This is a genomic window from Prochlorococcus marinus subsp. marinus str. CCMP1375 (assembly GCF_000007925.1).
In the GTDB taxonomy this organism is placed as follows: Bacteria; Cyanobacteriota; Cyanobacteriia; order PCC-6307; family Cyanobiaceae; genus Prochlorococcus_E; species Prochlorococcus_E marinus.
Window position 1 is genome coordinate 1470857 of sequence record NC_005042.1, and the last position, 115343, is coordinate 1586199.

115 protein-coding genes and 4 tRNA genes (2 of these 119 running past the window's edge) are annotated in these 115343 nt (G+C 39.1%); 40 read left to right on the plus strand and 79 right to left on the minus strand.

Annotated elements, in window-relative coordinates; genetic code table 11:
- A protein-coding gene (locus PRO_RS07915; protein WP_011125767.1) for a TlyA family rRNA (cytidine-2'-O)-methyltransferase crosses the window boundary here: on the minus strand, positions 1-323 show its beginning. The gene continues 490 nt to the left of window position 1, outside the view; the window shows 323 of its 813 coding nt (coding positions 1-323); the start codon lies at positions 321-323; its stop codon lies beyond the left edge, outside the window.
- Positions 324-421: 98 nt separating this feature from the next.
- Between PRO_RS07915 and PRO_RS07920 the strand changes: the two genes are divergently transcribed.
- The 3 genes from PRO_RS07920 (at position 422) to PRO_RS07930 (ending at position 3490) form a co-directional block, all read left to right on the plus strand.
- Positions 422-682 carry a hypothetical protein gene (locus tag PRO_RS07920; protein WP_036892510.1) on the plus strand — a complete coding sequence of 87 codons (261 nt, stop codon included), beginning with the start codon at positions 422-424 and terminating at the stop codon, positions 680-682.
- A gap of 50 nt (positions 683-732) precedes the next feature.
- The gene (gene purB, locus PRO_RS07925; protein ID WP_011125769.1) at positions 733-2028 is read left to right on the plus strand and encodes an adenylosuccinate lyase; all 1296 of its coding nucleotides are present in this window, start codon (positions 733-735) and stop codon (positions 2026-2028) included.
- A gap of 64 nt (positions 2029-2092) precedes the next feature.
- Positions 2093-3490: a class II fumarate hydratase gene (locus PRO_RS07930; RefSeq protein ID WP_011125770.1), complete on the plus strand. Its 1398-nt coding sequence runs from the start codon at positions 2093-2095 to the stop codon at positions 3488-3490.
- A 14-nt stretch (positions 3491-3504) separates the two neighbouring features.
- On the opposite strand, the gene PRO_RS07935 is transcribed toward PRO_RS07930, so the two are convergent.
- The gene (locus PRO_RS07935) at positions 3505-6282 is read right to left on the minus strand and encodes a DEAD/DEAH box helicase (protein ID WP_011125771.1); all 2778 of its coding nucleotides are present in this window, start codon (positions 6280-6282) and stop codon (positions 3505-3507) included.
- Positions 6283-6395: 113 nt separating this feature from the next.
- Between PRO_RS07935 and PRO_RS07940 the strand changes: the two genes are divergently transcribed.
- The 5 genes from PRO_RS07940 (at position 6396) to bioA (ending at position 11209) form a co-directional block, all read left to right on the plus strand.
- Positions 6396-7541 carry an aminotransferase class I/II-fold pyridoxal phosphate-dependent enzyme gene (locus tag PRO_RS07940; RefSeq protein ID WP_011125772.1) on the plus strand — a complete coding sequence of 382 codons (1146 nt, stop codon included), beginning with the start codon at positions 6396-6398 and terminating at the stop codon, positions 7539-7541.
- Positions 7538-8251, plus strand: coding sequence for an alpha/beta hydrolase (locus PRO_RS07945; protein ID WP_011125773.1), 714 nt, complete (start codon positions 7538-7540; stop codon positions 8249-8251). Before PRO_RS07940 ends, PRO_RS07945 begins: the two co-directional genes overlap by 4 nt.
- Entirely contained in the window at positions 8251-9006 is a 756-nt protein-coding gene (locus PRO_RS07950; RefSeq protein WP_011125774.1) for a methyltransferase domain-containing protein, read from the plus strand. Before PRO_RS07945 ends, PRO_RS07950 begins: the two co-directional genes overlap by 1 nt.
- On the plus strand, positions 9003-9662 hold the full coding sequence (bioD, locus tag PRO_RS07955) for a dethiobiotin synthase (protein WP_011125775.1): 660 nt from the start codon (positions 9003-9005) through the stop codon (positions 9660-9662). The genes PRO_RS07950 and bioD overlap by 4 nt, the downstream gene beginning before the upstream one ends.
- Before the next feature lie 242 nt (positions 9663-9904).
- Positions 9905-11209: an adenosylmethionine--8-amino-7-oxononanoate transaminase gene (gene bioA, locus PRO_RS07960; RefSeq protein WP_011125776.1), complete on the plus strand. Its 1305-nt coding sequence runs from the start codon at positions 9905-9907 to the stop codon at positions 11207-11209.
- A gap of 4 nt (positions 11210-11213) precedes the next feature.
- Here the strand turns inward: bioA and PRO_RS07965 are convergent, their stop codons facing one another.
- Together PRO_RS07965 and PRO_RS07970 are read right to left on the minus strand one after the other, a co-directional pair.
- A complete protein-coding gene (locus PRO_RS07965) occupies positions 11214-11435 on the minus strand; it encodes a DUF3143 domain-containing protein (protein WP_036892512.1) in 222 nt (73 codons plus the stop codon).
- The gene (locus PRO_RS07970; RefSeq protein WP_011125778.1) at positions 11422-11964 is read right to left on the minus strand and encodes a J domain-containing protein; all 543 of its coding nucleotides are present in this window, start codon (positions 11962-11964) and stop codon (positions 11422-11424) included. Before PRO_RS07970 ends, PRO_RS07965 begins: the two co-directional genes overlap by 14 nt.
- Before the next feature lie 73 nt (positions 11965-12037).
- Here PRO_RS07970 and rsmG point away from each other — a divergent pair, with 73 nt between their 5' ends.
- Entirely contained in the window at positions 12038-12799 is a 762-nt protein-coding gene (gene rsmG / locus PRO_RS07975) for a 16S rRNA (guanine(527)-N(7))-methyltransferase RsmG (protein WP_011125779.1), read from the plus strand.
- Here rsmG and PRO_RS07980 read toward each other — a convergent pair.
- The 13 genes from PRO_RS07980 to rpsT all read right to left on the minus strand — a co-directional run bounded on the left by PRO_RS07980 (position 12778) and on the right by rpsT (position 30011).
- Positions 12778-13941: an aldo/keto reductase gene (locus PRO_RS07980; protein ID WP_052039736.1), complete on the minus strand. Its 1164-nt coding sequence runs from the start codon at positions 13939-13941 to the stop codon at positions 12778-12780. The two genes, rsmG and PRO_RS07980, sit on opposite strands and share 22 nt — an antisense overlap.
- A 75-nt stretch (positions 13942-14016) precedes the next feature.
- The gene (locus PRO_RS07985; protein WP_011125781.1) at positions 14017-14376 is read right to left on the minus strand and encodes a ferredoxin; all 360 of its coding nucleotides are present in this window, start codon (positions 14374-14376) and stop codon (positions 14017-14019) included.
- A gap of 12 nt (positions 14377-14388) precedes the next feature.
- The gene (locus PRO_RS07990) at positions 14389-14781 is read right to left on the minus strand and encodes a DUF1257 domain-containing protein (protein WP_011125782.1); all 393 of its coding nucleotides are present in this window, start codon (positions 14779-14781) and stop codon (positions 14389-14391) included.
- Positions 14781-14990, minus strand: a complete 210-nt coding sequence (locus PRO_RS07995) for a DUF2997 domain-containing protein (protein ID WP_011125783.1) — start codon at positions 14988-14990, stop codon at positions 14781-14783. The genes PRO_RS07990 and PRO_RS07995 overlap by 1 nt, the downstream gene beginning before the upstream one ends.
- An 86-nt stretch (positions 14991-15076) precedes the next feature.
- Positions 15077-15886, minus strand: a complete 810-nt coding sequence (locus PRO_RS08000) for a HEAT repeat domain-containing protein (RefSeq protein ID WP_011125784.1) — start codon at positions 15884-15886, stop codon at positions 15077-15079.
- A 212-nt stretch (positions 15887-16098) separates the two neighbouring features.
- Positions 16099-17862: a sodium:solute symporter family protein gene (locus PRO_RS08005; RefSeq protein WP_011125785.1), complete on the minus strand. Its 1764-nt coding sequence runs from the start codon at positions 17860-17862 to the stop codon at positions 16099-16101.
- A 50-nt stretch (positions 17863-17912) separates the two neighbouring features.
- Entirely contained in the window at positions 17913-18959 is a 1047-nt protein-coding gene (gene rlmN / locus PRO_RS08010) for a 23S rRNA (adenine(2503)-C(2))-methyltransferase RlmN (RefSeq protein ID WP_011125786.1), read from the minus strand.
- An 11-nt stretch (positions 18960-18970) separates the two neighbouring features.
- Positions 18971-19123, minus strand: coding sequence for a high light inducible protein (locus PRO_RS08015; protein ID WP_011125787.1), 153 nt, complete (start codon positions 19121-19123; stop codon positions 18971-18973).
- 43 nt (positions 19124-19166) lie between these two features.
- The gene (locus PRO_RS08020) at positions 19167-23270 is read right to left on the minus strand and encodes a DNA-directed RNA polymerase subunit beta' (RefSeq protein WP_011125788.1); all 4104 of its coding nucleotides are present in this window, start codon (positions 23268-23270) and stop codon (positions 19167-19169) included.
- Between the two features lie 47 nt (positions 23271-23317).
- Positions 23318-25222, minus strand: coding sequence for a DNA-directed RNA polymerase subunit gamma (locus PRO_RS08025; RefSeq protein ID WP_011125789.1), 1905 nt, complete (start codon positions 25220-25222; stop codon positions 23318-23320).
- Between the two features lie 50 nt (positions 25223-25272).
- Positions 25273-28563, minus strand: coding sequence for a DNA-directed RNA polymerase subunit beta (rpoB, locus tag PRO_RS08030; RefSeq protein ID WP_011125790.1), 3291 nt, complete (start codon positions 28561-28563; stop codon positions 25273-25275).
- Positions 28564-28839: 276 nt separating this feature from the next.
- Positions 28840-29628 carry a TatD family hydrolase gene (locus PRO_RS08035; RefSeq protein ID WP_011125791.1) on the minus strand — a complete coding sequence of 263 codons (789 nt, stop codon included), beginning with the start codon at positions 29626-29628 and terminating at the stop codon, positions 28840-28842.
- Positions 29629-29711: 83 nt separating this feature from the next.
- Positions 29712-30011, minus strand: coding sequence for a 30S ribosomal protein S20 (gene rpsT / locus PRO_RS08040; RefSeq protein WP_011125792.1), 300 nt, complete (start codon positions 30009-30011; stop codon positions 29712-29714).
- 133 nt (positions 30012-30144) lie between these two features.
- Between rpsT and hisD the strand changes: the two genes are divergently transcribed.
- Entirely contained in the window at positions 30145-31467 is a 1323-nt protein-coding gene (hisD, locus tag PRO_RS08045; RefSeq protein ID WP_011125793.1) for a histidinol dehydrogenase, read from the plus strand.
- Here the strand turns inward: hisD and rpiA are convergent.
- Both rpiA and PRO_RS08055 read right to left on the minus strand, forming a co-directional pair.
- Positions 31445-32158: a ribose-5-phosphate isomerase RpiA gene (rpiA, locus tag PRO_RS08050; RefSeq protein ID WP_011125794.1), complete on the minus strand. Its 714-nt coding sequence runs from the start codon at positions 32156-32158 to the stop codon at positions 31445-31447. The genes hisD and rpiA overlap by 23 nt on opposite strands.
- A 40-nt stretch (positions 32159-32198) precedes the next feature.
- Complete coding sequence (locus PRO_RS08055) at positions 32199-33314, minus strand: trypsin-like peptidase domain-containing protein (RefSeq protein WP_011125795.1); 1116 nt, start codon at positions 33312-33314, stop codon at positions 32199-32201.
- A 219-nt stretch (positions 33315-33533) separates the two neighbouring features.
- Here PRO_RS08055 and PRO_RS08060 point away from each other — a divergent pair, with 219 nt between their 5' ends.
- From PRO_RS08060 to infB, 4 genes are all read left to right on the plus strand, one after another.
- On the plus strand, positions 33534-34001 hold the full coding sequence (locus PRO_RS08060; RefSeq protein ID WP_011125796.1) for a ribosome maturation factor RimP: 468 nt from the start codon (positions 33534-33536) through the stop codon (positions 33999-34001).
- Between the two features lie 47 nt (positions 34002-34048).
- Positions 34049-35467 (plus strand): transcription termination factor NusA, encoded by a 1419-nt coding sequence (gene nusA / locus PRO_RS08065; RefSeq protein WP_011125797.1) that lies wholly within the window; start codon positions 34049-34051, stop codon positions 35465-35467.
- Positions 35464-35742, plus strand: a complete 279-nt coding sequence (locus PRO_RS08070) for a YlxR family protein (protein WP_011125798.1) — start codon at positions 35464-35466, stop codon at positions 35740-35742. Before nusA ends, PRO_RS08070 begins: the two co-directional genes overlap by 4 nt.
- A gap of 63 nt (positions 35743-35805) precedes the next feature.
- A complete protein-coding gene (gene infB / locus PRO_RS08075; RefSeq protein ID WP_011125799.1) occupies positions 35806-39210 on the plus strand; it encodes a translation initiation factor IF-2 in 3405 nt (1134 codons plus the stop codon).
- 86 nt (positions 39211-39296) lie between these two features.
- Here the strand turns inward: infB and PRO_RS08080 are convergent, their stop codons facing one another.
- On the minus strand, positions 39297-39533 hold the full coding sequence (locus PRO_RS08080; protein ID WP_011125800.1) for a DUF3493 domain-containing protein: 237 nt from the start codon (positions 39531-39533) through the stop codon (positions 39297-39299).
- A gap of 18 nt (positions 39534-39551) precedes the next feature.
- On the opposite strand from PRO_RS08080, the gene PRO_RS08085 reads away from it, so the two are divergent.
- Positions 39552-39623, plus strand: a tRNA-Thr gene (locus PRO_RS08085).
- 822 nt (positions 39624-40445) lie between these two features.
- Here PRO_RS08085 and PRO_RS08090 read toward each other — a convergent pair.
- Entirely contained in the window at positions 40446-40805 is a 360-nt protein-coding gene (locus PRO_RS08090) for a hypothetical protein (protein ID WP_011125801.1), read from the minus strand.
- Positions 40806-41026: 221 nt separating this feature from the next.
- Here PRO_RS08090 and PRO_RS08095 point away from each other — a divergent pair, with 221 nt between their 5' ends.
- Entirely contained in the window at positions 41027-42652 is a 1626-nt protein-coding gene (locus PRO_RS08095; RefSeq protein ID WP_011125802.1) for a photosystem II high light acclimation radical SAM protein, read from the plus strand.
- Here PRO_RS08095 and PRO_RS08100 read toward each other — a convergent pair.
- The 3 genes from PRO_RS08100 to PRO_RS08110 all read right to left on the minus strand — a co-directional run bounded on the left by PRO_RS08100 (position 42574) and on the right by PRO_RS08110 (position 45084).
- Positions 42574-43230 (minus strand): CPBP family intramembrane glutamic endopeptidase, encoded by a 657-nt coding sequence (locus PRO_RS08100; RefSeq protein ID WP_225866387.1) that lies wholly within the window; start codon positions 43228-43230, stop codon positions 42574-42576. The two genes, PRO_RS08095 and PRO_RS08100, sit on opposite strands and share 79 nt — an antisense overlap.
- A gap of 254 nt (positions 43231-43484) precedes the next feature.
- Complete coding sequence (gene clpS, locus PRO_RS08105) at positions 43485-43796, minus strand: ATP-dependent Clp protease adapter ClpS (protein WP_011125804.1); 312 nt, start codon at positions 43794-43796, stop codon at positions 43485-43487.
- A gap of 61 nt (positions 43797-43857) precedes the next feature.
- Entirely contained in the window at positions 43858-45084 is a 1227-nt protein-coding gene (locus PRO_RS08110) for an LL-diaminopimelate aminotransferase (protein WP_011125805.1), read from the minus strand.
- A 95-nt stretch (positions 45085-45179) separates the two neighbouring features.
- On the opposite strand from PRO_RS08110, the gene PRO_RS08115 reads away from it, so the two are divergent.
- The 3 genes from PRO_RS08115 to PRO_RS08125 all read left to right on the plus strand — a co-directional run bounded on the left by PRO_RS08115 (position 45180) and on the right by PRO_RS08125 (position 50521).
- Positions 45180-47864, plus strand: a complete 2685-nt coding sequence (locus tag PRO_RS08115; protein WP_011125806.1) for a TIGR03960 family B12-binding radical SAM protein — start codon at positions 45180-45182, stop codon at positions 47862-47864.
- Positions 47865-48106: 242 nt separating this feature from the next.
- Positions 48107-49942, plus strand: a complete 1836-nt coding sequence (locus tag PRO_RS08120; RefSeq protein WP_011125807.1) for an Rne/Rng family ribonuclease — start codon at positions 48107-48109, stop codon at positions 49940-49942.
- Positions 49943-49945: 3 nt separating this feature from the next.
- Complete coding sequence (locus tag PRO_RS08125; protein WP_011125808.1) at positions 49946-50521, plus strand: ribonuclease HII; 576 nt, start codon at positions 49946-49948, stop codon at positions 50519-50521.
- Positions 50522-50540: 19 nt separating this feature from the next.
- On the opposite strand, the gene PRO_RS08130 is transcribed toward PRO_RS08125, so the two are convergent.
- On the minus strand, positions 50541-51056 hold the full coding sequence (locus tag PRO_RS08130) for a DUF1997 domain-containing protein (RefSeq protein ID WP_036892520.1): 516 nt from the start codon (positions 51054-51056) through the stop codon (positions 50541-50543).
- 54 nt (positions 51057-51110) lie between these two features.
- Between PRO_RS08130 and pheA the strand changes: the two genes are divergently transcribed.
- A complete protein-coding gene (gene pheA / locus PRO_RS08135) occupies positions 51111-51953 on the plus strand; it encodes a prephenate dehydratase (RefSeq protein ID WP_011125810.1) in 843 nt (280 codons plus the stop codon).
- A gap of 1 nt (position 51954) precedes the next feature.
- Here pheA and PRO_RS08140 read toward each other — a convergent pair whose 3' ends face one another.
- The 7 genes from PRO_RS08140 to rpsL form a co-directional block, all read right to left on the minus strand.
- Positions 51955-52884 (minus strand): methyltransferase domain-containing protein, encoded by a 930-nt coding sequence (locus PRO_RS08140; RefSeq protein ID WP_011125811.1) that lies wholly within the window; start codon positions 52882-52884, stop codon positions 51955-51957.
- The gene (locus PRO_RS08145) at positions 52884-53546 is read right to left on the minus strand and encodes an LON peptidase substrate-binding domain-containing protein (RefSeq protein WP_011125812.1); all 663 of its coding nucleotides are present in this window, start codon (positions 53544-53546) and stop codon (positions 52884-52886) included. Before PRO_RS08145 ends, PRO_RS08140 begins: the two co-directional genes overlap by 1 nt.
- 63 nt (positions 53547-53609) lie before the next feature.
- Positions 53610-53930, minus strand: a complete 321-nt coding sequence (rpsJ, locus tag PRO_RS08150; protein WP_006042265.1) for a 30S ribosomal protein S10 — start codon at positions 53928-53930, stop codon at positions 53610-53612.
- Between the two features lie 134 nt (positions 53931-54064).
- The gene (gene tuf, locus PRO_RS08155; protein WP_011125813.1) at positions 54065-55264 is read right to left on the minus strand and encodes an elongation factor Tu; all 1200 of its coding nucleotides are present in this window, start codon (positions 55262-55264) and stop codon (positions 54065-54067) included.
- 46 nt (positions 55265-55310) lie between these two features.
- Positions 55311-57386, minus strand: coding sequence for an elongation factor G (fusA, locus tag PRO_RS08160; RefSeq protein WP_011125814.1), 2076 nt, complete (start codon positions 57384-57386; stop codon positions 55311-55313).
- Positions 57387-57478: 92 nt separating this feature from the next.
- Positions 57479-57949: a 30S ribosomal protein S7 gene (gene rpsG / locus PRO_RS08165; protein ID WP_011125815.1), complete on the minus strand. Its 471-nt coding sequence runs from the start codon at positions 57947-57949 to the stop codon at positions 57479-57481.
- A 42-nt stretch (positions 57950-57991) separates the two neighbouring features.
- Positions 57992-58366, minus strand: coding sequence for a 30S ribosomal protein S12 (rpsL, locus tag PRO_RS08170; RefSeq protein WP_011125816.1), 375 nt, complete (start codon positions 58364-58366; stop codon positions 57992-57994).
- 255 nt (positions 58367-58621) lie between these two features.
- Here rpsL and gltB point away from each other — a divergent pair, with 255 nt between their 5' ends.
- Positions 58622-63196, plus strand: coding sequence for a glutamate synthase large subunit (gene gltB / locus PRO_RS08175; protein WP_011125817.1), 4575 nt, complete (start codon positions 58622-58624; stop codon positions 63194-63196).
- A 14-nt stretch (positions 63197-63210) separates the two neighbouring features.
- Positions 63211-63543 (plus strand): YciI family protein, encoded by a 333-nt coding sequence (locus PRO_RS08180; protein WP_011125818.1) that lies wholly within the window; start codon positions 63211-63213, stop codon positions 63541-63543.
- On the opposite strand, the gene lipA is transcribed toward PRO_RS08180, so the two are convergent.
- Positions 63521-64396 (minus strand): lipoyl synthase, encoded by an 876-nt coding sequence (gene lipA / locus PRO_RS08185; protein ID WP_036892525.1) that lies wholly within the window; start codon positions 64394-64396, stop codon positions 63521-63523. The two genes, PRO_RS08180 and lipA, sit on opposite strands and share 23 nt — an antisense overlap.
- 47 nt (positions 64397-64443) lie before the next feature.
- The gene (gene cobJ, locus PRO_RS08190) at positions 64444-66261 is read right to left on the minus strand and encodes a precorrin-3B C(17)-methyltransferase (protein ID WP_225866388.1); all 1818 of its coding nucleotides are present in this window, start codon (positions 66259-66261) and stop codon (positions 64444-64446) included.
- 376 nt (positions 66262-66637) lie between these two features.
- On the opposite strand from cobJ, the gene psaA reads away from it, so the two are divergent.
- On the plus strand, positions 66638-68959 hold the full coding sequence (psaA, locus tag PRO_RS08195; RefSeq protein ID WP_011125821.1) for a photosystem I core protein PsaA: 2322 nt from the start codon (positions 66638-66640) through the stop codon (positions 68957-68959).
- A 22-nt stretch (positions 68960-68981) separates the two neighbouring features.
- A complete protein-coding gene (psaB, locus tag PRO_RS08200; RefSeq protein WP_011125822.1) occupies positions 68982-71225 on the plus strand; it encodes a photosystem I core protein PsaB in 2244 nt (747 codons plus the stop codon).
- 45 nt (positions 71226-71270) lie between these two features.
- Here psaB and PRO_RS08205 read toward each other — a convergent pair whose 3' ends face one another.
- Entirely contained in the window at positions 71271-72185 is a 915-nt protein-coding gene (locus PRO_RS08205; protein ID WP_011125823.1) for a serine hydrolase, read from the minus strand.
- 18 nt (positions 72186-72203) lie between these two features.
- Here PRO_RS08205 and PRO_RS08210 point away from each other — a divergent pair, with 18 nt between their 5' ends.
- Positions 72204-72956 carry a C40 family peptidase gene (locus tag PRO_RS08210; protein ID WP_011125824.1) on the plus strand — a complete coding sequence of 251 codons (753 nt, stop codon included), beginning with the start codon at positions 72204-72206 and terminating at the stop codon, positions 72954-72956.
- A 29-nt stretch (positions 72957-72985) separates the two neighbouring features.
- Positions 72986-73936: a glycosyltransferase gene (locus PRO_RS08215; RefSeq protein ID WP_011125825.1), complete on the plus strand. Its 951-nt coding sequence runs from the start codon at positions 72986-72988 to the stop codon at positions 73934-73936.
- On the opposite strand, the gene PRO_RS08220 is transcribed toward PRO_RS08215, so the two are convergent.
- Positions 73906-74373 carry a hypothetical protein gene (locus PRO_RS08220; protein ID WP_011125826.1) on the minus strand — a complete coding sequence of 156 codons (468 nt, stop codon included), beginning with the start codon at positions 74371-74373 and terminating at the stop codon, positions 73906-73908. The genes PRO_RS08215 and PRO_RS08220 overlap by 31 nt on opposite strands.
- 126 nt (positions 74374-74499) lie before the next feature.
- Here PRO_RS08220 and PRO_RS08225 point away from each other — a divergent pair, with 126 nt between their 5' ends.
- A complete protein-coding gene (locus PRO_RS08225; protein ID WP_011125827.1) occupies positions 74500-74616 on the plus strand; it encodes a photosystem I reaction center subunit VIII in 117 nt (38 codons plus the stop codon).
- A gap of 45 nt (positions 74617-74661) precedes the next feature.
- On the plus strand, positions 74662-75261 hold the full coding sequence (locus tag PRO_RS08230) for a photosystem I reaction center protein subunit XI (RefSeq protein ID WP_011125828.1): 600 nt from the start codon (positions 74662-74664) through the stop codon (positions 75259-75261).
- 306 nt (positions 75262-75567) lie between these two features.
- On the opposite strand, the gene PRO_RS08235 is transcribed toward PRO_RS08230, so the two are convergent.
- A tRNA-Ser gene (locus tag PRO_RS08235) sits at positions 75568-75656 on the minus strand.
- A gap of 68 nt (positions 75657-75724) precedes the next feature.
- Positions 75725-76885: an alanine racemase gene (gene alr, locus PRO_RS08240; RefSeq protein ID WP_011125830.1), complete on the minus strand. Its 1161-nt coding sequence runs from the start codon at positions 76883-76885 to the stop codon at positions 75725-75727.
- 59 nt (positions 76886-76944) lie between these two features.
- On the opposite strand from alr, the gene PRO_RS08245 reads away from it, so the two are divergent.
- Positions 76945-77457 carry an HNH endonuclease gene (locus PRO_RS08245; protein WP_011125831.1) on the plus strand — a complete coding sequence of 171 codons (513 nt, stop codon included), beginning with the start codon at positions 76945-76947 and terminating at the stop codon, positions 77455-77457.
- Between the two features lie 3 nt (positions 77458-77460).
- Here PRO_RS08245 and prfA read toward each other — a convergent pair whose 3' ends face one another.
- From prfA to rplC, 30 genes are all read right to left on the minus strand, one after another.
- A complete protein-coding gene (gene prfA, locus PRO_RS08250; protein WP_011125832.1) occupies positions 77461-78558 on the minus strand; it encodes a peptide chain release factor 1 in 1098 nt (365 codons plus the stop codon).
- A gap of 35 nt (positions 78559-78593) precedes the next feature.
- Positions 78594-78878: a 50S ribosomal protein L31 gene (gene rpmE, locus PRO_RS08255; protein WP_011125833.1), complete on the minus strand. Its 285-nt coding sequence runs from the start codon at positions 78876-78878 to the stop codon at positions 78594-78596.
- Positions 78879-78921: 43 nt separating this feature from the next.
- Positions 78922-79332, minus strand: a complete 411-nt coding sequence (gene rpsI, locus PRO_RS08260) for a 30S ribosomal protein S9 (protein WP_011125834.1) — start codon at positions 79330-79332, stop codon at positions 78922-78924.
- On the minus strand, positions 79329-79781 hold the full coding sequence (rplM, locus tag PRO_RS08265) for a 50S ribosomal protein L13 (RefSeq protein ID WP_011125835.1): 453 nt from the start codon (positions 79779-79781) through the stop codon (positions 79329-79331). Before rplM ends, rpsI begins: the two co-directional genes overlap by 4 nt.
- 155 nt (positions 79782-79936) lie before the next feature.
- A complete protein-coding gene (truA, locus tag PRO_RS08270; protein WP_011125836.1) occupies positions 79937-80806 on the minus strand; it encodes a tRNA pseudouridine(38-40) synthase TruA in 870 nt (289 codons plus the stop codon).
- Positions 80807-80830: 24 nt separating this feature from the next.
- A complete protein-coding gene (gene rplQ / locus PRO_RS08275; RefSeq protein ID WP_011125837.1) occupies positions 80831-81181 on the minus strand; it encodes a 50S ribosomal protein L17 in 351 nt (116 codons plus the stop codon).
- 36 nt (positions 81182-81217) lie between these two features.
- Positions 81218-82156, minus strand: a complete 939-nt coding sequence (locus tag PRO_RS08280) for a DNA-directed RNA polymerase subunit alpha (protein ID WP_011125838.1) — start codon at positions 82154-82156, stop codon at positions 81218-81220.
- A 63-nt stretch (positions 82157-82219) separates the two neighbouring features.
- The gene (gene rpsK / locus PRO_RS08285; protein WP_011125839.1) at positions 82220-82612 is read right to left on the minus strand and encodes a 30S ribosomal protein S11; all 393 of its coding nucleotides are present in this window, start codon (positions 82610-82612) and stop codon (positions 82220-82222) included.
- A gap of 69 nt (positions 82613-82681) precedes the next feature.
- The gene (gene rpsM / locus PRO_RS08290; RefSeq protein ID WP_011125840.1) at positions 82682-83047 is read right to left on the minus strand and encodes a 30S ribosomal protein S13; all 366 of its coding nucleotides are present in this window, start codon (positions 83045-83047) and stop codon (positions 82682-82684) included.
- Between the two features lie 116 nt (positions 83048-83163).
- Entirely contained in the window at positions 83164-83280 is a 117-nt protein-coding gene (gene rpmJ, locus PRO_RS08295; RefSeq protein ID WP_011125841.1) for a 50S ribosomal protein L36, read from the minus strand.
- 46 nt (positions 83281-83326) lie between these two features.
- The gene (locus PRO_RS08300; RefSeq protein WP_011125842.1) at positions 83327-83875 is read right to left on the minus strand and encodes an adenylate kinase; all 549 of its coding nucleotides are present in this window, start codon (positions 83873-83875) and stop codon (positions 83327-83329) included.
- 31 nt (positions 83876-83906) lie between these two features.
- Positions 83907-85226, minus strand: coding sequence for a preprotein translocase subunit SecY (gene secY, locus PRO_RS08305; protein ID WP_011125843.1), 1320 nt, complete (start codon positions 85224-85226; stop codon positions 83907-83909).
- Between the two features lie 66 nt (positions 85227-85292).
- Positions 85293-85748 carry a 50S ribosomal protein L15 gene (rplO, locus tag PRO_RS08310; RefSeq protein ID WP_011125844.1) on the minus strand — a complete coding sequence of 152 codons (456 nt, stop codon included), beginning with the start codon at positions 85746-85748 and terminating at the stop codon, positions 85293-85295.
- Positions 85749-85754: 6 nt separating this feature from the next.
- Positions 85755-86390, minus strand: coding sequence for a 30S ribosomal protein S5 (rpsE, locus tag PRO_RS08315; protein ID WP_011125845.1), 636 nt, complete (start codon positions 86388-86390; stop codon positions 85755-85757).
- A 16-nt stretch (positions 86391-86406) separates the two neighbouring features.
- Positions 86407-86775, minus strand: a complete 369-nt coding sequence (rplR, locus tag PRO_RS08320; RefSeq protein ID WP_011125846.1) for a 50S ribosomal protein L18 — start codon at positions 86773-86775, stop codon at positions 86407-86409.
- 34 nt (positions 86776-86809) lie between these two features.
- Positions 86810-87349 carry a 50S ribosomal protein L6 gene (gene rplF, locus PRO_RS08325; protein ID WP_011125847.1) on the minus strand — a complete coding sequence of 180 codons (540 nt, stop codon included), beginning with the start codon at positions 87347-87349 and terminating at the stop codon, positions 86810-86812.
- A 12-nt stretch (positions 87350-87361) separates the two neighbouring features.
- Positions 87362-87763, minus strand: a complete 402-nt coding sequence (gene rpsH, locus PRO_RS08330; protein WP_011125848.1) for a 30S ribosomal protein S8 — start codon at positions 87761-87763, stop codon at positions 87362-87364.
- Positions 87764-87767: 4 nt separating this feature from the next.
- Positions 87768-88307 (minus strand): 50S ribosomal protein L5, encoded by a 540-nt coding sequence (gene rplE / locus PRO_RS08335; protein ID WP_011125849.1) that lies wholly within the window; start codon positions 88305-88307, stop codon positions 87768-87770.
- Between the two features lie 84 nt (positions 88308-88391).
- A complete protein-coding gene (gene rplX, locus PRO_RS08340; protein WP_152557460.1) occupies positions 88392-88703 on the minus strand; it encodes a 50S ribosomal protein L24 in 312 nt (103 codons plus the stop codon).
- A gap of 45 nt (positions 88704-88748) precedes the next feature.
- The gene (gene rplN / locus PRO_RS08345; protein WP_011125851.1) at positions 88749-89114 is read right to left on the minus strand and encodes a 50S ribosomal protein L14; all 366 of its coding nucleotides are present in this window, start codon (positions 89112-89114) and stop codon (positions 88749-88751) included.
- Entirely contained in the window at positions 89111-89377 is a 267-nt protein-coding gene (gene rpsQ, locus PRO_RS08350; protein ID WP_011125852.1) for a 30S ribosomal protein S17, read from the minus strand. The genes rplN and rpsQ overlap by 4 nt, the downstream gene beginning before the upstream one ends.
- 20 nt (positions 89378-89397) lie before the next feature.
- Positions 89398-89604, minus strand: coding sequence for a 50S ribosomal protein L29 (gene rpmC / locus PRO_RS08355; protein WP_011125853.1), 207 nt, complete (start codon positions 89602-89604; stop codon positions 89398-89400).
- 3 nt (positions 89605-89607) lie between these two features.
- Positions 89608-90156: a 50S ribosomal protein L16 gene (rplP, locus tag PRO_RS08360; protein WP_011125854.1), complete on the minus strand. Its 549-nt coding sequence runs from the start codon at positions 90154-90156 to the stop codon at positions 89608-89610.
- Between the two features lie 12 nt (positions 90157-90168).
- Positions 90169-90900: a 30S ribosomal protein S3 gene (rpsC, locus tag PRO_RS08365; protein ID WP_011125855.1), complete on the minus strand. Its 732-nt coding sequence runs from the start codon at positions 90898-90900 to the stop codon at positions 90169-90171.
- A complete protein-coding gene (gene rplV, locus PRO_RS08370) occupies positions 90900-91274 on the minus strand; it encodes a 50S ribosomal protein L22 (protein WP_011125856.1) in 375 nt (124 codons plus the stop codon). Before rplV ends, rpsC begins: the two co-directional genes overlap by 1 nt.
- A 2-nt stretch (positions 91275-91276) precedes the next feature.
- On the minus strand, positions 91277-91552 hold the full coding sequence (gene rpsS / locus PRO_RS08375; protein ID WP_011125857.1) for a 30S ribosomal protein S19: 276 nt from the start codon (positions 91550-91552) through the stop codon (positions 91277-91279).
- A 35-nt stretch (positions 91553-91587) separates the two neighbouring features.
- Positions 91588-92451, minus strand: coding sequence for a 50S ribosomal protein L2 (gene rplB, locus PRO_RS08380; protein WP_011125858.1), 864 nt, complete (start codon positions 92449-92451; stop codon positions 91588-91590).
- A gap of 2 nt (positions 92452-92453) precedes the next feature.
- Positions 92454-92762, minus strand: coding sequence for a 50S ribosomal protein L23 (locus PRO_RS08385; protein ID WP_011125859.1), 309 nt, complete (start codon positions 92760-92762; stop codon positions 92454-92456).
- A complete protein-coding gene (gene rplD / locus PRO_RS08390; RefSeq protein WP_011125860.1) occupies positions 92755-93390 on the minus strand; it encodes a 50S ribosomal protein L4 in 636 nt (211 codons plus the stop codon). The genes PRO_RS08385 and rplD overlap by 8 nt, the downstream gene beginning before the upstream one ends.
- Complete coding sequence (rplC, locus tag PRO_RS08395) at positions 93390-94049, minus strand: 50S ribosomal protein L3 (RefSeq protein WP_011125861.1); 660 nt, start codon at positions 94047-94049, stop codon at positions 93390-93392. Before rplC ends, rplD begins: the two co-directional genes overlap by 1 nt.
- Positions 94050-94441: 392 nt before the next feature.
- Here rplC and PRO_RS08400 point away from each other — a divergent pair, with 392 nt between their 5' ends.
- The 5 genes from PRO_RS08400 to recA all read left to right on the plus strand — a co-directional run bounded on the left by PRO_RS08400 (position 94442) and on the right by recA (position 98215).
- Complete coding sequence (locus PRO_RS08400; protein WP_011125862.1) at positions 94442-94900, plus strand: NAD(P)H-quinone oxidoreductase subunit N; 459 nt, start codon at positions 94442-94444, stop codon at positions 94898-94900.
- A 20-nt stretch (positions 94901-94920) separates the two neighbouring features.
- Positions 94921-95949 (plus strand): LdpA C-terminal domain-containing domain, encoded by a 1029-nt coding sequence (locus PRO_RS08405; protein WP_225866389.1) that lies wholly within the window; start codon positions 94921-94923, stop codon positions 95947-95949.
- 150 nt (positions 95950-96099) lie between these two features.
- Positions 96100-96171, plus strand: a tRNA-Gln gene (locus PRO_RS08415).
- 16 nt (positions 96172-96187) lie between these two features.
- The gene (locus PRO_RS08420) at positions 96188-96964 is read left to right on the plus strand and encodes an HAD family hydrolase (RefSeq protein WP_011125864.1); all 777 of its coding nucleotides are present in this window, start codon (positions 96188-96190) and stop codon (positions 96962-96964) included.
- Positions 96965-97075: 111 nt separating this feature from the next.
- Positions 97076-98215, plus strand: coding sequence for a recombinase RecA (gene recA / locus PRO_RS08425; RefSeq protein WP_011125865.1), 1140 nt, complete (start codon positions 97076-97078; stop codon positions 98213-98215).
- Positions 98216-98231: 16 nt separating this feature from the next.
- Here the strand turns inward: recA and PRO_RS08430 are convergent, their stop codons facing one another.
- On the minus strand, positions 98232-98483 hold the full coding sequence (locus PRO_RS08430; RefSeq protein WP_011125866.1) for a DUF2839 domain-containing protein: 252 nt from the start codon (positions 98481-98483) through the stop codon (positions 98232-98234).
- A gap of 56 nt (positions 98484-98539) precedes the next feature.
- A complete protein-coding gene (locus tag PRO_RS08435; RefSeq protein ID WP_341271065.1) occupies positions 98540-99892 on the minus strand; it encodes a helicase in 1353 nt (450 codons plus the stop codon).
- A 160-nt stretch (positions 99893-100052) separates the two neighbouring features.
- Between PRO_RS08435 and PRO_RS08440 the strand changes: the two genes are divergently transcribed.
- Positions 100053-100919: a prephenate/arogenate dehydrogenase gene (locus PRO_RS08440; protein ID WP_011125868.1), complete on the plus strand. Its 867-nt coding sequence runs from the start codon at positions 100053-100055 to the stop codon at positions 100917-100919.
- Here the strand turns inward: PRO_RS08440 and crtD are convergent.
- Complete coding sequence (gene crtD, locus PRO_RS08445) at positions 100908-102407, minus strand: C-3',4' desaturase CrtD (RefSeq protein WP_011125869.1); 1500 nt, start codon at positions 102405-102407, stop codon at positions 100908-100910. The genes PRO_RS08440 and crtD overlap by 12 nt on opposite strands.
- A gap of 38 nt (positions 102408-102445) precedes the next feature.
- On the opposite strand from crtD, the gene PRO_RS08450 reads away from it, so the two are divergent.
- On the plus strand, positions 102446-103336 hold the full coding sequence (locus tag PRO_RS08450) for a fructosamine kinase family protein (RefSeq protein WP_011125870.1): 891 nt from the start codon (positions 102446-102448) through the stop codon (positions 103334-103336).
- An 8-nt stretch (positions 103337-103344) separates the two neighbouring features.
- On the opposite strand, the gene PRO_RS08455 is transcribed toward PRO_RS08450, so the two are convergent.
- Complete coding sequence (locus tag PRO_RS08455) at positions 103345-103710, minus strand: CAAD domain-containing protein (protein ID WP_011125871.1); 366 nt, start codon at positions 103708-103710, stop codon at positions 103345-103347.
- Positions 103711-103831: 121 nt separating this feature from the next.
- On the opposite strand from PRO_RS08455, the gene PRO_RS08460 reads away from it, so the two are divergent.
- Positions 103832-104359: a M67 family metallopeptidase gene (locus tag PRO_RS08460; protein ID WP_011125872.1), complete on the plus strand. Its 528-nt coding sequence runs from the start codon at positions 103832-103834 to the stop codon at positions 104357-104359.
- A 12-nt stretch (positions 104360-104371) separates the two neighbouring features.
- Positions 104372-105511, plus strand: coding sequence for a molybdopterin-synthase adenylyltransferase MoeB (gene moeB, locus PRO_RS08465; RefSeq protein ID WP_011125873.1), 1140 nt, complete (start codon positions 104372-104374; stop codon positions 105509-105511).
- A 14-nt stretch (positions 105512-105525) separates the two neighbouring features.
- Here moeB and PRO_RS08470 read toward each other — a convergent pair whose 3' ends face one another.
- Complete coding sequence (locus PRO_RS08470) at positions 105526-106734, minus strand: cob(I)yrinic acid a,c-diamide adenosyltransferase (protein WP_011125874.1); 1209 nt, start codon at positions 106732-106734, stop codon at positions 105526-105528.
- Between the two features lie 80 nt (positions 106735-106814).
- On the opposite strand from PRO_RS08470, the gene larE reads away from it, so the two are divergent.
- The gene (larE, locus tag PRO_RS08475) at positions 106815-107672 is read left to right on the plus strand and encodes an ATP-dependent sacrificial sulfur transferase LarE (protein WP_011125875.1); all 858 of its coding nucleotides are present in this window, start codon (positions 106815-106817) and stop codon (positions 107670-107672) included.
- Positions 107673-107714: 42 nt separating this feature from the next.
- Here larE and speD read toward each other — a convergent pair whose 3' ends face one another.
- Together speD and recF are read right to left on the minus strand one after the other, a co-directional pair.
- A complete protein-coding gene (gene speD, locus PRO_RS08480) occupies positions 107715-108182 on the minus strand; it encodes an adenosylmethionine decarboxylase (RefSeq protein ID WP_011125876.1) in 468 nt (155 codons plus the stop codon).
- Between the two features lie 25 nt (positions 108183-108207).
- A complete protein-coding gene (gene recF / locus PRO_RS08485) occupies positions 108208-109329 on the minus strand; it encodes a DNA replication/repair protein RecF (protein WP_072013147.1) in 1122 nt (373 codons plus the stop codon).
- Between the two features lie 79 nt (positions 109330-109408).
- On the opposite strand from recF, the gene PRO_RS08490 reads away from it, so the two are divergent.
- Positions 109409-109482, plus strand: a tRNA-Arg gene (locus PRO_RS08490).
- 12 nt (positions 109483-109494) lie between these two features.
- On the opposite strand, the gene PRO_RS08495 is transcribed toward PRO_RS08490, so the two are convergent.
- From PRO_RS08495 to PRO_RS08510, 4 genes are all read right to left on the minus strand, one after another.
- Complete coding sequence (locus PRO_RS08495) at positions 109495-109947, minus strand: GNAT family acetyltransferase (protein WP_011125878.1); 453 nt, start codon at positions 109945-109947, stop codon at positions 109495-109497.
- 3 nt (positions 109948-109950) lie between these two features.
- Positions 109951-112869, minus strand: coding sequence for a phosphoenolpyruvate carboxylase (gene ppc / locus PRO_RS08500; RefSeq protein ID WP_413315692.1), 2919 nt, complete (start codon positions 112867-112869; stop codon positions 109951-109953).
- Positions 112870-112952: 83 nt separating this feature from the next.
- A complete protein-coding gene (gshA, locus tag PRO_RS08505) occupies positions 112953-114098 on the minus strand; it encodes a glutamate--cysteine ligase (protein ID WP_011125880.1) in 1146 nt (381 codons plus the stop codon).
- Between the two features lie 3 nt (positions 114099-114101).
- Positions 114102-115343, minus strand: the 3' portion of a protein-coding gene (locus PRO_RS08510; RefSeq protein ID WP_011125881.1) for an anthranilate synthase component I family protein. 276 nt of this gene lie beyond the right edge of the window; only the last 1242 of its 1518 coding nucleotides appear in the window; its start codon lies beyond the right edge, outside the window; it ends in the stop codon at positions 114102-114104.

The window sequence follows — 115343 nt, forward strand, 5'->3', positions numbered from 1 at the left end:
TAAACTAGCGATGCTCCTCTCTTTAAAAGACAGTCAGTAAAGCCCCCTGTTGAAATACCTGCATCTATACAAATCCTTTTTGAAACTTCTATAGGGAATTGAGTAAGAGCCGCATCCAATTTTTCACCACCGCGGGAAACAAATCTTGGAGAAGACTGAACTATGATCTCAAGTTCTTTACTAACTTCTTGACCAGGTTTATCAAGAATGTTTCCAACAGCATCTCTAACTTTGCCAGCTCTAATAAGTTTTTGAGCTTGTTCCCTTGATGGAGCAAGCCCTTTAGTCAGCAAGTGAACATCAAGCCGGTTTTTTTTGGTCATATCGTCATAAAAGCAAACAAGAAACCGAATAAAAACCGCAGAACTTAGAGATTTTGGAAAATCTACTAGAGGATCTATGTCATAAAAGCAAAAAGGACGTGACGTTCAAACGCTCTTCATCCTCCCATCTCAGAAGGAATTCTCTTAAAAGGCACCTTCGTTTAGCTCCTAGGGAGCAAAGCTTCAACCTATTAGAGCTCCTTCGACCAGGAAGTTTTGTAAAGATAGAAAACCATCCCAATGATTTGCCCCCATTTCAATTAATTTCTTGCAAAGGAGGGCGATGCTTAGTTAGACAACAAACTTGGGGACAATGTATACATTGGGAAGTGGAACATCACCGACTAAAATCAGCTTAAACAAGAACTCACTTCAAGTTCTATTGTCTTATTGAAAAATCTAAAATCCTTTGATCGAACGTTACACACTCCCCGAAATGGGTGCAATCTGGACAGAACATGCCAAGTTCCAAAGCTGGCTTGAAGTAGAGATTGCTGCATGCCAAGCCAATTTGGAACTTGGCAAGATCCCCGAAAGTGCAATGAAAGAAATAAGAGATAAAGCCCAGTTCAGTCCGGAAAGGATTCTTGAAATCGAGTCAGAAGTCCGACATGATGTCATTGCTTTTCTTACAAATTTAAATGAAAACATCGGAGATGCTGGACGTTTTATTCACATTGGGATGACAAGTAGTGATGTTTTAGATACTGGCTTAGCTTTGCAATTAAAATCATCAGTCAAGCTACTAAAAAAAGAACTAAAGATACTTAAGGATGTAATTCGCTCAAAAGCAAAGGAGCATAAAAATACAATCATGATTGGAAGATCACATGCAATTCATGGAGAACCAATAACTTTTGGTTTCAAACTTGCTGGATGGCTAGCAGAAACCATCAGGAATGAAGAAAGGCTTGAGCAATTAGAAAAAGATATTTCTGTTGGGCAAATCAGTGGCGCAATGGGAACCTATGCCAATACAGACCCAGAGATAGAGAGAATTGCTTGTGCTCATCTTGGGTTGACACCAGACACAGCAAGCACACAAGTTATTTCAAGAGATAGACATGCAAATTATGTTCAAACACTTGCACTAATAGGTTCCTCCTTAGACCGATTTGCTACTGAGATAAGAAATCTTCAAAGGACTGATGTCCTTGAAGTAGAAGAAGGGTTCTTCAAAGGACAAAAAGGTAGTTCTGCTATGCCTCACAAACGCAACCCCATCAGAAGTGAGCGCATTAGTGGTCTAGCAAGAGTTCTTCGTAGTTATGTAATTGCTGCTCTAGAAAATGTTGCCTTATGGCACGAAAGAGACATAAGTCATAGTTCTACAGAAAGAATGATGTTGCCTGACACCTCAATCACACTTCATTTTATGTTGAGAGAAATGAGTGAAGTCATAAATGAACTTGGGATCTACACAAAAAACATGGTGAAAAATATGAATATTTATGGAGGAGTTGTTTTTAGTCAAAGGGTTCTTCTAGCTCTTGTTCAAAGTGGCATGCAACGAGAAACGGCCTATAGGCTAGTACAAAAACATGCTCATGCGGCGTGGAATACAGAGTCAGGTGACTTTCGAACTAATCTTAGTTTAGACAAGTCAATCACTGATGTAATTTCGGCAGAGCAACTAAACGATTGCTTTAGTACAGAACTACATCAATTAAATCTCGATGTTATATGGGAACGTCTCGAGATTTAGCACTGAGGCAAAGCATCTAATTTATGAATCACCAATAACTATTATGTCTTTCAAAGAAAATTAAATGGCTCAATCATTTCGGATAGAGAATGACAGTATGGGCACTATAAAAGTGCCAGATCAAGCGCTATGGGGCGCCCAAACACAAAGATCTCTCATTAATTTTGCCATTGGGCACAATAAAATGCCCATGAAGCTTATATATTCAATTGTTCAAATCAAAGCTTCTGCAGCGATAGTCAATTGCCGATTAGGAGTACTGGATAAGCAAAGGAAAAATTTCATCCTTAATGCTTGTAACGAAATTAGTAATGGAATGCATGATGAACAGTTTCCATTAAGCGTTTGGCAAACGGGAAGCGGGACACAAACAAATATGAATGTCAATGAAGTAATTAGCAATATTGCATCCCATTTAAATGGCAATAAATTAGGTAGTCATGAACCATTGCATCCAAATGATCATGTCAATCGCTCACAATCAACCAATGATGTATTTCCCGCTGCAATTCAAATCGCTACTGTTCAAGAAATCTTAGAGAATTTATTGCCGGAGCTAGATCAATTAATTGAAACTTTTGACAAGAAAATTATTAAGTGGAATCGCATTATTAAAACAGGGCGTACCCATCTTCAAGATGCTGTGCCGCTAACCTTGGGGCAAGAAGCCTCCGCATGGAAGGAACAACTTATTGCATCTCGTAATCGACTCAACAAAAGCTTAAATGAACTTTACCCTCTTCCGTTAGGAGGGACTGCTATAGGCACAGGGCTCAATGCACCAGCAAAATTCGATAAAGAAATTGCTCTTGAGATTGCAAAGTCAACTAGAAGCCCCTTTGTTTCAGCACAAAACAAGTTCGCCATTATGGCAAGCCATGATGCATTAGTCCATACAATGTCTCAGTTGAAACTATTAGCTGTATCACTATTTAAAATAGTTAATGATCTACGCCTTTTATCCTGTGGGCCAAGAGGAGGGCTAGGAGAACTAAGGCTTCCAGAAAATGAGCCCGGGAGTTCGATAATGCCTGGGAAAGTCAACCCAACACAATGCGAAGCAATGGCCATGGTTTGCACGCAAATCATGGCACTTGATTCAGCCGTGACTATGGCAGGTAGTGGTGGGCATTTACAAATGAATTCGTACAAACCTTTAATCGCGTTCAACCTTTTAGAAAGTATTGATCTTCTTAGCAGTGCTTGTAAAAGTTCTCGTATTTTAATGATAGAAGGAATTGAACCTAATTTAGAAAAAATCCAGAACAGTCTTCAAAATTCTCTAATGCTTATCACAAGCTTGACTCCGATAATCGGTTACGAAAAAGCTAGTAAGATTGCACAATGTGCTCATGAAAAAGATATCACGCTTAAAGAGGCAACAAAATTATTGGGTTATCTTAACGAAGACGATTTTGATCGTATTGTCAATCCACAGTCGATGACTGGTATGGAGAACTAGCTGATTTTTATTAGTTATCTATTATCTTTAGATAATCTTTCAGTCGCCGGGTTTAAATTATTTTCTCTTTCCATTTCTTTATTTAAAAGGTCTTCCGCCTCACGAACTGGAAAACGATTAAGTCCTTTTAAAGCAATAGCAGCATTCCTCTTAAGCTGTTTACTTATTGCCACGCAATAAGGCAACTGTGCGAGCAAATCAATAGTACGTCGCATTATTCTAACAACATCTCCCTCATCTAAAGACGTATTAGCTATTAAATCGCTCCATGTTATTCCGTTTGCCCATTTCTCAACCAAGCCCATTAGTTCAGGTTCAGACCAAACTGGAATTTCTAACTTCAGCTGCTCTTGAGAACGTAATAATTCACGGCGAATACCTGAAAGATCATTTAGGGCTTCCATAGATTCAGGTGACGGGGAAAATCCAGACCATAAATCATGCCGATTAGTCTCAGTACTAATCGCTTGCAGAACAGCTGCCAAGCTTGAAGGTGACAATTCATCTAAATGGCCACTCATTAATGCAAGTCCCAGCCATAGTTCATTATCTCCTCTTAATGCACTTACTGTTTTACCTATATCTGTATGGTCAAGCTCATCAAGGCATCCAAAATATTGCAATATTTCCATTAGCAATAAGAAAGTATCCCAATGACGGTTAGCTCGATGATGTATCAATTGCTGTCTTTCTTTTATTTCAAATTCAAGTTCTTCCATTTTTCGTCGATGCTTCTTCAATTTTTTTCGATCACCCCATTGATGGGCAGGTAATTTAATCAAATATTCTTCCAATTCTTTTACTAAATTCGCTTGAACTAAAACCTCGCCAGCAAGATCATATTGGGGTGTAACCATATCATGTATCTTGGCAGTCTGAGCGACAACCATAGAGATATCATGACTATATTGATCGCCGTATACTATTTCACCTATATGCTTAAGAGTTGGTGCAACAACAGACTTCACGTCTAAGCAACTCATCTCTGTATGAAGCGCCACGACAGACTTACAAGGAATTAAAATCCATATATTTTCATCAGTTAGGCATAAGAGTAGAGGTAGATTACTTATTCCCTCATATTTATCGATAATTACAGCTGGTATAACTCTTCCTTTCAGAGAAGAGATCTTAAAACTAATGAGAGATCCTACACTTACGAACTGTAAAGCCAAGGTAAGTTCATTCATAAGAGTATCTGCTGCCTGTTTCTGTAAAATTCTAAGTAGTCTTCTTTCTTCCTTTAATCGACTCCTCTGTTTCTCATAAACTTCAAATTCCCTCCAGGGAACATCACCTGCAATAGATTGCAGTTTACCTAATTGATCCCGTAATTGATCAAGCAGCTCTTCATCGTCAAATAAATCTAAGCTAGCCAAATAACATCCGAAACTCCGCTGAACTAATTCCCGTGACTTCTCCAGATCATAACGTTGCAAAAGATTGAGCACCATCCCATAGCTTGGAGTGAATTGACTAATCAAGGGATTAGCTGCCGAGGTTGCAAGCTGACCTGCTTCACGAACACCTTCAAAACGACTTTGGACAGTAACTACGTCACCTTGTGAATCGAGACCTCTTCGCCCTGCTCTACCAGCCATCTGCAAGAATTCACTACCCATAAGTTGCCTATGACCATTTTCAGTTCGTTTAGATAGCGAAGAAATAACCGTACTACGAGCTGGCATATTTATTCCTGCTGCCAAGGTCTCAGTAGCGAAAACAGTCTTCACCAAACTTTTCTGAAATAATTCTTCGATCAACTCTTTCCATGCAGGCAATACACCTGCATGGTGTGAAGCAATTCCGCGTTTCAAAGCATCGACATGTATGCCATGGCGGACTCCTTCTGGATTCTCTTTAAGATATGTATTTAGACGAGTTTCAATTATCCTCTTTTCTTTAATAGAAACTAAATCCACCTTCCCAAGGTCTTTTACAGCCTTATCACAACCACGACGACTAAAGATAAAGTAAATAGCAGGAAGCATTTCTCTTTCCGCCATTTTCTCAATCACAAAACTGATTGGAGGTGCATCTGGCTGCAATGGTTTATTAGATCGACTCTTACGCTTTTGCCCCTTTGGAGGTCTCCAAACCTTGCAATTGGGATGCAATCCAGTTCGAGACTCATTAAGCAAAGGGTGTAATCCCTTTGCGCTACAAAAATTAAAATTTAACGGAACTGGGCGAAAGTCACTAAATATCAATTTCGTAGGCCCGTGAACCTTCTGTATCCAATCTGTAAGCTGACCAGCATTGGCAACAGTTGCTGATAATGCAACTAGTTGAACAGATGAAGGGCAATGAATGATCGACTCTTCCCAAACAGTTCCTCGTTGGGAATCGTTCATATAATGACACTCATCTAACACAACTGTTTCCACCTCATCCAATGGATCATCCCTTTCATCTACTTCTGCATAAAGCATATTTCTGAAGATCTCTGTAGTCATTACAGTTATTGCTGCTCCTCTATTAACGCTTAAGTCACCTGTCAAAAGACCAACATTTGCATAACCAAACTGATTACGAAAATCACGGAGCTTCTGATTAGAAAGGGCTTTTAAAGGTGTTGTATAAAAAACTTTTTGTCCATGAGAAAGAGCACGATAAATTGCATATTCACCAATCAATGTCTTACCAGACCCAGTAGGGGCGCTTACTACAACCGAATGCCCTTGATTCAAAGCATCAATAGCCTCAAGCTGGAAATCATCCAGAGAAAATGGGAAAATATTCTCTAGATCCAAATCATCATCAAAAGTCGTGTTAATCACCTCCCGGCTCATCTAACTAATCCTAATGAGACAATTAAGTCCTCTCATCTAATACTTCTATCTCAAGAAAGGGATCAATATGAGAAATATCAAAAATCCCTTAATTCAATCTTCAAAATAAATGTATGAAAAAGATTCCTAAAACAAGGATACGCAAGATAAGGACTTGGATCCCTAAAGCAAAAGCTGGCAGATTACTTGAAAATATTAATGACAAACAATTTAGTTCTCTCCTTGATCTTGCAAGCAATGATTATTTAGGGCTAAGCCAACATCCAAACCTCATAGAAGCAGCAAAGGAAACTATGATTGCTGAAGGATTAGGAGCTGGGGGCTCAAGGCTTGTAACTGGCAGTAGGCCTATACATCAAGCACTCGAGAAAGAACTTAGTCAATGGTTGAATTTTGAAAGTGTATTACTTTTCCCTAGTGGATTCCAAGCTAATTTGGCTGCAGTCACAACTTTGGCAAATCGTAAGACTCCTGTGATAGCAGACAAGTTAATTCACCATTCCTTATTAGTAGGGATCAAAGCCAGCGGGGCAAAACTCAAGCGTTTTTCTCATAACGACATTAACGATCTAGAAAAACTTATCAAAATAAGTTTGAAGGAAAGTCCTACTCAAACACCTCTAGTAATAACAGAAAGTGTTTTCAGCATGGAAGGAAGTAGTCCTGACTTAGAAAAAATAGGAGAGCTATGTAACAACTATCATGCAATGCTATTAGTTGATGAAGCTCATTCTCTTGGTGTGATGGGGGATCAAGGGAGAGGGCTTTGTTATGGACTCAAGAATCCAGTCACAATGATAAGCGGGACCTTTGGGAAAGCCTTTGGAGGTGGAGGAGCCTTTTTAGCAACAAGCGATTTTTATGGGGAACATATAGTTCAAACAAGTGGTGCATTTCGTTACACAACAGCACTTGCCCCGCCACTAGCAGCCGCAGCTTTGGAAGCCTTAAAACTTATCAAAGACAATCCAGGTTGGGGATTAGCTCTTCAGAAGAAATCCAGTTTATGGAGATCAACACTAATAGAGCATGGATGGAATGTTCGTATAGGTAATAGTCCCATCATTCCTCTTGTCCTTGGCAGTGATGAAGAATCTTTAAAAAAACAAACTGAACTTGAGGCTAATGGCATATTAACTGTTGCTATAAGACCTCCTACAGTTCCAGAAGGTACCTCTAGATTAAGAATTGTAGTAAGAAATAATCTGCCAGGAGAAGTATTAGAACAGCTATTATTTTATCTTGGCAAAAAAGTATGAACCAAATTATCGCGATGCATGGTTGGTGTAGCGATAGCAGCTATTGGAATAATTGGCATAACCACTTCAAATCAAAAGGATGGTTATGGAGGAATGCAGAGAGAGGTTATGGACATATCGAAACTTACGAGCCTTCATGGCAGGAGAGTTCACTCTATGGTCATAGCTCCAAAAAGATTCTTTTCTGTCATTCTCTTGGTTTACACTTAATCTCAAGACAAGTTCTTGAGAAAGCTTCTGAAATTGTACTATTAAACAGCTTTAGTCGTTTTATTCCAAACAGCAAAGAGCGAAGAGCTGTACTTACAGCTTTAAACGGAATGCAAAAACACATTGGAAAGGACACAGAGAAAATTATGTTGTCAAAATTTTTTCAAAAAGCAACTAGTCCGTATAACAAGCCACTCTTATTTCATGATCTCCTTAAAGGAGGAATCTCTGTCACAGGACGAAAACAACTAAAAGAAGATTTAGATCTTCTTATAAACACTAATAAATTGCCTGATGGTCTTAATAAACACGCAAAAGTTCTAGTCATAAATAGTGAAAAAGATGAAATCTTATGTACTACTACAAGCACATCACTGATAGACGACCTTAATCAACATCTCCTAACACCATCTGTAAATTGGAAAATAAAAAATGAAGGCCATTTTATACGGCTAAAGATTCTCATTGAGAAAGTAAACAACTGGTTAATCTCAGGATAATGTCAACAAACTGGCAAAAGCTTGTAATTCAAAACTTTGATGAAGCTTCATCCAAATATAACAACTCAGCAAATCTGCAAAAGATTTTTGCAGCAAAATTAGCAGCTCAATGTTCCAAAAAAGTTATAAATTCTGGGGTATGGGTTGATTTAGGTTCTGGGACTGGTCTACTTGCAAATGCTCTAGAAAAAATAAATCCTAATCAATCTGTTATTAGAGTCGATGGTTCTCCAAGAATGCTCGCAGAACATCTTCCGAATAAATCAACACAACTCTTTAACCTCAACTATGGCCTGCCAAAGTGGGAAAACCCTCCAACATTAATTGCTTCAAGTTTTGCATTGCATTGGTTAAAGGACCCTGAAGAAAGACTAATGGAGTGGTTTTCTGCCCTTGCCCCTGGAGGCTTGCTAGCTATAGCATTACCAGACGAAGCAAGTTTCCCTGAATGGCATGAAGCAGCAAAAAAAGCAAAAGTTGCATGCACAGCAATGAAATTCCCTTCTCACAATGCACTAACTAATCTAGTCAAAGCAGATAACATCATATTTCAACAATTAGAAAGCTTTACTCAAAAAGCTCCGCGAGTTACTTCTCTATTAAAACCATTAGTTAATATCGGAGCCCAAACAAGTCATCATCCAGCCCTAAATATTTCTCAATGGCGACGACTTCAACAATCGTGGCCAATGGTTGAGTCCAACCGCACATACAACTTAACTTGGTTAATACATATACTTCTAGTTAAAAAATGAACATAAAATCATTGAAAGTAGTCGTTTGTGGAACAGATACAGATGTTGGAAAAACTGTAGTAAGTAGTCTTTTAGTGCAAGGGCTATCAGGAGTTTACTGGAAGCCTATTCAAAGTGGCTTGGAAGGAGGAGGGGATACAAACCGAGTATGCGAGCTACTAACTCTTCCGAAAGAACGGTGGATTCCTGAAAAGTACAAATTCAAAGCAGCTGTTTCACCTCACTGGGCAGCTGAACAAGAACATATAATCATCAAACCTAATTTACTCAAAGTACCTCTTGTCAACCAATCTCTGATCATTGAGACCGCTGGAGGAGTTATGGTCCCATTAACACGACAATATCTACAAATAGATCTACTAAAGGAATGGATGTTGCCAATCATAATAGTTGCACGAAGTGGATTAGGGACACTGAACCACACACTTCTATCAATTGAGGCATTAACAAAAAGGAAAATTCCAATCCTAGGTCTCATCATCAATGGTCCTTTGCATAAAGACAATCCAAAAACCTTAGAACAATTTGGAGGCGTACCAGTAATTGCTCAATTGCCAAAGCTTGCAAGTCTTTCGGCAAGTAGTCTTGCTAAAGAGTGGCTAAAACAAGATATAAGAAACCGCTTGGAGCAATTATTAGAAACTACTAACAGGTGATTCCTGCTATTCAATAGTTAATGTCATAAAATAGTTTTCTGAGAATTAAGTAAAAGCTCTAATATAAATCAATAAACTATTAACAAGTTAGAGTAATGATTAAAACAATTAATGTAGCTGTATCAATCAAAGAATCCAAATGTTAAGTTCATATTGAAAAGCATTAAGCTTATCATTTTTTTCTATCCTCCTAACTGAATTACTTTACTTCTGAAACATGAACAAATCTCAAAGGCAGCAATATGGATAAAGCTATGGATAATATTTTGTCATACCCAGAAAATTGGCATCAAAACATATGGCCTCCCTTCACACAGATCACCTCTTCGAGACCACCGCTACAGATTTCCAATGCTAAAGGATGTCTTATTTTCAAAGATAATGGGGAGCCAATTATTGACGCAATCAGTAGTTGGTGGGTGACATTACATGGTCATTCAGATCCATATATTGCATCAGCTATTTATAACCAAGCCAAGCAATTGGAACAAGTAATCTTCGCTGACTTTGTTCATCCTCAGGCTGAACTTCTTGCAAAGAGATTGAGTCAAGCGACTGGTCTTCAACGACTATTTTTTTCCGATAATGGATCAACTGCTGTGGAAGTAGCTCTGAAAATCGCCCTTCAATATTGGCATAATAAAGGAGAGCAAAGGCATCATATTATCGCCTTCGAAGGTGCTTACCATGGCGATACTTTTGGAGCCATGTCTGTAGGAGAGCGAAACTTATTCAATGAACCATTCAAAGAAATGCTCTTCCCAGTCAGTAGAGCTACGTGGCCATCAACATGGTGGGGAGATGAAGGAATTGAACGCCGAGAAGAAGAAGCTATAAAGAAACTTGAAATTATGCTTGAAAGGCCTACGGCAGCAGTAATCCTAGAGCCCCTAATTCAAGGTGCAGGTGGTATGACGATGGTGAGACCTGAATTTTTGCAAGCTGTTCAAGGAGTTGTTCGCCAAGCAAAGGCATTACTAATAGCTGATGAGGTTATGGTTGGCTTTGCCCGTACTGGATCTCTCTTTGCATCTCAGCGTGCCAAAATCTCACCTGATCTTATGGCTTTATCTAAAGGTCTAACTGGTGGCTTCCTCCCCATGGGTATCACTATGGCAAGTCAAGAGATCTATAACACGTTCCTTGGGAATGATCCGCAAAAAACTTTTTGGCATGGGCATAGCTTTACTGCCAACCCTCTTGGATGCGCAGCGGCAAATGCAAGTTTAGACCTTTTAGAACGCAATCCAACTGCCTATACCAATTTCGAGTCCCGACATCTTCCACATCTCGAACAACTTGTAAAACACCCAAAAATAAAAAAAATTCGACTTACTGGAACAATCGCTGCTTTTGATTTAAAAACAGATGGAAATGATGGCTATTTAAATAATACAGGCAAAGTCATAAAAGCCTACGCATTAGCAAATAATGTGTTTATCAGACCCCTAGGCAATGTAATCTATCTCCTCCCACCATTATGTATAAGTGATCATCAATTAGAACAGTGTTATAAGGTCATCAAATCCAGCCTTGATATCATCTAAGAATTCAAGGCCCATGCTTTAAAGCCGCTTCTACATCTTCTCGTGGTAGTCCATAGGGAAAGCCAAATTGACTTTTTTTCTCACCTTCACTCCAAACGACCATTAGCTCATCTTGTTCAATAACGATCTCAGCTGACCACTGAGGCATGATCCATCGCCAAAGGCAAGGGTTAATACTACTTTTTTCTGCCCCAAGACTTATTAGCCAATACTCAAGAGCTGTCAATGAATGTTGATTGAGAGGTGTTTTGGCTGATGGGAGAATCGACATCTCTTATTTGATAGGAAAGGGGTAGGACTAATGGATCTCTTATTCTTAACCAACTTGGAGCTACTTGCAATTCCTTACCATTTAAGAAAGCAACAACCACTCCTAACAACAAACTAATAGCAAGAGCAAGTCCTAAAAGAAACAAAGAAAGCAACTCCCCTCCTGATAGAGGCCTTCGGTTGCCATTATCAAGAACACTTTTGATTGCATTGTTTACTTCAAAATCTCTCTCCTTCAAAGAAACATCATTGATCAAGGTTTGTCTTTTTAGACTCTTGTCATAATTTTCTCTCTTTATAGGATCAGAAAGTAGTTCATATGCTTCACATACATTACGGAATTGACGTTCAGCTTCATCAATAGGAAGAATAGTAGTGTCTGGATGCAAAATCTTGCTTAAACGATGAAATGCCTTTTTAAGAGTCTGCAAATCAGCTGTTCTTGGGACTCCCAACAATTCATAATGGCTCTTAGGAATATTCAAAGCATCAATATCGTTAAAGATAAAAAGGCAAATAATTACTCAAGCTCAATTCTATACAAAAATCCTTAAAGCTATGACTAATCAAAAAAAGTTCAAACGTCAAGAAACACAAATTTGGCAACATTTGCAATGGGAGCCATCACCACAACAATTGGAACAATTCAATCAACTTCAATATCTATTAAGGGAATGGAATCAGAAAATTAATCTAACTAGATTAATTGAAGGCAATGATTTTTGGATCTCTCAAATCTTAGATAGTCTTTGGCCAATTCAAGATGAACTCAAATTTCAAGATAAGCAAATAAATATAATTGATGTTGGGACTGGTTGCGGGCTGCCTGGATTAGCAGTTGCAATAGCCCTACCTCGATCGTCTACAACGCTAATTGATTCAATTTATAGGAAAACATCTGCGGTTAAAGAAATTGTTAAAGAGCTTGGTCTTTTATCAAGAGTAAATGTTCTTACAGAACGCATAGAATTAACAGGTCAAAAGAAGCTGCATAGACACACGTTTGATTTAGCCATAGCTCGAGCTGTTGCAAAAGCTCCAGTATTAGCAGAGTATTTAATTCCGTTCTTAAAGCCAACAGGGCAGGCAGTTATGTACAAAGGGAAATGGAATGATCTTGAGAAAAAAGAACTTCTGAAAGCGCTTTCTAAATTGAAAGGAAAAATCGACACCACTAAGTCTCTTGAATTACCTGAGCGGCGAGGAATAAGACATGCTATTCGTATTAGCAGCACTATGCTTTGTCCAGGGAAATATCCAAGGTCTGTAGGTATACCTCTTAAAAGACCTCTAAACAATCAAACATCTGACAATCTTTGAACAGGAATCCCTTTAAACTTTTCGCGAAGTTCACGTAATCTTTCAACAATTTCATCAACCCAAGGACTAAGTTGTAGTGCTTCTTTAAGATCATCTACACTTACAGTATTATCCAGATTGTCACAGTTTGCACCAGGGAACCAATGGCTACCTCCACCTAGTAATCTATAGCGGGCTTTTGCATAGTCTTCCATACCCCAAGATATTTGAAGATTATATAACCATATCAATACAGGAATATTAATTTCTCCTGGAGTTTGATCCCATACTGGCAAGCCTTCTCTCCATGTGGCCATCCAGTCTTCTCCTAACGAGCTATTGGCGGCATCTAGTAGACGTTTTTTAATTCCAGGCAACACATGATGAGCTTGATCAAGTGTATCAACTGCATGAAGATGTAAAAGAAAATCTCTAATGTTAGATGCCCCAACGCTTATGGTATGAACTCTTGCATCACTTAAGCAAAATAAATCATTAAAAACAATTGGATGAAGTGGTGAACATAGTTTTAAAAGCTTTGCTGATGGGGTATGTAAATGTCCCCCTTTGTCAGTAGGGCTAATGATAAAAACACCTAAATCGAATTTTGCTGCCGCCGCCAATGCAGGTTCATTATCTTGAAAAATAAAATACCAATGCAGATTTATGTAGTCAAATTCATTTGTTTCAATCGCTTTAACTATTAAATCCGTAGGTCCATGCGTTGAAAAGCCAACATGTTTAATACGATCATTCCTCTGCCATCTGCGAACAACTTCTAGACATCCTCCTGGGCGAATGGTCTGATCCAAATGCTCTGGAAGATTCAAGCCATGTATTGCAAGAAGATCAATTTTTTTACATTGCAATTTTGAGTAACTCAGTTCAAGTTCTTTCTCAAACTCATTCGGGTCTTCTCTTGGTGGAATTTTTGTTTGAACAATTCTTTTAGAGTCCACAACCCTTTTCATAGCACTGCCGAGTTGCAGCTCAGAAGTCCCATAATGTCTGGCTGTTTCTATATGATGGAAACCATTTTTAGATGCAAATTTTAGAATTTCTTCTAAATTCATCTGACTATCATTTGTAACTTCTTTCATTGCGAGATCGCTCCAACTATGCTGAAAGCGCATGCCGCCTAACGACAAAACAGGGATATTCATTTCCGTTCGCCCGAATCGCCTACAAGGTAGTGAATCGCAATTATTGGAAATATTATTCACTGTCCCAAATTTTATTCATCTCAATGGTGGAAGTCCAAGCGGACGAATAGTTTTGGCATTTAACTGGGAACGCAAATCATCTAAATCCTCAAATTTCACCCAATCAATGCAATTAACTGGACAAGTATCTATAGCCTCTTGTATGACTTCGGTGCTATCACCATCTTGGCGGAATGCTCTAGCACGTCCATTGTCTGGCTCCATGGTAAAAGTATTTGTCGCAACGCAACTGCAATAAGTACAACCTATGCATAAAGATTCATCAACCCAGACTGCCTTCTTACGAAGAATACCCCCAAGGATAGGTTCTCTCCCATTAGGCTGATTATCTTCTAGAGCTGTTACCCTAAAAGCTATTGCAGGGTCATTGGTCAAAAAGTTAACAAATCAAGAGTCCCAACGTGTTACAACCAATTCAATAGAACCATCGATATGAGTTTTTCTTTCTGCAACCTCAAAACCTTCCTCTGCAGTTGCATCTAAAACCGTACTAAGAGCATATTGTTGAGTTAGCTTAGAAAGAAAACGGTCAAGCGGTATAGTCTGCTTCCAAAGATCTAAATCTGCTACTAGTTCATATGCTTTTGTATTTTGATTCCATCTAAAGCCTATGTCACCTCCTTCAGGCATTTTCACTGCCAATTCTGCTCGAACAGTCTGTCCTCTATAACCTCGAACCTTCTGTTCGCCTTCTTGAGGTATATAGCCCAATTCAAGCAAGGCCTTAAGAAGAGGCTCTTTCTTTCTTAATTGAGTTTTAACAGTACTGAAATGAGACATTAGGAGATTTTAATTTGATCTGGAAGTAATTGAGAAAGCTCTTCTGATGAAATGTAAGACTCAGAAGTTGGTTCCCTGTGTTGAACGGTGCCTAAGGCAGATTCAAGCTTTTCAGTGAGTTGAGCACAGGATTGACCTAGAACTCCTTCAACTGTCTCTTCAACAAATCCATCTTGACGAATCCTGAATCGCAAAGTGCGTTGAGGCATCAAAAGAAATTAAATGAATTAAATGATATACAAAAGCGAGCCAAATGGTTGTTTCAATTGATAGATGTAAACATTAAATTTAATAATCAAAGTAAAAGTCCATCTTCAACCAGAGTTTTTAATCGTTTCAGAACATCAGGAGACTGAATCTGTTCCAAGGCTATTCTGGCCTCATATCTTACTGAAGGCTCTAAATCATTCAGTAAAACAAGGAAAAGGCCTTCGGTTAATTCGGATTTCAATGATTGAGGAAGATTTCCATATAACCTTCCAAGTGACCAAATACAATTACTCCGAACTAAAGGTTCTTGATCAATTCTCAAACTAAGAAGCAATTCTAATACTACTTTTTTAGCTTTCTCAATAGAGCTGGAGCCTACTTCTGCAAGAGAACTCGCAGCCCATAATCTTACCGCCGCAACATCAGTATGTAACGATCTAAGCAATGGTTCCATTACTGGGGAGTTTGAATAATTGCCTAAACTCCATGCAGCAGCCTTGCGCACATAAGCATTACTATCATTTTCTAGCAACTGAAGCAACGTATCTACTGCAAGAGGCGAAGGGTTCCTTCCCAATGCATAAACAGCACTCATTCTCTCTACAGGGCAAGGCTCAGCCAACAAAGGAATTAATAAATCTATAGATCTGGGATCTCTATGCTCACAAAACACTCTCAAACCTTGTAATCGCTCTTCATGGCCTTGTTGCAGCCAATTTAATCCCAATTGACATTCATTTGAAACTTTAGTTTCATCTGAATCAAATGCTTCAATATCGATTTCATCTAATGGATCCCCTTGAACTTCTGCCGCCAACTCCTTTGCAAGAATATCCGGATCTATCGCAAGACTTCTTAGTCCTTCATCTGCTGAATTGAGGCGATCTTCTTTCATACTAAAGATATTAACCAGAGTAAGTAATTTCTGATTTATCAAAGGGGCGCAGGCGCCAACATATCCCCTGGGAGCCAAATACGAGCAGTAACTGCCAATAACGCGAGACCAAAGAGAGTCACTATAATTAAAGGCAAAATTGTTGTTCTTAGGAAGCTCAAGAGGAAGAACCTGTTGGAATCATTTTGCTTCAAATTCTCAAAAATTAAACCTTAACGCAATGAAAAAACGCTACTTAAAGATTTCCTTTTCATTGTAAAAAGACAAAAAACTGCTATCACCAAGCTTATCCAACCACCTCTTTCCTGATGAAATAAAAAAGCTCCACTTGCAAAAAGCATTCCAAAAAGCAAGCCCACACTAAGTAAAAAACGAAAAATCAATTCCTTCAAAGAATCCACAGGGACAATCTCAAAACGTTTTCTCAAACGTGCCCACCCTGGGCCTGGAGGCCTTACAAGACGAACAAATTTTTCCAACACTTCATCAGACTCCGGTGGCGTTAATGCTAAAGCAATCAACCAGACTATTGCAGTAAGAATTGTTGTTACCATGAGTTTAATTCCATAATCTTCAATCCGGAAAATTGGAACTACTGATGTTGTAAAGCCAATAAAAAAACCACAAATCATAGCCGCTAACTCTGATATTGCATTAATTCTCCACCAAAACCATCGCAAAACGAGTACAACACCTGGACCAGTCCCTATCGCTATAACAAGGCGAAATATTGATCCAATGCTGTCACTAATCAATGCAGTAATAATTCCCACAACTAAAAGTAATAAACATGTAATTTGACCCATGAGAATCAATTCTTTCTGACTTGCCTCAGGTCTTATGAATCTTTTATACAGGTCATGAGTTAAGTAACTAGCTCCCCAATTCAAAGAGGTACTTACTGTGCTCATGAATGCCGCGACCAGAGAGACTATAACGATCCCTAATACAACTGGTGGTAGATATTCAATTGCAAGGGTTGGATAACTAAGCTCCCAATCTTGCTGGGAAGGTAACAAAACCAATGCTGAAAGTCCAACAACAATCCACAACCAACTACGCAAAAGGTAATTAACACACAGGAATACCCATCCTGCCAATGTCGCCTGCTGCTCATCTTTTGTTGCTAGCAAGCGCTGAATAAATTCCCCCCCACCATCACTCCTTCTGAAACTCCACCACTGAAGAGATAAAAATGCAATAAAAGTAGCAGCACTTATACCAGCTTTACCAATCCATTGAAATCCATCTTGAGTCCATGTCCATGGGAAAATCGACAACAGTTCCGGTCTGTCTAATGCTTCTAATCCAGCAATCATTTGAGACATTCCACCTGAAGCATTGATGACCGTAAAAGCAAGAACAAAAGCACCTACCAGTGCCAATAGCAACTGAACAAAATCGTTTACAACAACTGCCCATAATCCACCTACTGCTGTATATACAAGCATGAAGAAAGCGACAATCAAAAGAAGCAAGAATGTATCAGTCACAGATCCAATTACACGATGTCCATCGACCATTCCAAGAGCTTCTGCAACCTTTCTCATTGCTAGAAAAGCATATCCAATACCAATACAATTAATAGGGACAGAAAGCAAAAAAGCCTTAATTCCTCTTAACCAAGCAGCAGCAGACCCCCCATAACGCAATTCAGTAAAAGCAGCATCAGTCAAAACACCGCTACGTCTCCACATAGGTGCAAAAACAACTGTCATAGCAACATGAGCCAATCCAAAACTCCACCACTCCCAATTTCCAGCAAGCCCTCTAGTCCCAACTAAACCAGCAACATATAGAGGTGTATCGATTGAAAAAGTTGTTGCAGCCATTGAAGCTCCAGCAAGCCATCCTGTTAATTTGCGGCCAGCAATAAAGTAATCATCTTCACTATTATTTCTACGAGATAGAACAAGACCTAAGAAAAGTGAAAGCATCAAATAAAAGCTCAAAACCATCCAGTCTATTAATGCCATGAAGTGTTTGATTTTTGTTGATAGTTCTATTTAAACGTTTTCTGACGATTTTACATATTCATACTTCTAAGTTGTCCACATGCAGCATTCTTATCTAAACCTCGACTTGCACGCAAGCTAACTACGATTCCTCTTTTTTGTAATGTCTTAATAAATATATTGACACGTTGATTGCTAGGACGTTGAAAAGACTCACCATCTATGGGGTTATAGGCAATTAAATTGACATGGCTCTGAAATCCTCCAACAAGATCAGCTAACTCTTCCGCATGTTCAATATGATCATTCAAATGACCTAAGAGAATATATTCAAAGCTGACTCTCCGACCTGTTAGATCTAAATAGTGACGACAGTCTTCTAATAAAAGTTTTATAGGATAATTTTGTGCTGAAGGAATCAATGACTCACGTAATTTTTGATTTGGGGCATGCAAACTTAATGCAAGTGTAAATTGAACACTCCCTAGGAATTGAAGCGCAAGCTCTGCAAGTTGAGGCAAAGTATTCTTTACCCCCACAGTGCTAACAGTTATTCGACGTTGTCCAATACCTAAATCTTTATTTAAACAACAAATAGATGATAGTACTTCTTCAATATTCAAAAGTGGCTCACCCATTCCCATGAACACAACATTGGAAGGGCTTCTATTAAAGGCTTTTTTTACCGCAAAAACTTGCGCTACAATTTCATTGACTTTCAATGATCGCTTAAGGCCATCTTTACCAGTTGCACAGAATTGACATCCCATTGGGCAGCCAATCTGGCTAGAGACACAAATCGTCAATCGATTCCCTGAAGGAATCCCCACTGTCTCAATAATCTCACCATCGCCTGTAGATAATAATAATTTAATAGTTCTATCACCAGCTATAAATCTATTTACTTCTACAAGTCCTCCAACCGATATACCTTTTTGAATTAAAGAATTTCGCCAAGCCTTGGGCAAAACAGTTATATCATCAAGATTATCTACTCCCTTTTGATATAGCCATTGATGTAATTGCCGTCCTCTATACAAAGACTCACCATGATCTAAAGCCAACCTTTCGAGCTGACTAAGATCTAGACCAAGTAACTGAATCTTATGACTTTCCAATATGTCAAAAACTACCTAATAAGAATTCCATGGCCTAATTTGAACTCCACAATTACTAAAGCAATAAATCCAATCATTGCCCAGCGTCCATTTAGATTTTCAGTATGGTTGTGAAAACCATAGCTAGGCAATTTACGCTCTGGAATAATTTTCGGGTCGATCATTGAAGGTAGTAAATAACTTAAAAGCTTTTGAAATGGAGAAGTATTACTCGTCTGAGAGCAATCCCTCTTCTTGCAGACCTTCTAAAGCTGCAGGGTCTGGCGACTGATCCTCTTGGAAATTATCATCTCCACTTGGACGAGCAAATGCTGCAAAATTACTGGTAGAGGGGTCAATGCCATGTCGATTCCGAGTTGCCTCTAAATCAGCGTCACTCGGATCATCCAATACAGAAGTTAGATTTGCTGCCGCTGGTGAAGAAGGCATCTCGACCGTGTAATCAGGGCGAAGGTTTTGAATGCGACGATATCCTGCAGGATCTTCTGCCAAAATATCTGGGTGAGGTCCTGCCTCGGCACGCAATTCTTCTACAAAACCGCTAAATCCCGTACCAGCTGGAATCAAACGGCCAATAATGACATTCTCTTTAAGCCCTCTCAACCAATCAGATTTGCCTTCAATTGCAGCTTCCGTAAGAACTCTAGTTGTTTCTTGGAATGACGCTGCAGAGATAAAGCTATCTGTATTCAAAGAAGCTTTTGTAATACCCAATAAAACAGGCGTGAATTCAGCAGGCGCTCCTCCTGTAATTGAAATAGCTTGATTTGTATCTTCTACTTGTCGAATTTCTATCAACTCACCAGGCAAAAGAGTCGTATCACCAGCATCTTCAATACGAACTTTACTAGTCATTTGCCTAACAATTACCTCAATATGTTTGTCATCAATTGCTACACCCTGAGATTTATAAACATTCTGCACTTCAGTTACTAAGCGGTGTTGAAGTTTGGCTATTGCCTCTTGAGCCGCCTCCATAAGTGGCTTTCGATCACGAAGATCCCCAAAGAAACACTCTAATAATTCATGAGGATTAACAGGGCCATCTGTCAACAATTCTCCTGCCTTCACTTCCTGGCCATCACTAATCATAACATTCTTTCCAAGGAGAATTGGGTATTCCTCAATCAGGTCATCGCTTTCAATCACTTTTACTACTACCGAATCATCATCATCTCCTTGATTTATCTCTACAATTCCTCTTCTTTTACATAGTATCGCCGAGTCCCTAGGCCTTCTAGCTTCTAGCAACTCCTCAATTCTTGGAAGACCCTGTACAATGTCACCGGTTTTTTGTCTCTCGAACACCAAAAGTGCCAAACCATCTCCTCTCTGTACTAAATCACCATTCTTGACATGCAGAACTGAGTCTGGCGAGACCATATAAGGACGGCCTAATCTGAGGGTTACTTTATTTTCTTTGATGGCTTCAATCTCTCCACAACAATTTATAGGCTCTTCATTAGACAACAAATCGCCATCAATAACCCTTTGCCCTATTTTGACAACAGGCTTAGAAGCAGCAGTTAGAGTTACTGTATCTTCTTGACGCTCTACAATAAGTCTTCTAATAGGTTCATCTTCTTTCATCTCAGGTAATTGAACAATTCCTTTTTCCTTACATAGGATCTGCGTTGTTGCAACAATATCTCCAGCTTTTACAATCTGCTGATCTTTGACTTGCAACTCTGTATGAGTCGAACCATGACTTGAGTCGGAAATTGTGTCACGTCTAACAAGAATGCTTTCTAAAATAACTAGCCTTAATCTTTGAATTGTCTTAGTTGATTGATCTTCTGTTACTTCAACATCTACAGTCATTTGAGGTGTTGTATCAAATGTCTCTAAGATTAATTGTGTTTTAAGCAACTCGACTCCCTCTACAGACTTAATCAATTCGCCATCTTTATATCCAAGCCTTTGCGTAGCCTTCAAGCCTAAAGATGGCCCTTGTTGTTGGGTGACATGAGAAAGTTCTGGCAATTGAGCTTTATCTGGAATTGTATATTCTTCAACTGGTCTTAATAAAACACCTTTACCCTCAGTCGTTTCAATAGTCTGAACAAAGACCATTGCTTCTGGCTTTATTCCCTTTGCTATCGTCTCGCCAGGATTAACAATTTGTCCTTCATTATCAAAACGTTCCAAGATATTTGAATCAGTACAGAGATGAAATTCTCCACTCCTTACAATAATTTCTCTAAGGATGTCATTCTTTTGTGTGACTGTTACGATCCCAGCTGTTTGACTGAAAATATCCTTGACAACTTCTGTCCCAGCTTCAATCCATTGACGATCTTGAATCATTAACAAAGAAATATCCTTATTAATTTCATGGGTTTCCTGAGGAATCCATAACAAAGAACCTCCATTGCTTACTTCAAATCCATTTTTTGCTGATCGCGCTTTTTTGATGGCAAGACCAGGTGCATATTTAACCAAACCACCTGTCTTTGTTCTAAAACGATCATCAGACAACTCAGCAATTACTTCGTTGTTACCAATCTTGCTTCCAGGAATACTATTTATCCGATAGCGAGTACCATCATTTGCTTCAAGGTTCCATATTTCGCCTGAGTGATTAGACTCTTCAAGCAAGTTGTAATCCTTCAAAGTCATTGAAGTAGTTACTATCTGAACTTCTCGAGAATCTCCAATAGAATCACGAAGACGCACCTCACCACCAAATTCACTGGATTGACTAGCCTCAGCTAAGACTTTACCTGCTTGTACATTGGCATTACTTGCAATAACTGGTTTTGCATTAGGAGGAAGGTTATAGACATCACCAGCCAACACCCAAAGTCTCCCCAACCTCTGAGCCTTAAGGGTTATATTCCCTTGCCTATCAGTTACTTCTTTAGGTTGGATGGCTTCTTCATATCGAACTTGACCAGCCAAATCACATATCACATCTTTAGTGGCTTTTTCTACACTCTTCTTAATTGCACCAGCAGCTATTTGAGCCAGCGTCACATCAGCATCAACCTCTTGCCCGTCCTCTACAAAAATTAATGATCCACTAGAGATCTCTACCTTTTGACCCTTGCCTTTCTCAGTTGGCTTAATGTGCAAAAGGAAATCCACTTCAGCTTGCTGAGCTTCAACTCCATGAGGTGTCCTATAGCCTCGAACACGTGCTTTAGGGCCAAATTCAACTTTACCTGCAAGATTTGAGCGCACAACACCTGTTTCTGCTGTAGATACCCCCCCTGTATGGAAAGTTCTCATTGTCAACTGTGTACCAGGTTCACCAATTGACTGTGCAGCAATAATTCCAACAGCCTCGCCTAAATCAACTAATTGATTATGTGCCAGAGCCCATCCATAACACTTCCTACATACAGAACGAGTTGCCTCACAAGTCAATGGAGAGCGAATCATTACACCATTGACGTTTGCTTTTTCAATCTTCTTTGAAAGTTCTGGATCGATTGCAGTATCACGTTTGGCAATAACAGCATCTTCTTGATCCACAATATCTTCAGCAACTAAACGCCCTACCAATCGATTCCCAAAACGACCATCTTCTGCATTAATCAAAATTGCTCTAGTAGTCCCGCAATCTTCCTCACGGACAATTACATCTTGTGCTACATCAACTAGGCGTCTGGTTAAATAACCAGAATCTGCTGTCCTCAAGGCAGTATCAACTAAACCCTTACGTGCGCCATAGGAGGAGATTACATATTCAGTAACTGTAAGCCCTTCTCTAAAATTAGTACGAATAGGCAAGTCAATAATCTCACCTTGAGGGTTAGCCATCAATCCTCTCATGCCTACCAATTGACGGACTTGTGACATGTTTCCCCTTGCCCCAGAGTTTGCCATCATCCAGACAGAGTTCAGTGGATCATTGTGATTGAAATTCTTTTTAACCGCATCAACCAGACGCTCATTAGTTTCAGTCCATGTATCTATGACCTTCGTATGACGTTCTACTTCTGTAATCTCACCAAGTCGATAACATTCCTCAGTAGCAGTGATTTGCTCCTCTGCCTGTCCTAGTAAGTCTTGTTTAGCTTCAGGTACTTTTAAGTCATCTACAGAGATCGAAACTGCTGCTTGTGTTGCATATTTAAATCCAAGATCTTTTAAGTTATCTGCCATTGCTGCTGTAACAGCAGTTCCATGATTTTTAAATGCCCATGCAACTAATTGCTTCAGAGATTTCTTATCAACTACACAATTCCTAAAAGATGGAGGTGTTTTTGAAAGAGGTGGAATAACATTTTTTGAGCGAGCAGCCTTTTTTTTCGAACCTTTTCTTTTGCTGGAAGATTTGCGAGATTTTGGAGAGGTAGAAGTCATTGATAATGCCTAATCAGTTTTGAGAAATAAAGTGGTTAAAAGAAAGTTCAGCCTGAAGCTACAGCATCAATAATGGTGTTGTTCATTACTACACGTCCGACTGTTGTAAGGAGAAAGCGGCTAATTAAAGCGCCTTCTTCATCTAGGCGATCTCGTCGATAAGTCCATTGTTGAATCTGAGTACCATCTTCCAGAATTTGTGTATCTAGAGGAGAAGTCAATTCATCATCATCTTCTACTTCCCCATTAAAACGAACCCATACCCAATCATGAAGATTGATTCTTTTATCTTCGAAAGCATGAATTACATCTTCTAAGCCAGCGAAGGTTTTAGATTGATCTCCAAAATCTGGCTTAACTGCATCTGGTTGCAAAGCAGTTAAATAATAAGAACCAAGAACCATATCTTGAGATGGTGTCACTATTGGTTCCCCAGTCGCAGGAGAAAGAATATTATTGCTAGCAAGCATTAGCATTCTTGCCTCAGTTTGTGCCTCAATTGCTAGTGGGACGTGCACAGCCATTTGATCTCCATCAAAATCAGCATTAAATGCTGGACAAACCAATGGATGTAATTGAATTGCTCTACCTGCAACTAATTTCGGTTCAAAAGCTTGAATACCTAGACGATGCAAGGTAGGAGCTCTGTTTAACAAAATTGGATGCCCTTCTATAACCTCTTGCAAAACCTGCATCACCTCATCATCTGCACGTTGAATCAATTTCTTTGCAGCCTTAATGTTATTGACAATGTTTTGACGAATTAATCTATGAATTACGAAAGGCTGGAAAAGCTCTATTGCCATCTCCTTTGGTAGACCACATTGATGCATTTTCAATTTGGGGCCTACCACTATTACTGATCTACCTGAATAATCAACTCTCTTACCTAAAAGGTTTTGCCTAAATCTTCCTTGCTTACCTTCAATAATGTCACTCAAAGATTTCAAGGCTCGATTATTTGCCCCAACAACTGTTCTTCCTCTTCTCCCATTATCAACAAGAGCATCAACAGCTTCCTGAAGCATCCTCTTTTCATTTCGTACAATAATCTCAGGGGCCAATATTTCCTGAAGTCTTGCTAAACGATTATTCCTATTAATTACTCGTCTATATAAATCATTTAAATCAGAGGTGGCAAATCGGCCCCCATCTAATTGAACCATAGGCCGAAGATCTGGAGGAATAACTGGTATTGCATTTAGAACCATCCATTCTGGGCGGGCATTAGTTGCAATGAAATTATCAATTACTCTCAATCTCTTTATTAGTTTTGCTCTTTTCTGTCCTTTGCTACCAGTAATCTCTTCACGCAATTGTTCAGCAACCTCCTGCAAATCAAGATCTTCTAATAATTGCTTTAAGGCTTCTGCTCCTATACCTACTACAGGCTCATTTTCAATAGTAGAGTCTTCAGCATAGATTTCATCTTCCACTTCAAGCCATTCATCTTCCGTGAGTAATTGTTTGTACTTAAGATCTTTATGATCACCTTCATCAAGTACTACATAACAATTGAAGTAAACAATTTGCTCAACATCACGAAGTGGCATGTCCAGCAAAATAGCCACATAACTAGGAATACCCTTTAAATACCAAACATGTGAGACAGGAGCAGCTAAATTAATGAATCCCATTCTATGGCGACGTACTCTGCTTTCTGTAACTTCAACACCACAACGCTCACAAACAATTCCGCGATGTCTTACTCTTTTGTATTTACCGCAATGACACTCCCAATCTTTTGAAGGACCAAATATTTTCTCACAGAAAAGGCCATCCATTTCTGGCTTCAAAGTACGGTAATTAATAGTTTCTGGCTTTGTAACTTCACCAACAACTTGACCATTAGGTAGAGTACGTTGTCCCCAAGACATAACTCTTTCAGGAGAAGCCAAAGTAATTTTGACATAATCAAAATGATTCTCTGTTCTTAAATTGCTGTTAGTCATGACTAGTAAATAGTGTTAATTAAAAATGTAAGAAAACGGAGTAAAGATAGTTAATCCTCTTGATAATCAGAACCTAGAGATTCATAGGTTGGCCTACTTGGTGTACTTCTTCGAGGATTAACATCTTGCATTAAATCAACTTCTTTACCTTCATCTGTATAAACACCAATATCTAATCCTAGGGATTGAAGTTCTCGCATTAAAACCTTGAATGATTCGGGAGTGCCTGGTCTCGGGATAGGTTTACCTTTAACTATTGCATTCAAGGCCTCATTCCTACCTTGCATATCATCCGATTTAACAGTGAGCAATTCTTGCAATGTATATGCTGCACCATATGCCTCTAATGCCCAAACTTCCATTTCACCCAATCTTTGTCCACCTTGTTGAGCTTTTCCTCCAAGAGGCTGTTGAGTAACTAAAGAATAAGGACCTGTAGAACGAGCATGAATCTTGTCATCTACTAAATGAACCAATTTAAGGAAGTGAGAGTATCCAACTGCTACTGGTTGATCGAATGCCTCACCGGTTCTTCCATCTCTTAATAAAAGTTTTCCTGGATCATCTGGATTAAAGACCCATTCCTTTCCAGGTTGCTTAGCAGCTTCTTTTAGATAAAGCTGAACAGTTTCATAAGACTTTTCAGCTCCATACATTTCATCAAAAGGAACCACTTTAACTCTGCAATCAAGATTAGCTGCAGCCCATCCCATTAACAGTTCAAAAACCTGCCCTACATTCATTCTGCTCGGGACGCCAAGAGGATTCAATACAATGTCAACTGGAGTGCCATCTGGTAAATAAGGCATATCTTCTCGAGGCAAAATTCTACTGATTATCCCTTTATTCCCATGGCGTCCAGCCATCTTGTCGCCAACTTGAATCTTACGTCTTTGAGCAACGTATACCCTTACCACCATATTGGCGCCAGGGGGTAATTCGTCTCCTTGTTCTCGGGTATATATCCTTACATCAACAACTCTGCCTTTTTCAGTACTAGGGACCCTCAAAGAATTATCTCTTACATCGCGAGCTTTCTCTCCAAAAATTGCTCTCAAAAGCTTTTCTTCAGGCGGTTGATCAGATTCCCCCTTAGGGGTAACTTTACCTACAAGAATATCTCCACTTTCTACAAAAGCTCCTACACGAATAATCCCCATTTCATCAAGATTACCTAGGCTCTCTTCTGCAATATTGGGTATCTCTCTAGTAATCTCCTCAGGGCCCAATTTTGTTTGCCTAGCTTCTATTTCATACTTTTCTATATGGACGGAAGTATATAAGTCATCTTTGACTAATCTCTCGCTAACTAAAATTGCATCCTCATAGTTATATCCTTCCCAAGGCATGTACGCGATTAAAACATTTTGTCCCAGGGCGATTTCACCACCTTCACAAGCAGAACCATCAGCTAAAACTTGACCAATTATAACTTTGTCTCCATTCCTTACTATTGGTCTTTGATTAAGACAAGTATCTTGATTTGACCTTTGATATTTCTGTAACTCATGTAAATGCTCGCCACCCTCATCGTCAGTTACGACAATTGAATTTGCATCTACATAAGTGACTGTTCCATTTACCTGCGAAATAGGCACCATCCCAGAATCTCTTGCAACTTGAGTCTCTAATCCAGTACCAACAAGCGGCCGCTCAGGTCTTAAAAGTGGTACAGCTTGACGCTGCATATTTGATCCCATTAAAGCTCTGTTGGCATCATCATGTTCAACAAATGGGATAAGAGATGTTGCTACAGAAATAACTTGAACTGGAGAAAGTTGAACATAATCAACTTGAGCTGGCGGTACTTTTTCAAAATCTTGGCGATATCTGACTGGAATCAAATCTGCCAATATCATGCCATCTTTGTCAGTTGCAACATCACCTGGAGCCACTCGGCATTCATCTTCTAAATCTGCAGAAAGATAAATAGGGTCTCCTACTTTAATAACTCTTCCTTCCTCTACCTTCCAAAATGGGGTTTCTATAAAGCCATAAGAATTAACTCTCGCATGAGTAGCAAGTGAATTAATCAATCCTGCATTTGGCCCCTCAGGAGTTTCTATTGGACATAATCGACCGTAATGAGAAGGGTGAATATCACGAACAGCAAAACCTGCTCTCTCCCTTGTCAAACCTCCAGGACCTAAAGCAGATATACGCCTTTTGTGAGTTAATTCAGCAAGTGGATTAGTTTGATCCATAAACTGGCTTAACTGACTTGAGCCAAAAAACTCTTTAATAGCAGCTACAAGAGGTTTGGGATTAACAAGCTGAGCAGGTGTTAAGGAATCAGTCTCGCCAACTGTCATTCTTTCTTTAATAATTCTTTCTAATCGATTAAGTCCTACTCGAACTTGATTCTGAAGCAATTCACCAACTGATCTAACTCTACGGTTACCTAAGTGATCAATATCATCTAAAGTTGCTCCTCCAACATCAAGCTCTAAATTGATCAAATAGTCAATCGTAGAAAGAACATCTTCATGAGTCAATGTTCTGACTGAATCTGGAATAGTTAGTCTTAATTTCTTGTTAATCTTATATCTACCGACTCTACCTAAGTCATATCGTTTAGCATCAAAGAATCTACTTTGAAGTAGCTGCTGACCACCACTAACAGAAGGAGGTTCCCCAGGTCTTAGTTTCTTATAAAGTTCAAGAAGTGCCTGATCTTCGGAACTAATCCCTTCATCATCAGCCGCCTGAATAGACTTCTTATAATATTCTGGATGTCTTAACTTATCAATAACATCATTATCCGAGAGACCCATTGCCCTCATTAATACATGTGCATTTATTTTTCTGGTTTTATCGACTCTTACATGTAGAAGATCATTCTTGTCAGTTTCAAATTTTAACCAAGCTCCCCGATTAGGGATAACACTTGCATTATAAGTTCTTCTACCATTTTTATCCTGCTCATCTTTAAAATAAACACCAGGACTTCTTACAATTTGATTAACAATAACTCTTTCGGCACCATTAATGATAAATGTACCTCTTTCAGTCATTAATGGAAGTTCACCTATAAATACTTCTTGTTCTTTTATTTCACCAGTTTCTTTATTAACTAATCGACAAGTGACATACATTTGAGAAGCAAAAGTTGCATCTCTTCTTTTTGCTTCTTCAACATCATGTCTTGGACGCTTAAGTCTATATTCACTCCCAATAAAATGAAGTTCCAGCTTACCTGTATAGTCCGTTATTGGAGAAAAATTTTCAAGCTCCTCTATTAATCCTTTCTCTAGGAACCATTTGAAGCTTGCCCGCTGCACCTCAACCAAATCGGGCAGATATGTCGCGGTCTTAGCGACCTGAATCGCGCTTCTACTCATTCGAGAACCTACTGCTGAAAAAAGAAGGAACTAATCTTGGGGAAGGACCTAACTAAGTTGAATTGATGAATCACAATTCTGTCGCACTCCTCTATTAATAGAGAAAATACAAAGAACTGAATGGCTCAAATCAATCCAAATAAGAACGTCAATTGTCGAAACAATCCTTGTAGAGAGAAAAACTTCTCAAGATAGAGACGCAACAAACTACGCCAAACCCAAGACAATATCCAATATTACACTTATAACTTTTTTTTTTCTAGATAAATCACCAAATTATGGCAAACCGAACAATAATCTTGCATTAGAAGTACTTCTTTCTGCCACAAAAGCAAAGCTTTCCCCTCTTATATCAGCGACTTTAGAAGCCACTGCTTCAACATACGAAGGTTCATTCCTTTTACCTCTTTTAGGAACTGGCGCCAGAAAAGGGCAATCTGTTTCTATTAAAAACCGATCTTCTGGCACTTTTAAAGCACATTCATGAATTTTCGTAGCCTTTGGGAAAGTTACGGTTCCACTAAAACTTATATAAAAGCCAAAAGATAAAAACTTTTCCATTTCATGTACATCCCCACCCCAGCAATGCATTACCCCTTTTACTAAACGTCCTAATTCTTTAAGCTCTTGCAACAAGGAAATCATTGGAGTGGCAGCATCCCTGCAATGAACAATTACTGGCAAATCTAATTCAAATGCCAAATCAAGCTGAGGACGAAGCACTGCTAATTGTTCTTCTAAATTAGAATCTTTAAAAAGATCCAATCCCAACTCACCAATAGCAACAACTCTGGAATCTTGAAGCGCAGCCTTTCTTAAAACATCTATTGTTTCTATACCTCTCCAATGTTTTGTATCCAATGGGTGCACTCCAACAGAATATCGAAGCTCAGGGAATCTATCGGCTAAAGCCTTAATAGCGGGTATTTCAGAAGGCTCTACACAAGCATGTAAAAGACTTTTGACCCCAACGGCTCTCCATCGAGCTGCCACCTCTTCTAAATCATCTTCAAAATTAGGGAAAACGATGTGGCAATGACTATCTATAAGAGGACTACTTGTCACTTGCTAACTGCTTTTAAGAGAAACAAATTGCATCTTTCAATTATTTTTTAATTACTTCTAATAAAAGGAAACCTGATTTTATTTTATTTAACAACAGGTTCTATGGTTTTCTTAACAACAGAAGTCAATCTGGATTTCTGGTTAGCGCCAGTGTTTCTATGAAGAACGCCCGTTTTTACGGCCTTGTCAATCTTACTAAAAGCATCATTCATTGAATTCTGAATGTCTTTCTTAGCATCTTCACTAGGCTTCTCCGAATAAGCCCCACATGCTTCAAAACAACGCTTCATTAACGTTCTCATTGCAGACTTATAAGTCCTATTCTGAATTCGATTGCGCTCAGCAATCTGTATTCGCTTCTTGGCTGAATTGTTATTTGCCACCTTATGCTAGAAAATGCTTTGTAAGTTAGAAATTCTAGCCTAACAAACTAACTAAAAAAAATATCTTGTTCAAATAAAGGACAATTAAATAGAGAAGGATCTAACTTGGAGTAAGAGTTACCAGGTAAAAAGCTTGTCTGAAAGAAAGCAAATATTGAATTGCATTGATGATCCACAACAGGCTCTCATAATGCTGAAACGAATATCTGCTAGGACTTCATTGGAAGTTCAAGAAAATGCTATTTCCTCTGTACAAAATATTCTTACTGAAGTAAAGCAACTAGGTGATGAAGCCTTATTCCGACTTACAGAAAAATTTGATGGATTTATTCCTAAACCATTAGAAATAACTCCTGAACAGACATTAGAGGCTTGGGAGAAAACTCCTACACCTTTGCAAGAAGCCCTACAACTTGCAAAGAACCGAATCGAAGCATTTCACAAATATCAAATTCCAAAAGATTTTCTTAAAGAAGGGATTCATGGAGAACTTCTTGGAAAGAACTGGAGTCCAGTAGAAAAAGCAGGGATTTATATCCCAGGAGGAAGAGCCGCATATCCCAGTACAGTTCTTATGAATGCAGTTCCTGCCTTGGTAGCAGGAGTTAATGAAATTATTATGGTTTCACCTGCTGGCCCAAATGGTCAACTAAATAGAACTGTCCTTGCAGCAGCATATATTGCTGGAATTAAAAAAATCTTTCGTATTGGTGGTGCTCAGGCTATAGGCGCTCTCTCTTATGGAACGCAAACAATCCCCCGAGTAGATGTAATTAGTGGGCCAGGAAATTTATATGTAACTTTGGCAAAAAAATTGGTTTATGGACAAGTTGGCATTGATTCGCTTGCAGGGCCAAGTGAAGTATTAATAATTGCTGATCATAGTGCTGATGTTGAACAAGTGGCGACTGATCTGCTCGCACAAGCAGAACATGATCCTCTGGCTGCCTCAATCTTATTAACTACAGAGTCAAACCTTGCAAAGAAAATCAATTTAGAAATAGAGAATCAGTTAAAAGATCACCCTCGCTCAGCTATTTGCCGCAAATCATTAAAAGATTGGGGGCTGATAGTAATTTGCAAAGACATTAAATCTTGTGCTGCTTTAAGCAATAGTTTTGCCCCAGAGCATCTTGAATTATTAATTGAAAAGCCTTTCGAATTTATTTCTCAAATAAAAAATGCTGGAGCAATATTTCTAGGAGAATGGAGCCCTGAAGCTACTGGAGACTACCTAGCTGGACCAAATCACACTTTGCCGACTTCTGGAACCGCAAGATTCAGCAGTGCACTAAGTGTAGAAACTTTTATGAAAAGTACATCCATAATCAATTTCAACCAAGCAGCTTTGAATAAAACTAGTGCTGCAATAATGGAATTAGCTAATAGCGAAGGCCTACATAGCCACTCAAGGTCTATAGAAATAAGAAGGTCTAAGCCTTCTTCAGACGATTAACACTCGATACACCATTTTTAATTTCACCAACCAAAACTTCATCTGTCAGATTGACAAATAAACCATTCTCCAAAACTCCTGGAAAATTATTTATTTGTTTTTCAAGATTCTGAGGATCTGAAATTCCATCTGCAAATTGCACATCAAGGACTAAGTTCCCTTGATCAGTAACAATTGGCCCAGCTTTTTTCTCCGCCATTCGAAGATCAGATTTTGCTCCTAAGTCATTCAGCTCCTTTTGGACCAATTTCCAAGCCGCAGGTAACACCTCAACAGGAAGCTTAAATTCGAGATTTAACTTCTCTACAATTTTAGTTGAATCAACCACTACAACAAAACGATCTGCAATAGAAGCAACAAGTTTCTCTTGAACATGGCAAGCCCCTCCTCCCTTAATTAGCTGAAAATTAGGATCCACCTCATCAGCACCATCTATGGCTAAATCGATTTTGCTAACTGCTGAAAAAGCTCTTAAAGGTATCCCAAGCTGAGAAGCAAGTACTTCGCCTTGGAAAGAAGTTGGAACACCAATTATCTCTTTGAGGGAACCTTCTTTAAGTTTTTCACCTAAAGACTTAATCATCAAAGCAGCAGTAGACCCTGAGCCAAGACCAAGGATCATTCCGTCTTTTATCTCACCGATAGCCTCTTGAGCTACCGCTATTTTCATTTGTGTTTGCAGATCTGTCATCTAATAAAAAGAAAAATTGGACAAGGCACTTGCAAGTTTCCTAACTTATTCGAGGTAATGCTTCTGGTTGTATAGAAAGTTTTATCTCTCTATTATTTCGTAGAAGTTTTATTAGAAAAGGAGTGCCGATTCGCGAATTCTCGACTTTTTCCAGTAAAGCACTTGGGTCAGAAATTTCTTGTTCATCCGCTGAAATAATTAGATCCCCTCTTCTTAAACCAGCCTTTTCGGCTGGGCTATCAGATAATACTGATTGAACTAACGCACCTGATCTTTCAGGTAATTCAACTAAAGAATTTGGATCAAGATTATGCTCTTTAGCAATTTTTGCATCTAAAGGAATCAATTGCACCCCTAAATATGGATGAATCACCTCACCATTTGCTAATAACTGATCAGATATTCGTTTAGCTAGATTGATTGGTATAGCGAATCCAAGTCCGGCACCAGGACCAGATCGAACCAAAGTATTTATTCCAATAACTTCTCCCAAATAATTAACTAAAGGTCCGCCTGAATTCCCTGGATTTATAGCTGCATCTGTCTGTATTAAATCTAATCTTTTATCAGAGAATCCAAGACTATTAATATTCCTATGCAAGCTACTAACTATCCCTAGGGTTACTGTACGTTCCAATCCATAAGGAGTTCCTAAAGCTATAGCCCAATCTCCTACAGCAAGATCTTCAGAATTACCAAGAGGTGCAGCTTCTAATTTCGACAATAATTCTAATCTTACAAGTGCTAAATCTGTAACGAAATCTGTTCCGACAACACGTCCATTACTTTTCTCGCCATTAGCCATGGTGACACTTACCTCATCAACATTTTCTACAACGTGCGCATTAGTTAGTACTAAACCATTTTGATCAATAAGAACACCAGACCCCTGTCCTCTCTCTTTCTCTGGCCCAAGTGTTGGCTCCCCAAGCAAATCTCGCAATAAGGGGTCGATCAAAGTTGGGTCAAAAGGCTCATGCTCGACAGTTCTTTCTGTATCTATTCGAACAACCGCAGGTGCAACATTCTCAACAGCCTTCGCAACAAAGCTGTGCGTATATTCGTCAGACGCTTGAATACTCCCATAAATAGGGTTAACAGCGCCTAACAAAATAATTAAAGACAGAATCGATGCAAAATATCCTGGAAATCTCATAGAACTCTCAACATCACCGGCATTATTTATTTTAATGCTGAGAGCAAATCAACTGCAGCGAAGGTAAAAACAAAAATCTAGATGAGATAAAACCAATTCAATTATAGAAAAGTAAAAGATCATCCAGTAGAATTATCTTGTCTGACGGTTACCTCCATATGGAGGCAGATTAAATCAAAACCTGTTGGGCTTAAATCACCCAACTAGCATTTCTGCCTCTTGCAAAAGCATATCGTCAAAGATTTAGAACTTTTAGCAGCAAATGCGGCTGCTAAAGAGGGCTTTGAGATAATTAGGTTGGAAGTACTTGCCCAAATGAAGCCTATGAAAATTCAACTTCAAATTCGCCATAAAAATGGTAGTGATGTTTCTTTGGAAGATTGTTCTCGATTAAGTAGGCCAATTGGAGAAGTTATAGAGAATTCTAAATTAATTAATCAATCATATATTTTAGAAATTAGCAGCCCTGGTCTCAGTGATATCTTGGAAACAGATAAAGAGTTTGCAACATTCAAAGGGTTTCCAATTCAAGTTTCTACAAAAAATAAATCAAATTCTACAATTCTTCAAAATGGATTGTTACACACAAAATCAAAAGAACACCTGCTCATAAATATCAAAGGCAAAATGAGCAAAATACCAATAGACAATGTTATTCAAGTGCGACTAGCTAGTCCCACTGATTAGCATCAAAAAGATTAAACCAATCATTTCACATTTATTCCCCATCATCGATGGCATTAGTTCTTCTCCCTGGACTCAATAATTTAATCGAAGACATAAGTGAGGAGAAAAAACTCCCTGCTCAAGTCGTCGAAACAGCTCTTAGGGAAGCTTTGCTCAAAGGGTATGAAAGATATCGCAAAACGCTTTACTTAGGAATAAATGAGAATCCTTTTGAAGAAGAATATTTCAGCAATTTCGACATAGGTTTAGACCTTGATCAAGAAGGATATAGGGTATTAGCAAGCAAAATAATTGTTGAAGAAGTTGATAGTGAAGACCATCAAATAGCACTAGCAGAAGTAATGCAAGTCGCTGAAGATGCCCAAGCAGGTGACACTGTCGTACTTGATGTAACTCCAGAGAAAGAGGAGTTTGGTCGAATGGCTGCTTCAACCACAAAACAAGTTCTTTCGCAAAAGCTAAGAGATCAGCAAAGACGAATGATTCAGGAAGAATTTGCAGATCTTGAGGACCCTGTCTTAACAGCTCGCGTAATTCGTTTTGAACGTCAATCAGTGATCATGGCAGTAAGTTCTGGGTTGGGAAGGCCAGAAGTCGAAGCAGAGCTACCTAGGAGAGACCAGTTGCCAAACGATAACTATCGAGCCAATGCAACATTCAAAGTCTTTCTTAAAGAAGTTAGTGAAGTTCCTAGACGCGGTCCTCAGTTATTTGTGAGTCGAGCCAATGCAGGTTTAGTTGTTTATTTATTTGAAAATGAAGTTCCTGAAATCCAAGAAGGTTCTGTAAGAATTGTTGCTGTTGCTCGAGAAGCAAATCCCCCTAGTAGATCTGTAGGGCCACGGACAAAAGTTGCAGTAGATAGTATTGAAAGAGAAGTAGATCCAGTTGGAGCATGTATTGGAGCTAGAGGTTCAAGAATTCAACAAGTGGTCAATGAGCTTAGAGGGGAAAAAATTGATGTCATACGTTGGTCTACTGACCCAATTCAATACATTTGCAATTCTCTCAGTCCAGCCAGAGTTGAGAACGTAAGATTAGTAGACCCAGATGGGCAACACGCGCATGTACTTGTTCCTCCTGATCAATTAAGTCTCGCAATAGGTAGAGAAGGTCAAAACGTAAGACTTGCAGCCAGGCTAACTGGATGGAAAATTGATATTAAAAACTCTCAAGAATACGACCAATCTGCCGAAGATGCCATTGTGGCTGAGCTTATCACTCACAGAGAAGAAGAAGAATCCCTACAAAAAGAAGCCGAAGATCGCCTTGCTGCTGAGCAAGCTGCGAGGGCTGAAGAAGATGCTCGTCTAAGAGAGCTATACCCTCTTCCTGAAGATGAAGAAGAAGAATCTGAAAATATAGAAAACGACACAAGTAGTCTCGAAATGAATTACAACGATGAAGAAAGTAAAGATTCTTATATACCAGAAGAATCTAATTCCAATGAGGATAGAGAGCGGTGAAACGAAATTCCGTCCTGCGTCGCTGTGTTGCTTGTAAAAAGCTTGTTGACCGTAAGCAACTTTGGAGAGTAGTCAGGGACTATCAGGATGGCATTGTTCTCGATCAAGGTATGGGTAGATCTGCTTATCTATGTCCTTCAGAGAATTGCCTAAAAGAAGCATGGCAGCGAAAACGTTTGCAAAAAGCTCTGAGATGTCAGGTAAATGTAAGTGTTTTAGAGGTGCTGCAAAATAGATTGAATCACTGCAATGATTCAATTACTAAGGCAATATAAAAGATGTAACCCAAATCAAAGGGAACTACTGACAATTATTGCCTGTATCCACTCAAAAATTTAATGACCAGCAGCGGCAAAATCAGAATCTACGAGCTCTCCAGAGATTTACATCTGGAAAATAAAGATGTGCTTGACGCTGCAAACAAACTTTCAATATCAGCGAAGAGCCATAGCAGCTCTATTAGTGATGAAGACGCAACAAAAATCAAAAAGTTACTTTTGGCTCAAAAAAGTTCAAACTCTTCTTCGCCTCCAGCAAAGCAAAAACCAAACAAAGAAATACTAACCCTTAAGAAAGCCATTACTTCTCCTCCAACAAAGTCAGAAGCTAATGCAAAAACTAATGCTTCTCTAGACAAAACTTCCAGCCTAAAGAATAAGCCTGCTAGTCCAAAAAAGGAAATTCCAACATCTCCTAAACCTCCCTCTGCTGCGAAACAGAGAGTTGATGCGATAAAAAAACCAACTCCTTCAATATCTAAAAACAATTCATTAAAAGTACAGCCAACAATAAAAAAGCCTTCTTTAGTCTCTCCGAAACAACCAAATATTCCATCACCACCGATTGCACCAAATAAAGGAATCAAACCAACTATTAAAAGACAAGATTCAAATAATGAAAATCTTGAAACAAATAAAACCAAGGCAAAGCCAAATATTGTTAGCAAGCCCCAAGCCAGACAAATTAAACAATCCTCAGATTTAATTAATCGTTCTCCAAAAACATCTCCTAAGCAACCAATTCAAGAAATACAAACAAACAAGCCTAAAGCTCCTCAAAGACCAATAGCTCCGCCCCCACGACCAAAAGTACAGTCACAATTCAATCAAAAGCCTGGAAACAATAATCTAAGAGGCGGTCCAAATCAACGCAAAGGTATACCCCAAGGAGCCCCTTCAGGCCAACCAGGTAGTACAAAACATCCAAGGAATCTCCCTACAGGTTCGTACAAAGGAAATCGAGTAGAACTTGTAGGCGCACCTATTAGACGAAACACTAAGCCTGACAATGGTGGCAGAGGAGCAAGAGATGGTAACTTCCGTCAAGGAGGTCCAAATCAAGGTCCCCCAATATCGCGACAAGGTGGAGCTAGACGACAAGAAGGAGGCGGAGGGCGTGGTCAACAAATGAGACCACGCACAGGGATGCCTCCTGGCATGCGTAAGCCAGTAGCACCTGGAGAGCTTATGCAATTGCAGAAGCCAACAAGCAGCGCTACACCTCCTATAAAGCGTGGTGACCTTAATAAAGGTCCTAAAAAGGATGGCATCTCAACTGCCAAACCACCTGCTAACAGACCAACCCCTTCTGCAGCCCCTAAACGGCCGCCAGCAAGAACAGGTGCTCCAGGTTCCTCAAGAAAAAGAAAGCCTGATTGGGATGATGCCGCTAAACTTGAAGCTCTTAGAAACAAATCGCCTCAAAAGCAACGTCAAAAAGTTCACATTATTGGTGAAAACGATGATGCTTTAACTGCAGAAACAAGTGGCTTTGCAGGTGGAGGTCAAGCAGTAGTACTTTCAGCAAGTCTTGCACGCCCTGGCAAACCAAAAGCAAGCAAAAAAAGTGGTTCCAAGCCAACAGGTGCACTCCGCAAACGCAAAAAAGAATCAACTCGACAAAGGCAACGTAGAAGAGCTATGGAATTGCGAGCTGCTAGAGAAGCTAAGCAAATTCGTCCGGAAATGATTGTTGTTCCTGAAGACAACATCACCGTCCAAGAGCTTGCTGACAAACTGAGCGTAGAGAGTTCTGAAATCATCAAATCTCTTTTCTTTAAGGGCATTACCGCAACAGTTACTCAATCATTAGATCTATCAACAATTGAAACTGTCGCAGAAGAATTTGGTGTCCCTGTTTTACAAGACGACATCGAAGAGGCTGCAAAGAAAACTGTTGAGATGATCGAAGAAACAGATATCAAACACTTAACGAGAAGACCACCAGTAGTAACAGTTATGGGGCATGTAGATCATGGGAAAACAAGTCTTCTCGATGCAATTCGCAAAGCAAGAGTCGCAGCAGGAGAGGCGGGAGGCATTACTCAGCATATTGGCGCTTATCAAGTCGAAGTCGAACATGAAAAGAAGCTACGCACCCTAACATTTTTGGATACTCCTGGTCATGAAGCTTTCACAGCAATGCGAGCTAGAGGAACAAAAGTCACTGATGTAGCTGTTCTTGTAGTCGCAGCTGATGATGGCGTCAGGCCACAAACCTTAGAAGCTATTAGTCACGCACGCGCAGCAAAAGTGCCAATAGTAGTTGCTATTAACAAAATTGATAAAGAAGGAGCGTCTCCTGATCGCGTAAAACAAGAGTTATCTGAGCAAGAGTTAGTAGCTGAAGAATGGGGTGGAGATGTAGTAATGATGCCCGTAAGCGCAATAAAAGGAGAAAATATAGATAAGTTATTAGAAATGATTCTTCTAGTCACTGAAGTTGAAGACTTACAAGCCAACCCAGCACGGCTCGCTAAAGGAACTGTAATCGAAGCACATCTTGATAAAGCAAAAGGACCTGTGGCGACATTGCTAGTACAAAATGGCACATTGAAAGCAGGCGATGTTGTAGCCGCTGGGCCTGTGCTTGGAAAAGTTAGAGCAATGGTTGATGAAAATGGGAAACGACTAAAAGAAGCTGGTCCTTCATGCCCAGTGGAAGCTCTTGGATTTAATGAAGTACCTACAGCCGGAGATGAATTCGAAGTCTACCCCGATGAAAAATCCGCAAGAAGTGTAGTAGGTGAAAGAGCTTCTGATGCTAGAGCTACACGCTTAGCGCAACAAATGGCGTCAAGAAGAGTATCTCTTTCAGCAATGTCAGGCCAAGTGAATGATGGTGATCTCAAAGAGTTAAACCTTATTCTTAAAGCTGATGTGCAAGGAAGCGTTGAGGCCATACTAGGTTCATTAGAACAACTGCCAAAAGATGAAGTCCAAGTCAGAGTCCTCCTATCTGCTCCAGGTGAAATAACAGAAACAGATGTTGATCTTGCTGCCGCCTCCGGAGCAGTAATTATTGGGTTCAATACATCTATGGCTTCTGGAGCAAAAAAAGCCGCCGATGCAAACAGTGTTGATGTTCGAGACTATGAAGTCATTTACAAACTTCTTGAAGATATACAATTAGCAATGGAAGGTCTGCTTGAACCTGATTTAGTAGAAGAGAAAATTGGAGAAGCTGAAGTAAGAGCAATATTTACTATTGGCAAAAGTGCAGTTGCAGGCTGTTATATAACAAATGGGAAGCTACAGCGCAATTGCAAAGTCCGTGTTAAAAGAGCTGATCAAATTGTTTTCAATGGAGATCTTGACTCTTTGAGACGAAATAAAGATGTAGTTAAAGATGTCTCGAGTGGCTTTGAATGTGGAATAGGCTGCGATAGGTTTGCCAATTGGAAAGAAGGCGACACAATTGAAGGCTATAAATTAGTAACACAGCGCAGAAAGTTAAATACTTAAAGCATGAAAACTATCTTATCAACTCATGAAAAGAGATGATATTCTATAAACAACTATTAAGGTGAGATATAACTTGTTAGTCTTCTTCAATCATTTTTGGAGCGATCAATAAGCACTAAAGAAGCAAACAATACAAAGGCTGTAATCTGAATAATTAAATCGTTTTTCAAGACATTTTCACCAGCGAAAGATCTTATGCCCATAATCAAAAGGCCAATGCCAGCAGAAGCTGATAAGGCAAGCCATAAAACACGTCTTATCCCCCTAAAAGGGTTTCGAGACTCTTGTAAAAGTTTTTCACGAATGTTGGGATCTAAATTCAAGGTAAAGTTCCATTGTTAGCCGGTGTAGCTCAGGGGTAGAGCAACTGATTCGTAACCAGTAGGCCAGCGGTTCAATTCCGCTCACCGGCATATTTTGAATTCCAAGTCTAATCATTAAGTCACACAAGAAAATAACTCAATAACCAGAAGATTTATAAATACAACAAAGGAGAGGCCTAAATAGGCCTCTCCTTAATCCAACCGAAAGTATTAAAAATTAATTAATAAAGATTAGATAGAAAGATAACGAAGATTCTGGCTAATGGCACCTGGGGCCATATTTCTACTTGTAAGGCTTAACCTCCTTTAAGGGCACCTAAACGATGCATAGGAGTACCGACTAAATTGACGCACCTTAATCATTGATCCTTGTCAATTCAGACGAAAGCCCAATTTAAATTGAGACTGTTGGAGCAGGCACCAGAAGTCAGCGTGCTTCTAGTAAATGCTCAGGTGGAGTATCTACCGTCATAAGGCACCTCCGAGTTCGATACAAGTATCATTACTGGATATTTATTTCAACGCAATCAGTCTTAATGCCCATTGCGATTTGCTGGTAATTGGATGAAAATGAAAGATTGGCCTAAAAGGAAAAGGTCTGAACGAGTCTCGTAGATCAAACGTTTTTATACATGACAACTGAAAGCATTAAAAAAAGATAATTACTATTAATCCAGGAGAAAGATGCTATTTCAACTTAGCTACTAGCCATATCGGCATATAAGAAATCATCCATTAATAAAGAAGCTCATTGTCTGAAATTTTTTATTGAACAGAGAAAGAAGCATACTACTCTTAAATTATGACAAGTGAAGTCTAAATACCTCAAATAAATTAATCTTATTACGATAATTATTTTTTTAAATATAGATAATAGGTTCTAGTTATGATATTTAAGCATGTATTATATGCTTAAATATCTTTTGCTAACTTAATAATTAATTCCACCAATTCGTCTCCAAAACAATTAGAGTTTATTCTAGCCTTATTATTGGCATGAATAGATTTATCTGAGTTTAGTGTTTGAGGCTCTCTACTGTCACAACAATTACAAACTATATGCACTTTCCTGCCGTCCTTTTGTTCTTTAACTCTAGCAAATACCCAAGACTTAGCTTGTATGTTTGTCCAATTTTCAAATGGACCTTGGCAATCTATTTGCTTTTGACAAGTATCCTTATCACGAAAGATACCTGAATGCTGCAAGTGTTTATATCTGAAACCTTGCTGTCTAGCCTGCTTGATTCCTATGTGTGTAATTTGGGAGTGCAATTTTAGTGTAGTTATAAATAAGACTTAACTGAATATATATTAAGAATACAAAAATAAACAAAATAATCAAATATCAGAAGTCACATGAAGATGAGAAGCCTTCTAAAACAACTGGATAGATGCTGATATATCCTCTTAGAAGAACTCCTATAACAATTAATTCTCAAGTCTTTTAAGTGCATGATCACTATTCAATTGATTTAGGCTAGTAAAGTTAGGCAATGAGTAACCCTCAATCCAAGAAATTAAATGCCCTAAGGCAACCATCTTCGACTTTAGAGAATGCAAAAGTCTTGATTATAAGGTTGCCTTGCAACCCAATATTTCCAATAGGACCAATCTATTTAGCTGATCACCTCCATAAATGCTTTCCAACACTACCTATAAAAATTCTTGATCTTGCAGCCTTACCAAGTATTGATGTTGAAAGAGTTTTAATATCTAATATCAATAGTTTTCAGCCTACTCTTCTAGTTTTTTCTTGGAGAGATATACAAATTTATGCACCTGTTGATGGGCGAGGGGGCAATCCTCTTCAACATTCTTTTGAAGCATTTTATGCACAAAATCCACTAAAAAAAATAAGAGGTGCAATTGGCGGCTTGCGTTTGATGAAAAGTCATTATGGAGAACTCTGGCGCAATCAACGTTTAATAAAAAAAGGAGTTGAGCAAGCCAAAATTTATTTCAAAAATGCAATGGCTTTAGTTGGTGGTGGAGCTGTAAGTGTTTTTTATGAGCAACTTGGTAAATCTCTCCCCAAAGGAACCATTATTTCTATTGGAGAAGGAGAGCCTTTGTTAGAGAAATTGCTTTTGGGCAAGAGTATTAACGAAGAAAGATGTTTTATTGTTGGTAAAACTCCTAGATCAGGATTAATACATGAGCAACCAAAAAGTGCTATTAAAACTGCCTGTGATTATTCATACATTGCCTCTATTTGGCCTCAATTGAACTGGTATCTTGATGGAGGCGACTTTTATATAGGTGTTCAAACTAAGAGAGGTTGTCCACATAATTGTTGCTATTGTGTTTATACAGTAGTCGAGGGTAAACAAGTCAGAGTAAACCCTGTCGAAGAAGTTATTAGTGAAATTCGTCAATTATATAAATTAGGTGTTAGAAATATATGGTTCACTGACGCTCAATTCATACCAGCTAAGCGTTATATAGAAGATGCCAAAGAACTCCTCAAAGCTATTAAAAAAGAGAAGATGGATGGGATACGTTGGGCTGCATATATCCGAGCAGACAACTTAGACGCCGAGCTCGCAAAACTAATGGTTGAAACAGGTATGAGTTACTTTGAGATTGGGATTACATCTGGATCTCAAGAGTTGGTTAGAAAAATGCGAATGGGATACAACTTAAGGACTGTAATTGAGAACTGTATTTTACTTGCTAATGCTGGTTTTAAAGATCATGTCTCTGTCAATTACTCATTCAATGTCATTGATGAAAGGCCTGAAACCATTCGTCAAACAATTGCCTACCATAGAGAACTAGAAAGGATTTTTGGAGTGAAGAAAGTTGAGCCAGCCATCTTCTTTATAGGGCTACAACCTCATACTCATCTTGAACAATATGGCTTTGACAAAGGTCTTCTCAAACCAGGCTACAACCCTATGAGCATGATGCCATGGACAGCTCGAAAGCTTTTGTGGAATCCAGAACCAATGGGCAAAACATTCGGGAGAATATGTTTAGAAGCATTTGACTCTTGTCCAAATGACTTTGGGCGTACAGTTATGAACTTATTGGAAAGAGATTATGGAGTTGCACCTTTAGCAGAAGCATTGCGCGCTCCATTAGAAGGACGTTCAGCTATAGCAAAAGCAGTTCGATAACAAAAGAGAGTCAACGCAAGACATACAATTCCTATAAGGCCTCCAATTGGGTTAGGAGTAACTGAACCTGGACCTACAATCCAAGTAGGTGTAGTCGGAAGAATTTCTATCAAGTCAGCATCAATAAGAAACCATAAGCCAACCAAACCTCCATGTAAGCCTATACAACCACTTAATGACCCATTGTCGAGTATCCTTCTTAAAGCAAGAACTAACCCCAATAGAAATAACCCTATCAAAAGACTTATTAATTCAACAAAGGATAAATCAGATTTTATCAGCGCACTCAAATGAGCCAAGCTAAAAATTCCAGCTTGTAAGAAAATACCTTTAGAAGCTCCTACTAATAAGTTAGCTTCACCCCACAACCAACTTCGAAAAACCAATTCTTCTGCAAATCCAACACCTATACCGAGAAACACAGCATTTATGAAATTGGCAATGCTAATTCCACCACCTACCAAATCACCCCAAGAACCTAGGAAAATAGGTGCAAGTATGCAAACCAATAACACTCCAGCCCAACAAAACCCCCTAAAAAATGATCTAACAGAATGCTTACTAGCTAAACCACTCAATCCTAAAGCAAGAGAAGGTTTTCTATAGCGCCATCTAAACTTTACCCAACTTGGGAGTGTAAATAAAAAGAAAGTAAAGGTAAATAATGTACCTACTAAAGAAAGATCATTCTGCTCAATCTTTTCGAAAAGAAATCCTAAAGGTCTTACTATTAACCAACCACAAAAATATAAAAATGGTAAATGCGAAACAGTAGGTATCCAACGTCGACGCTGAAGTAGCCAATTCTTCCAAGAAGCAGCAATTAAATTAATCAGCTTTCTGGTTCTATAGTACTGGTAAGGCCTTTGCCTTTAAGAGATTCAGAATAAAATTCTGCAGGTTCAAGATCACATGTAATAACTAAACCAATTCCAGTATTATGGGTTTCAAGCATAACCGCCATAGCATCTTGCTCACTTAGCTGTGGCACAACCTGCCGCAAGGTAGTAACAACATAATCCATAGTATTTACAGGATCATTATGAAGCAAGACCTTATATCGAGGAGAGGTCTTCCTCACTCGCTCAGTCTGCTTGTCAACAACTGCCGCACCGCCAGGGCCACGGCCTGGATTTCCGACCATATTCAGAATTGCTAATTAAACCAAATGTACGAACAATTTAACCTATAGAACCTAATCAAAATCAAATACTAGTGATCCTTCGCATAGCTTCTTCTACATTTGACCGGCTATTAAAAGCCGAAAGACGGAAATAGCCCTCCCCCGCTACACCAAAACCACTGCCAGGCGTCCCCACTATATTTGCTTTATTAAGTAAATGATCAAAGAATTGCCAAGAATCCATCTCTGTTGGTGCTTCTAACCAAACATAAGGAGCATGTTTGCCTCCATATATCTTGTAACCAGCCAATGTCAGCTGTTTGCGAATAATTTCAGCATTTTTCATATAAAAACTAACCAGCTTATTGGTTTGAGATTGACCTTCTAATGAATAAACCGCTTCTGCCCCTCTTTGAACTATGTAACTAACACCATTGAACTTAGTGCTTTGGCGACGATTCCAAAGTGACCAGAAATCAACTTCTGCCCCATCCAAAGTTTTGCCTTTAAGTGATTTCGGTATAACAGTGAAAGCACATCGCGTTCCTGTAAAACCCGCGTTTTTAGAAAATGAGCGAAATTCAATTGCGCAATCAGTTGCTCCATCAATTTCAAAAATTGAATGCGGCAATAAAGGGTCTTGAATAAATGATTCATAAGCAGCATCAAAAAGAATCAATGCATGATTTTTCTTCGCATACTCAACCCATTTGGTCAATTGAACCTTTGAGGCAACAGCACCAGTAGGATTATTGGGAAAACATAAATAAATCAAATCAACTGGCTCTGATGGCAATTCTGCTTCAAAACCATTCTCTGCATTCAAAGGTATATAAACTAGCCCTTCATAATGTCCTGAAGAGGCTGCTATACCAGTTTGTCCTGCCATAACATTACTATCCACATAAACCGGGTATACGGGATCAGTTACTGCAATCTTGTTACCTGTGCCAAGAATATCGAGAATATTACTGCTATCGCATTTTGAGCCATCAGAAACGAAAATTTCATCAGCCGAGATTTGGCATCCTCTTGATTGAAAATCATTTTTAGCAATTGCCTCACGAAGCCATAAATAGCCTTGCTCTGGCCCATAACCACGAAAACCAGAGGTGCTTCCCATCTCTTCAATTGCTGTTTTCATAGCCTTACAGCATGCTTGAGGCAGTGGCTCAGTAACATCGCCTATACCCAATCGAATAAGACTGGCAGTTGGATTGAGCTCACAAAAAGCATTGACTCGTCTAGAGATCTCGGGGAAGAGATAACCCGCTTTAAGCTTTAGGTAATTACTGTTGACCTGAACCACGAGGAAAAGCTATTTAAACCTTATATATACTGCCTTGGAAAGGTACCTATATGGAAGAAAATTGCATACGATATGACAAGGAAAGCTTTTTAACTTTGACAGCTTCTGTAAGTTCTGGCGCAAAATATAAGCATCTTGGTGAACCAATTCACTTTGAGACATTAGTAGATGTTGATATTCATCAGCCTGGCCAATATATGGGACATGAGCTAGGGGTTGAAGAGAAAAACTGGCATGAGAGTAACGTTCGCTGGGTACTTAGCTATCCAGAAACATATCAAGTTGGTGCAAGCAATCTTGGTCACATCATTTTATATTCCATTTTAAATACAATCCCAGGGCAAATTTGCGATAGAGCATATCTTCCTGGCATTGATTTAGCCCAACGTTTAAGAGAAAAGTCGATACCTTTATTCGCTGTAGAATCAAGATGTGCACTGAAGAACTTTGATATTGTTGGATTCAGCCTTAGTTATGAATTAGGAGCAACCAATATTTTAGAAATGCTTGATTTGGCAGGCATAGATCTCTACTCGAACAAAAGAAAAGATCTTCCTCTCAATGATCCAAGTTCATTGCCTCTTATATTTGCAGGAGGTCCAACAGCAACGAGTAATCCTGAACCTTATGCAAATTTTTTCGACTTTTTTGCTCTTGGAGATGGAGAGGAACTACTTCCTGAAATTGGTCTAATAATTGCACAATCAAAAAAGTTAGGAGTTAAACGTTCGCAAGCACTTCTCAATCTTGCCGAAATTCCAGGTGTATATGTTCCTTCCCTATATCAACAATCAAAAGATTGTGCATCAATAAAACCATCACATACCTCTGCACCTAAAAGAATTATTAGGCGAGTAGCGCAACCTATTCCGTATTATTCAATGGGATTAGTATCAAATGTTGAAACAGTTCACGATCGACTAACCATTGAGATCAGAAGAGGCTGTACTCGAGGTTGTCGTTTTTGTCAGCCAGGTATGTTGACAAGACCCGCTAGAGATGTGGAGCCTAAAGAAGTCATCGAAGCTGTTGAAAATGGGATGAAGAAAACAGGTTATAGCGATTTTTCTTTGCTTTCTCTTAGCTGTAGTGACTATTTATCACTACCAGAAGTCGGTGTTGAGCTTAGAAACAGACTTGGAGAAAAAAATATTACCTTACAATTACCAAGTCAACGCGTCGATAGATTTGATGACAATATTGCTCATATTCTTGGGGGGAGTCGTCAAGCAGGGCTTACATTTGCTCCAGAGGCTGGAACTCAAAGACTGCGAAACATTATCAATAAAGGGTTAACAAACGATGAGCTGCTCAATGGAATACGTAAGGCAATGGAACATCAATATAAAAAAGTTAAGCTTTATTTTATGATAGGACTACCAGGCGAGCTAGATGAAGACATCCAAGGAATTGCTCAGACTTGTAAATGGCTTCAAGAACAATGCCAAGATATAGGCAGATTGAAATTAAATATAACTATTAGTAATTTCACGCCCAAACCTCATACACCATTTCAATGGCACAGTGTTGCAACTACTGAGTTATTAAGGCGACAACAAATTCTAAAAGATGCTATTTCCGATTTCAAAATCAGGAATATCAAAGTTAATTTTACTGATGTAAGGATTTCAGCAATAGAAGACTTTCTGGGTCGAGGGGATAGGAGATTAGGATCTGTCATTGAATCCGCTTGGCGAAGTGGAGCTGGAATGGATGCTTGGTTTGAATCCCAAGATCGTGCATATAACGCATGGACTACTGCAATTTCAAAAGCAGGCTTTGCTAATGAGCTTAGAAAGTTAGAAATGGGTAATTGGGGCAATGTAAAAACTTTGGATGAAAAAAATGATCTCATTAATTTCTGCGCCCAACCCCTCCCATGGGATCACATAGATACAGGCATAGACAAAGATTGGTTAATCAAAGATCTTCAACAAGCTCTTAATGCAACCGTTGTTCCTGACTGTTCATTTTATAAATGCAGTAGCTGTGGCGTATGTGGCCCTGAGTTAGGTCACAATAAAGTCATAACACCTACATCTATACCTCCTATACAAGACTCTAAACTTCCACAAACACAGAAAGCCTGTCGAATAAGAATTCAATTTGAAAAAGCCAAGCCAATGCATCTCATTAGTCACCTTGATCTAATTCGTTTGTTAGAGAGAGCATTACGAAGAAGTAACTTGCCTATTAGCTATACAGGAGGGTTTCATCCGCTCCCTCGTTTGCAAGTTGCACTTGCATTGCCTCTTGGCATTGAAGGATTAGGAGAATGGATGGACATGGATTTCTTCGAAGACATTAATGCCACATCTATGAAGGATGAACTCCAAAAATATTTACCTAAAGGAATCAAGTTAATTCAAGCCCAAGCAATCCCAGTGAGTAAAACAAGCCTTTCTCAAGAACTAGTTCAAGCAAACTGGAGCTTTAAGCTAGAGAACAGCTCTAAGCAAAAACCAGAATCAAAAAAGTGGGTCGACACAATCCAAACAATTTTAAATTCAAAAGAATTAATATGGATAGATAAAGATAAAAAAGGTCGAAAACGAGAAAGGGATTTTCGTCCTGAATTAAAAAGTTTATTTATCACAAAATTCCAATCTGATAAATCAAATTCCAAGCAAATAATCTCAATAGAATTGAAGTCTTTGATCAGCCCAATAGGGAAAAGCATCAAGCCGATTCATGTAAAGCATTGGCTTGAAAAGGCTACTGAAAAGGAATTGAAGATTACAGACATCCAAAGAAATGAGCTGGTCTTAAAAAAGTGCTAAAGTAAATATGGTTAGTAGAAAGGCTCAGCAGAGCTCACTTAACCTGAGTTTTTGAAGAAAGTCCTGTCTAAATTAGACAAATCTGGCACGCCATATCCGGATTTCCAACATCAACCTTCAATCAGAACTAATCCGAATTGACTATCTCTTTCAAAAACTGAGTACAAAAAGTTTATCTAACTAACAGCAGTTTTACTGCAAATTAATTTTAATTCTGAGCTAAAGAGCTCTCATTTCTTTATATGCCTCAAAAAATTATCATCGCAGAGCAAGAGCGAATAGCTGCCTTGCTTACCGATGGAAGAGTAGACAAATTAATTGTCGCCCAGTGTCATTATCAAATTGGAGATATTTATCTTGGTATAATCGAAAATGTAAAGCCTGGAATAGATGCAGCCTTTGTAAATATCGGTCCAAGTGAAAAGAATGGGTTTTTAAATGTAAATGATCTAGGCCCTTTAAGATCAAAGCAAACTGCAGCAAGTATTAATGAATTACTCAGACCTAGTCAACCAGTATTAGTTCAAGTACTAAAAGAACCTACTGGAAATAAAGGTCCACGTTTGACAGGTAATATTTCTTTGCCAGGACGATACCTAGTTCTACAGCCAACTGGGCAAGGAGTAAATGTATCTCGTCAAATAAATACTGAAACTGAGCGCAATAGATTAAAAGCTTTAGGGGTATTAATTAAGCCTCCAGGAACAGGCCTTACAGTTCGTTCAGAAGCTGCGGAAGTCACGGAAGAATTAATAATCGATGATCTTGAAAATCTTCTTAAGAAATGGGAGTTAATACAACAAACAAGAGACCGTGCAAATCCGCCTTCTCTTCTAAGTCGTGATGAGGATTTCATCCACCGTGTTCTTCGAGACAACACAAATTCTGATCTTTCTGAAGTTATTGTTGAAACAACAGAAGCTAGTGATAAGGCTAAAAGATTTCTTACACCAAGCAATAAAAATGTAACTGTAGAATGTTTAAGTGAGAGCGTTAATTTACTACAGCATTATCAAATTGATATAGCAATATTAAATGCTCTTAAGCCTAGAGTAGATTTACCTTCTGGTGGATATATAATAATTGAACCAACAGAAGCATTAACGGTAATTGATGTTAATTCAGGGTCATTTGCTTCAGCCAATTCAAGTGAAACTGTTCTCTGGACAAACTGTGAAGCTGCAATAGAAATAGCAAGACAATTAAAACTAAGAAATATAGGTGGAATTATTATTGTTGATTTTATTGACATGGATTCACGTAGAGATCAGTTGCAACTCTTAGAATATTTCACATCTGCTATAAAGGATGATTCTTCCCGCCCAAAAATCTCACAATTAACTGAACTAGGTTTAGTAGAGTTAACTAGAAAAAGGCAAGGTCAAAATATTTATGAACTATTTAGCAAAGAGTGTTCAGCGTGTTCTGGTTTAGGTCACATTTCAAATATACCTCAAAAGAATCAAATACAACCCTCTGCTTTAAATCTAGGGTTGGTTGAATCTACACCCGTACTTCAAAATGAAGTGAAGTTAAATAATAATAATAAATCCAAAAATAATGACCAAAATGAACTATCAGATTCAATAAATTTATCGAAAAATGTGAATCGGGATAATAATTTAGACCAACCAATTATTAAGCAAGAGCAAATTGAAATAAAAATGAATGAAGATGAAGAGTATGTGTTTAGCTCGCTTGGCCTGAATCCAACATTAATGTTAGACAATCAAACCAATCACGAAAACCTTTCAATTCAAATAATAAAAGCTGAGAGTCATAAAAAAATAACAACTAATAAAACGGAAGAAAAACAAAGCTCTTCAGAAATCAAAAAAGAAAAAGGAAATTCAAGAGTATTTTCTAGTCTAGAAGAGGATGAGGAGTCAATCTTGGATGATTCCAACAAAGATAATGAACTTGTGTCAGATTCTTCCAAACAAGACGAAATAAACAATCAAATAGAAACTTCCGTTGAATTAATAAACTCACAAAGCACCTCGATAGATCCAGAATCCTCAGAACAAGACCTGGAAGAAACTAGACGCCGTAGGCGTCGTTCTTCTGCTGCAAATTAAGCCTTGAAAGCTTATACCGCAGCAGGTCTAGATGAAGTGGGACGAGGGGCTCTATTTGGGCCAGTATTTGCAGGAGCAGTAATTTTAGATAACCAAGCAGAAGATCAATTAATTGATGCTGGGCTTAAAGACAGCAAAAAATTATCCGCGCTAAAAAGATCGAATTTAGTACCTCTAATAAAAAAAATTTCACACTGCTGGGCTATTGGGCAATCATCCGCAAGGGAAATAGATCTACTAGGCATTCGTAATGCGACAGAAAAAGCAATGATCAGAGCAGTTCACCGTTTAGAAAAACAACCAGATGTTCTCTTGATTGATGGCTGTTTAAATTTAAGACTTTGGCATGGAGAACAAAAAACTGTCATCAAAGGAGAAGATCTCTATCCATCAATTGCAGCAGCAAGTGTCTTAGCAAAAGTAGCTAGAGATGATCTCATAAAACGAATGGCTGAAAAATATCCCCAATATGGTCTTGAAAAGCATGTTGGCTATGGAACAGCGCTACATCGTGCCGCTATAAGCAAATTTGGCAAAACTAAACTTCATAGAAAAACATTTCTTTCAAAGATCCAATAAATTACGGTTCAAAAACTATTCATTCTTCACTACACCAACTCGAAAAATCTTGAATCAATTGTTGACCTACACGAGCCTTTATACCTAGCAAAATACCATTCAAAATAGAATGTCCTGTTGATTCAAGTATTTTTGGTGGGATCAATCGCAACAACGGAGGTTGACTTACACTAACTCCAAGGAAAGCCTCTCCAACCAAGCCTGTATCCGTTGCGATGAGAGTTGCATCAAGCATTAATTCAAAATCATCCACTATTCCTAAGCCATCAAGCTCACTATCAGTAGCATGCATATGTAATTTTCTACCTTCACTATTTACAACAGCTATTGAAACCACTGGATTTACCTCTAATTGAAAAACTTTAAAACTAGTAACGGTATATCGAAAATTACCTTTGCCTAAAGAAACAAGCTTTTTGGGATCAAGCATTGCTCCAACAACTCTTTCCTGTTGTAAGAGATAATCAGGAAGTCGCTGAATATGCGTTTTGACAGGTAAATCAATTTTCTGTCTAGCATTGAAAGCCAGAGACATGATTGGCAGCTGACGCGACATGATCCTATCGACACTTGCCCTCTTTTTTAACTAATGCCAACTCAAGTCGCCTATCTCGGACCTAAAGGGACCTATGCCGAACAGGCAGCTGGCTATTTAGCAAAGCTAGAAAAGCTGTCTCAGCCAGAGTTTATACCTTGTTGTGGGCTGAGATCAGTAATCGAACACCTTGTCAATAAACATTGTGAAGCTGCTGTCGTACCTATAGAAAATTCTGTAGAAGGAGGGGTTACCACAACATTAGATTCCTTATGGGCTCATCCAAATTTATTCATACAAAGAGCATTAGTTTTGCCAATTCGCCATGCATTTATTAGTAGTGGATCTCTTAATGAAATCACAGAAGTCTTGTCACACCCTCAAGCTCTTGCTCAATGCACAGATTGGTTGAGCAATAATGTTCCAAATGCTATTCAATTACCAACCAATTCCACTTCAGAAGCAGTAAGGATGGTTAAAGGTAGCAAATTCCGAGCTGCAATAGCATCCAAAACATCATCTGAAGTTGAAGGTCTTGAAAATATTGCTTACCCGATTAATGACGTAGCAGGGAATTGCACTAGATTTGTACTACTAACAAATCAGAAAAGCGATATAACAGGCGACATCGCAAGCTTTGCATTTTCTTTACATGCAAATAAGCCAGGTGCATTATTAAAAGCATTAACATGCATTGCTGATTTAGGTCTAAATATGAACCGAATAGAATCAAGGCCTTCAAAAAGAGAATTAGGCGAATATATTTTTTTCGTAGATATTGACTTACAAGAAAAGTCTATTGACACAAAAGATAGGCTCAACAAGCTGCTAAAACCTTTATGTGAAAATATTATTTATTTTGGTAGTTATGTAACTAGTGAAATGACTTTAGATTAAATTATCCTCTAGAGCGAAAAACTCCAAATTGCATAAGGCCAGTATGAAAGGCCCATCGCATTAATACAATTGTAGGCACTTCTCTAATTGCTTTAAAAAAAGATCCTAAACCCAAGTCAAAAAAAACATTTGGCCTTCGAATACCTTCAATAATTGAATCATTCCAAGAAGGTATCGTATATTTTGTCCAGTCATCAGTTTCGACTCTGCCTGCAGAGTAAATACTATCTGATAGATTATTTCTAAAACCATAAATAGTTGCAAAGTCTGGGTGAGACCATTGATTTAATAACTGTTTAAGAACTAAACTATTTAAAAATCCAATTTCTTTTTTCGCATAATCTCTTCTATTCCAATCAGCAACAGCCAAAACACCCCCTGGACGTAATACTCTAAGCATTTCATCAGCAAATAATTGTTTATTTAAAATATGAGGACCTGCTTCAACACTCCAAACCCCATCGAAACTTCCATCTTCGAATTTCAAATTAAGTGCATTCATGATTTCAAAGTGACATTTGAGCTCTTTTGGAGTTAATTGATTTGCTCTTTTTACTTGTTCGGAACTAATTGTTATACCAACAACATCAAATCCGTAGTCTTTAGCTAAAATCCTGGAACTTCCTCCAATACCACAACCAATATCAATAATACGAGAACCTTTAGGAAGAGTGGAAAGCCCACTCCAATGAGCTAACTTATGAACAAAATCTATCTTTGCCTGTCGAAAATCCTTCGTTTTATAAGAATTTTCATAATAACCAAGATGAATATGTTCACCCCACAATTTTTCTAGCAAGCGATCATTAGTCCATGAATCATATGCTGAAGAAACACTTTCAGAAGATTTATACTTTCTGTCATTAAATAGCCATAAAAATATTAAAGAAAGGACTAATAGAGAGACTATTGGCAATAAGAAAGCTATCATTAATTATTTTTCTGATCAGCATTAGATAGTGTTTCTTTTAATGCCGTTCGTGCAGCTAATTGTTTACGAGTATGGTCAAGCATTTGATATTCGCGGCTTAGTCTATGCTTGGTATCCAACATTTCCAGAAGTTTTTGCTGCTCATCAGCAACTGGCCCTCCTAAATGTGATGCGACCCAAAAAGACAATTCCCTTGGAATTGTAGGTAATCCCTCAGGCAAGTTTCTTTCAGAGTCTGTCAGTTTGCCTGTCAAAGAAACCACATCTTTCAATGCAATCAATACAGAGTTCGAAAGATCACTTAACTCATCTTGGTCAGAATCAATACCATCATCTACCCAACTGACCATAGCTGTATAAAAAGGTGCTTCTCGAAGAATCTCTAAAACACGAAAACGTTGCTGACCAAGTGTAACTAAGTTGCTGCGTCCATCTTCAGATGTTTGATGTTTGATTATCTGAGCGCAGCAACCAACATCTGCAATTTTTTTGGTTGCAGGGTTCAGTCGAATCACTCCAAATCGACTATCAGCTTCTAAAACAGTTTGAAGCATTATTCGATACCTTGATTCAAAAATATGAAGTGGCAATACCTCCTGAGGAAATAAGACAACATCAGGTAGAGGAAACAACGGTAACTCCCTGACTGAAATATCCGTCACGGAATCTTCTCGAACACATATAGATACTACTTAAATCTTGTGGTCATTGACGTATTAACAACATCAAAGCTTAACTTCGATATCAACTCCGCTTGGTAAATCAAGCTTCATCAGAGCATCGATTGTCTTTGCTGAAGGGCTATAAATATCTATGATTCTTCTATGGGTCCTAGTCTCAAAGTGCTCTCTAGAGTCTTTATCTACATGGGGGGATCTAAGAACGCAATATATCTTCCTTTTTGTAGGAAGAGGGATAGGACCAATTGCTGTCGCTGCAGTATTGTCAGCTGTTTCAATGATCTTGTCGCATGAAAGATCTAACATCCGCCTATCAAATGCTTTAAGGCGTATCCTTATCTTCTGTTGTGCTATTGCCGTTGACATAAGTTCCTTATTGTATGTTTCCCCTAAAGGGGGTGATGAAAATAAATTTTCAAGGTTCAAAAGCTTTAGAAAGACTAAAGCCCAAGTTGTTAATTTAACTTATTGGAGATTTTTCTCCAGCAAAAAACAAAGATCTACTTAATAATCTTTGAAACGACACCAGCGCCAATTGTTCGGCCACCTTCACGAATAGCAAATCTCATACCTTGTTCAATTGCAACTGGACAAATAAGTTCTCCTGTCATTTTGATGCGATCTCCAGGCATAACCATTTCCACACTACTTCCGTCATCAGCTGTAAAAGCTGTGATTTGTCCTGTCACATCGGTTGTACGTATGTAAAACTGTGGTCTATACCCAGCAAAGAAAGGAGTGTGTCTTCCTCCTTCTTCTTTCTTAAGCACATAAACCTCTCCTTCAAATTGAGTATGAGGAGTAATGGATCCTTTTTTAACAAGAACCATTCCGCGCTCAATATCCTCTTTCTGTATTCCCCTTAGCAAAAGGCCTACATTGTCGCCTGCCATCCCTTCGTCGAGAAGCTTACGAAACATCTCTACTCCGGTGACGGTTGTAAGCCTTGTATCTCTAATACCAACTATCTCTACCTCCTCTCCTACAGTCACCTTCCCACGCTCAATTCGTCCTGTTGCAACTGTGCCTCTACCGGTAATTGAAAAGACATCTTCTACTGCCATTAAAAAAGGCTTATCAACTTCTCGTTCTGGCTCAGGAATTGAAGCATCTACAGCCTTCATTAACTCCTCAACCTTGCCTTCCCATTCAGAATCTCCTTCAAGAGCTTTTAAACCTGATACTTGAACAATAGGGATCTCATCTCCAGGGAAATCATAACTATCTAATAGTTCACGAATCTCCATCTCAACTAATTCAATGATCTCAGGATCATCAACCATGTCGCACTTATTAAGGGCAACTACAAGAGCTGGAACTCCCACTTGCTTAGCAAGAAGTATGTGCTCCTTAGTTTGTGCCATTGGGCCATCAGTAGCCGCACAAACTAAAATAGCTCCGTCCATTTGAGCTGCACCTGTGATCATATTTTTCACATAGTCAGCATGACCTGGACAATCAACATGGGCGTAATGTCTGCCATCAGTCTCATACTCAACATGAGCTGTATTAATTGTGATACCGCGCTCTCTCTCTTCTGGAGCACCATCTATATCACCATAATCTTGAGCTTGGGCTTGTCCCTTCTTGGCTAACACATTTGTGATAGCTGCAGTAAGGGTAGTTTTCCCATGATCAACATGCCCAATTGTCCCAATGTTGACGTGAGGCTTGTTTCTTTCGAACTTCTCTCTGGCCATTTGTTTAAAGAATCAGGTTAATAATAGACGATTGATGATGAAGATATCAGGAATTGCCCTGATTCTTAGAGATGATTGCTTCAGCAACATTCCGAGGAACCTCCTCATACTTGCTGAACTCCATTGAGAATATACCTCGCCCTTGAGTCATTGATCGCAGTTGAGTGGCGTAACCGAACATTTCAGCCAAAGGTACTTTTGATTGAACCTTTGAAATTCCATCATCAATAGATTGGCCTTCAACTTGACCCCTTCTTGAAGAAAGATCTCCAATAATTGAACCTAGGAAGTCCTCAGGAACCTCAACTTCTACTTTCATCATTGGCTCTAGAAGAACAGGGTTACACTTTTTAACCCCATCTTTGAAGGCCATTGAGCCAGCAATCTTAAATGCCATTTCAGATGAATCAACATCATGAAAAGAACCATCAACCATAGTTACCTTTACATCAATCAAAGGATATCCAGCCAATACACCAGATTCACATGTCTCTTTCATACCATTCGATGCAGGGCCGATATATTCCTTAGGCACAACACCACCAACAATTTTATTAATAAATTCAAATCCTGATCCTGGTTCACCTGGTTCCATTTCAATAACGACATGTCCATATTGCCCCTTACCTCCTGTTTGGCGCGCATACTTACCTTCGCCTTTTGAACTCGATCTAATTGTTTCTCTATAAGAAACTTGAGGTGCTCCAATATTGGCTTCGACTTTAAACTCACGAAGCATTCTGTCTACAAGAATCTCCAAGTGAAGTTCTCCCATACCAGCAATAACAGTCTGATTTGTTTCTTGGTCAGTACTTACACGAAATGTTGGATCTTCTTCTGCAAGAGATACTAAAGCCTTAGAAAGTTTCTCCATATCACCTTTGGTTTTAGGCTCTACTGCAACAGAAATCACAGGCTCTGGAACAAAAAGCGTCTCAAGAACAATCGGGTCATCAGTGGAACATAAAGTATCTCCGGTAGTGGTATTTTTTAAACCAAGTACAGCACCCAAATCTCCTGCACGCAGCTGATCAACTTCCTCGCGATCATCTGCCTTTAATACTACTAGTCTTGAAATTCTTTCTTTAGCATCCTTAGTGGAATTAAGGACATAACTTCCTTTTTCAAGGACACCTGAATACATCCTTACAAAAGTTAGTTTGCCATAAGGATCAGCCATAACTTTAAAAGCTAATGCACTAAATGGAGCATTATCTTCAGAGGGCCTTACGTCATCCTTTCCACTAGGCAAAACACCTTGAATAGGAGGAACATCAATAGGGGCTGGTAAATAGTCAATTACTGCATCAAGAACTAACTGAACACCTTTGTTTTTGAAAGCTGAACCACACAACATTGGAACAAGCCCATGCTTTAAAACTCCTTCTCGAATACCTTTTTTCAATTGGTCGATAGTAAGTTCACCATTCTCAAGGAAAGATTCAATTAATTCTTCATCAGTTTCTGCAACAGTTTCCATTAATTTTGATCTCCATTCAGCAGCTTTCTCGGCCATATCAGATGGGATTTCAGTCTCTTCTATATCAGTCCCAAGATCGTTTTTATATATGTGAGCTTTATTACTAACTAGATCAATAATCCCCGACAGATCTCCTTCTGCGCCAATAGGTAGCTGAATTGGAGCAGCATTTGCTTTCAGTCGATCTTTAATCTGGTCATAAACCTTTAAGAAATCTGCTCCTGTTCTATCCATCTTATTGACAAAGACCATTCTAGGGACTGAATAACGGTCAGCTTGACGCCATACGGTCTCTGACTGTGGTTGAACTCCACCAACCGCACAGAAAACTGCAATTACACCATCAAGGACTCGCATGGATCTTTCCACCTCAATGGTGAAATCCACGTGCCCAGGAGTGTCAATAATGTTAATCCTATGCTCTTGCCAACTTGTGGAAATTGCTGCTGCAGTAATAGTTATCCCCCTTTCTCTCTCTTGAGCCATCCAATCAGTTACGGCAGCTCCATCATGAACTTCACCAATCTTGTGAACTACACCTGAATAGAAAAGTATCCTTTCAGTGGTAGTGGTTTTTCCAGCGTCAATATGCGCTGCAATACCAATATTTCTTACGCGTTCTAGGGGGAAGGCACGAGCCACAGCTATTTCTCCAGTTTCAGGGTTTAAAAGCGGATGTGACTCTACAGTCCATCAGGTAAAAGTGAAAGTATTTGGTATTTATATCTAAAAAATCAATACCGATAATGAGCAAAAGCTTTATTTGCTTCGGCCATTTTATGGGTTTCCTCACGCTTGCGAACTGCATTACCAGCTTCATTTGCAGCATCCATTAATTCTCCAGCAAGTTTATGAGCCATGCTTCGACCATTTCTTGATCTGGAGAAATTAACAAGCCACCTTAATGCCATCGCTGTACCCCTCTCCTGACGAACTTCCATAGGGACTTGGTATGTAGCGCCACCTACACGTCTTGCTCGAACTTCAACAAGAGGAGTGGCGTTTTTGATAGCTGTTTCAAAAAGCTCTATAGGATCTCCACCAGTTCGCTCGTTTATTAAACCAAATGCTTGCGAAAGAATTTTTTGCGCAGTGGACTTTTTACCATGTTTCATTAGTCTTGCAACCATCATTGTTGCCAGACGATTATTAAATTGTGGGTCAGGTAAGACTGGTCGTTTTTCAGCTGCGTTTCTTCTAGACATTTGGTTAAATTAATTTAGTTAAGTAATTGATGAAAAATTTCTTTACGATTTTGGAGCCTTAGCTCCATATTTTGATCGAGCTTGCCGACGATCTTTGACACCGGCAGTATCAAGCGTTCCTCGAATAATGTGATAACGGACCCCAGGAAGGTCTTTAACCCGGCCGCCACGCAATAGCACAACTGAGTGTTCTTGAAGATTATGTCCTATACCAGGGATATAAGCTGTCACTTCAAAGCCTGAAGTAAGTCGAACTCTAGCGACTTTGCGCAATGCAGAATTTGGCTTTTTTGGCGTTGATGTATAAACCCTTGTACAAACGCCCCTCCTTTCCGGGCATGATCGCAATGCTGGCGACTTGGTTTTGCGAGTAAGTCGCTGTCGCTCAGTTCTAATTAGCTGTTGAATGGTTGGCATCGAAGATTGACTCGGTCAGTAATTTGGGTCCGAACTGATAATCTTCTATTCTACTAGCTCGAGGGCAATAAGAAGAATTTTTTATAAACCCATTTGTCTCAATACGAAGCTATTAAATAAAAAAGCACTCAAAACATTTGATTTATAACCTCTTGGCGTTTTAAATCAATTAAACAAATACACCTAGAATCATTTGATACCTAACACACTATTTTTCAATCTGCTAAGGCGAATCTAAAAAGCTTGATTTCTTTCATGCCTAAACAACCACATATTCCCAATTGGCCTTACTGTGACAGCAGCTCTCCCAATGCCTTGACAGGTGAAAGGGATGCTTGCGGTGTTGGTTTTTTAGCACAAATTGAAGGCAATTCCAATCATTGGGTTTTAGAGCAAGCACTTCGAGGTTTGGAGTGTATGGAACATCGAGGTGGATGTGGAGGTGATAGTGATTCTGGTGATGGAGCAGGGCTATTATGTGAAATTCCTTGGAGTTTTTTAGAAAGCATTTGGTCGGAAATTAAAAGTCGAAATAACTCACAGAAATTAGGGTTGGGGATGCTTTTTATGCCCAATAACTTAGAAGAATGCACAAAGGCTAAAAATATTTTTGAAAAAGAAGCAAAAACTCTTGGATTGACTTCTAGAGGATGGCGTGAAGTTCCTGTTAACCCTTCTGTCCTTGGTCCTCTAGCTAAAGAAACAGCACCTTTTATATTGCAATGGCTTGTAGAAGGAAATGATCAAGAAGAAAATTTTGAAAGTTTGCTATTTCGCTTAAGGAAGCGTATTCAAAATCAATGTGCTAATTCATTCAAAGAAATTGACAAACAACCCTATATAGCTTCTTTAAGTTCTCGCACAGTTGTTTATAAAGGAATGGTTAGATCAGAAGTTTTAGCAGATTTTTACCAAGATCTTCGTCACAAGGAATTTAAAATTTCTTTTGCTATTTATCATAGACGATTCAGTACAAACACTCTTCCCCGTTGGCCTCTCGCACAACCTATGCGACTACTAGGACACAATGGTGAAATCAATACTCTTCTTGGAAATTTAAATTGGGCAAAAGCCACAGAAGTGCATCTAGAAGAAATTTGGGGTGAATCAGCAAAAGACCTAACACCTGTCGTCAATTCTTCATTTAGTGATTCAGCTAATCTAGATGCAACTCTTGAACTCCTTGTTCGTAGTGGCCGTCCAATTACAGATAGTCTGCTAACTCTAGTCCCAGAGGCTTTCAGAGATCAGCCCGAACTAGAAGAGCAAGAAGAAATAAATGCCTTTTATGAATATTCAGCATGCACTCAAGAAGCATGGGACGGGCCTGCTTTACTAGTTTTTTCTGATGGTCATTTTATCGGAGCAACATTAGATAGAAATGGACTACGCCCAGCAAGATATTGCGTCACAAAAGATAATCTTGTGATAATGGGATCTGAGACTGGAGTAGTTGACATTGAAGACAGCCAAATTATAGAAAAAGGAAGATTAGGGCCAGGTCAAATGTTGGCAGTTGACCTGCAAAAAGGAAGATTATTAAAGAATTGGGAAGTAAAGAAAGAAGCTGCAAATAGGCATCCCTATCAAAGCTGGTTATCAGCAAATCGTGTCATCTTTAAGAATCAACCATGGGTAGAAAAAACTAATTTAGAGCAATTAGATCTACTTCAAAAACAAACTGCTTTCGGTTTTTCTGCTGAGGATTTTGATTTAATTATTAATACAATGGCAAGCGAAGGCAAAGAGCCTACATATTGCATGGGAAATGATATCCCGCTTGCAATTCTTTCTAATAAAGCTCATATATTATACGACTACTTTAAACAAAGATTTGCACAAGTTACAAATCCTCCTATAGATCCATTACGTGAAAAACTTGTAATGAGTCTTGAAATGCATCTAGGGAAAAAAGGTTCTCCGCTATCGCCACAAAAAGATGGATTCTCAGTAATTAGTTTAAACTCTCCAATAATTAATGAAAATGATCTTATTAAGCTTTGCAGTCAAGGTCTCTCTACAAAAATAATTTCAACATTAATATCAATTGAAGAAGGTCTTATAGGGCTAGAAAAAGTACTTAAAGATATCTGTAATGATGCAGAATTAGCAGTCAGAAATGGCACAAGAGTATTAATACTTTCAGACCGAGGATTAAATCAAAGCAAAACATATATACCTCCATTATTAGCTGTTGGAGCAGTTCACCATCATTTGCTAAAACATAAATTGAGGCTTGATGTATCAATAATTATTGATACTGCTCAATGCTGGAGCACGCATCACGTTGCTTGTCTAATTGGCTACGGAGCAAGCGCTATATGTCCTTGGTTGGCTTGGGAAACAACTAGGCATTGGTGGAAAAGTCCTAAAACTCAAAAACTAATAGAAAGTCAAAATCTTGCAAATTTAACAATTCAAACAGCACAAGCCAATTTAAAGAAAGCATTAGAAGATGGCTTGCGAAAGATACTATCAAAAATTGGTATTTCCCTTTTAGCTAGTTATAACGGAGCGCAGATTTTCGAAGCAGTCGGGATAGGTGCTGACATAATTGACATAGCTTTTAAAGGAACAACAAGCAGAATATCGGGATTAACCCTTAAAGAATTGGCCAATGAAACACTTTCATTTCATTCAAAAGCTTTCCCAAATATAGATCTAAAAAAACTTGAGTTCTTTGGTTTTGTTCAATTTCGGAGTGGTGGAGAATTTCATTTAAACAACCCTGCAATGTCAAAAGCATTGCATTCTGCAGTAAGGCAAGGGTCTAACTATGATCATTTTTCCACTTATCAATCTCTACTTGAATCAAGACCAGCGACTTCCCTTCGCGATTTATTGACATTTAAAAAAGCCAAAAAGCCTTTACCTATCGAGCAAGTTGAAAGTGTTGAAAACATTTGCAAACGGTTTTGCACAGGAGGAATGAGCTTAGGTGCTCTTTCCAGAGAGGCCCATGAGGTCCTAGCAATAGCTATGAACCGCATTGGAGGTAAAAGCAATAGCGGAGAAGGAGGCGAAGATCCTCAAAGATTCAAAATTCTTACTGACGTAGATGAACAAAACCTTTCAGCCAGTTTCCCAAACCTAAAAGGACTTAAGAATGGCGATAGTGCATGTTCAGCAATTAAACAAATAGCTTCGGGCAGGTTTGGTGTTACTCCTGAATATCTAAGAAGTGGCAAACAATTAGAAATTAAAGTAGCCCAAGGTGCAAAGCCTGGCGAAGGTGGGCAATTACCTGGCAAGAAAGTAGACACTTATATTGCAAAATTACGAAATAGCAAAGCTGGTGTTGCTCTAATTTCTCCACCACCTCATCACGATATTTATTCAATCGAAGATCTAGCTCAATTAATCCATGATCTCCATCAAATTCATCCAAAAGCCAAAGTAAGTGTGAAGTTAGTTGCAGAAATAGGCATAGGTACAATTGCTGCAGGAGTAGCAAAAGCAAATGCAGATGTTATACAAATATCTGGTCATGATGGAGGTACTGGCGCCTCTCCTCTTAGTTCAATCACCCATGCAGGATTGCCGTGGGAGTTGGGCTTGACTGAAGTACATAGAGTTCTCTTGGAAAATGGATTAAGAAATCGAGTATTACTTAGAGCAGATGGAGGTTTAAAAACAGGATGGGATGTTGTTATGGCGGCCCTCCTAGGGGCAGAAGAATATGGATTCGGCTCAATTGCAATGATTGCAGAAGGTTGCATAATGGCGCGCATATGCCATACCAATAAATGTCCAGTAGGAGTAGCTACTCAACAAGAGGCCTTAAGAAAGCGCTTCTCTGGAGTTCCTGAACATGTAGTTAATTTTTTTCTATTTGTAGCAGAGGAAGTCAGACAAATAATGAGTCTCTTAGGGGCATCAACATTGGAAGAAATTATTGGCAACACAGAAATGCTGCAATCTCGAAATGTAAAGCTTGCCAAAACGAAGGAAGTAGATCTTTCCTCTTTGCTAAAACCAATACCAAAAGTTCAAGACAGGTCATGGCTTGTGCATCAAATTGAGCCGCATAGCAATGGAAACGTTCTCGAAAATGCACTTCTAAAAGACTCAGAGATTTGCAATGCAATAATTAATCATGGAAATGTTTCTAGAATTATTCCAATAGCAAACACGGATAGGAGTGTTTGTGCTCGTATTTCTGGCGAGATAGCAAAAGAACACGGTAATAAAGGTTTCAAAGGAACACTTGATCTAACCTTTAAAGGTGCTTCAGGACAAAGCTTTGGCGCATTCTTATTACAAGGTATGAATGTTCGTCTTATAGGCGAAGCTAATGATTATGTAGGGAAAGGCATTAACGGCGGAGCAATTACTTTAATCCCCCCCACTATTAATGAAAATGCCTCTAACCAGGTAATTCTTGGCAACACATGTCTATATGGAGGTACTGGCGGAAAATTATTTGCTCTTGGAAAAGCAGGGGAACGTTTTGCAGTAAGAAATAGTGGGGTAGAAACAGTGGTTGAAGGAGCAGGCGATCATTGCTGTGAATACATGACTGGTGGAATAGTGGTAGTGCTAGGAGAAACTGGCAGAAATGTTGGAGCAGGAATGACTGGAGGAATAACTTTTTTACTCAATGAAGATAATCAAGTAAATAATCGCGTAAACACCGAAATCGTTGAAATTCATAGTTTATTAACAACTGAGCAAGAAGATATTGTTAAGCCATTAATAAAAGAACATTATCAAAAAACGAAGAGTTTTAAAGCTCAAAAAATAATTAATGAATGGGCGTATTATAAGCAAAAGTTCAAGATTTTAGTACCACCAAGTGAGAAATTAAGATTAGGGTTGTTAGACCAATAAATCAGTAAATTACAATGCCTTTATTTATAAAAAAAGAACAATTTACACAAGAGACTTTATCATTATTGCCAGAAATAAAAAAACAATATCTTGCAGATCACAAAATCTGGGTTAAGGAATTAATCGCTTCTGGCAAGAATATTTCTTCCGGGTATCTAACCGATCAAGAAAGGAATCCTGGAGGTGGAGGATTACTTTTTATAGAAGCAACTAACTTTGAAGAAGCCAAGGATATTATTCAGCAAGATCCAATGATTAGAAATAACTTGGTAAATTGGGAAATTCAAGAATGGGTTCCAGTTGCTGGGAATTTATTAGAACAATTCAACGTGGATAAATTTGCATAAGTCTCTTAACTTCGCCAGCGTGATAACTACTACGAGTTAATGGAGAACTAACTACCTGTAGAAAACCAAATCGGGTTTGTCCTTCCTCCTTGTATTTTTGAAACTGGTCAGGAGTCACAAATCTATCTACTGGCAAATGCTTTGTCCCTGGAGAAAGATATTGACCTATCGTAACTATATCTACATTATTATCATGAAGATCTGAAAGCACTTGCAAGACCTCATCATCTGTCTCACCAAGTCCAACCATCAAACCTGATTTGGAATATACATTTGGAGATTCTTGTCTAACACGTCTTAACAGTTCTAATGAACGCTTATATAAACCTTGGGGTCTTGCTCGTTTATATAATCTAGGGACAGTTTCAATATTGTGATTTAAAACATTTGGGGAAGCATTCATAACCTTTTTAAAAGCATCCCAATTTCCACAAAAATCGGGAATGAGTAATTCAATTGTGGTTTCTACAGAACTAGCTCGAACTGCATCAATGCAACTAACAAATTGACTGGCTCCTCCGTCTTCTAAATCGTCCCTATTTACAGAAGTAATTACTACATGTTTTAAGCCCAGTCTTTTAACTGCTTCGCCAAGTCTTTCAGGTTCAGAAGGATCCAAACTTCGAACACTTTTATCAAAATCAATATCACAATAAGGACATGCTCTAGTACAACCTGGTCCCATTATCAAAAACGTAGCTGTGCCACCTGCAAAACACTCACCAATATTTGGGCAACTAGCTTCTTGACAAACAGTATTTAAATTTAAATCTGATAATAAATCAGCTACATAACCAATCCGTTCATGCTGAGGAGCTTTCACTCTTAGCCAATCAGGCTTATGCGTATTCATACTTGCCACAACTTAAAAATAAGCAAAGCCATTTCATAAAAAACATACTAATAACCACGAGGAGTAACTAAACATCCGTCTTTGAAAAAGCTCTTGCTATTACCAACTAGTAATAGTGTAAGCATGTCCACCCTATCTATAGGGAAAGAACCAATAGTATGAACTTCAACTGTTTCATCAGCTCTACCGAGTTGTCGAGCAAAAGCTATTGGAGTATGTAGCGGCTTATTTTGAAGCAAAATTTCAAATGCTTTTTGCAGTTGCCAATTACGACTTTTAGACTTTGGGTTATAAAAAGCAATAACAAAATCAGAGATAGATGCTGCTCTAACCCTTTCTTCAATTTGCTCCCATGGCGTTAAACAATCACTAAGACTAATCGCACAAAAATCATGCATTAATGGAGCACCTATTCTTGCAGCAGCAAGCTGAATAGAACTAATACCCGGATGAACTTTGAATTCTGGGCGATCTTCTTTTGGTCGTTCCAACCAAAGCTCTAAAGCTAAACCAGCCATCCCATAAATTCCGCTATCGCCAGAAGAAATTAATGAAACGCGAATACCTTGCGTAGCTAGGTTTAATGCCTGCTCACACCTATCTCGTTCGTTCGTTAAAAAACTATCAATGCGAGCTTGGTCAAATTTCCTAATTGGCTCAAGCAAGTCTAAATATGGCTTGTAACCAATCCAAACAGCACTTCTTGCAAGGGCAAGACGAGAATCATTTGTTAAAAAACTTGGATCACCTGGGCCACTCCCCACTAAATGGAGCTCACCTCGTGTGGGAGCGAAAGGCTCTATTGCTTCTGCTATTGCAATAGTTACTGAACCTTTTTCGGATTTGTTTGATGTATAAATGTGTTTTTGAAATTTAAGGATGCCTCTTTCACCAGCAGCTAAAATTGATGCAGCTTCCGCAACTGATGGAGTACCTACTTCAGAATCAACTATTCTGGAAGGATTAGGTACATCAATTTGAGAAAGGTCTTGGGCACTATATAAACGTAGTGGGAAGAAATATTTAGATCGAAGAGATTTTATAGCAGGCTCATCATATTTAATGTCTATAGTTGCCAGCCCAGCAATAGCTTCTCTTGCTAAACAAGCCTCTTCAAGTGCTGCTTCTAAGGCTCTTGTAACAAGCCCATAACTTGTATTTCTTTCACATCCAATCCCAACCCACAATGTTGCTGGATGCCAACAACATTGTGGCGATTTCTGTGAAGAGATTTTCATCAAATGAGATTTAGGAATATCTTTCTGATTTTTAGATCCCTCCAAAGTATTTATTGCTCCTTCCATTGTTTTCCATAAAAGAGAGCCACTAGTTTGTTCAACTTTGATTGGTTCTTTTAAAGCGATTAGAATCATTAAGTTCTTCCAATCTGATATATCCCCTTTACGCCTCCATCCCCAAGCATCACCAAAACTATCAAGTGCAATATTTTCTTCAGTTCTCGAAAAGCCTGTAGATACAAAATGGCCACCAAAATCTTCAGCCAATTGACAAGCAAGTTCATCAGCACCAGCTTGATGACCTCCTAATAAGGAAACAATGTTCTGCGCTCTTGAATCCATGACAACAACAGCAGGGTCACTCTCTTTATCTGTTATCAAAGGAGCAATCATTCTTACAACCGCTCCAATCGCCCCTACAACAATAAAAGCTGCTCTAGGTTCCCAAAACCTTTGAAAAATATCTTCCGGTTTATGAACCAAGCATTTGCTACCAAAAAGATCTACTTGTGCAGCAGCTTTAGGACTTAAAGCAATGGAGTCCACATGCCCACGAGCTTTTAATCTCAGCAATAGGCTATATGCAGAAGATGAAAAGGCAAGCGCAACTCTGTTATTCGGGTTCAATGAAGAAATAATCTGTGGGTTTGTAAAGAATTTGAGAGGCTCGAAGTGATATAAAAATTACTTTTTATTCATACATTAATTTTAATGATTCGACCACTCCTGACAATTCTAAAAAGCAAAGCCCTTGCCTTCACTATGTTTACGCATTCAAGTGCCGAGTATTTTCCATTTTTCACCTAATTAGAAAAATTTTCCTGGGTAGAACATTTGTTACTTGAATACGTAGTAACTGGCTCTCGGATCTATGCTTCCTAAATCAGATCCTTTAATAGGGATCCTTTCATTCAATTTAGAAATAGATTTGGTTCTATTTCATTAATTGAAAACCAGGTGGAAACAAACCCACCTAGAACCCATTCCTCGAGGAAAAATCTCGATGACCATTAGCCCACCAGAACGTGGGGAGAAAGCAAAAGGGGCAGCACCCACCCCTTACGACCAGCCAGTTGATAGAGATCATGCTCCTATCGACTATGAAAAACTCAACAAACCTGGGTTCTGGTCTTCAAAGCTTTCAAAAGGTCCCAAAACCACAACTTGGATTTGGAATCTCCACGCTGACGCTCACGACTTCGATACTCATCTAGGTGACCTAGAAGAGACCAGTAGAAAGATCTTTTCTGCGCATTTTGGACACTTAGCAGTCGTCTTCATTTGGATGAGTGCTGCTTTCTTCCATGGAGCGCGCTTCTCTAATTACACAGGCTGGTTAGCCGATCCTACAAACGTAAAGCCTGGAGCACAGGTTGTATGGCCAGTAGTTGGACAAGAAATTCTTAATGCTGATTTAGGAGGCAACTATCAAGGCCTCCAAATCACATCAGGTATTTTCCAAATGTGGCGTGCATGGGGCATTACCAGTGAAGTGCAACTGATGGCCTTAGCTATCGGTGGTGTAATCATGGCTGCCTTAATGCTTCATGGTGGTATTTATCACTACCACAAAGCTGCTCCAAAACTTGAATGGTTCAGAAAGATTGAACCAATGCTCCAACATCATCAAATTGCTTTGATTGGTTTGGGCTCAATTGCTTGGGCTGGTCATTTGATTCATATAGGAGCGCCAGTTGCAGCACTCTTAGATGCAATAGATGCAGGGAACCCTCTTGTAGTAGATGGGGTTTCAATTGCTAGCGCAGCAGACGTTACAAACCTTGCACCAAGGCTTTGTGATCCAGCTGTAGCAAGTCAAATTTTCCCTAGCCTTGCAGGCCGTACTGTAGAGAACTTCTTCACTCTCAATTGGTGGGCATTTACCGATATTCTTACAAACAAAGGTGGCTTAAATCCAGTAACTGGAAGCCTTTGGATGACAGATATCTCGCACCACCATCTTGCGTTTGGTGTGTTTGCCATTTTCGGCGGACATATGTGGAGAAACAACGTTCATGGTGTTGGCCACAGCATGAAAGAAATCATGGATGTTCATAAAGGAGATCCAATTCTTTTCCCCGCACCTAAAGGTCATCAAGGAATCTTTGAGTTCCTTAGCAATAGTTGGCATGGTCAATTAAGTATCAACCTTGCAATGGTTGGATCCGCAAGCATTGTGGTTGCACACCATATGTATGCATTGCCTCCATACCCTTACATAGCTATTGACTATCCCACGGTTCTAGGCCTATTTACTCATCACATGTGGATAGGTGGTTTGTTTATATGCGGTGCTGCGGCTCATGCTGGCATTGCCATGATCAGAGATTATGACCCAGCAGTTCATATAGATAACGTATTGGATCGTATCCTTAAAGCACGAGATGCCATTATTAGTCACTTAAATTGGGTTTGTATGTGGCTTGGCTTCCATAGTTTTGGCCTTTATATCCATAATGATGTAATGAGGGCTCTTGGAAGACCTAAGGATATGTTTAGCGATACAGGTATTCAATTGCAGCCATTCTTGGCCCAATGGGTACAGAATCTTCAGCAGAGTGCAGTTGGAACTGGAGACTTAGTAGGCGCTGGTAATTTACCTGGAAGTGTTCTAAGTGAAGTTTTCAATGGAAATGTTGTTGAGGTAGGAGGCAAAGTTGCTATTGCTCCGATTCCCTTAGGAACTGCTGACTTGATGATTCATCATGTTCACGCTTTTACTATCCATGTAACTCTCCTAATACTTCTCAAGGGTGTTTTATACGCAAGAAGCTCAAGACTTATTCCTGATAAAGCTCAGCTTGGATTCCGTTTCCCTTGTGATGGTCCTGGTAGAGGAGGAACATGTCAGGTTTCTTCTTGGGACCACGTCTTCCTAGGTCTATTCTGGATGTACAACAGTCTTTCTGTTGTTATCTTCCATTTTTCTTGGAAGATGCAAAGTGATGTCTGGGGGCTAACAGGTGGGAATTTTGCACAAAGTTCTATCACTATTAACGGTTGGCTTCGTGACTTCCTTTGGGCTCAGTCTTCACAGGTGCTTACAAGCTATGGCCAGCCTATTAGCATGTATGGCCTAATGTTCCTTGGTGCTCATTTTGTATGGGCATTCAGCCTTATGTTCCTATTCAGTGGCAGAGGCTACTGGCAGGAACTTTTTGAGTCCATAATTTGGGCACATAATAAATTGAAAGTTGCTCCAACTATTCAGCCACGTGCTCTTTCAATTACCCAAGGTCGTGCAGTAGGTGTTGCTCACTTCCTTCTAGGTGGAATCGCTACCACCTGGGCCTTTTTCCACGCCCGCCTTATCGGGCTCGGCTAACCTTTCCTGAACCTCTCCCTCAATGGCAACGAAATTTCCATCGTTCAACCAGGGTCTGGCACAGGACCCTACAACCCGTCGTATTTGGTACGGCATCGCAACAGCTCATGACTTTGAAAGTCATGACGGAATGACCGAAGAGCAGCTTTATCAAAAGCTATTTGCTACTCACTTTGGTCATCTAGCCATAATTGGCTTATGGGTTGCAGGGAACCTGTTCCATATCGCCTGGCAGGGCAACTTCGAACAGTGGGTTACCGACCCGCTACATATTCGCCCAATTGCCCATGCAATTTGGGACCCTCACTTTGGCCAAGGCATTACAGATGCCTTAACCCAAGCTGGGGCAACCTCTCCTGTAAACATTGCTTATTCAGGTCTTTACCATTGGTGGTACACCATTGGAATGAGGACCAATGCACAACTTTTCCAGGGTGCGATTTTTCTAAATATTCTTGTTTGCTGGTTATTGTTTGCTGGTTGGTTGCATTTACAACCCAAATTCAGACCTTCCCTAGCATGGTTCAAGAATGCTGAAGCTCAATTAAATCATCATTTAGCTGTTTTATTTGGTTTTAGCAGCATTGCTTGGACAGGCCACCTTGTTCATGTAGCTATACCTGAATCAAGAGGTCAGCATGTTGGCTGGGATAACTGGCTAAGCGTCCTACCTCACCCTCAAGGTCTTGCTCCATTCTTCTCATTAAATTGGGGTGCATATGCTCAGAATCCTGATTCCTTAGATGCTGTTTTCGGCACTTCTCAAGGAGCAGGAACAGCTATTTTCACATTCCTAGGAGGACTTCATCCTCAAAGTGAATCTCTATGGCTAACTGATATTGCTCATCACCACCTAGCAATTGGTGTGATGTTCATAATTGCTGGTCATATGTATAGAAATACATTTGGGATAGGCCACACTTTAAAAGAAATAACAGAAGCACATAACACTGATAATCCAAATGATCCTCATACCACTGCCAAGGATGGGCGTCATTTTGGTGTTAATCACAATGGGATTTTTGAGACAGTTAACAACTCTCTCCATTTCCAACTTGGACTTGCTCTTGCTTCTCTAGGAGCTGCATGTAGCTTGGTTGCTCAACATATGGGGGCTCTTCCCTCTTATGCTTTCATAGCTAGGGACTACACAACACAGTCTGCTCTTTATACGCATCATCAATACATAGCTATGTTCTTGATGGTTGGAGCTTTCTCTCATGGAGCAATATTCTTTGTTCGGGACTATGATCCAGAACTAAATAAAGGTAATGTTCTTGCAAGAGTTTTAGAAACTAAAGAAGCCCTAATTAGTCATCTAAGCTGGGTGACTATGCTGTTAGGTTTCCATACCCTTGGCATATATGTTCACAACGATGTTGTAGTTGCTTTTGGTAATCCAGAAAAGCAAATACTTGTTGAACCAGTTTTCGCTCAAGCCATCCAAGCATTTAGCGGAAAAGTCATGTATGGCATTAACGCCCTCTTGGCAAATGCCAATAGTTCAGCAACCCTTGCAGCGAACAGCATGCCTGGCAATCACTATTGGATGGACATGATTAACAGGCAAGATGCCTTAACTAATTTCCTTCCAATTGGACCTGCTGATTTCTTAGTTCACCATGCGATTGCACTTGGTTTGCATACAACTGCATTGATCCTTATTAAAGGAGCTCTTGATGCACGAGGATCCAAACTCATTCCTGATAAGAAAGATTTTGGATATGCCTTCCCTTGTGACGGTCCTGGTAGAGGAGGTACCTGCGATAGTTCAGCTTGGGATGCTACTTACCTCGCTATGTTCTGGGCACTTAATACAATTGCTTGGATCACCTTCTATTGGCACTGGAAGCATTTGGCTATTTGGCAAGGCAATGTTGCTCAATTCAATGAATCAGGAACTTATCTAATGGGATGGTTCAGAGATTATCTGTGGCTAAATAGTTCACAGTTAATCAATGGATATAATCCATTTGGGGTAAATGCTTTGTCTCCTTGGGCATGGATGTTCCTATTTGGCCACTTGATATGGGCTACTGGTTTTATGTTCTTGATCTCCTGGAGAGGGTACTGGCAAGAACTAATAGAGACTCTTGTGTGGGCTCATCAACGTACTCCAATTGCCAATCTTGTTGGTTGGAGAGATAAGCCGGTAGCACTTTCTATTGTTCAGGCCCGTTTAGTTGGTTTAACACACTTCACTGTTGGTAACTTTGTAACCTTTGGTGCTTTTGTGATTGCCTCTACTTCAGGTAAATTCGGATAACTAAGCCTAGTTGAGAGTAGAAAGGAAAGGAAACCCTGTCAGCAGTTATGTTGACAGGGTTTTTTCTTGAATATTCCATTTCCGCAATTCATTTGCGAAAGCAGGTAACAAAAAATTATCTTCAGCTAAAGTTTTGCCTTCAGAAAACACTATCAATAACATAGTCATCCCTTGAGGTGTAATGAACCAAGCCGCATCATGCCTTGCTTCACTCATTAAACCAGCTTTGCTCCATAATTTTGTCCCTTTGATTAATCCTTCGCCAAGAAAGCCATCTATCTGATTATCAGGATTACTCTTTCTTGTCATAAGGTCTAAAGAACGAAAAAGCAGTCGTTTTAGATTATTGGTTGCCTTTGGGGTTAGCAAAATCCCCGTCATCAAAGCTTCAAACAACCTTGCAGTTCCAATGGTGGTTAATGCGTTTCTATTGTTATTATTTCGCCCATAGAAATCACTATCACGTCCAAAAGGTCCATCACCCCAAGTTTTTTGGCAACAATTAATAGATTTAAATTCTGACCAATTAAAACTACGAATCCAATCATTGATCAAATATCTCTGTTTTTTCCAAATTTCCCATCCTTCCCCTTTTAAAGAAGGCCCACTGGTAGTGGCTGTTAAGAGATCCACAATATAGCTTGTTGCATCATTGCTGGAATTAACAATCATGTCAGCTATCGCTCTACGCATTTCAGTCGAGTCAACTAACAAATCTTTTTGCAACCAAGTTTCAATAGCACATGCATAGAACAACTTAACTACACTGGCAGGGTATATAAGTTTGTTTTCCAACCAACCAGCTCCTATTCCACTAAATGGCTCTGGATTCTGAGTTTTATAACAAACCCACGTGATAGAAACTTTCTTATGAAGATCTGGTCTGGATTCTTTCTCAAATCTCTCGATTAATTCACGCAACAAAATCCCCATCTCAGGATTATGAATGTAAAAGCTCATCGCATGTGTATGTAATCAATGGCTGTACTAAAAATAGCTTGTCAAAAAGAGACTCTTATCCCTGGGAGCCTCTGGTTACTAAATAATAATATTAATGGCTACAAAAATATTGCAAGCAATGAACTTGCAACAGAGGTAATTGCTGGAAGGAAATTCGAAATAATATATGACACCCAATCAACATCACCTCCCTCTGAAAAAGAAAGAGTCAAAGTTCGGCTATTGGAGGATGGTTACATTTGTTGGCTTGAAATAAGAGATATTTTTGATCAAATTGAAACTACTGCGCCCTGGGAGCCAATATTGCTTGAGAAACATGAAATCGCTAATAGATTACCTAAAATCTTAATTTGGATAGAAAAAACATCTAAATCTCCTAATCAATATTTGTGGGGTGGAACTGCAGGGCCAAACTTTGATTGTTCTGGCTTAGTACAAACTGCATTTTCCTCAGAAGATATTTGGTTACCTCGTGATGCTTATCAACAAGAGAAATTTTGTAAGCCAGTAGATTTTAATAAAAATACTTTAAAAGAAATTATTCCAGGTGACTTATTATTTTTTGGAGATAGCAAAAAATGCACGCATGTTGCCATATACAAAGGCAAAGGTAATTATTGGCATAGCTCAGGCACAAAAAATGGTAGGAATGGTATAGGCATAGATACCTTGAACCCCATACATAAAAATTCTATTTCCTCTTATTATTCCTCAATCTTAAGAGGAGCAGGGAGAGTTGAATCTTGTCATGATGGGTCTTCAATAGCCTAATCAATCAAAACATCCAAAATTATTCTTTAATGATCAATCAAATAGATATATCTATTGTTATTCCTATCTTCAATGAGGAAGAAAGTCTTCCTCAACTTGTGCAAGAAGTATTAAATTCAATGAGACCAACTCAAGAGAAATTTGAACTGATTTTAGTTAACGATGGTTCTTCTGATAAAAGTGCTGAAGTCTTATCAAAGCTAAGTAAAGAGATCCCAGAGTTAATATGCATCTTACTTAGGAAGAATTATGGTCAAACTGCTGCAATGGCAGCAGGTTTCGACATATCCAATGGAGAAATAATAGTTAGCCTTGATGGTGATCTTCAAAATGATCCTGCAGACATACCATTACTTATAGATAAATTAAGAGATGGTTTTGATTTGGTTAGTGGATGGAGGTACGATAGGAAAGATTCAATAATTACTAGAAAATTTCCTTCTAAAATTGCAAATAAACTTATCGGGAAAGTAACAGGTGTTATTCTTAATGATTACGGTTGTTCTTTAAAAGCCTATCGACGTGAAGTGCTTTCTGATATGAAATTATATGGAGAGCTTCATCGTTTTTTACCTGTACTTGCCAATATTGAAGGTGGAAGAATAACTGAGATAAAAGTTAATCACAGAGCACGCAGATTTGGCAAAAGTAAATATGGAATTGATAGGACTTTTAGAGTCATGATGGATTTATTGACTATTTGGTTCTTAAACAGATTTCTAACTAGACCAATGTATATTTTTGGTTTTGGAGGGATAATTGCAATATTAAGTAGCTTACTAACAAGCTTTTACTTGTTAATAATGAAAATATTAGGAGAAGATATTGGCAATCGTCCCCTTTTAACATTTTCATTAATTCTTGGTGTCGCTGGTGTACAACTTTTTTGTTTTGGGCTTCTAGGTGAATTGCAAATACGTACATACCATGAAAGCCAAGGTCGCCCTATTTATCGCATTCGAGAAACATTAAGAGGATGACGAACTAACTTTATATTTTTAGTGTTCTGACTATGACCTTTAAATCTAGCAATTGCACTTGCTGCTTTTGCCACTACACGACTATCAACATCTCTCAAACCTAATTTTAATATCGGAAGAACTGACAAATCTCGCCATTTATCAGCTATTTCCATAGCCAGCAATCTTTCTTCTGACCCAGAGCAAATCAATCCTTTCATATATTTTCTAAGGTTGGATTTTTCTTTTGCAGTTTTTGGAGGCTGAAAATCAAAGAAATCCGAATGCATCTTAATTTTTTCTATATGAGCTGGCTCTGAGCGGTAAACCAAAGACATATGGTTTACATAACGATACCCCGAGAACTTAGTCGCAAGAAGTCTTTTTGGCTTTCGGCCAAATCCCAAAAGCGTTATAGTAATCAGCAAGGCAGCACCTGCAGCGAAAAATTGATTCATCGATTTAGAAGTGATAGATGTGTCATTGATTCGTATTGGATTGAACTTTTATGTCACCAATGGGGTCTTTACGTTTCTATTACACGTTAACTCTATACAGTAATGGTGGAACTTTTGGTATTTCCAATGTCTAGCGAGTTTGCCGCGACCTGGCTTCCTGCTGTCTTCGTCCCTCTTATAGGGCTTGTGACACCAGCAGTCTTTATTGTGCTCATTGGTCGGTACATCACAGCAACCGACTGAAACACATTTTGTTTCCCTTAAGTCAACAAAGTTCTTTATACGCCCATGACTGAATTCCAAGACCCTTTTTTAAAGTCATCTGAACCTGTCAAATTCAACGAAAAATACGTTGACAGCTCAGTTCGCCCTGGAGACATAGGAATTGTCGATCAGTGGGCTGTAACACCAGTCTCTGATCCATGCGTTGGTAATTTGTCGACACCTGTTAACAGTGGATATTTTACAAAAGCATTCCTAAATAATCTTCCCTTTTATAGGGGTGGACTTTCTCCAAATTTTCGTGGCCTAGAAGTAGGCGCGGCTTTTGGATATTTACTTTACGGTCCTTATGCAATGACTGGGCCGTTAAGAAATACAGATTATGCTCTTACCGCTGGATTATTAGGAACCATTGGAGCAGTTCACATACTTACAGCTTTATTGGTTTTATATAATGCCCCAGGCAAGGCACCTAATATCCAACCCTCGGACTGCACTATTAACAATCCACCAGCAGATTTATTTACGAGATCTGGCTGGGCAGATTTTACCAGTGGATTCTGGCTAGGTGGTTGCGGTGGAGCAGTATTTGCCTGGTTACTGTGTGGCACGCTTCATCTAGATACAATAATGCCTATCGTTAGAGGAGTTTGGGCAGCTGGTTAGTATCATTAATTGTTGATCGAAAAAATTGCCCGAGAAGGTTTAAACACTTTCTCGGGCAATTTTTTTCGATCAGCTACAACTTTGAATATCCTTTAAATGATTTTAATTGAAAAGCATAAACAATTCATTTCTTGGTATCAAAAAAAGCTTGGCCTAAGTGATTACGGTTTGCTATGGCTAGTTTTTTTTAAAGGAGTAATAGTTACTCTAATTATTCAAAAATTGCTAATAAATTAGTTCAAGAACATGATCTTTCTATCAATTTATTAGATCAACTCAACGAATATTTGTTGAGTTGACATAGAGCGGAGAGGGAGGGATTCGAACCCTCGACAGGAGTTGCCTCCTGTAACTCCTTAGCAGGGAGCCGCTTTCAACCACTCAGCCACCTCTCCAGCAATATCAATACCTTATCAAGCCAAGATTCATAAATAAAGAAATCATGCTGATTCCTTCAGAAATATCAAATTACCACTCTGGGCAGCCGGTATTTAAAACTACACAAAATCTCCCAAGGAATAGATCCACTTATTTCGCTCCAATCATATGGTGTTATCGCTGAATCTCCATCAACCCCAAGTAGAGTAACAACTGATCCTATTTGTATTTGAGGACTTTCAGTGATATCTATAACAAGTTGATCCATCGTTATTGAACCCACTTGTGGATAAAACTTTCCATCAATTAATACAGACATTTTCCCAGATAACGCACGACTTATACCATCAGCATATCCAATTCCCACAACTGCAAGTCTACTAGGGCGCTGCGTTATAAAAGTATGGCCATAACTAACTCCTGTGTCAGAAGGAACATCTCTCAAAAGAGTAACTTTTGCTCTAACAGCCAAAGCAGGCTGCAAAGAGAAATTATTCCTTAAATCTTTTAAAGGGCTATAACCATACAAAGCCAAGCCAACTCGAACCATATCAAAATGTAGTCCTTTGTCTCTAAGAGTTCCTGCTGAATTAGCTAGATGCCTGTAAAGAGGCTTTCCTCTTGGCATCACGCTTGACAAAAGTGTTTCAAATTTTTCTTTCTGTTTGCTAGTAAATGAATTTGCTTGACCATTTGCTTCTACATCAGCCAAAGCAAGATGACTATAAATTCCTCGAAGAGAAAGATTTTTAAGGTTGTCAACAAGTTGAATCAGCTCTGAGGCAAGCCTTAAATCGCATCCCAGCCTTGTCATGCCTGTATCAACTTTTATATGGACACAAAACTCTTTGTCGTGAGATTCAGCAATTTGATTGCACAATAAGGCCTCTCTAGCACTGCTTAATGTGGGCATTAAATCCCAATGAATGCAAGCATCTAAATCTTCGGGATTAATTAAATTGCCAAGAACAAGTATCGGACAAACAATCCCTGCCTTTCTTAGCTCCAATGCTTCCTGCAATGTTGCCACTCCTAAATTAGTAGCACCACCAGCCAAAGCAGCTTCGGCAACAGTTTCAGAACCATGCCCATAACCATCTGCTTTAACAACTGCCATCAACAAGCACTGTTCATCTAATAAACTTCTAATGGCAAGAGTATTTGCCTTTATTGCATCTGGGGACACCTCTACCCAAGCTCTCTGGCGTGGATCAATTTTATTTAAAGGCATAGAAGTGGTAGCCAAGATAAAAGCAACTTTCCTTCAATACAAGTATGATGATTCAAAATTAACCAGCTGGCAGAATGAGCCAGGTTCTAGTATTAAATGCATCTTATGAGCCTCTGAACATCACCACTTGGCGGAGGGCTACAGTGCTGATGATGAAAGGGAAGGCTGAAAGTTTAGAAGAAGATTCAAACCATCCCATTAGAAATAATATAAATCTGCCAACTGTTATAAGACTGCGATATTTCATTAAAATTCCATATAGAGAAGTTGCGCTTAATAGGAAGAATCTCATTCAAAGAGACAATTATTGCTGCCAATATTGTGGATATGCTGGAGAAAAATTATCAATTGACCATGTTCTTCCTAGAAGCAGAGGAGGCAAAGATTCATGGGAAAACGTTACTACAGCATGCCTGTCATGCAACATAAAAAAAGGTGATCAAACGCCTAAAGAGGCAAACATGCCATTAAAAAGACAGCCTCATAAGCCATTTGGGACACTATCATTTGAAGCAACTAAACAAATCGACTCGGGACTGTATAAAGAGTGGAGTAAATACGTAATAGGATGGAGGAATACAACGTAAAAATTACTCTTCTGATTGATTGCCCAACTTTTCCATTTTCAATCTTTGTTCTTCGGCAATACAAGCACCTATCAAATCATCCAATTCCCCTTCTAGCACTGTCTCTAATGGAAAATTTACACCTAAGCGATGATCAGTAGTACGATTGTCCTTGTAATTGTATGTACGAATTTTTTCACTCCTATCACCAGTTCCGACTTGGGCTAATCTTGCAGAACGCTCTTTAGCATTAGCCTCTTCAATTTCCCTCTCTAATAATTTAGCTCTAAGTATCTCCAAGGCTCTTTCTCTATTTTGCAATTGAGAACGTTCCTGTGTACAGAAAACTCTTATCCCTGTTGGCTTATGCAGTAAATCAACAGCTGTCTCTACTTTATTTACGTTCTGTCCACCAGCTCCTCCAGATCTAGCAGTACTTATTTCTAAATCAGTTGGTTCTAATTTAACTTCTACTGGATCTGCCTCGGGCATTACTGCCACTGTTGCAGTAGAAGTATGAACTCTCCCTTGTGATTCTGTAGCAGGAACTCTCTGCACCCTATGCACACCAGCTTCGAATTTAAGTTGGCTAAAGACTGCTTTCCCTTTGACAGAGATAATCAATTCACGAAACCCACCCAAGTCAGCCTCAGTTGCACTCATAGCCTTTACGACCCAACCTACTTTGAGACCATATCTCTCATACATTCTTGCCAAATCACCTGCCCAAATACAGGCTTCATCCCCTCCAGCACCAGCTCTAATCTCAAGCATTACACTTCTTTCATCTCTTGGGTCTTTAGGCAAAAGGGCTAAAGTCAATCGATTAACTAAATCTTTCTCAAGCTCTTCCAATCTGATTAACTCTTCTTGGGCTAATGCCTCCATCTCTTTATCTGATTTACTTTGACGAAGTAACTCTTTTGCTTCTTTGTACTCCAAATCTATCGCTTGAAGTTCTTTATAATCTAAAACCAAAGGCTCTAATCTTGCTCTCTCTCTGGCAATTGTTTCTAGTTTTTTTGGGTCTGATGCAACATCAGGATCGGCTAATTGCAATTCCAAGTTGTTAAAAGTTGCACTTGCTGTCTCTAATCTTGCTTTCAAGGTTGAAGTGTCCATACCACATCAACTCAAAATGTTTGTAAATAAATTAATTAGGACCCCTTTGATGATGAATCCTCAGAAGTTTCTTTTTTAGATGACTTTGTATTCTTAGTGCTATCTTCATCGGGATTAGCCATGCCATATTTACGCATAAAGCGATCCACCCTACCTTCAGTATCAAGAATTTTTTGAGTGCCGGTAAAGAATGGATGATTTCCACTCCAAACATCAACATGAATCTCAGGTTGAGTCGAGCCAGTAGTCATAACGACCTCTCCATTGCAAATAACCTTTGCATCTGGATACCAATTAGGGTGTATATCTTTTTTGGGCATTACTAAAAATAGTGTGAGAGTACAGGGGATGAAAAAGAAGTTTTTAGCGTTTAGAGAACTGAGGTGCTTTACGCGCTTTCTTTAATCCATATTTACGCCTTTCTTTAGCCCTAGGGTCTCTACTAAGATGACCCTCTGTTTTTAAAGGTTTGCGATTATCTACAGATAGTTCACATAAAGCCCTAGCAGCTCCTTGCTTAATTGCATCAGACTGCCCAGTAAGACCGCCACCATAGACGTTGACTAAAACATCATATGCTTCTCCTAATCCAAGTGTATGCAATGGGGCTTTTACAGCAGAAAGATATGCAGGATTAAAATTCAAATAATGATCTCCTGGTCGTCCGTTAATTGTGATTTTTCCAGTGCCTGGAATTAATCTGACTCGAGCTACAGAAGTTTTTCGTCGGCCAGTGCCCCAATAGACAACAGCATTCTTGGAAGAACTATTCATTTAACTAATTCGTTGGTAGTAATACTAAGAACCTGAGGGTTTTGAGCCGAATGAGGATGCTCAGAGCCCTTATAAACCTTCAACTTTCTAAAAAGTTGTCTGCCAAGAGCATTGTGTGGAAGCATTCCTTTAATAGCTTTTTCAACAATTCTTTCAGGAATTCTTTCTTGAAGTGAATTAAAAGTTTCTACTTTCATTCCTCCAGGACGTCCTGAATGCCGGCGATAAAGCTTTTGCATTCCCTTTTTACCAGTAACCTTAATTTTTTCAGCATTGACAATGATGACAAAATCCCCTGTATCTAAATGAGGAGTAAAGCTAGGTTTGTTCTTTCCTCGAAGAACAGAAGCCACCTCAGTAGCCAGTCTTCCAAGCGTCTGATTTTCGGCATCTACGAGATACCACTGACGATTGATTGAGTCGATGGAGGGAGTAATAGTCTTGTTCATCTCTCCGGCATGCCGGGTTTAATTATGCCACTGTTTTGAACAGGGCCTGGTCTATGAGAGTAAGACCAAACCAATGATCTATAGCTCAAATAAATATTTTACACTTTTAAGGAAGCTTTTAGAAAAAAATTCAGAAAGTCCTTTTAAAGAAGAATCTAAATAATTCTTTCTGGAGGATCATTCGTAAGTAATAAAAAACCTGGAAAACTGTCAAAAACAATATTTTCACGAAAAATAGATTCCTTATATCCTGCGCGAATAAAACAAAGACCACGTGCAGGTGCAGCCTCTTTAACTTCGGATCTCAGTTTTAATTTCCATCTTGTTTCGAAATCATTAATAGAAAGCCTATGTTCTCCTATTGATACAAGTTGCCCTACGAGTAATCTGACCATCCCATACAAAAAACCACTTGCTTGGATATCAAAAACTAATAAATCTCCATGCCTTACAAGCTTAACCTCTTGAATTGTTGTAAAAGCATGGGTGCGATTACTTCCACTTCGCTGAAAAGCAGAAAAATCATGCATTCCAATAAGTCCTTTTGCAGCTTCTTCCATTAATTCTTCATCAAGTTGATATTGGTATTTATGCCAAGTCCAAGGGTTTAAAAAGAGGTTTGGAGTACATCCGTTATAAATGATATAGCGATATCTTCTATATACAGCTGAATGACAAGCATGCCAATCAAGAGATTGCTCAACAGAATCACGAACTCTAATTGCTTCTGGCAATCTCCCATTTAAAGCAGAAGGCCACCTATGAACAGGAATTGGGCCAAAACTATCAAAATGTACTACTTGCCCAGCAGCATGAACCCCAGCATCAGTTCTACCAGCTGCAACAACTTTTGCTGGTTTAGAAGAATCTAATGAGAAAATGGCGTCTTCAAGAATTGCCTGAATAGTGTGTCCAACTTTCTGACGTTGCCATCCAGAAAAATTTGAACCTTGATATTGAATTGATAATGCAATTCGTTTGATTTTCGATTCTTTGTTGCAGTCAAAACCTTTTGTAGTTGCCATTTCATTAAGCAACTTTCCAATTATTCAAACAAGTTCAATAATTGCCATTTCAGCATTATCCCCTCGTCTAGGAACAGTTCTAACTATGCGAGTATATCCACCTTGTCTGTCACCATAACGTTCTTGAGCTTTTTCAAAAAGAGAATGAACCAGTTTTTTATCATAGATATATCCAATCGCCCTTCTTCTTGCAGCAAGACTTCCATCCTTTGCAAGACCAATCATTCTTTCAACTTCATCTCTTAGGGCTTTAGCCCTTGTTTTCGTTGTTGTAACCCTGCCTTCACGTATCAACTGTGTAGTTAAACCGCGTAATAAAGCTTTTCTCTGATCTGCTGGGCGCCCAAGTTGTGGGACTCGAAGTTGATGTCGCATGTTATGAAAGCTCCTGAAACTAATAAAAATTTAAATTTATGCAGAAGTTCTGCTCTGAGGAATAGAAATACCTATTCTCTCAAGAGCTTCTATAACTTCATCTGCGGATTTAGAGCCAAAGTTTTTAATCTCTAATAGATCTTCATAACTAAAGCCCATCAAATCTGAAACAGAATTGACTTGAGCTCTCTTAAGACAGTTGTAAGCTCTAACTGAAAGATTCAATTCCTCTAAAGGAATCTGGGCTTCTGCAGTCGGTTCAGGTTCTTGAGGGACCTCCTCAACCATTGTGACAGTTGCTAACGGCTGGAATAGCTCTATCAACTGATTAGCTGCCTCGGCCACAGCATCGTCAGGAGTTATTGAACCATCAGTAACAATTTCCATTCGTAATCTTTCACGCGTTGAACCACCTTCAGATACTGCGGTTTCATCGATAGTGAAATTGACTTTTTTAACCGGCATAAACACAGCATCAATCTGAAGCAGGTCGATAGCAGTAGTAGCTTCATTGCGCCTATCTACAGGGCGATATCCAACCCCTCTTTCAACATGAAGTTCTAACTCCAAGCTATGCCCGGAATGTACAGTTGCGATTGGACGATCAACATCAACAATTTGAACTTGAGAAGAAAATTGAAGATCACGAGCTTTGACTTCTGCTGGTCCAGTTACAACAAGGCGGCCAATTTCTAACTCTTGACTTCTACTGTTGACGGTGAGCTCTTTACAATTCAGAAGAATATCGAGAACATCCTCGCGAACTCCAGGGACAGTTGCATATTCATGATTTACTCCTGAAATACGCACCGCTGTTACTGCACTGCCTTCTAGGCCACCCATAAGTACTCTTCTAAGAGAGTTACCCAAGGTTGTTGCCTGCCCTCTTTCAAGAGGGCCTATTAGGAATATTCCTGTTTGGGAGCGATCATCAGAAACTTGATGTTCGATCCGATCAATCTGGTATTGCAACACGGGCTAAATCAAATAAGAAAGAGTTTAAAGAAATTCACATTAAGTGAAGTGAAGCGAAGAAGGTTAAACGCGCCTGCGTTTTGCCCTTCTACAACCATTGTGAGGGAGAGGTGTCACATCTCTAATCAATGTGATCTCAAGACCAGCCACTTGTAGTGCACGAATAGCTGTTTCACGACCAGAACCGGGTCCTCTTACGAGAACCTCGATCTGACGCATGCCTTGATCAAGTGCTCGCCTAGCTGCAGCTTCAGCTGCAGTTTGCGCCGCAAATGGTGTACCTTTTCTAGCTCCTTTAAAGCCACTTGCACCTGCTGATGACCAAGAGATAACTTCTCCATTTGTATCAGTTATAGAAACAATTGTGTTATTGAAGGTGCTTTGAATGTGCACAACACCGTTTGGGACGTTGCGCTTAGACTTCTTTGAACCTGTTTTCTTTGCTGGTGTGGCCATTAGATGGGGCCTGCTTGGTAGTAAATGGGGAGGGGAACCTTCTTTATTAAAAGGTAGAAAATTTAGATCTTATTTTTTCCTTCCTGCAACAGTTTTACGAGAACCTCTACGAGTACGCGCATTTGTTCTAGTACGTTGTCCTCTAACGGGAAGACTCATTCGGTGACGACGGCCACGGAGACATCCTATGTCCTGCAGTCGTTTAAGAGCCATGCCCTCTTGACGACGCAAATCTCCTTCAATAGTGAAGGATTCAGTCGCAGCTCTTAGTTTTTGAACATCACCATCTTCTAAATCCTTTACACGTATATCAGGGTTGACCCCTGTTTTTGCAAGGATATTTTGGGCTCGGGTTAAACCAATCCCATATATATAGGTGAGGGCAATTTCAACCCGTTTGTCACGGGGTAAGTCAATGCCGGCGATTCTTGCCACTTAAACTTTGAATCAAAGGAGAAGAAAATCCACTCTGTGAGTAGAAAGAAGATTGCTAGAAAAAGTACTTGATGAAAAAACACCTTAAACTTTTAATCTAGTAATTTGCCAAAGAATTACCCCTGACGTTGTTTGTGTTTTTGAGTAGCAGTACAAATGACCATTACCCTGCCATGGCGACGAATCACCCGGCACTTTTCACACATTTTTTTGACTGAGGCTCGCACCTTCATTGGGTGAGGCTCCCCATATTTGCAAAGGTCTATTTTACTACACCATTCAGCTTAATGCTTCCTTGATCCGACTATTAACATCTTCGACACTCCCGCAACCATTAATAGACTTAAGAATTCCTTGTTTTTTGTAGTGATCTACTAATGGAGAAGTTTGGTCTTTATATATCTTGAGTCTATTCTTTATAACTGCTTTATTGTCATCTTTTCTACCTCGTCCAAGCATTCTCTCAGTCAAAATTTCATCGTCTATTTCTATTAAGAGAACAATTTCAATAGGCTGTGAAATTCTTCCAAGCAAATTTTGTAACAAACTAGCTTGTGCAAGATTCCTTGGGAATCCATCCAAAAGCCACCCTTCTGAATATTTGATAAGTCTTTTTTCAACAATAGATATAACAATTTCATCACTTACAAGCTCACCTTTATTCATTATCAATTCAGCTTTTTTCCCTAAATCGGTTCCCCCAGAAACTTCTTCGCGTAATAAATCTCCTGTAGACAAATGCAAAAAACCTTGATCTTTACAAATAAGGCTTGCCTGTGTACCTTTCCCTGCACCAGGGGGACCTAAAAATAGCAATCGATTCTTCATTGAATTCATCTAGAAAAGTTTTTGTAGGAAATCATTGCCGAACAAGACCTTCATACCTTTGTGAAATCACATAAGTCTGAACTTGTTTAGCAGTATCAATTGCAACCCCAACGAGAATCAATAAAGAGGTTGCACCTAAACCTTGAAATGTTTGAACATTGGTAGCTCTCTCGACTGCAGCAGGAACAATTGCAACAGAACCTAAAAAAAGTCCTCCTAGCAAAGTCAGCCTATTTTGAACACCTGAAAGATACTTTGATGTTGCACTACCAGGCCTCACCCCTGGAATTGCTACACCCCCCCTCTTTAAATTTGCTGCAATGTCAATGGGATTAATTGTCAAAGAAGCATAAAAATATGCAAATCCAAGAATTAAAGCAAAAAAAGTAATTGCATAAGGCCAAGGATTTGCAGAACTTGGATTCAAAGCACTAGCAGCTTGTATTAAAAGTGGGTTTTTAGTGAAATTGGCAATTGTAATTGGAAGAAAAATCAACGCAGAGGCAAATATGATCGGCATCACTCCCCCAGCATTTAATTTTAAAGGCAAATAACTTTGTCTGGTTGGTAATAAAGCAGTACCGCCTATTTGTCTTTTGGCACTCACAATTGGCAATCTTCTCGCACCTTCTTGGACGAAAATAATTCCTACAATAGTTATCAAGAAAACTATTAAAAGAACAATTATTCCAAATACATCATTTCTGTCCCCAGTTTGGGCCTTCTCAATCGTAGAACTAAGTGCCTTAGGAAGAGTTGCCACGATATTCAAGAAAATAACTAATGAAGCGCCCTGACCAATACCCTTTTCGGTAATAATTTCACTCAGCCACATAACAATCATTGATCCAGTAACTAATGCAATTGCTGTTTGAAAAACAAATGCAGTTTCACTCAAACTCTCAATTGCATATTGTCTAAGAATTAATGCAAAAACTAAGCTCTGCATAAGCCCCCAACCAAGAGCGACATAACGAGTTATCTGAGAAATCTTTCGACGCCCTGCTTCACCTTCATTTTTCTGCAAATCTTCCAACTGAGGCAAAGCCGCAGTTAATAATTGAATAATGATTGATGCATTAATGAAAGGCAAAATACCTAAGGCGAAAATGCCAAGAGTTGAAATACCTCCCCCAGTAAATATGTCTAGGAAACCAATAAGCTGTCCTCCTTGCTGAATAAATTCCTTAAAAGCTTCTCTGTCTATTCCAGGTACAGGAATATATATACCAAGTCTTACAAACAACAACATGCCTAAAGTTATTAGAACCCTTCCCCTAAGTTCCTTATTTAGAACTAGTTGGGTAATAACTTCTGATGCACTCGGATTGCGACCTCTAGTAACAAGCATGTACTGAAATAATGAATTTCAATCTAATAAGTAAAATGTAGTAAAGAAAACTTTGCCTTGCCCGGTTTACTCAAAAACCTCACAGCTGCCTCCAGCTCCTTCGATCTTAGTTTTAGCAGAAGCAGTAAATGCAGCAGCTTGAACTACAAGCTTAACTTTTAAATTACCATTACCTAAAACTTTTAAAGGGTACTTAGGGCTAGTAACTATACCGGTTTTCACTAACGAATCTAGATTTACTGTGCTGCCTTCTTTCAGTGAATTTAAAGATGCAACATTTATTAGGGTAAAAGATTTGGAATTAACTAAAGGAAAATGTTTTAACTTGGGAACTCTCCTATATAAAGGCATCTGACCACCTTCAAATCCAGGACGCGTTGGCCTACCTGATCTGGATTTTTGGCCTCTCATTCCAAAACCACAACTTGCTCCTTGACCAGCAGCAATCCCACGGCCTTTTCGCGTTTTTCTCTTACGAGCTCCTTTATTTGGTTTTAAAGAATCGAGGCTAATAGAAGTCATTTGAAATCAAGAGTAAATCTGTTCGAGGGATATGCCTCGTTCTTTTGCAGTAGCTTTATGAGTGCGTAATAACGATAAAGCTACCATTGCAGCTCGCGCATTATTTAGTGGTGTTTTACTACCCAATCGTTTAGCTAAAACATTTTTAATACCTGCAAGTTCTAAGACAGTACGAATAGAACCACCAGCAATTACACCAGTACCAGGAGCAGCAGGGCGTATTAAAACACTTGCGGCGCCATCCCTCCCGTTAGAAAGAGTTGGGATTGAACTATTTGGAGTCAAAGGAACTCTTACAAGATTCTTTTTACCATCAGCTACACCCTTTCTTACTGCTCCAATGACATCTCCTGCCTTGCCTACACCTACACCTACCTGACCTTTTTCATTACCAACTACAACTATTGCCCTAAAACTCATTTTCTTACCACCTTTAACAGTCTTTGAGACTCTTCGGATCTGAATAACTCTCTCTTGCCATTCTGAATCTCTATCCTGATTCCTTCTATCAGAACGACGCCCTCGTCGCTCTCCTCCGCGGCTATTGCCTCTTTTTTGCTCCTGTTGTTGGCCTTCAGCAGCAGCGGGCACAGGAGACGAGGAATTCTCTTTTGATTTGCTCTTTGCTTTAGTTTCAGTCATTTTAAAAAGGAGGAATTCAGAATGTAAGGCCAGCTTGACGAGCAGCTTCAGCTAGAGCTTTAACCCTGCCATGATAAAGACTGCCACCACGATCAAAAACAACTTGCTTAATACCTTTACCAAGAGCTCGTTTTGCAAGCATTTCACCTACAGCCGTAGAAGCAGCACAAGTACTTGCATTAACTTTACTATTTGAGAGAAACTCCTTTTCAAGAGTTGAAGCTGCGCAAAGAGTATTTTGAGCTACATCATCAATAACTTGAGCATAAATATGATTATTTGATCTGAAAACAGCAAGACGAGGCCTCTGATCTGTTCCACTTAAGTTACGACGAAGTCGTTTGTGCCGTTTTTGAGTTTTTTGTTTTCTAGAGAGAGTTGACATAATTAAAAAAGAGTATTTTTAGTTGAAGAAAATTTTATTTCTTCCCAGACTTGCCAGCCTTTCTGAGGATACGTTCGCCCAAGTACTTGATTCCTTTACCTTTGTAAGGCTCAGGTGGGCGAATAGCTCGGATTTTTGCAGCCTCATTTCCCACAAGCTCTTTATCAATACCGCTTACCAATACATTCGTATTATTTTCCACCTTAAAAGTAATCCCTTCAGGAGGTATTACCTCAACTGGATGGCTGTATCCAGCACTCACGACAAGTGTCTTACCCTTCACTTGTGCTCTAGAACCTACTCCAACAATCTCCAATTGCTTTGAATAACCATTGTTCACACCTTCAATCATATTGGCAACCAACGTCCTAGAAAGGCCATGCCGTTCTCTAGACTTTCTTTTCTCACTATCTGCAGAAACTATTATTAATCCATCTGTTTGATCAATAGTTACTCCTTCAGGGAGAGTTCTAGTTAATTCACCTTTAGGTCCTTTTACAGTTACCAAAAGTCCATCTAAAGTCACAGCGACCTTTTCAGGAACTGGTATAGGTTTTTTGCCAATCCGAGACATAATAAAAGCTCCTTAATAGACGTAGCAGAGAACTTCTCCGCCAACCCCTTGTTTTCGGGCATCCCTGTCACTCATAACTCCCTTAGAAGTAGAAATAATTGCGACCCCTAGCCCACCAAGAACCTTTGGCAGGCCTCGATTATTTTTATAAATACGCAATCCAGGTTTACTAACTCTCTTCATAGAGCGAATTGTTGGATGACGATGCTTACCGCTGTATTTCAATTCAAGTACAAGCTGAGTTTTAACTCCTTCTCCCTCCTCACTGACTTGAGAAATAAATCCCTCATTTTGAAGAACTTTAGCAATGCTTCTAGACATGCGAGAGGCAGGGATTCGAGTATTCTCATGACGCTTTTGACTCGCATTCCTAATACGAGTAAGCATGTCTGAAATTGGATCGTGATTAGCCATAGTTTCAGTTACTCCGGAAAGGCATTCCCATCTCCTTAAGAAGAGCTCGGCCCTCCTCATCGGTTCTGGCACTGGTAACAATCGTTATATCCATACCTCTAATAGCATCAATTTTATCAAAAGATATTTCAGGGAAAATAAGTTGTTCTTTTACTCCAAGAGTAAAGTTCCCTCGACCATCAAAACTTTTCGGGCTAACCCCTCTAAAATCCCGAATCCTAGGCAGGGCAAGATTGATTAATCGCTCTAAAAATGCATACATTCTTTCTCCACGAAGAGTAACCGCACAACCAATTGGCATACCCTGACGAATCTTGAAACCTGCAATTGCCTTTTTGGCTCGTGTTACAAGAGCTTTCTGACCAGTAATTGTTGAGACTTCAGAAAGAGAAGCTTCTAGCGCTTTAGAATTCTGTGCTGCTTCTCCTAAGCCCCTATTAACATTGATTTTGACAACTTTAGGGACTTGATGCAGATTTGAGAAACCTAAATCCTTCAATAATTTAGGTCTAATGGTCTCTCGATAACGATTTTTGAGTGACATGGTTGTTTGAGAAAGGATTCTGGTCTTAGTTAGAATTAATAGAAGAAAATTTCTTAAAGAGAAGGGGGAAAGAAATACTGCAAATTAATCAATCAATTCGCCAGTTTTCTTAAGCCGTCGTTTTTTAGAGCCATCCTTATCGATAAAAACTTCAACTCGACTTGCAGTTTTTTGCTTTGTGGAATAAACCATCACATTGGAAGCATGAAGTGAAGCTTCTTCAGTCACAATCCTTCCTGATTCACCTTCTTGTGTTGGTTTCACATGACGTGTACGAAGATTAATACCTTGAACTATTACACGATTTTCAATTGGCAAAGTTTTTAGCACTTCTCCGGTTTTACCTTTTTCCTTACCATTAATAACTTGGACCGTATCCCCTTTTCGAATACGCATCTTGATAGGTAAAGAAGCTTTTTTAGTTTGATTAAGATTGAACATTTAAATCACCTCCGGAGCTAAAGAAACTATTTTCGTATAATTGCGTTCTCGCAATTCACGAGCAACAGGACCGAAAACCCTTGTGCCACGAGGGTTTTTATCTTCATTTATAAGTACTGCCGCATTGTCATCAAACCTAATTGAGTTACCTGTCTCTCTTCTCAAGGTTGCTTTTGTACGAACCACAACAGCTTTAACAACATCTGATTTTTTAACACCCATATTAGGTACAGCATCTTTCACCGCTGCAACTATCACATCACCGACATGTGCATATCTGCGATTAGAACCAAGAACACGTATGCACTGCAAGCGCTTTGCTCCACTATTATCTGCGACAGTAAGATATGTCTCTTGTTGAATCATTTGACAGCCTCCTTTTCTTGCTTAGTGGTTCTCAATACTTCAGCAACAGACCATCGTTTAGTAGCACTTAATGGGCGAGTTTCAGTAATACGAACTCTGTCACCCACCTTGCAATTATTCTCTTCATCGTGAGCTTTGTATCGAGTGGTTCTACTAACCGTCTTTTGATAGATGGAGTGTGGAAAACGGTTTACAACCGCAACAACAACTGTTTTATCCATCTTGTCACTAACAACGGTTCCTAATCTTTCCTTGAGTGCCATGATTTTAAAAAGATTTTGTTTTAGGTATTGGAGCGACTACGCTCGCCCTGAGCAGTTAGAAGCTGTGCCAATTGAACACGCGCTTTCTTAAATCGATGCGTTTCATTTAGCTGCCTAGTTGCACGCTGGAAACGTAGATCAAACAGTTCGCGACGAGTGACATCGATTTTTTCTTTGATCTCAATGTCAGTCAATTTGCTGACATCTAATTTTTCTGATTCAGCCATGATTTAAGACTCCAAGGGGGTAACTGATGATGCACTAGACGCTTCAGTGCCAGCCTGAGCAGCAGCAGTTTCAGTTTCATCTGAGGGCAAGAATGATGACTTTGGAGGCGCCTTACCAACTTGAGTAGGCTTCTCTCCTTCAGCTAATGCCAAGAATTTTGTTTTTATTGGAAGCTTGTACTGAGCAAGACGCATTGCTTCTTTAGCAATTTCCTCAGTGATTTCTTCTCCACCCATTTCAAAAAGTATTCGGCCAGGCTTTACAACAGCAACCCAAAATTCAGGATTACCTTTTCCTGAGCCCATACGAGTTTCGGCAGGCCTCATTGTGACTGGTTTGTCCGGGAAAATACGAATCCATATTTGCCCACCACGCTTGACATATCGAGTCATAGCCCTACGACTTGCTTCAATCTGTCTTGATGTAATCCAGCCACACTCTTGGGCTTGTAAAGCAAACTGACCAAAAGCAATTTTATTGCCTCTAGTAGCAACGCCTCTCATGCGACCGCGTTGCTGCTTACGAAATTTAGTACGTTTTGGACTAAGCATGTTTATACCTCCTTATTTTCCATCATTAGATCTGTCCTCAAATTGTTGAGGCCTTCGATTGCCTTTCCTTCTAGGACTTGCTCCCACAGGCAAAGGCTGTTCTTCTTTAGAAAGAACTTCACCTTTAAAAACCCAAACCTTAATGCCAAGAACGCCATACGTTGTATTGGCAGTCTTATTTGCATAATCAATCTCGGCTCTAAGAGTATGTAGAGGGACACGTCCCTCTCTAGTCCATTCAGATCTAGCAATTTCTGCTCCATTCAAACGGCCACCTACCTGAATTTTTAGGCCAAGAACTCCAGCCCTTTGAGCTCGTTGAACCGCCATACGTATCGTTCTTCTGAAAGCGACTCTTTTTTCAAGTTGCTGAGCTATGTATTCAGCTAAAAGGTGTGCATCTGCATCAACTCGTTCAATTTCAACAACATTAATACGTACCTGTCTACTGCGATCACCAATTGTCTTTTGTATTCCAGATCTTAACTCTTCAATTCCACTGCCTTGACGACCAACGATCACTCCTGGACGTGCAGTTTTGAGCTCAACCTCGAGTTGATCTGCTTTACGCGCAATCAAAACATCACTGATACCTGCAGCCCCATACTTCTTTTGAATGAAAACTCGAATACGGTCATCCTCCTGAAGTAGTAAAGGATAGGTTTTACTTGAGGCATACCAACGAGAACGATGTTCTTGAGTAATTCCTAAGCGTAAACCGTTTGGGTGGATTTTATGTCCCATCAGTCAGAAGCCTCCGTGGTCGTTGATTGATTAGAAGGAGCCACAGCAATACTGATATGGCAAGTTTGTTTTTTAATGGCAAATGCCCTCCCTTGAGCTCTTGGTCGATAACGTTTCATAGAAGGACCCATATCAGCTGAAGCAGTTTTAATAATTAAAGAAGAAGGGTCCATCCCAAGATTGTTCTCTGCATTAGCTACAGCAGAACGAAGAACTTTAGTTATTGGGCCAGTCGAGCGATAAGGCATGAACTCAAGCATTATCAAAGCATCGCGATAGGTTCTACCACGAATTTGATCTAATACACGACGAACCTTAGAAGCAGAACCTCGTATAAAACGACCATGTGCTTGAGCAAGTGGTAAGTCTGACATGATTAACGGCCTCCTTTTTTATCTTTCATATGGCCTCTATAGGTTCTAGTAGGAGCAAACTCTCCTAACTTATGGCCAACCATCTGCTCAGTAATAAAAACAGGCACATGAGTCTTACCGTTATGAACGGCAATAGTATGACCAATCATCATTGGAAGAATTGTGGAAGCCCTGGACCAGGTCTTAATGACGGATTTGTCATCATCACTATTTTGTTTTTCAACCTTTTTAATAAGGCTGTCGGCAATAAAAGGGCCTTTTTTGAGTGAACGTCCCATGGAGAGTTAAGAGAAATACATGACTATGAAGAACATCAAGAATCACGTCCTCCTCGACTCCTTTTGGAGACTCGACGACGTTTCCTAAGAACAAACCTATTACTAGGCTTATTACGTTTTCGGGTCTTCAACCCGAGGGCTGGTTTTCCCCAAGGAGTTACAGGGCCAGCACGGCCAACTGGTGCACGACCCTCACCTCCACCGTGGGGATGATCACAAGGATTCATAACGCTTCCTCTAACTTGAGGCCGCCTTCCTAACCAACGTCTTCTACCCGCTTTGCCTAAACTTGTATTTCGAATTTCTGAATTCCCCACTTCTCCGAGTGTGGCATAGCATTCTCCTCTAACTAATCTAACTTCTGTGGAAGGAAGCTTTAAAGCTACATACTCTCCTTCCTTAGCCATAAGCTGAGCACTTGATCCAGCACAACGAACCATTTGTCCGCCTCTCCCTGGATACAATTCCACGCAGTGAACACTAGATCCTAACGGAATAGAAGATAACGGTAGTGCATTACCTATCTCAATTGGAACATCTTTCCCCGATAGCACTTCTTGCCCAATGCTTATTCCAGCTGGAGCTAAGATATACCTCTTTTCGCCATCTTTGTAAAAAAGCAATGCTAAACGAGCATTGCGATGTGGATCATAGTGAATCGCAGCAACCTTCGCTGGTACACCATGCTTATTGCGACGAAAATCAACCAATCTATATTGCCTTTTATGTCCACCTCCTCTATGGCGACATGTAATAACCCCTCTATTATTGCGTCCTTTTAAGCGGTGCTTTGCAATAACTAGAGAACGTTCGGGTTTGCGACCAGTTACCTCATTAAAGTCTGTGACGACCCTTGTACGGGTACCAGGTGTATAAGGACGGAAAGTACGGATTGCCATTTTTAACTTTCAGAATCTGGGAATAATTGAATGGAATTACCTTCAGCCAATCTCACAATGGCCTTCTTAACCTGAGCTCTTTTACCAGAAAAGCGCCCAACTCTCCTGCTACGCCGAGGAGGATTCATAGTACTAATACCAATTACTTTTACATCAAACAGTTTCTCTACAGCTGCCTTGATATCAGGCTTTGCCGCGCGATGATCAACTTCGAAAGTATATTGATTGATATCAAGGCCTTTCGTAGCTTTTTCTGTAATCAACGGACGTCGAATTACATCAGCAAGTCGCTCTTTAAACATCTCAGTCATCTCCATATACCTCTTTAATTTTGCCTAAAGCATCTTCACCAATAATCAAGGAGTTGGCATTAAGCAAGTCAAAAACATTGAGGTGCTCTGCGGCAATTAATTTTACCTTCTCTAAATTCCTTACAGATCGACGAATAATATCGGAAGGTTGAGAAAGAATTATAAGCACTTTGGAGTTCGATGAAATATCCAAACGTGCAAGAAAATCTTGAATTTCCTTAGTCTTTGGAACTTTAAGCTTGGAACCAAAGTCTTTGACAGCAATGACATCATTGAATCTAGCCATTAGAGCAGTCCTTAACGCTAAGCGTCTTTCCTTGCGATTCATGGAGAGATTATATTGTCTTGGCTTAGGACCAAAAATAATTCCTCCTCCAGGGCGAAGAGGAGTTCTAATAGAACCCTGCCTAGCCCTACCAGTACCTTTTTGCTTGTAAGGTTTACGACCTCCACCTCGCACTTCAGCTCTAGTCAAAGTACTTGCAGTGCCTTGGCGGGAATGAGCCTGCTGGCGTAGAACAGCTCTATGCATTAAATCAACAGCACTAGAATCTTTAGCAACCTTTAAATTTAAGCTCGCTTTACCAGCTTCCTTACCCTGCCAATCAAGAACAGCACAATTAGCCATTACTTATTCCCTCCTTTTGATGAATTCAATCCAACACACTTAGCGGGACGAATGTTAAGCAAGGATCCTGGTTTACCAGGAAGAGAACCCTTGATCACTAAAAGATTTTTATCGCTATCTACCTTCATAATCATGAGTCCTCTGGTAGTAATCTTCTTGCCACCATAACGACCTGCCATCCTTTTACCTGGATAAATTCTTCCAGGCGTAGTGCCAGCACCTGTAGAACCAGGTTCCCGGTGATTTTTTGAACCATGGCTCATTGGTCCGCGACTAAAACCATGTCTTTTTTGATACCCAGAAAAACCTCTACCCATACTGGTACCACTAACATCTACTTTCTGTCCTTCCTCAAAATCACCAACTGTAATTTGAGCTCCTAACTGAAATTCTCCAACATCTTTTACGCGATATTCACTCATGTAGCGCAACAAGTCATCTCCAGACTTTGCAAGATGACCTTGAAAAGGCTTATTGATTAATTTCTCACGCACAGCACCAAAGGCAATCTGAACAGCAGAATAACCATCAGTTGCTGAACTTTTAAGTTGAGTAATTCGACAAGGACCTGCCTCTACCAAAGTAACTGGTATAGACCTACCCTTCTCATCAAAGAACTGGGACATGCCCAATTTCTTCCCTAAAATGCCTATAGACATAAGAACAATAAAGCCAGCTTGTGAAGCACTTAATTAAAAGCAACTTATATTGAGTTATTAGCTGATTAAAAACCCTGAATTAACAAAAAAGTCAAACCTAAATTAATAGGTATTTAAAATCTTGTTCAGCTAGGGCTAGCAAAAAATCAGCTGGCTGAGACTGGATCGAATTAATAAAGTTCGATTAGTTTCTCGACAGATTCAGCAAAAAGCCATCTGTACTAACCAATAGATCCAACGCAAACGCTGGAACAGCCTTGTCTTCTGGAGGCCCGGCTAGCATACGGGCACAGATAAACACTGCGTTTTAATAGAATACACTAAAGCCCCCTTCAAAGTTCACCATTTAGCTGCCAGAATCTAAATAAATAAAATTGATTTCATTCAAAAGAATGCCTCTTTTGCTATCTGGTAGAAAATTTCGTCATGATCTTGAGGCTTCTGGATGTCTTGCGATCAATGTTCCTTTGGAAGGTGGAGCAGAAACACGTTTATTAAGACGCCTTAAAGCAGCTGGCTATAAGACTCAAATCACTTCTGTACGAGGACTAGGAGATCCAGAAGCTTTTCTTCTCAAGCTTCATGGAATACGACCACCTCATTTAGGACACCAAAATGTAGGCCGCAATGGAGCATTAGGCGAAGTACAACAAGTTATTCCGCAAGTAAATGAATTGCTTGCGGGAGAGAAATCTGTAGTTCTTTGGCTATTAGAAGGACAAGTCTTATCTCGTTCAGAAATACTTTCTCTATGTGATTTATGCGATAAAGAGCCCAGATTAAAAATTGTTATAGAAATGGGGGGTGCAAGAGCTCTTCGATGGCAATCTATGCGCTCTTTTATCCAATAAACGAAAGATTGAGTTTTTCATTGAACGAAAGTCACTATTCAAATGAAATTTCCTTGAGAAGAGGAACTTGGGTGAAATTAATTTGTGGCGCCAGTAATGATGATCTAACTTCTATTTCTGATTTATGTTCTGTTTATGCAGCAGCGGGTGTGAATTGTATAGATATAGCAGCTGATATTGCAGTTGTTGCAGCTGCAAGAGAAGGTATCACCTGGGCAAAAGACAATCTTGGCATTAAACCTTGGCTAATGATTTCCTTAAGTGATGGTAAAGATATTCATTTTAGAAAAGCGTATTTCAATCCAAAAGTTTGTCCAAAAGAATGTTCAAGGCCATGTGAAAAAGTATGCCCTACCAATGCAATAAATCCAACACTAGGAATAATTCAAGATCTCTGTTATGGGTGTGGGCGCTGCATTCCAGCTTGTCCTTTAGAATTAATTCAAGAAAAGGATAATCTTCTAAGAATTCAAGATTTTGGAAATTTAATTTCTAAAGCTAAGCCTGATGCAATTGAGATTCATACTGCTCCAGGGCGAATTAAAGCATTTGAACAATCTGTAAAAGAAGTTGTGAAGTCTAAAGTGCAATTAAAAAGAGTTGCAGTTAGCTGTGGATTAGAAGGTCATGGAATTACAAAAGATCAACTCTCGCAAGAACTTTGGTCCCGCCATGAATGTTTATGTAGATACAATCAAAAACCTATCTGGCAACTTGATGGCCGTCCTATGAGTGGTGACATAGGACGTGGGACTGCCAAAGCAGCAATATTACTCTTAGAGAAAATGCATTCTATAGCTCCACCTGGTCCTATTCAGCTTGCAGGAGGAACAAATGAGCAAACCATTCTTCATTTACAAAAGAATCATCGTTTAGCAGGAATTGCATTTGGTGGAATGGCTCGAAAATTAATACAACCTTTTTTAATCGAAGCCAAAGCACAAAATAAAAAACTAATTGACTGGCCTGAAGGGTGGGATAAAGCCTTGAAATTGGCCAAAGGGCTTATCAAACCATGGTTAAACAATGAATATAGAATGCACTATTAATTAATTAAAAGCGCAAGAAAAAGCAATTCAAGTGCATTTAACTCATATCAATCAAAAACCATGTCGTGATGAGATGAACTTGGTGAGTCCACAATGTGCAATTATTTTGTATAAGTAAAGAAGAGTCCCTTCTAAAGACTCAGTCCTCAATGGGGCGTCGCCAAGTGGTAAGGCAGCGGGTTTTGGTCTCGCCATTCCTAGGTTCGAATCCTAGCGCCCCAGTTTTTTCAATCTTTTTGTGACACTGCCGCAAATTTTGGTTTTTGACTTTGATGGAGTCATTGTTGATGGTCTATTGGAATATTGGGATAGTTCTCGCAAAGCATTTTTAAAAATTCAAGGGGCACTTGATACAGACGATCAATTACCTCTTGAGATGCCTCACGAGTTCCGTCAACTTCGTCCATGGGTAAAAAACGGTTGGGAGATGGTTCTGCTAACAGCAGAACTAATCAGAAAAGATAGTCCTCTCTCGATGCATGGTGCCTTCCATTTTGCAAATGAATATCACAAAAATTGCCACACAGCCCTCAAAACATGGGGATGGGAACCTAAGCAATTACAAAATGCGTTAGACAATATCCGAAAAGAAACTATTAAGACTGATAAGAAAAAATGGCTCGCAAGTCATAAATTATTTCCGAATATCGCAGAAAGAATTCATCAACTAGAAAATGAAAGCGTCGACTTTGGAGTATTAACAACCAAGAGTGCTGAATTCACTTCAGAGCTACTAAACCATTTCAATCTGCATCCCAACTTCCTATATGGTCACGAATCAGGCCAAAAAACTACTGTCTTACTTCAAATCTCGAAAGATCATTCGGTTCGTGGTTTTATTGAAGATCGTAGAGCAACCCTTGAGACAGTTCTCAATACTCCTGGGATAAGTTCCATCCCATGCTATTTAGCTGATTGGGGCTATCTGAAGCCTGACGATAGAAAAGATCTTCCTTCAGACATCCATTTATTAAAGCCAGAAAAATTAATGTCCCCATTGGCGAATTGGCCTTGACTCGTTAGCGTACGTGTGTACTAATGGCGAAAGGGACAAGCTGTGAATGCTGAATTTTTCATCCATCAAAACTTGCCACAACTTTGCTTTTCACTCAGATAAGTAATCACAATGTCAAACGAAATTAAGTCAATCTCATCTTCCAACTCATCCTGTCCTCCAAATGAAGCACGTTCTGGAGAAAGAGATAAAGCTCTCAGCCTTGTACTAGGTCAAATAGAACGAAACTTTGGCAAAGGCTCCATCATGCGCTTAGGGGATGCTTCCAAAATGCGTGTGGAGACAATCTCTACTGGAGCACTGACTCTTGATCTTGCCTTAGGCGGTGGATATCCCAAAGGTAGGGTCGTAGAAGTCTATGGTCCAGAAAGTTCTGGTAAAACAACGCTGACATTACATGCTATCGCCGAGGTTCAAAAACGGGGTGGAGTAGCCGCTTTTGTTGATGCAGAACATGCTCTAGACCCTGTATATGCAGCATCTCTAGGAGTTGACATTGAAAACCTTTTGGTCTCACAACCCGATACAGGAGAAATGGCGCTAGAGATTGTTGATCAATTAATTCGATCATCAGCTGTTGACCTTGTGGTTGTTGATTCAGTAGCAGCACTCACGCCTCGATCAGAAATTGAAGGGGAAATGGGCGATCATGCAGTAGGTAGCCAAGCGAGATTAATGAGTCAAGCAATGCGAAAAATTACGGGGAATATAGGGAAATCAGGCTGTACTGTGATCTTTCTAAATCAATTACGACTCAAAATTGGAGTTACCTATGGAAACCCTGAAACGACTACAGGTGGGAATGCTCTAAAATTTTATGCCTCTGTGCGACTCGATATCAGGCGAATTCAAACCCTGAAAAGAGGCACAGAGGAATATGGGATACGTGCCAAAGTAAAGGTTGCAAAAAACAAAGTTGCTCCTCCATTTCGAATTGCTGAATTTGATATTTTATTTGGAAAAGGCATTAGCACATTAGGATGTCTACTTGATATGGCAGAAGAAACAAATATTGTCACCCGCAAAGGTGCTTGGTATAGCTATGAAGGAGATAATATAGGTCAAGGGCGAGACAATACAATTACTTGGCTAGAAGAAAATTCAGAAGCAAAAGAGAAAATAGAAAAATTAGTTCGTCAAAAGTTAACCGAAGGTTCAGAAGTGAGCGCTAATTCCATGAAACCTCTGGCATCAGCAGCTCGTGCAGCAAATACACCACCTGTCATGAAAAAAATATCTAATGCTGCATAAGCTTAATCTCAAGTACTCAATGTAAATCGGCGGGAACCCACCATCCTGCCGCAGGACCGACAATCCGCACCACAATCCATATAACAGCCAAAAGGCCTATACCTATCCAACCACCTTGAACAGTTATCTCAAGAAATTTATTTCTTTGTTTCACTGTTAAAGGAAGCCAATCAATAATTCGTGGGGAATCATTCTTGCCTACTTGATGTTTGTTTTTTGGATTTTGGTTGCCTAGATCATTTTTAGATCTACGTCGAGCTTCTCCCATGTGTTGTAATTTGATTAATATCATTCTATGAAATGTAAATTGAAATGCCTATTTCATTAATCAGGCAAAAGACGTTCTAACGGAGTCCAAGGTTCAAGAGCATCAAAAACCTTCATTCCCCAAGCTCGTGAACGCAACCGTCCATCTAAGACAGCAATTCGTCCTTGATTTTTCCTAACAGGTAAAACCAATCGTGGCAAAAGTCCTAAACACTCTGGTAAAAGCAAGTCTCGAAACCAATCACGTCCTTGCTGTTTAAAGGCTTCAACCCTAGAAGCAGTCAAGGGAGTTTCCAAGCTACTAATTGGGAGTAAAGCTAGTATTAATTGTTCTGGAGAAGGGAGATGAATATGTGAGGCAAGCCACCAAGAAGAAGTACAACAGATCACTCCATTAGAATCAGGAGCCGTAGATTCATAAACCACTCTTGTCCCAAACTCAGAAGCAAGTTCAGAGGTTAATTGTCTCAGCAATCGAAGATCATCAAGAAGAATAACTGTGAGACCTTGGCGTCCCAATATCAAACGTCTAGATTGCTCCAACAAATGTTCTGTAAAGCATTCTGCATTAGGCAAAGGTTGTCGATAAGGAACAAATAGTTTAATGGGATCTTGATAAATTGGACTACCTAATTTGACCTTAACGTTTGCAAGTGTATCGAGACATCCCAATTCATGTTGAAATGCGCCGCTTAACAGAACAAAAGGATTATCAATAAAAAGTTTATGAAGAATGTGCAATGGTTCTAAAGGTTGTAAGTGCCATGTCCAATCGAGAAGCTTGTAATCAAGTTCAGCCCAACTAGCCCATCGTTGATTTGTGGCATCCAGTACATCTGCCCATGGTGCTGGGGGCTGGGGGAGCACTCCTAATAAATCTTTTAATCTCAAAACATCGCTTAAATCAATCCTTACTAATGCATCAGGGCGAATAGCCTGTGAAAATAATCTACGACTTAAACGCTCATATAAATTAATTAATGCAGATGATGTAGAGGGATAGGCTCTTCTTAAACAATCCCAATGAGAAGAAGAAACATGTATAGCCATTGCCTCTCGGATTCTCCTGCTAAAAAACTCTCCTTCTGGAATAATTAATTGTCTTGAAGAAAGATGGTTTTTACGAAACGCATTAACAAAACCGACAAAATCTAGAACCCAAACCTTCCCATCTAAAGGTGGGTCAGCTCCTTCCCATATAGGGAGAGTTAATCCCTCCTCTTTTAGCCTAGGAATTTCCACTTGAAACAATCGATTTTTTTGACTTGATGTAACAACCAATACAGCTCCAAAGCTTTGCAAGCAAAGGGGAATAAGAACACCTAACCAATAATCCTCATGATTACTTATTTCGAGCTGAAAAATTGATTTATCTCTTCGACGCAAACTCCTGGAAACAAGTCTACTCAAAGTCAAATTATGAGGCCAAATCAAATCATCCTCCTTTAGGAGGTTCTTTAGATAATTATGAGCATATGCCTCAATCATATATTGAGATTACTTAACGAAGATAATTTCCGCCCTATAGTAAAGCGAAAGTTAAGACGAATAAGGAGCATTCTCAAGATTAATGGTATTACATCGCATTGGCATAGTTGGACTTGGTCTCATTGGAGGGTCTCTAGGACTAGATCTTCAAAAATTAGGATATGAAGTCTATGGGGTAGTGCGTCGAAAGCAAACGTTAAAAAAGGCTCAATCACGAGGGTTAGCCCAACTTATAAGTACGGAATTTAAAATACTTAAAGATTGTTCAATGGTAATCATGGCATTGCCATTATCTCAACTTATTCATCCACCAGAAGAATTAATTCATGCACTACCTGAAAATGCTGTAATTACAGATGTAGGCTCTGTAAAAGTTCCTGTTATCAATTCATGGCAAAAATTACACCCTAGATTTGTAGGAAGTCATCCTATGGCCGGAACAATAGAAACTGGAGTAGATGCTGGCAAATTTGGATTATTTAATAATCGCCCTTGGATAGCTACCCCTAACCAGGCAACTGATCTTAAGGCTCTTGAAATAGTACATCAATTAGCTATAGATCTTGGAAGCAACTGGATTACAACAGATCCCAAAATGCATGATCAGGCAGTAGCTCTGATCTCACATTTACCAGTATTTATAAGTGCTGCATTAATACAAACAGTGGGCAATGAGAAAAATGCTAAATTGCTAAAACTAGCCCAAGCAATTGCTTCTAGTGGTTTTGAAGATACCACAAGAATAGGAGGGGGTAATCCTTATCTTGGAGTCGCAATGGCAGAAAATAATACATCAGCCATATTAGATGCTATGACATCTTATAGATCATCAATAGAAGCTCTAGAAGCAATTATCAGATCAAAAGACTGGTCAGGATTACAACAAGAACTAGAAGCAACTCAAAGCACTAGGCCTAATTTTATTAACAGCAAGAAATTATCGACTTAAATTTAATTCTAGCCCCTTTTCAGACATGAATTGCTTACAAGCCATAACAGAAGACTGACTTACTCCCGCTGTACCTTCACCAGGGTAAATAGAATCACCACATAACCATAAACCATTCATAGGAGTTCTACTAGATAATCCAAAAGGTCCAAAAATTGTTGGCTTCTGCCCTAAACCACCAACAATACCTTGAGGACGACCTGTCCATTTTGCAAAACTTTTTGGAGTTGCTAATTCTTTATGCTGCCAATTCTCATGTTCAATATTTAACTCTGTATTTAAAACTTCCGTAATGTTTGTTAGAGCCAATTTTTTTTGTATTCGATATTCAACTTCATTGCAAGACATCCAAGGTGAAACATCTGTAAAAGCACTTGCAATGACAGTTGCTTCACCAACAGGAGCACGGCCATCCCCTTCTTGACTAATAGAAATAAATAATGAACCTTGTTTATCAGACATTACTTGAATATGCCCTGCAATGTTTAAAGGAAGATGACACCGTTTAATTGCGCCATAAAAAACAATAGCTCCAGAGGGTTGTGATAGATTCTCTAATCTATGGCGATATTTTAGAGGCAATCCAACAACTAAGTCTAATAGACTCTGTGGGGGAAGGGTAAATATCAAATCTGATGCTTGAAAGTTTAACGACAATTGTTTGTTGATTACTTTTAACTTCCATCCACTGTTCTCATTTTTTTTTACTATTTCTACAACTTTATGACCTAATAATAAATTTCCACCATCTCGTAAAAAACAAGCAAGTAAATGATCGCTAAGTTTTTGCATAGACCCATGAAGGTGATATAACCCAAGTGGAGCCTGCGCCATTTGAAGAACAGTTGCTCCATATAAAGCAGCTGTTTCATCACTTAGCTCTTGAGAATAAAGTTTTAGTTGCAAGTCTAAAAATGCTTTCAATCGTTTATCTTGATTACATGCACAAAGCCAAAGGAGGTCAGTGACAGATGACCGGCTGAAGAATCCAGACAATACATTCATCGGCCTCGTTGCTTTAACAAACTGCTTTAAATCCCAGTAATTTTGAATAGGCAGAATCGGATCATTGCAAGCAAAGGACCAATTGCTTTGATGTAATTGACTACATAAATACCAAAAAAGCTCACTCCCAGGGAATTGATCCTTTCTTTCTTCTTGCCATTTGGAAGGATCGTGCCAGAGATGTATTGGTCTCTTCCCATCCCCAAGGTGGACTACACAAGCAGGGTCTAGGACATCTGCGCTAGGTAAAGGCCATTGAAGATGTCTGAAAATTCGCTCATGAATACCGCCTCTTTCAAAGCCAGCAACTTGTGTTGCTCCAACATCAAAAATATAAGGTCCTCGTCGAAATGTACCTGCACACCCACCTACTTGATTATGTGCCTCAAGCAAAGTTACATTGATCCCTTCATGAGCCAATAAGGCTCCTGCGGTTAAACCAGCTATCCCACCACCAATTACAATTACTGATTGCTCAAGCATAATCAGTAATTGTAAGAGCATCCACAAAGGACAAGCTAATGGACTTCGCTCTTAGAGAAGAAGTAGTCAGCACTAAAGGACCTCTTTCAGGAGAAAAAATCATTGAGGCGACCGCCGTAACTGGAGGTTGTATTCATGATGCATGGAAAATTAAATTAAGCACAGGAGAAAAGTTTTTTGCGAAAACATGTCCTGTAGAAAATATTGGAATGTTGAAATATGAAGAGATAGGGCTTGCTTCATTAAATGAAAAGATAGATCCAAATTTTTTAATAATACCCAAACCAATTATCACTCAAAAACTAGAAACAGCAGCAATATTATTAATGTCTTGGATCGACATAAATAGAGGCAATGAAAGAAAGTTAGGTGAAGGTTTAGCTCTAATGCACAAGCACTCTGCAGAGCACAGTCAAAAGAGTTTTGGTTGGCAAGAAGATGGATTTATTGGTCGCAGCACACAAGTTGGAGGATGGCGAAAAAGCTGGGGGGAGTGCTTTGTCACACTTCGATTAGCCCCTCAATTGGCTATGGCCGAAGAATGGGGCTTATGTATTCAAAAAGACAAGCTTTTTTCTAAACTTATTGAATATCTTGACAAACATGATCCCCAGCCCTCGATAGTTCATGGAGACTTGTGGAAAGGAAATACTGGAATTCATAGAGATGGAAAAGGTATAATATTTGATCCTGCAATTTGGTGGGCAGATAGAGAAGTCGATATTGCAATGACAAAATTATTCGGAGGATTCTCTATTGATTTTTATAACGGATACAACGAGACATACCCATTAGCTAAAAGTCATGAAGAAAGATCTGACATATATAACCTGTATCACTTATTAAACCATGCAAACTTATTTGGAGGAAATTATCAACAAAGCTCTATATCTACTCTTGATAAAATTACGATACTCTTAAGCAAGTAATCATTGAGTTAATCTATGTATTCCTTCCTAAGATTTTGAACTTTTTCTACAACTGCAGCTCGCTTTTCACTTGTAGTAAGATTTTGCCAACTCCATTGTCCAACAACTACAAGGCCTAAAAGTTCTAGCAAGCCTGGCAAAATTGGGAAGAAGTTAACAGTGTCAACAACTACCTTGATTACAATTTGGGCAAGGATTACAACTGCAATGATCCCTGCAGCTTTACCATATTTACCCATTTGAGACCAATCAACTTTCCCAAGGATTTCATTGGCTTGACCCATGAAATCATTAGCACGATCTGAGATACTTGGACCAGAGGGGGTCGTCTCAGTTTTCGAGTCTTGATTTGACTCAGGACTGACATCACTCATTACCACAAGTTTACAAATTTTATGTTGGTTTGAGTGTATCTAAATAATCTTTTAAGTGCCAACATTGATTTAGAGATAATGCCGAACCCTGATAGAGAGAGGACCGAACAAAGAGATTCCTATGAATAATCCAAGTCATGTTGAATTACATAAGGATTCTGAAAGGATTCTTAGTTCGAGCCTCTTAACGGTAAAGCCAGAAGAAGGATGCGCTTTACTACTAGGAAAATCAATTAAAGCAGAAAATCTCGAAGGACGTAATATTTTCCAAATTGAATTAGTTTGGCCATGTTGCAATATTTGGAGTAATTCAATAAATGCAGACAGTGAAAGATGTTATGAACTTAATAAAACTACTCTTTTCAAAGAAGGGTCAAGAGAAAATAGATTTCTAATAGATCCAATTGAACAACTTCTTGCGCAAAAATGGGGTCGATCAAAAAATTTAACAGTATTAGGGGCAGCTCACTCCCATCCAATGGGATCGACTTTTCCTTCACAGATGGATCTATCTATGAATTTTTCACCTAATTTAATGATTATCGTTAATGGCAACCAGAAAATGCGTGCATGGTGGCTTAAAAGTTCATATATGATTGATTCTCTAGAAATTCCAGTAGTTCGCAAAAGTGGAAATCATGTCTTTTAATTCCCATTAACAATGAATTTATTTAATGCAAATCATCTGGAATTATCCTCAGATGAACTAGAAAGATATTCTAGACATCTTTTATTACCAGAAATTGGAGAAAATGGTCAAAGAAGGCTCAAAAATAGTTCTGTAATTTGTATAGGGTGTGGGGGACTAGGTTCACCTCTTCTTTTATATCTTGCAGCTGCAGGTATTGGTCATATTGGTATTGTAGATTCAGACTTAGTGGAAAAATCAAATCTTCAAAGGCAAGTCATTCATGAAACAAATTCAATTGGGAATACAAAAATAGAATCTGCTAAGAAAAGTATTTTAGCTCTAAACCCGAATATTAACGTGGAGGTATTTAATACATTACTTACAACCGAAAATGCTTTAGAAATACTTCAGCCTTTTGATGTTATTTGTGATTGTACAGATAATTTCGAAAGCAGATATCTCATAAATGATGCTAGTGAAATTCTAGGGAAGCCAAATATTTATGGAGCAATTGCAAAATTCGAAGGCCATTCAACTGTATTCAATCTTAGAGAAGGTAGTCCTACATTTAGAGATTTAATTCCTGAACCTCCTGATCCAGAACTTATGCCATCGTGCTCTGAAGCAGGAGTAATGGGTATATTGCCAGGTCTTGTAGGAATAATCCAAGCTTCAGAAACAATAAAAATTATTACTGAAATAGGGGATACTTTAGATGGAAGACTTCTTGTAATTGATGCACTTACAATGAAATTTAAAGAGTTAAGTCTAAGAAGAGATAAGCTTAGAAAGCCAATTATTGAATTAATTGATTATCAAGAGTTTTGCTCTTCTAACAAAGCTATAAAGAATTCTATACCTAGTATTTCTGTCTTTGATCTAAAAGAGTTACTAGAATATGATGAACCCAAAGTATTACTTATCGATGTCAGAACCACTAGAGAACATAACATCCAGTCCATAAATCAATCTATATCAATTCCGCTTGAGAGAATTAAAAGTGAAGAGTATATAAATAAGATCAAAGATCTATCTTGCGGGAAAAAACTTTTTATTCACTGTTCAACAGGCAAGAGATCAATCCAAGCAGCTATGATATTAAAAGACTATGGAATAGAAGCAACCAATATATTAGGTGGAATTGAAGCTTGGTCTCAAGCTAATTTCTAATTATAAATTAGCAATTAATAATCAACTCCTCTTTTTAAATCAATACCTTTCTCAGCATAATGTTTGTGGCAAACCATTTCTGAATGTACACTTGCCAAGTCAAAGTAAGGAGGGTGATTTTTACAACGCCCAGTAATAATTACTTCCGTTTCTGCAGGTTTTCGAAGCAAGGTTTCAACAATTGGTTCTACAGGAAGAAGTTCCAAATCAACAGTAGGGTTGAGTTCATCAAGGATAACAGTCTTATATAAACCGCTGCTAATTGCTGCTCTCGCAATTTCCCAAGCGCGTTCAGCTTCAACATAATCAATAGGTTGTTGCTGTCCTCGCCAAACAATCGCATCCCTGGCAGAACGTAAATGGTCAACTAAATGAGGATAACTTTCTCTAAGTGCAGCAATCGCTGCATCCTCCGTGTATCCATTCCCACCTTTAAGCCATTGCAAAATCAAAACCCGATGACTTTTGTCTTGACTAATTCCTTTCCCTATAGCTTGCAAAGCCTTGCCTAAAGCGCTGGTAGATTTTCCTTTCCCCTCGCCGGTATATATCTCAATTCCACCCGGTGATCCGTTAGCAATCGCATAAACATTATCCCCATGAGGTCTACGGTGAGCACGCATTTCAGAATGCAATTCCGCAATTTGAATAAGCGGTCGCGGAGCAGCCCTACCAGTGACAATAATCTCCATTCCTGCAGGCCTAGAAGCAATTGTCTTAACAACTTCTTCTATAGCCAATAAACCAAGGTCTAGAACAGGGTTGAGCTCGTCCAGTACGACTACCGAATAAAGCGCACTTGCAATTGCTCCTTTAGCAATATCCCATCCTCGCTTTGCCTCTGTTTGATCAAATCTCGTAGCTTCCTCAGCAGTAAAAAAGTCCGCCCTACCAGTCCTGACTTGGTCAATTAAATGTGGGAACCCCTGTTGCAATGCTTCTATTGCTGCATCCTCGTCATAGGACCTACCAGGACCCTTTAGAAACCTAAGCAGTAAAACTCTAGTCCTTCGCTCCTCGCAAATTCCTAAACCAATAGTCCTTAAAACAACTCCAAGTGCAGCTTGACTTTTTCCCTTGCCTTCTCCGTCATAAACATGCAATTGACCATGGCTACGCTCTTTACTATCAGCAGCAGTAACTATTCCAATAGATTTTTTTCTACCAATGACTGAAGACTTGTCGTTTCTTACTGAAGTATTTGAATCTTGATTTGACTCCATTAAATAATCCATCCTAAATAAAGCTTAACTAGATCTCACTAATGAAGAAAATCTTCAAAAAAGTCTTAAAGTAAAACATGATGCTAAAGCTACAAGATCAACTTGCAAAATCAAATGTTAAACAGCTTGATCTGTTAAGAGATTTCATTAAAGACCTTAAAAAAGTTTGCATTGCATATTCAGGAGGTGTAGATAGCTCTCTTATAGCTGCAATTGGGAAAGAACAATTAGATAACAATGCTATTGCTGTTACTGGTGTATCTGCATCACTAGCTCCTCATCTTCTTGAAGAAGCCCGTTTGCAAGCAAGATGGATAGGGATAGAGCATCAGGAATGTAAAACTAATGAACTACAAGATCCCAATTACAAAGCAAATCCAATTGACAGATGTTTTGCCTGTAAAAAGGAACTCCATAATAATCTTGGAATAATTGCAAAGAAATTTTCAAATGCTCAAGTAGTAGATGGAGTTAATGCAGATGATATAAAAGATTATCGTCCAGGCATTGAAGCAGCACATTTAGCAGGAGTTAAATCTCCACTAGCAGAACTACAAATTAACAAAGCTTCTATACGTGAGATTTCAAAAGCACTTGGTTTACCCTGGTGGGATAAACCCGCTCAACCTTGTTTAGCTTCACGATTCCACTATGGAGATCCCATAAATTTGGAACGTCTCAAACAAGTAGCCAAAGCCGAGAAATGGTTAATTGACAAGGGGTTTCCTAAAGTAAGGGTAAGAGTGCAAGGTTTAGTTGCAAGAATTGAAGTGCCCACAAATCGAATCAGCGATTTATTAAGCCACTCAAATCGAACAGAGCTTATAGATTATTTCTTATCTATTGGATTTTCTGCAATTAGTGTTGACCTGGAAGGGTTAATAAGTGGCAAACTTAATCGTGAAAATAATTTATCTGACACTCCTAAGATTTCTTAAAGACCAATTTTGTTAGTCAAGAAGAGAAATACAAATATTAAGTCATGGATTTCTTGTTAGATCTTCCATGTGATGCGGTGTATCTCTAATAAAACTCTTTAAAAGATTGCTTTTAGCACCAAACTCTCTAGCCAATAAGTTGCAGGCCTTTTCAGGCATTGTTTGATTACCACAAGTAAATACATCAATTGCCGCGTATCTACTTTCAGGCCAAGTATGTATTGAAATATGAGATTCAGCTAAGAGTGCTAACCCTGTTATCCCCTGAGGCTGAAATCTGTGCGTGATCATATTAAGGAGTTTTGCACCTGCAATCTTGGAAGCAGCTGTCAAACTAGTTCTCACAAATGCTTCATCATTGAGTTTATATTGATCGCATCCATATAGCTCTAGAATGCAGTGTTTTCCTACCATGTCAGCAGAGCTGCCATTCTGTGAATTCGTTGTAATTGCTCGATTACAATTTACCCATCCAGGATTGGGATGGAGGTAAGAAAGAGCTTGTTCCATCTAAAGATAATAAACGCTTTTTACATTAACCGACTTCCAGAATTCCATCTTGCTGCAATGCTAATTCAAGGATTTGAGAATTTTTCCTCCAATCGCCTTCAAAAGCATCCAAATGGGTTGCACTTATTAAACATTGATGGTTGTCACCAACTGCCTCAAGAAGTAAAAGCTGTCGAATAGGATCAAGTTCTGCAAATACATCATCTAAAAGCAATATTGGAGGGTCTTTATACATTTCTCCAACAAATTCCAACTCAGCTAATTTCAAAGCCAAAACAAGTGTCCTTTGCTGGCCAGCAGAGCCAAACTTACGAGCTGGAACCCCATTCAATAGAAATAACACCTCATCACGATGAGGCCCAACTTTACAAATACCTAATCGCTCTTCTTCATTGCGCTGCTCAGCCAGTTGTTTTTCAATAGTTAATCGCCATGCCAATTCCTCCTCCTCTCCTTCCAAAATACTACCCGGATGATACTTAAGCTCCAAATCTTCTTTGCCTTTGCTAAGACGCTTTTGCCAAGTTGCTGCAATAGGTCCCAAATGTTTTAAAGCCCTAATACGGCGACGATGAATCCGAGTACTGACCAATGCCATTTGTGAGTCAAAAGCATCTAAAAGAGCATAATGCTCATCTTTTGAACGATCTTTCCATTGACGCCAGAGTTGATTTCTCTGACGCAACAATCTATTAAATCTAGTAATTAAATCCCCATAAACTGGCTCAAGTTGCTGCACAACTCGATCAAGCCAATTTCTACGAAGTAAAGGTTCCCCTCTCACTAAACTTAAATCCAGTGCACTAAAACCAACACATCTCAGTGAGCCTAATAAATCCAATTGACGAGCTAACGATTTACCATTTCTAGATGCTTTTCTTCCTCCTAATTTACGAAATTCCAATTGAAGTTTTTCCTCATCACTTGTAATTGCACGAACAACTGCCTCACTGGCTCCCCAATGAATTAGATCTTGGTCACTACTCGAACGATGGGAACGTAAACTGCCTAACAACTCTACTGCTTCTAAAAGGTTTGATTTGCCAGCACCATTAGGCCCAATAACCAAAAGGCGTTTCTCAGTTAATTTCAATTTGAGGCTTCTGTAACTGCGGAAATAACGCAGTTCTAATTGCTGAAGGCTGATCTTAATTAAGGCACCTTTAGCTAAGCTAACTCTATTGAGACTTTATTAGTTCTCATCTTTCGACTTACGGTCGATTTTTGGGCATGTAGCTCAGTTGGATAGAGCATCAGATTCCGGTTCTGAGAGTCGGGGGTTCGAGTCCCTCCATGCTCGTAAAAACAAATCTCATCTAATGCGATAAGCCATTGTTCTTATCCCACTTGGATCAATGATAAATCCTTCCTCTTCTAACGGCCGTATAGAAATAATTGGCGCAGAGACTGACACACTGCATCCAGGTAAGTCCTTTCTAATAATTGCAAGTGCGTGATGAATTAATACAGCTAAAAACTTTTTTTGATTATCCCCTGGAGCAGCAACAAGGTCCCATAAATTTGCATTTAATCCTTTGTCACTTGTGATGCGAACAAATCCAAAAAGTTTAAATGTTTTATCTTGCAAAATAGAAAGATTACAATAACTATTGTTCAAGGCTAAAGATAATTTCCTTGAAGAATAAGTATCTGCATTACATCTAGATAGCAATCTATTAAGTTCTTGAGCAGTAGGAGCCTCATTGAGCTCTAAAAAAAAGCCTAAAGGAAGCTTAGATGATTTAGGGTTCTGAAAAGGGAACAACTCTTAACCTGTGTTGCGCATCCCAGCCGCAATGCCATTAATGGTTAACAAAGCACCTCTTAAGAGTTCACTTCTACTATACGTACGTCCAATATCACCTTCGGTTAACAAAGTCTCACTCATAGGTGGCTGTCGATTTTGATCACGTAAACGACAGAGTAAAGCCACTTGAAGAAAGCCTAAAGGCACTATTGTGCGATTACGTAGATCTACTGACAACTGTAATGCTGGGTCAGCACTCAATAGTTTTGGCTTACCAGTGATTTCTAAAACCAATCGCCTAGTTAACTTGTACTCATTAGAAATTATTTCAAAAATACAATTAAACGCTTCTCTATTTTCATGACTTCCAAGACTAGTCATGTAATGGTAAGCAACCTCTAGATCTACTTTAGAAAGAGTCATCTCTACCTTAGAGATCAACATACGAAAAAAAGGCCAACGCTGATTAAGCATCCTTAACAATTCAATGTGGTCTGGATCAGACTTAAGTTCTTCTTCCAAAGCTGTTCCAACACCAAACCAACTAGGTAAAAGAAAACGACTTTGTGTCCAACCAAAAACCCATGGAATAGCTCTTAAGCTCGAAAGATCTTTAGCACCAGTTTTCCTACGAGCAGGGCGACTAGATATTTGCAATTTACTAATCTCCTCTATTGGAGTTACTTCTTGAAAAAAAGCAACTAAATCAGGATTGTCATGAACAAGGGCTCTGTAATGTTGCCTAGAGCGGACAGCTAAACGTGTCATTAACTCATTCCAACTGGGAGTTGCATCCCATTGATTAGTTACCAAGCTGTTCTGCAACACAGCTGTTGTCACTGTCTCAAGGTTATAAAGCGCAAGTTCAGGCAGGCTGTATTTTGACGCTAGGACTTCTCCTTGTTCCGTAATTTTAATGCGTCCTTTTAATGTTCCACTGGGTTGAGCAAGTATGGCTTGATACGCAGGTCCCCCTCCTCTACCAACAGATCCACCACGACCATGAAATAAGCGTAAAGCAACTCCATGACTACTGGCTAAATTCTGAAGAGCTATTTGCGCCTGATGAATCTCCCAATTGCTTGATAAAAAACCTGAATCTTTGTTGCTATCAGAATAACCAAGCATTAGCTCTTGTAGTGGTTGAGATTTTTCCCCCACTCGAGGTAATAACTTAAGATAAATCTCAGATTGAAATAATTCCTCCATCACCGATGGAGCATGTTGAAGATCTTCGACTGTCTCAAACAAAGGAATAACTAGTAAATCAGAAGATTCCGAAGAGATGTCTACTAATCCATACTCTTTTGCAAGAAGAAGAACCTCCAAAAGATCAGAAACTGTATGACTCATCGAAATTACATATGAACGGCATATCCGGCTCCCAAACTCTTTTTGCAAGCGATCAAGCATTCTAAATACAGCAAATGTTTCTTCAGTACTTTTGGACCATTGAACTGCTGAAGGAATTAATGGTCTCAATGTTTGCAGCTCATCCATCAACCATATAACTTTCTCATCTTCAGTCATCTCTATATAGCTCTTGGGAAGATTGAGATATCTCGTTAATTCGTCAATGGCCTCACTGTGACGAGTACTTTCTTGTCGAATATCAAGGCTTGCCAATGAAAAGGCAAAAATATGAACCTGAGTCAATAGTGTATCTAATTGTTCACAACTTAAATTAGTTGCAACCAGACTGTTTCTAATCAGTTCTAGATCCCTTCTAAATTCATCAATAGAGCAATAATGTAGATCTTCATCGGGATTATTAGAGACATTAGTCCTTTCTATAGTTGTCGCCCAACCTGCTTCTGAAAGTTCTTGATTGCGTTGTTGAGTAAACTTCAAACGCTCAAGTGTATAACTTAGTTTTAATCGATAAGGTTCAAGTCTGTATCTAGCTGCTCGTTCTTCATAAATGTGTGGAAAACGAACACGATCCATTTCCAAAGATTCAAGAAGTTGAGTACTCACTTGACTCCATTGCATTGAGATACTCAATTGATTTCTCAATTCTTGTACTGAATGCATATAGCGATCCAACATCAACTTCCGTTGATAACAAGCAGTACGCCACGTAATCTCCGGTGTTACAGACGGATTGCCATCTCTATCAGAGCCGACCCACGACCCGAAAGTACAAAATGCTTCCTGAGGAACATCAATATCTGGATAACTTTGAGATAGAGCAGAACAAATTCGACGGCGCAGCTGAGGCATTGCATCAAATAAGACCTGTTGAAAATAGTGCAGTGCATAATCAACTTCATCTAACACTGTAGGCTTAAATTGATGTAGCTCATCCGTTCGCCACCATAGTCTTATCTCCTCCTCTAATTGCAATCTTAAATTATCTCTCTCAGACAATGAAAAGACTTCATCTGATTGAAGCTGTTGTAATAAACTAGCTACTCGGCGTTGCTTATGTCTAACCGTATGTCTAACTATTTCAGTAGGGTGTGCTGTAAAAACAAGTCGAATATCCATTTCTCTTAACAACTCCTCCAGCTGTCCTGGCGGAACATTTAAGCGACGTAAGCGGTCAAAAAGTTCACTAAAAGTTGCTGGAGCAGTCTGACTTGCCAATGGAGGAGCAAACGGGTCTATAGAAGTATTAATTTTTTCTTCTTGGCCCCGACTAATACTTTCCAAGTAACTATCTTCCTCAATTCTTTGCTCAAGGATGTTCACTAACTGAAAATATAAGGAAAACGCTCTAGCCGCAGAAATAGCTTCTGCCAAATCCATTTCTTTGATCAATTCAACAATCTCATTAATTTGATTAGTCTGTTCTTCCCCAACAATCCCACTTGAGTTACTTAATTGTTTTAGGCGTAAAAGACGTTCTACTTGCTCTAATGGACATTCACTACGCACAACAGTTTCCCAAAGGTCCTCAACTAACTCCAAACGTTTCTGTAATAGTCTGCCAGACATATGGTCGGCTAAAATCTGACTCGATTCTTTTCTATCAGGAACTTGTTTAGATGCTTCTAACATCGAAAAATTATCTAATTCAGTCATGAGGAACTATTGTCAACTAATTTAGTTCTTGAGTGATCTTCCTGATTTCTCATTGTCTCAATAGAATCTTGAAGCAGAAGCGGCAAAGACATTCCATGCGAAAAAGATTCCAGCCATTTCATTGACTGATTCCCTTTATCCAAAACTTCCTGAATTGGTGCAAGAACAGACAAGAGGTCTAACTCAATTGCTATTGGTTTTACTTCATCAATTAATTCAGTAATCCAATCACGACAAGAAATTTCATGGCCATCACGCCAATGGTACAAAGTAGCATCAAGACTATTTGTCGCAGCTTTCACTTCATTCATATCACTTAAATCAACAAGTTCAACAGCGCTAAGCTTGCTGATTTTAACTGGATCCAATTGATTTGGATTCTTTATAAGACTAATGACTCTCAATTCAAGTAAAGCCGTAATCGCCAAAAGCAAATCACAATCTGTAATCAAGTCACATATGCGAAGCTCCAATCGATTCAATTCGTAAGGACGTCTCGATCCGTTAGGTCTAACAGCAGTCCAGAGATGGCGCTCATTGCACATAGTTCCCGTATTAAGTTGTTGCTCTATCCACTTCACATAATGAGAATGATTTAAAAACAAAGGTACTTTCTTTGGTGTTTTTGGAAATTGAATCCATCTTTGTGAATGAACTCCAGTAGGTACACCATCTAAAAAAGGAGAGCTTGCACTTAGCGCTAAATAAAGAGCAGCCTCACATCTAACTAAACGAAGAGCTTCAAAAATAACAGATATGTCTTCAATCCCTAAATTAATATGAATACTAGCTGTAACTACTTTTGTACCATAGTTTAATTCAATAAATTTATGATAAGGATTTGAAGGATCAGATCTTATAAACTTGGAACTATCTCCTAAACTTAAAGTACTTCCTGGCAAAATAGTTAAATCTCTACTTCTTAACCAATTTCGCAATCTTCTTCTAGGCTCCAAAAGTAATTCTTTGATATTTTCATAATATTTTTCAGGCTTTGTAATATATTCAAGATTACGTTGATCTGGTTCCTTCACAAAATCTGAAAACTCATTAGCTACTGCATCAGATACACCTACATGCTTTCCAGTATTAAGACCTGTAAAAAGTTCAACTTCAAAGCCTTTGAGCAAAAAATCTTTCATAAATCAAATAGAAGGTTCTAGGCAACCCAAAGCGATAAGCATTCCTTTGGCTTTATTCAAAGTTTCTTGAAATTCATTTTGTGGAATTGAATCAGCCACAATTCCTGCACCGGCTTGAACTTCCACATTAAAAAGATCCTTGGAATGATGAGACACAAGCATTGTACGAATCGTTATTGCAGTATTTAATGCTCCATTTAAATCCATCGAACCATATACGCCAGAATAAGGTCCTCTGATATGAGGTTCCAACTCATGAATTAATTGCATAGCTCTAATTTTTGGCGCCCCTGAGACTGTTCCTGCAGGGAATGCTGCCATCAATAAATCCCATACATCCATATCATCTTTAAGGTATCCCTGCAGCTCACTAACAATATGCATGACATGCGAATATTTTTCGATAATCATTAATTCATTTACTGATACAGAACCTGCTCTGCAGACGCGTCCTAAATCGTTGCGGCCTAGATCTACTAACATGACATGCTCAGCTATTTCTTTAGGATCAGCTAAAAGTTGAGCTTCCAACTCGGAATCTTCATTAGCAGTTTTTCCTCTCGGGCGAGTACCTGCAATTGGGCGTAAACTTGCTGAAACTTTTTTATCAATAGGCTTCGCCTGAACCATGACCTCGGGACTAGATCCAATAAGTTGCCAATCACCAAAATCATAAAAAGCCATAAATGGAGAAGGGTTGACTATTCGCAAACTCCTATAGAGTTCCAAAGGAGAGTGAGGAACTTGGGTCGTAAATTTTTGACTCAAAACAAGTTGAAAAATATCGCCTTTAGAAATGTATTCTTTTGCTTCTTCAACAGCATGTTCAAATTCAGACTTGCTCCAATTACTCTCAATGGAATCAGGTATTGAAGGCTTTTGGTTCCATTTCAAAGATTTAATAGAAGGCAGTGGTTCTTGCATAAGACTCTCAAATTCCTTAATTCCTTGGAAGGCTTTTTCATACGCGTCTTCAGGGGAATCCGCGGACGTCAAATCTCCATAAGATACTGCTGTGATTAGTCTTTTAACTTGATCAAAAATTAAAATTTTATCCATGAACATCCAGATACCATCAGGGAATTGTTCATCATTTTGAGAATACACTGGTACTTTAGGTTCAATCCATTTGATCAACTCATATCCCCACATTCCATAAAGCTGCCCTAAAGATGGCAGGCCAGGAATTAATTGCGATTTATATGGTGCTAAACACTTTCTAAGAAGTTCAAATGGATTTCCAAC

Excerpts from the sequence above, each read along its gene's own strand:
- PRO_RS08095 (WP_011125802.1), top strand. The coding sequence starts at position 41,027 with ATGAGTAACCCTCAATCCAAGAAATTAAATGCCCTAAGGCAACCATCT.
- pheA (WP_011125810.1), top strand. The coding sequence starts at position 51,111 with ATGCCAACTCAAGTCGCCTATCTCGGACCTAAAGGGACCTATGCCGAA.
- PRO_RS08210 (WP_011125824.1), top strand. The coding sequence starts at position 72,204 with ATGGCTGTACTAAAAATAGCTTGTCAAAAAGAGACTCTTATCCCTGGG.
- rpsS (WP_011125857.1), bottom strand. The coding sequence starts at position 91,552 with ATGGGACGTTCACTCAAAAAAGGCCCTTTTATTGCCGACAGCCTTATT.
- rplD (WP_011125860.1), bottom strand. The coding sequence starts at position 93,390 with ATGGCTAATTGTGCTGTTCTTGATTGGCAGGGTAAGGAAGCTGGTAAA.
- rpsG (WP_011125815.1), bottom strand. The coding sequence starts at position 57,949 with ATGTCTAGAAGAAACGCAGCTGAAAAACGACCAGTCTTACCTGACCCA.
- rplV (WP_011125856.1), bottom strand. The coding sequence starts at position 91,274 with ATGTCAGACTTACCACTTGCTCAAGCACATGGTCGTTTTATACGAGGT.
- PRO_RS08400 (WP_011125862.1), top strand. The coding sequence starts at position 94,442 with ATGCCTCTTTTGCTATCTGGTAGAAAATTTCGTCATGATCTTGAGGCT.
- PRO_RS08455 (WP_011125871.1), bottom strand. The coding sequence starts at position 103,710 with ATGAGTGATGTCAGTCCTGAGTCAAATCAAGACTCGAAAACTGAGACG.
- PRO_RS08025 (WP_011125789.1), bottom strand. The coding sequence starts at position 25,222 with ATGACTAACAGCAATTTAAGAACAGAGAATCATTTTGATTATGTCAAA.
- PRO_RS08385 (WP_011125859.1), bottom strand. The coding sequence starts at position 92,762 with ATGACTGAGATGTTTAAAGAGCGACTTGCTGATGTAATTCGACGTCCG.
- PRO_RS07980 (WP_052039736.1), bottom strand. The coding sequence starts at position 13,941 with ATGAATATCCCTGTTTTGTCGTTAGGCGGCATGCGCTTTCAGCATAGT.
- rpmE (WP_011125833.1), bottom strand. The coding sequence starts at position 78,878 with ATGCCCAAAAAAGATATACACCCTAATTGGTATCCAGATGCAAAGGTT.
- rpsC (WP_011125855.1), bottom strand. The coding sequence starts at position 90,900 with ATGGGACATAAAATCCACCCAAACGGTTTACGCTTAGGAATTACTCAA.
- lipA (WP_036892525.1), bottom strand. The coding sequence starts at position 64,396 with ATGAATACGCATAAGCCTGATTGGCTAAGAGTGAAAGCTCCTCAGCAT.
- rpsI (WP_011125834.1), bottom strand. The coding sequence starts at position 79,332 with ATGAATAGTTCTTCCAAGAATGCTGTTGTCTATTGGGGCACTGGCCGA.
- rpsK (WP_011125839.1), bottom strand. The coding sequence starts at position 82,612 with ATGGCCACACCAGCAAAGAAAACAGGTTCAAAGAAGTCTAAGCGCAAC.
- secY (WP_011125843.1), bottom strand. The coding sequence starts at position 85,226 with ATGCTTGTTACTAGAGGTCGCAATCCGAGTGCATCAGAAGTTATTACC.
- PRO_RS07930 (WP_011125770.1), top strand. The coding sequence starts at position 2,093 with ATGGCTCAATCATTTCGGATAGAGAATGACAGTATGGGCACTATAAAA.
- speD (WP_011125876.1), bottom strand. The coding sequence starts at position 108,182 with ATGGAACAAGCTCTTTCTTACCTCCATCCCAATCCTGGATGGGTAAAT.
- PRO_RS08005 (WP_011125785.1), bottom strand. The coding sequence starts at position 17,862 with ATGGCATTAATAGACTGGATGGTTTTGAGCTTTTATTTGATGCTTTCA.
- rpoB (WP_011125790.1), bottom strand. The coding sequence starts at position 28,563 with ATGAGTAGAAGCGCGATTCAGGTCGCTAAGACCGCGACATATCTGCCC.
- rplO (WP_011125844.1), bottom strand. The coding sequence starts at position 85,748 with ATGACTTCTATTAGCCTCGATTCTTTAAAACCAAATAAAGGAGCTCGT.
- PRO_RS08205 (WP_011125823.1), bottom strand. The coding sequence starts at position 72,185 with ATGAGCTTTTACATTCATAATCCTGAGATGGGGATTTTGTTGCGTGAA.
- PRO_RS08300 (WP_011125842.1), bottom strand. The coding sequence starts at position 83,875 with ATGAAGAATCGATTGCTATTTTTAGGTCCCCCTGGTGCAGGGAAAGGT.
- PRO_RS08130 (WP_036892520.1), bottom strand. The coding sequence starts at position 51,056 with ATGTCTCTGGCTTTCAATGCTAGACAGAAAATTGATTTACCTGTCAAA.
- clpS (WP_011125804.1), bottom strand. The coding sequence starts at position 43,796 with ATGGTCGGAAATCCAGGCCGTGGCCCTGGCGGTGCGGCAGTTGTTGAC.
- prfA (WP_011125832.1), bottom strand. The coding sequence starts at position 78,558 with ATGGACACTTCAACCTTGAAAGCAAGATTAGAGACAGCAAGTGCAACT.
- gshA (WP_011125880.1), bottom strand. The coding sequence starts at position 114,098 with ATGAAAGATTTTTTGCTCAAAGGCTTTGAAGTTGAACTTTTTACAGGT.
- PRO_RS07990 (WP_011125782.1), bottom strand. The coding sequence starts at position 14,781 with ATGTCTCATTTCAGTACTGTTAAAACTCAATTAAGAAAGAAAGAGCCT.
- truA (WP_011125836.1), bottom strand. The coding sequence starts at position 80,806 with ATGGCAACTACAAAAGGTTTTGACTGCAACAAAGAATCGAAAATCAAA.
- tuf (WP_011125813.1), bottom strand. The coding sequence starts at position 55,264 with ATGGCCAGAGAGAAGTTCGAAAGAAACAAGCCTCACGTCAACATTGGG.
- PRO_RS08000 (WP_011125784.1), bottom strand. The coding sequence starts at position 15,886 with ATGAAAGAAGATCGCCTCAATTCAGCAGATGAAGGACTAAGAAGTCTT.
- PRO_RS08140 (WP_011125811.1), bottom strand. The coding sequence starts at position 52,884 with ATGATAGCTTTCTTATTGCCAATAGTCTCTCTATTAGTCCTTTCTTTA.
- larE (WP_011125875.1), top strand. The coding sequence starts at position 106,815 with ATGCTAAAGCTACAAGATCAACTTGCAAAATCAAATGTTAAACAGCTT.
- PRO_RS07940 (WP_011125772.1), top strand. The coding sequence starts at position 6,396 with ATGAAAAAGATTCCTAAAACAAGGATACGCAAGATAAGGACTTGGATC.
- PRO_RS08120 (WP_011125807.1), top strand. The coding sequence starts at position 48,107 with ATGCCTCAAAAAATTATCATCGCAGAGCAAGAGCGAATAGCTGCCTTG.
- infB (WP_011125799.1), top strand. The coding sequence starts at position 35,806 with ATGACCAGCAGCGGCAAAATCAGAATCTACGAGCTCTCCAGAGATTTA.
- moeB (WP_011125873.1), top strand. The coding sequence starts at position 104,372 with ATGAATTTATTTAATGCAAATCATCTGGAATTATCCTCAGATGAACTA.
- rplC (WP_011125861.1), bottom strand. The coding sequence starts at position 94,049 with ATGTCTATAGGCATTTTAGGGAAGAAATTGGGCATGTCCCAGTTCTTT.
- PRO_RS07935 (WP_011125771.1), bottom strand. The coding sequence starts at position 6,282 with ATGAGCCGGGAGGTGATTAACACGACTTTTGATGATGATTTGGATCTA.
- nusA (WP_011125797.1), top strand. The coding sequence starts at position 34,049 with ATGGCATTAGTTCTTCTCCCTGGACTCAATAATTTAATCGAAGACATA.
- rplN (WP_011125851.1), bottom strand. The coding sequence starts at position 89,114 with ATGATTCAACAAGAGACATATCTTACTGTCGCAGATAATAGTGGAGCA.
- recA (WP_011125865.1), top strand. The coding sequence starts at position 97,076 with ATGTCAAACGAAATTAAGTCAATCTCATCTTCCAACTCATCCTGTCCT.
- PRO_RS08430 (WP_011125866.1), bottom strand. The coding sequence starts at position 98,483 with ATGGGAGAAGCTCGACGTAGATCTAAAAATGATCTAGGCAACCAAAAT.
- rpsE (WP_011125845.1), bottom strand. The coding sequence starts at position 86,390 with ATGACTGAAACTAAAGCAAAGAGCAAATCAAAAGAGAATTCCTCGTCT.
- bioA (WP_011125776.1), top strand. The coding sequence starts at position 9,905 with ATGGATAAAGCTATGGATAATATTTTGTCATACCCAGAAAATTGGCAT.
- gltB (WP_011125817.1), top strand. The coding sequence starts at position 58,622 with ATGCCTAAACAACCACATATTCCCAATTGGCCTTACTGTGACAGCAGC.
- rpsQ (WP_011125852.1), bottom strand. The coding sequence starts at position 89,377 with ATGGCACTCAAGGAAAGATTAGGAACCGTTGTTAGTGACAAGATGGAT.
- rpiA (WP_011125794.1), bottom strand. The coding sequence starts at position 32,158 with ATGACAGATCTGCAAACACAAATGAAAATAGCGGTAGCTCAAGAGGCT.
- PRO_RS08015 (WP_011125787.1), bottom strand. The coding sequence starts at position 19,123 with ATGATCGACCCGAAAATTATTCCAGAGCGTAAATTGCCTAGCTATGGT.
- ppc (WP_413315692.1), bottom strand. The coding sequence starts at position 112,869 with ATGTCTGGCAGACTATTACAGAAACGTTTGGAGTTAGTTGAGGACCTT.
- PRO_RS08225 (WP_011125827.1), top strand. The coding sequence starts at position 74,500 with ATGTCTAGCGAGTTTGCCGCGACCTGGCTTCCTGCTGTCTTCGTCCCT.
- PRO_RS07950 (WP_011125774.1), top strand. The coding sequence starts at position 8,251 with ATGTCAACAAACTGGCAAAAGCTTGTAATTCAAAACTTTGATGAAGCT.
- PRO_RS07995 (WP_011125783.1), bottom strand. The coding sequence starts at position 14,990 with ATGCCTCAACGCACTTTGCGATTCAGGATTCGTCAAGATGGATTTGTT.
- PRO_RS08440 (WP_011125868.1), top strand. The coding sequence starts at position 100,053 with ATGGTATTACATCGCATTGGCATAGTTGGACTTGGTCTCATTGGAGGG.
- PRO_RS08460 (WP_011125872.1), top strand. The coding sequence starts at position 103,832 with ATGAATAATCCAAGTCATGTTGAATTACATAAGGATTCTGAAAGGATT.
- PRO_RS08020 (WP_011125788.1), bottom strand. The coding sequence starts at position 23,270 with ATGACTTCTACCTCTCCAAAATCTCGCAAATCTTCCAGCAAAAGAAAA.
- rpmJ (WP_011125841.1), bottom strand. The coding sequence starts at position 83,280 with ATGAAGGTGCGAGCCTCAGTCAAAAAAATGTGTGAAAAGTGCCGGGTG.
- PRO_RS08245 (WP_011125831.1), top strand. The coding sequence starts at position 76,945 with ATGAGCCAGGTTCTAGTATTAAATGCATCTTATGAGCCTCTGAACATC.
- rplR (WP_011125846.1), bottom strand. The coding sequence starts at position 86,775 with ATGTCAACTCTCTCTAGAAAACAAAAAACTCAAAAACGGCACAAACGA.
- rplQ (WP_011125837.1), bottom strand. The coding sequence starts at position 81,181 with ATGCGACATCAACTTCGAGTCCCACAACTTGGGCGCCCAGCAGATCAG.
- PRO_RS08220 (WP_011125826.1), bottom strand. The coding sequence starts at position 74,373 with ATGAATCAATTTTTCGCTGCAGGTGCTGCCTTGCTGATTACTATAACG.
- rsmG (WP_011125779.1), top strand. The coding sequence starts at position 12,038 with ATGACTAATCAAAAAAAGTTCAAACGTCAAGAAACACAAATTTGGCAA.
- PRO_RS08180 (WP_011125818.1), top strand. The coding sequence starts at position 63,211 with ATGCCTTTATTTATAAAAAAAGAACAATTTACACAAGAGACTTTATCA.
- rplM (WP_011125835.1), bottom strand. The coding sequence starts at position 79,781 with ATGAACAAGACTATTACTCCCTCCATCGACTCAATCAATCGTCAGTGG.
- psaB (WP_011125822.1), top strand. The coding sequence starts at position 68,982 with ATGGCAACGAAATTTCCATCGTTCAACCAGGGTCTGGCACAGGACCCT.
- rplB (WP_011125858.1), bottom strand. The coding sequence starts at position 92,451 with ATGGCAATCCGTACTTTCCGTCCTTATACACCTGGTACCCGTACAAGG.
- rplP (WP_011125854.1), bottom strand. The coding sequence starts at position 90,156 with ATGCTTAGTCCAAAACGTACTAAATTTCGTAAGCAGCAACGCGGTCGC.
- PRO_RS08215 (WP_011125825.1), top strand. The coding sequence starts at position 72,986 with ATGATCAATCAAATAGATATATCTATTGTTATTCCTATCTTCAATGAG.
- rplE (WP_011125849.1), bottom strand. The coding sequence starts at position 88,307 with ATGTCACTCAAAAATCGTTATCGAGAGACCATTAGACCTAAATTATTG.
- PRO_RS08055 (WP_011125795.1), bottom strand. The coding sequence starts at position 33,314 with ATGAGATTTCCAGGATATTTTGCATCGATTCTGTCTTTAATTATTTTG.
- PRO_RS08470 (WP_011125874.1), bottom strand. The coding sequence starts at position 106,734 with ATGGAGTCAAATCAAGATTCAAATACTTCAGTAAGAAACGACAAGTCT.
- rplF (WP_011125847.1), bottom strand. The coding sequence starts at position 87,349 with ATGTCTCGGATTGGCAAAAAACCTATACCAGTTCCTGAAAAGGTCGCT.
- rpmC (WP_011125853.1), bottom strand. The coding sequence starts at position 89,604 with ATGGCTGAATCAGAAAAATTAGATGTCAGCAAATTGACTGACATTGAG.
- PRO_RS08450 (WP_011125870.1), top strand. The coding sequence starts at position 102,446 with ATGGACTTCGCTCTTAGAGAAGAAGTAGTCAGCACTAAAGGACCTCTT.
- crtD (WP_011125869.1), bottom strand. The coding sequence starts at position 102,407 with ATGCTTGAGCAATCAGTAATTGTAATTGGTGGTGGGATAGCTGGTTTA.
- rpsJ (WP_006042265.1), bottom strand. The coding sequence starts at position 53,930 with ATGTCAACGGCAATAGCACAACAGAAGATAAGGATACGCCTTAAAGCA.
- bioD (WP_011125775.1), top strand. The coding sequence starts at position 9,003 with ATGAACATAAAATCATTGAAAGTAGTCGTTTGTGGAACAGATACAGAT.
- rpsH (WP_011125848.1), bottom strand. The coding sequence starts at position 87,763 with ATGGCTAATCACGATCCAATTTCAGACATGCTTACTCGTATTAGGAAT.
- rpsL (WP_011125816.1), bottom strand. The coding sequence starts at position 58,366 with ATGCCAACCATTCAACAGCTAATTAGAACTGAGCGACAGCGACTTACT.
- rplX (WP_152557460.1), bottom strand. The coding sequence starts at position 88,703 with ATGCGTATTCGAAAAGGGGATACGGTCCAAGTTATTAATGGTAAGGAA.
- psaA (WP_011125821.1), top strand. The coding sequence starts at position 66,638 with ATGACCATTAGCCCACCAGAACGTGGGGAGAAAGCAAAAGGGGCAGCA.
- PRO_RS07945 (WP_011125773.1), top strand. The coding sequence starts at position 7,538 with ATGAACCAAATTATCGCGATGCATGGTTGGTGTAGCGATAGCAGCTAT.
- PRO_RS08230 (WP_011125828.1), top strand. The coding sequence starts at position 74,662 with ATGACTGAATTCCAAGACCCTTTTTTAAAGTCATCTGAACCTGTCAAA.